The organism is Pseudomonas syringae (assembly GCF_021606685.1).
Taxonomy (GTDB): domain Bacteria; phylum Pseudomonadota; class Gammaproteobacteria; order Pseudomonadales; family Pseudomonadaceae; genus Aquipseudomonas; species Aquipseudomonas syringae_R.
The window spans coordinates 1-113,120 of sequence record NZ_WKCB01000009.1; the positions used below are offsets into that span (position 1 = coordinate 1).

Annotated in this window: 101 protein-coding genes and 2 pseudogenes; 52 read left to right on the forward strand and 51 right to left on the reverse strand. The window is 60.4% G+C overall.

Annotation, left to right across the window (positions count from 1 at the left end; all coding sequences use genetic code 11):
* The coding region (locus GIW02_RS05655; protein WP_236421791.1) for a CsiV family protein at positions 1-551 on the reverse strand (551 nt) is incomplete at its 3' end.
* An 11-nt stretch (positions 552-562) separates the two neighbouring features.
* On the reverse strand, positions 563-4,012 hold the full coding sequence (mfd, locus tag GIW02_RS05660) for a transcription-repair coupling factor (RefSeq protein ID WP_236414546.1): 3,450 nt from the start codon (positions 4,010-4,012) through the stop codon (positions 563-565).
* 340 nt (positions 4,013-4,352) lie between these two features.
* Here mfd and GIW02_RS05665 point away from each other — a divergent pair, with 340 nt between their 5' ends.
* The gene (locus GIW02_RS05665) at positions 4,353-5,816 is read left to right on the forward strand and encodes a glyceraldehyde-3-phosphate dehydrogenase (protein ID WP_236414544.1); all 1,464 of its coding nucleotides are present in this window, start codon (positions 4,353-4,355) and stop codon (positions 5,814-5,816) included.
* Positions 5,817-6,010: 194 nt separating this feature from the next.
* On the opposite strand, the gene GIW02_RS05670 is transcribed toward GIW02_RS05665, so the two are convergent.
* A complete protein-coding gene (locus GIW02_RS05670; RefSeq protein ID WP_236414542.1) occupies positions 6,011-6,544 on the reverse strand; it encodes a chalcone isomerase family protein in 534 nt (177 codons plus the stop codon).
* A gap of 64 nt (positions 6,545-6,608) precedes the next feature.
* Here GIW02_RS05670 and GIW02_RS05675 point away from each other — a divergent pair, with 64 nt between their 5' ends.
* Positions 6,609-7,616 (forward strand): FAD:protein FMN transferase, encoded by a 1,008-nt coding sequence (locus GIW02_RS05675; RefSeq protein WP_236414531.1) that lies wholly within the window; start codon positions 6,609-6,611, stop codon positions 7,614-7,616.
* 188 nt (positions 7,617-7,804) lie between these two features.
* The gene (gene sthA / locus GIW02_RS05680; protein WP_016975273.1) at positions 7,805-9,199 is read left to right on the forward strand and encodes a Si-specific NAD(P)(+) transhydrogenase; all 1,395 of its coding nucleotides are present in this window, start codon (positions 7,805-7,807) and stop codon (positions 9,197-9,199) included.
* 42 nt (positions 9,200-9,241) lie between these two features.
* Here the strand turns inward: sthA and GIW02_RS05685 are convergent, their stop codons facing one another.
* Both GIW02_RS05685 and GIW02_RS05690 read right to left on the reverse strand, forming a co-directional pair.
* The gene (locus tag GIW02_RS05685; protein ID WP_236414529.1) at positions 9,242-9,964 is read right to left on the reverse strand and encodes a glycerophosphodiester phosphodiesterase family protein; all 723 of its coding nucleotides are present in this window, start codon (positions 9,962-9,964) and stop codon (positions 9,242-9,244) included.
* 44 nt (positions 9,965-10,008) lie between these two features.
* On the reverse strand, positions 10,009-10,587 hold the full coding sequence (locus GIW02_RS05690) for a PilZ domain-containing protein (RefSeq protein ID WP_236414528.1): 579 nt from the start codon (positions 10,585-10,587) through the stop codon (positions 10,009-10,011).
* Positions 10,588-10,681: 94 nt separating this feature from the next.
* On the opposite strand from GIW02_RS05690, the gene GIW02_RS05695 reads away from it, so the two are divergent.
* From GIW02_RS05695 to GIW02_RS05705, 3 genes are read left to right on the forward strand one after another with little or no spacing between them, the layout of a single operon-like run.
* The gene (locus tag GIW02_RS05695; protein WP_236414526.1) at positions 10,682-11,932 is read left to right on the forward strand and encodes a lipoprotein-releasing ABC transporter permease subunit; all 1,251 of its coding nucleotides are present in this window, start codon (positions 10,682-10,684) and stop codon (positions 11,930-11,932) included.
* 7 nt (positions 11,933-11,939) lie between these two features.
* A complete protein-coding gene (gene lolD, locus GIW02_RS05700; protein ID WP_017477213.1) occupies positions 11,940-12,623 on the forward strand; it encodes a lipoprotein-releasing ABC transporter ATP-binding protein LolD in 684 nt (227 codons plus the stop codon).
* Between the two features lie 60 nt (positions 12,624-12,683).
* Positions 12,684-13,928 carry a lipoprotein-releasing ABC transporter permease subunit gene (locus GIW02_RS05705; protein ID WP_236414524.1) on the forward strand — a complete coding sequence of 415 codons (1,245 nt, stop codon included), beginning with the start codon at positions 12,684-12,686 and terminating at the stop codon, positions 13,926-13,928.
* A gap of 115 nt (positions 13,929-14,043) precedes the next feature.
* Here GIW02_RS05705 and GIW02_RS05710 read toward each other — a convergent pair whose 3' ends face one another.
* Positions 14,044-15,390 carry a heavy metal sensor histidine kinase gene (locus GIW02_RS05710; protein ID WP_236414522.1) on the reverse strand — a complete coding sequence of 449 codons (1,347 nt, stop codon included), beginning with the start codon at positions 15,388-15,390 and terminating at the stop codon, positions 14,044-14,046.
* On the reverse strand, positions 15,387-16,067 hold the full coding sequence (locus GIW02_RS05715; RefSeq protein ID WP_236414520.1) for a heavy metal response regulator transcription factor: 681 nt from the start codon (positions 16,065-16,067) through the stop codon (positions 15,387-15,389). Before GIW02_RS05715 ends, GIW02_RS05710 begins: the two co-directional genes overlap by 4 nt.
* 157 nt (positions 16,068-16,224) lie before the next feature.
* Here GIW02_RS05715 and copI point away from each other — a divergent pair, with 157 nt between their 5' ends.
* Complete coding sequence (copI, locus tag GIW02_RS05720; protein ID WP_236414518.1) at positions 16,225-16,746, forward strand: copper-resistant cuproprotein CopI; 522 nt, start codon at positions 16,225-16,227, stop codon at positions 16,744-16,746.
* Positions 16,747-16,812: 66 nt separating this feature from the next.
* The gene (gene queF / locus GIW02_RS05725) at positions 16,813-17,643 is read left to right on the forward strand and encodes an NADPH-dependent 7-cyano-7-deazaguanine reductase QueF (RefSeq protein ID WP_236414516.1); all 831 of its coding nucleotides are present in this window, start codon (positions 16,813-16,815) and stop codon (positions 17,641-17,643) included.
* A 123-nt stretch (positions 17,644-17,766) separates the two neighbouring features.
* Here the strand turns inward: queF and GIW02_RS05730 are convergent, their stop codons facing one another.
* Together GIW02_RS05730 and GIW02_RS05735 are read right to left on the reverse strand one after the other, a co-directional pair.
* Positions 17,767-18,033: a DUF4404 family protein gene (locus GIW02_RS05730; protein ID WP_236414514.1), complete on the reverse strand. Its 267-nt coding sequence runs from the start codon at positions 18,031-18,033 to the stop codon at positions 17,767-17,769.
* A gap of 110 nt (positions 18,034-18,143) precedes the next feature.
* Positions 18,144-18,752, reverse strand: a complete 609-nt coding sequence (locus GIW02_RS05735; protein WP_236414512.1) for an HAD family phosphatase — start codon at positions 18,750-18,752, stop codon at positions 18,144-18,146.
* A gap of 206 nt (positions 18,753-18,958) precedes the next feature.
* On the opposite strand from GIW02_RS05735, the gene GIW02_RS05740 reads away from it, so the two are divergent.
* Entirely contained in the window at positions 18,959-19,648 is a 690-nt protein-coding gene (locus GIW02_RS05740) for an MlaA family lipoprotein (RefSeq protein WP_236414510.1), read from the forward strand.
* 61 nt (positions 19,649-19,709) lie between these two features.
* On the opposite strand, the gene GIW02_RS05745 is transcribed toward GIW02_RS05740, so the two are convergent.
* Entirely contained in the window at positions 19,710-20,006 is a 297-nt protein-coding gene (locus tag GIW02_RS05745; RefSeq protein ID WP_236414508.1) for a PilZ domain-containing protein, read from the reverse strand.
* Positions 20,007-20,282: 276 nt separating this feature from the next.
* Between GIW02_RS05745 and rssB the strand changes: the two genes are divergently transcribed.
* Together rssB and rssC are read left to right on the forward strand one after the other, a co-directional pair.
* Positions 20,283-21,464, forward strand: coding sequence for a two-component system response regulator RssB (gene rssB / locus GIW02_RS05750; protein WP_236414506.1), 1,182 nt, complete (start codon positions 20,283-20,285; stop codon positions 21,462-21,464).
* Positions 21,464-21,946 (forward strand): anti-sigma factor antagonist RssC, encoded by a 483-nt coding sequence (gene rssC / locus GIW02_RS05755; protein WP_003172602.1) that lies wholly within the window; start codon positions 21,464-21,466, stop codon positions 21,944-21,946. The genes rssB and rssC overlap by 1 nt, the downstream gene beginning before the upstream one ends.
* 197 nt (positions 21,947-22,143) lie before the next feature.
* On the opposite strand, the gene tal is transcribed toward rssC, so the two are convergent.
* The 5 genes from tal to GIW02_RS05780 all read right to left on the reverse strand — a co-directional run bounded on the left by tal (position 22,144) and on the right by GIW02_RS05780 (position 27,795).
* Positions 22,144-23,070 (reverse strand): transaldolase, encoded by a 927-nt coding sequence (tal, locus tag GIW02_RS05760; RefSeq protein ID WP_236414504.1) that lies wholly within the window; start codon positions 23,068-23,070, stop codon positions 22,144-22,146.
* Positions 23,071-23,327: 257 nt separating this feature from the next.
* The gene (gene dusA / locus GIW02_RS05765; protein ID WP_236414501.1) at positions 23,328-24,323 is read right to left on the reverse strand and encodes a tRNA dihydrouridine(20/20a) synthase DusA; all 996 of its coding nucleotides are present in this window, start codon (positions 24,321-24,323) and stop codon (positions 23,328-23,330) included.
* A gap of 100 nt (positions 24,324-24,423) precedes the next feature.
* Entirely contained in the window at positions 24,424-25,260 is an 837-nt protein-coding gene (locus tag GIW02_RS05770) for a lipopolysaccharide kinase InaA family protein (RefSeq protein ID WP_236415976.1), read from the reverse strand.
* 375 nt (positions 25,261-25,635) lie between these two features.
* Positions 25,636-26,298 (reverse strand): Wzz/FepE/Etk N-terminal domain-containing protein, encoded by a 663-nt coding sequence (locus tag GIW02_RS05775; RefSeq protein WP_236415978.1) that lies wholly within the window; start codon positions 26,296-26,298, stop codon positions 25,636-25,638.
* A gap of 309 nt (positions 26,299-26,607) precedes the next feature.
* Complete coding sequence (locus GIW02_RS05780; protein WP_236415980.1) at positions 26,608-27,795, reverse strand: MFS transporter; 1,188 nt, start codon at positions 27,793-27,795, stop codon at positions 26,608-26,610.
* A gap of 156 nt (positions 27,796-27,951) precedes the next feature.
* On the opposite strand from GIW02_RS05780, the gene GIW02_RS05785 reads away from it, so the two are divergent.
* The 4 genes from GIW02_RS05785 (at position 27,952) to GIW02_RS05800 (ending at position 35,657) form a co-directional block, all read left to right on the forward strand.
* Entirely contained in the window at positions 27,952-30,774 is a 2,823-nt protein-coding gene (locus tag GIW02_RS05785; RefSeq protein WP_236421792.1) for an ATP-binding protein, read from the forward strand.
* The gene (locus tag GIW02_RS05790; protein ID WP_236415987.1) at positions 30,771-31,970 is read left to right on the forward strand and encodes an EAL domain-containing protein; all 1,200 of its coding nucleotides are present in this window, start codon (positions 30,771-30,773) and stop codon (positions 31,968-31,970) included. Before GIW02_RS05785 ends, GIW02_RS05790 begins: the two co-directional genes overlap by 4 nt.
* 124 nt (positions 31,971-32,094) lie before the next feature.
* On the forward strand, positions 32,095-35,010 hold the full coding sequence (locus tag GIW02_RS05795) for an ATP-binding protein (RefSeq protein ID WP_236415989.1): 2,916 nt from the start codon (positions 32,095-32,097) through the stop codon (positions 35,008-35,010).
* On the forward strand, positions 35,010-35,657 hold the full coding sequence (locus GIW02_RS05800; protein WP_236416017.1) for a response regulator: 648 nt from the start codon (positions 35,010-35,012) through the stop codon (positions 35,655-35,657). Before GIW02_RS05795 ends, GIW02_RS05800 begins: the two co-directional genes overlap by 1 nt.
* On the opposite strand, the gene GIW02_RS05805 is transcribed toward GIW02_RS05800, so the two are convergent.
* The 6 genes from GIW02_RS05805 to GIW02_RS05830 are packed head-to-tail and all read right to left on the reverse strand — an operon-like array spanning position 35,658 to position 41,471.
* A complete protein-coding gene (locus GIW02_RS05805) occupies positions 35,658-36,146 on the reverse strand; it encodes a fimbrial protein (RefSeq protein WP_236416019.1) in 489 nt (162 codons plus the stop codon).
* The gene (locus GIW02_RS05810) at positions 36,143-36,613 is read right to left on the reverse strand and encodes a fimbrial protein (RefSeq protein ID WP_236416022.1); all 471 of its coding nucleotides are present in this window, start codon (positions 36,611-36,613) and stop codon (positions 36,143-36,145) included. Before GIW02_RS05810 ends, GIW02_RS05805 begins: the two co-directional genes overlap by 4 nt.
* Positions 36,614-36,623: 10 nt before the next feature.
* A complete protein-coding gene (locus GIW02_RS05815) occupies positions 36,624-37,526 on the reverse strand; it encodes a fimbrial protein (protein WP_236416024.1) in 903 nt (300 codons plus the stop codon).
* A gap of 2 nt (positions 37,527-37,528) precedes the next feature.
* On the reverse strand, positions 37,529-40,105 hold the full coding sequence (locus tag GIW02_RS05820) for a fimbria/pilus outer membrane usher protein (RefSeq protein ID WP_236416026.1): 2,577 nt from the start codon (positions 40,103-40,105) through the stop codon (positions 37,529-37,531).
* A gap of 30 nt (positions 40,106-40,135) precedes the next feature.
* Positions 40,136-40,834 carry a fimbrial biogenesis chaperone gene (locus tag GIW02_RS05825; RefSeq protein ID WP_236416028.1) on the reverse strand — a complete coding sequence of 233 codons (699 nt, stop codon included), beginning with the start codon at positions 40,832-40,834 and terminating at the stop codon, positions 40,136-40,138.
* Between the two features lie 58 nt (positions 40,835-40,892).
* Positions 40,893-41,471 (reverse strand): fimbrial protein, encoded by a 579-nt coding sequence (locus GIW02_RS05830; protein WP_236416031.1) that lies wholly within the window; start codon positions 41,469-41,471, stop codon positions 40,893-40,895.
* A gap of 378 nt (positions 41,472-41,849) precedes the next feature.
* On the opposite strand from GIW02_RS05830, the gene mqo reads away from it, so the two are divergent.
* Positions 41,850-43,493, forward strand: coding sequence for a malate dehydrogenase (quinone) (gene mqo, locus GIW02_RS05835; RefSeq protein WP_236421793.1), 1,644 nt, complete (start codon positions 41,850-41,852; stop codon positions 43,491-43,493).
* Between the two features lie 63 nt (positions 43,494-43,556).
* Here the strand turns inward: mqo and GIW02_RS05840 are convergent, their stop codons facing one another.
* Complete coding sequence (locus GIW02_RS05840) at positions 43,557-44,393, reverse strand: LysR family transcriptional regulator (RefSeq protein WP_236419969.1); 837 nt, start codon at positions 44,391-44,393, stop codon at positions 43,557-43,559.
* 99 nt (positions 44,394-44,492) lie between these two features.
* On the opposite strand from GIW02_RS05840, the gene GIW02_RS05845 reads away from it, so the two are divergent.
* The gene (locus GIW02_RS05845) at positions 44,493-45,392 is read left to right on the forward strand and encodes a DMT family transporter (RefSeq protein WP_236421794.1); all 900 of its coding nucleotides are present in this window, start codon (positions 44,493-44,495) and stop codon (positions 45,390-45,392) included.
* A 130-nt stretch (positions 45,393-45,522) separates the two neighbouring features.
* Positions 45,523-45,852 carry a hypothetical protein gene (locus tag GIW02_RS05850; protein WP_236415311.1) on the forward strand — a complete coding sequence of 110 codons (330 nt, stop codon included), beginning with the start codon at positions 45,523-45,525 and terminating at the stop codon, positions 45,850-45,852.
* Between the two features lie 7 nt (positions 45,853-45,859).
* Here GIW02_RS05850 and GIW02_RS05855 read toward each other — a convergent pair whose 3' ends face one another.
* The 5 genes and pseudogenes from GIW02_RS05855 to GIW02_RS05875 form a co-directional block, all read right to left on the reverse strand.
* Complete coding sequence (locus tag GIW02_RS05855) at positions 45,860-46,234, reverse strand: hypothetical protein (protein WP_236415309.1); 375 nt, start codon at positions 46,232-46,234, stop codon at positions 45,860-45,862.
* A 128-nt stretch (positions 46,235-46,362) separates the two neighbouring features.
* Positions 46,363-46,503 (reverse strand): annotated as a pseudogene (locus tag GIW02_RS05860) (VapC toxin family PIN domain ribonuclease); the annotation flags it as partial.
* Positions 46,500-46,757 carry an AbrB/MazE/SpoVT family DNA-binding domain-containing protein gene (locus tag GIW02_RS05865; RefSeq protein ID WP_236415307.1) on the reverse strand — a complete coding sequence of 86 codons (258 nt, stop codon included), beginning with the start codon at positions 46,755-46,757 and terminating at the stop codon, positions 46,500-46,502. The gene GIW02_RS05865 and the pseudogene GIW02_RS05860, both read right to left, overlap by 4 nt.
* A gap of 168 nt (positions 46,758-46,925) precedes the next feature.
* Positions 46,926-48,299: a nucleotide 5'-monophosphate nucleosidase PpnN gene (ppnN, locus tag GIW02_RS05870; protein ID WP_236415305.1), complete on the reverse strand. Its 1,374-nt coding sequence runs from the start codon at positions 48,297-48,299 to the stop codon at positions 46,926-46,928.
* A gap of 150 nt (positions 48,300-48,449) precedes the next feature.
* Entirely contained in the window at positions 48,450-49,274 is an 825-nt protein-coding gene (locus tag GIW02_RS05875; RefSeq protein WP_236415303.1) for an aspartyl/asparaginyl beta-hydroxylase domain-containing protein, read from the reverse strand.
* A gap of 310 nt (positions 49,275-49,584) precedes the next feature.
* Between GIW02_RS05875 and fabV the strand changes: the two genes are divergently transcribed.
* On the forward strand, positions 49,585-50,778 hold the full coding sequence (fabV, locus tag GIW02_RS05880) for an enoyl-ACP reductase FabV (RefSeq protein WP_236415301.1): 1,194 nt from the start codon (positions 49,585-49,587) through the stop codon (positions 50,776-50,778).
* A gap of 127 nt (positions 50,779-50,905) precedes the next feature.
* Here the strand turns inward: fabV and GIW02_RS05885 are convergent, their stop codons facing one another.
* Entirely contained in the window at positions 50,906-51,811 is a 906-nt protein-coding gene (locus GIW02_RS05885; RefSeq protein WP_236415299.1) for a LysR family transcriptional regulator, read from the reverse strand.
* Positions 51,812-51,914: 103 nt separating this feature from the next.
* Here GIW02_RS05885 and GIW02_RS05890 point away from each other — a divergent pair, with 103 nt between their 5' ends.
* Complete coding sequence (locus tag GIW02_RS05890) at positions 51,915-53,084, forward strand: aspartate aminotransferase family protein (RefSeq protein WP_236415297.1); 1,170 nt, start codon at positions 51,915-51,917, stop codon at positions 53,082-53,084.
* Between the two features lie 21 nt (positions 53,085-53,105).
* Here GIW02_RS05890 and punR read toward each other — a convergent pair whose 3' ends face one another.
* Positions 53,106-54,020 carry a DNA-binding transcriptional activator PunR gene (punR, locus tag GIW02_RS05895; protein ID WP_236415295.1) on the reverse strand — a complete coding sequence of 305 codons (915 nt, stop codon included), beginning with the start codon at positions 54,018-54,020 and terminating at the stop codon, positions 53,106-53,108.
* 122 nt (positions 54,021-54,142) lie between these two features.
* Between punR and punC the strand changes: the two genes are divergently transcribed.
* A complete protein-coding gene (gene punC, locus GIW02_RS05900; RefSeq protein WP_236415293.1) occupies positions 54,143-55,333 on the forward strand; it encodes a purine nucleoside transporter PunC in 1,191 nt (396 codons plus the stop codon).
* Between the two features lie 128 nt (positions 55,334-55,461).
* Here the strand turns inward: punC and GIW02_RS05905 are convergent, their stop codons facing one another.
* Positions 55,462-56,295 (reverse strand): nucleoside-binding protein, encoded by an 834-nt coding sequence (locus GIW02_RS05905; protein ID WP_236415291.1) that lies wholly within the window; start codon positions 56,293-56,295, stop codon positions 55,462-55,464.
* A gap of 158 nt (positions 56,296-56,453) precedes the next feature.
* Between GIW02_RS05905 and GIW02_RS05910 the strand changes: the two genes are divergently transcribed.
* On the forward strand, positions 56,454-57,956 hold the full coding sequence (locus tag GIW02_RS05910; RefSeq protein ID WP_236421795.1) for a nucleobase:cation symporter-2 family protein: 1,503 nt from the start codon (positions 56,454-56,456) through the stop codon (positions 57,954-57,956).
* Positions 57,957-58,006: 50 nt separating this feature from the next.
* On the opposite strand, the gene GIW02_RS05915 is transcribed toward GIW02_RS05910, so the two are convergent.
* Complete coding sequence (locus GIW02_RS05915) at positions 58,007-58,939, reverse strand: proline iminopeptidase-family hydrolase (RefSeq protein WP_236415287.1); 933 nt, start codon at positions 58,937-58,939, stop codon at positions 58,007-58,009.
* 93 nt (positions 58,940-59,032) lie between these two features.
* Entirely contained in the window at positions 59,033-59,797 is a 765-nt protein-coding gene (locus tag GIW02_RS05920) for a LuxR family transcriptional regulator (RefSeq protein WP_236415285.1), read from the reverse strand.
* A gap of 183 nt (positions 59,798-59,980) precedes the next feature.
* Here GIW02_RS05920 and GIW02_RS05925 point away from each other — a divergent pair, with 183 nt between their 5' ends.
* The 6 genes from GIW02_RS05925 to GIW02_RS05950 are packed head-to-tail and all read left to right on the forward strand — an operon-like array spanning position 59,981 to position 66,141.
* A complete protein-coding gene (locus GIW02_RS05925; RefSeq protein WP_236415283.1) occupies positions 59,981-60,868 on the forward strand; it encodes a proline iminopeptidase-family hydrolase in 888 nt (295 codons plus the stop codon).
* A gap of 3 nt (positions 60,869-60,871) precedes the next feature.
* Positions 60,872-61,819, forward strand: coding sequence for an ABC transporter permease (locus GIW02_RS05930; RefSeq protein ID WP_236415281.1), 948 nt, complete (start codon positions 60,872-60,874; stop codon positions 61,817-61,819).
* On the forward strand, positions 61,816-62,673 hold the full coding sequence (locus GIW02_RS05935; protein ID WP_236415279.1) for an ABC transporter permease: 858 nt from the start codon (positions 61,816-61,818) through the stop codon (positions 62,671-62,673). The genes GIW02_RS05930 and GIW02_RS05935 overlap by 4 nt, the downstream gene beginning before the upstream one ends.
* Positions 62,670-63,626 carry an ABC transporter ATP-binding protein gene (locus GIW02_RS05940; RefSeq protein WP_236415270.1) on the forward strand — a complete coding sequence of 319 codons (957 nt, stop codon included), beginning with the start codon at positions 62,670-62,672 and terminating at the stop codon, positions 63,624-63,626. Before GIW02_RS05935 ends, GIW02_RS05940 begins: the two co-directional genes overlap by 4 nt.
* Positions 63,623-64,594, forward strand: coding sequence for an ABC transporter ATP-binding protein (locus tag GIW02_RS05945; RefSeq protein ID WP_236415268.1), 972 nt, complete (start codon positions 63,623-63,625; stop codon positions 64,592-64,594). The genes GIW02_RS05940 and GIW02_RS05945 overlap by 4 nt, the downstream gene beginning before the upstream one ends.
* A gap of 32 nt (positions 64,595-64,626) precedes the next feature.
* A complete protein-coding gene (locus GIW02_RS05950) occupies positions 64,627-66,141 on the forward strand; it encodes an ABC transporter substrate-binding protein (protein WP_236421796.1) in 1,515 nt (504 codons plus the stop codon).
* A gap of 131 nt (positions 66,142-66,272) precedes the next feature.
* Here the strand turns inward: GIW02_RS05950 and GIW02_RS05955 are convergent, their stop codons facing one another.
* The 4 genes from GIW02_RS05955 to GIW02_RS05970 form a co-directional block, all read right to left on the reverse strand.
* On the reverse strand, positions 66,273-67,013 hold the full coding sequence (locus tag GIW02_RS05955; RefSeq protein WP_236418701.1) for a YciK family oxidoreductase: 741 nt from the start codon (positions 67,011-67,013) through the stop codon (positions 66,273-66,275).
* A gap of 171 nt (positions 67,014-67,184) precedes the next feature.
* Positions 67,185-67,856, reverse strand: coding sequence for an N-acetylmuramic acid 6-phosphate phosphatase MupP (mupP, locus tag GIW02_RS05960; RefSeq protein WP_236418703.1), 672 nt, complete (start codon positions 67,854-67,856; stop codon positions 67,185-67,187).
* A 4-nt stretch (positions 67,857-67,860) separates the two neighbouring features.
* A complete protein-coding gene (gene ubiG / locus GIW02_RS05965) occupies positions 67,861-68,559 on the reverse strand; it encodes a bifunctional 2-polyprenyl-6-hydroxyphenol methylase/3-demethylubiquinol 3-O-methyltransferase UbiG (protein WP_236418705.1) in 699 nt (232 codons plus the stop codon).
* 64 nt (positions 68,560-68,623) lie between these two features.
* Positions 68,624-69,955, reverse strand: coding sequence for a TRZ/ATZ family hydrolase (locus GIW02_RS05970; RefSeq protein WP_236418707.1), 1,332 nt, complete (start codon positions 69,953-69,955; stop codon positions 68,624-68,626).
* Positions 69,956-70,064: 109 nt separating this feature from the next.
* Between GIW02_RS05970 and mtnA the strand changes: the two genes are divergently transcribed.
* The 11 genes from mtnA (at position 70,065) to GIW02_RS06025 (ending at position 83,652) form a co-directional block, all read left to right on the forward strand.
* Entirely contained in the window at positions 70,065-71,135 is a 1,071-nt protein-coding gene (gene mtnA, locus GIW02_RS05975) for an S-methyl-5-thioribose-1-phosphate isomerase (protein ID WP_236418709.1), read from the forward strand.
* Positions 71,136-71,559: 424 nt separating this feature from the next.
* Positions 71,560-74,214, forward strand: a complete 2,655-nt coding sequence (gene gyrA / locus GIW02_RS05980; RefSeq protein WP_236418711.1) for a DNA gyrase subunit A — start codon at positions 71,560-71,562, stop codon at positions 74,212-74,214.
* Positions 74,215-74,445: 231 nt separating this feature from the next.
* Positions 74,446-75,531, forward strand: coding sequence for a 3-phosphoserine/phosphohydroxythreonine transaminase (serC, locus tag GIW02_RS05985; protein ID WP_236413140.1), 1,086 nt, complete (start codon positions 74,446-74,448; stop codon positions 75,529-75,531).
* Positions 75,531-76,625 carry a prephenate dehydratase gene (gene pheA / locus GIW02_RS05990; protein WP_003172650.1) on the forward strand — a complete coding sequence of 365 codons (1,095 nt, stop codon included), beginning with the start codon at positions 75,531-75,533 and terminating at the stop codon, positions 76,623-76,625. Before serC ends, pheA begins: the two co-directional genes overlap by 1 nt.
* Before the next feature lie 9 nt (positions 76,626-76,634).
* Entirely contained in the window at positions 76,635-77,747 is a 1,113-nt protein-coding gene (gene hisC, locus GIW02_RS05995) for a histidinol-phosphate transaminase (protein WP_236413142.1), read from the forward strand.
* A gap of 28 nt (positions 77,748-77,775) precedes the next feature.
* Complete coding sequence (locus GIW02_RS06000) at positions 77,776-79,986, forward strand: bifunctional prephenate dehydrogenase/3-phosphoshikimate 1-carboxyvinyltransferase (RefSeq protein ID WP_236413198.1); 2,211 nt, start codon at positions 77,776-77,778, stop codon at positions 79,984-79,986.
* Positions 79,983-80,672, forward strand: a complete 690-nt coding sequence (gene cmk, locus GIW02_RS06005) for a (d)CMP kinase (RefSeq protein WP_003172653.1) — start codon at positions 79,983-79,985, stop codon at positions 80,670-80,672. Before GIW02_RS06000 ends, cmk begins: the two co-directional genes overlap by 4 nt.
* Before the next feature lie 120 nt (positions 80,673-80,792).
* Entirely contained in the window at positions 80,793-82,484 is a 1,692-nt protein-coding gene (gene rpsA, locus GIW02_RS06010) for a 30S ribosomal protein S1 (RefSeq protein WP_236413144.1), read from the forward strand.
* A gap of 158 nt (positions 82,485-82,642) precedes the next feature.
* Positions 82,643-82,927 (forward strand): hypothetical protein, encoded by a 285-nt coding sequence (locus tag GIW02_RS06015; RefSeq protein ID WP_236413146.1) that lies wholly within the window; start codon positions 82,643-82,645, stop codon positions 82,925-82,927.
* A 132-nt stretch (positions 82,928-83,059) separates the two neighbouring features.
* Positions 83,060-83,356, forward strand: coding sequence for an integration host factor subunit beta (ihfB, locus tag GIW02_RS06020; protein ID WP_017848846.1), 297 nt, complete (start codon positions 83,060-83,062; stop codon positions 83,354-83,356).
* Between the two features lie 23 nt (positions 83,357-83,379).
* A complete protein-coding gene (locus tag GIW02_RS06025; protein WP_236413148.1) occupies positions 83,380-83,652 on the forward strand; it encodes a LapA family protein in 273 nt (90 codons plus the stop codon).
* 179 nt (positions 83,653-83,831) lie between these two features.
* On the opposite strand, the gene GIW02_RS06030 is transcribed toward GIW02_RS06025, so the two are convergent.
* The 10 genes from GIW02_RS06030 to GIW02_RS06075 form a co-directional block, all read right to left on the reverse strand.
* Positions 83,832-85,016 carry a DegT/DnrJ/EryC1/StrS family aminotransferase gene (locus GIW02_RS06030; RefSeq protein WP_236413200.1) on the reverse strand — a complete coding sequence of 395 codons (1,185 nt, stop codon included), beginning with the start codon at positions 85,014-85,016 and terminating at the stop codon, positions 83,832-83,834.
* A 57-nt stretch (positions 85,017-85,073) separates the two neighbouring features.
* Positions 85,074-85,694, reverse strand: coding sequence for an acetyltransferase (locus tag GIW02_RS06035; protein WP_236413150.1), 621 nt, complete (start codon positions 85,692-85,694; stop codon positions 85,074-85,076).
* Entirely contained in the window at positions 85,691-86,287 is a 597-nt protein-coding gene (locus tag GIW02_RS06040) for a sugar transferase (RefSeq protein WP_236413152.1), read from the reverse strand. The genes GIW02_RS06035 and GIW02_RS06040 overlap by 4 nt, the downstream gene beginning before the upstream one ends.
* Positions 86,268-87,413 (reverse strand): glycosyltransferase family 4 protein, encoded by a 1,146-nt coding sequence (locus GIW02_RS06045; protein ID WP_236413154.1) that lies wholly within the window; start codon positions 87,411-87,413, stop codon positions 86,268-86,270. The genes GIW02_RS06040 and GIW02_RS06045 overlap by 20 nt, the downstream gene beginning before the upstream one ends.
* Entirely contained in the window at positions 87,414-88,598 is a 1,185-nt protein-coding gene (locus GIW02_RS06050) for a glycosyltransferase (protein ID WP_236413163.1), read from the reverse strand.
* Entirely contained in the window at positions 88,595-89,164 is a 570-nt protein-coding gene (locus tag GIW02_RS27195) for an acyltransferase (protein WP_456361608.1), read from the reverse strand. The genes GIW02_RS06050 and GIW02_RS27195 overlap by 4 nt, the downstream gene beginning before the upstream one ends.
* On the reverse strand, positions 89,161-90,495 hold the full coding sequence (locus GIW02_RS06060; protein ID WP_236413164.1) for an O-antigen polymerase: 1,335 nt from the start codon (positions 90,493-90,495) through the stop codon (positions 89,161-89,163). Before GIW02_RS06060 ends, GIW02_RS27195 begins: the two co-directional genes overlap by 4 nt.
* A gap of 15 nt (positions 90,496-90,510) precedes the next feature.
* The gene (locus GIW02_RS06065; RefSeq protein ID WP_236413166.1) at positions 90,511-92,016 is read right to left on the reverse strand and encodes a lipopolysaccharide biosynthesis protein; all 1,506 of its coding nucleotides are present in this window, start codon (positions 92,014-92,016) and stop codon (positions 90,511-90,513) included.
* A 15-nt stretch (positions 92,017-92,031) separates the two neighbouring features.
* On the reverse strand, positions 92,032-93,198 hold the full coding sequence (locus tag GIW02_RS06070) for a nucleotide sugar dehydrogenase (RefSeq protein ID WP_236413168.1): 1,167 nt from the start codon (positions 93,196-93,198) through the stop codon (positions 92,032-92,034).
* Between the two features lie 78 nt (positions 93,199-93,276).
* Positions 93,277-94,245: an NAD-dependent epimerase gene (locus GIW02_RS06075; RefSeq protein ID WP_236413169.1), complete on the reverse strand. Its 969-nt coding sequence runs from the start codon at positions 94,243-94,245 to the stop codon at positions 93,277-93,279.
* Between the two features lie 474 nt (positions 94,246-94,719).
* On the opposite strand from GIW02_RS06075, the gene GIW02_RS06080 reads away from it, so the two are divergent.
* Both GIW02_RS06080 and GIW02_RS06085 read left to right on the forward strand, forming a co-directional pair.
* Positions 94,720-96,714 (forward strand): polysaccharide biosynthesis protein, encoded by a 1,995-nt coding sequence (locus GIW02_RS06080; RefSeq protein ID WP_456361609.1) that lies wholly within the window; start codon positions 94,720-94,722, stop codon positions 96,712-96,714.
* Positions 96,715-96,825: 111 nt separating this feature from the next.
* Positions 96,826-97,158, forward strand: coding sequence for a helix-hairpin-helix domain-containing protein (locus GIW02_RS06085; protein ID WP_236413171.1), 333 nt, complete (start codon positions 96,826-96,828; stop codon positions 97,156-97,158).
* 25 nt (positions 97,159-97,183) lie between these two features.
* Here the strand turns inward: GIW02_RS06085 and GIW02_RS06090 are convergent, their stop codons facing one another.
* A complete protein-coding gene (locus GIW02_RS06090) occupies positions 97,184-97,762 on the reverse strand; it encodes a TetR/AcrR family transcriptional regulator (RefSeq protein WP_236413173.1) in 579 nt (192 codons plus the stop codon).
* 129 nt (positions 97,763-97,891) lie between these two features.
* On the opposite strand from GIW02_RS06090, the gene GIW02_RS06095 reads away from it, so the two are divergent.
* Together GIW02_RS06095 and GIW02_RS06100 are read left to right on the forward strand one after the other, a co-directional pair.
* Complete coding sequence (locus GIW02_RS06095) at positions 97,892-98,536, forward strand: GntR family transcriptional regulator (RefSeq protein ID WP_236413176.1); 645 nt, start codon at positions 97,892-97,894, stop codon at positions 98,534-98,536.
* 15 nt (positions 98,537-98,551) lie between these two features.
* A complete protein-coding gene (locus GIW02_RS06100; protein ID WP_236413177.1) occupies positions 98,552-99,400 on the forward strand; it encodes a DUF1989 domain-containing protein in 849 nt (282 codons plus the stop codon).
* 18 nt (positions 99,401-99,418) lie between these two features.
* On the opposite strand, the gene GIW02_RS06105 is transcribed toward GIW02_RS06100, so the two are convergent.
* Positions 99,419-99,586 carry a DUF2897 family protein gene (locus GIW02_RS06105; protein ID WP_236413180.1) on the reverse strand — a complete coding sequence of 56 codons (168 nt, stop codon included), beginning with the start codon at positions 99,584-99,586 and terminating at the stop codon, positions 99,419-99,421.
* Between the two features lie 111 nt (positions 99,587-99,697).
* Positions 99,698-101,062 carry an ethanolamine permease gene (gene eat, locus GIW02_RS06110; RefSeq protein ID WP_236413182.1) on the reverse strand — a complete coding sequence of 455 codons (1,365 nt, stop codon included), beginning with the start codon at positions 101,060-101,062 and terminating at the stop codon, positions 99,698-99,700.
* 412 nt (positions 101,063-101,474) lie between these two features.
* Here eat and kdpF point away from each other — a divergent pair, with 412 nt between their 5' ends.
* The 6 genes from kdpF (at position 101,475) to GIW02_RS06140 (ending at position 109,494) form a co-directional block, all read left to right on the forward strand.
* Positions 101,475-101,564, forward strand: coding sequence for a K(+)-transporting ATPase subunit F (kdpF, locus tag GIW02_RS06115; RefSeq protein WP_236413184.1), 90 nt, complete (start codon positions 101,475-101,477; stop codon positions 101,562-101,564).
* 8 nt (positions 101,565-101,572) lie between these two features.
* Entirely contained in the window at positions 101,573-103,267 is a 1,695-nt protein-coding gene (kdpA, locus tag GIW02_RS06120; protein WP_236421797.1) for a potassium-transporting ATPase subunit KdpA, read from the forward strand.
* Between the two features lie 15 nt (positions 103,268-103,282).
* Entirely contained in the window at positions 103,283-105,340 is a 2,058-nt protein-coding gene (kdpB, locus tag GIW02_RS06125; protein ID WP_456361607.1) for a potassium-transporting ATPase subunit KdpB, read from the forward strand.
* 105 nt (positions 105,341-105,445) lie between these two features.
* On the forward strand, positions 105,446-105,991 hold the full coding sequence (gene kdpC, locus GIW02_RS06130; RefSeq protein WP_236418794.1) for a potassium-transporting ATPase subunit KdpC: 546 nt from the start codon (positions 105,446-105,448) through the stop codon (positions 105,989-105,991).
* A gap of 124 nt (positions 105,992-106,115) precedes the next feature.
* Entirely contained in the window at positions 106,116-108,767 is a 2,652-nt protein-coding gene (locus GIW02_RS06135; protein ID WP_236418791.1) for a sensor histidine kinase, read from the forward strand.
* A 37-nt stretch (positions 108,768-108,804) separates the two neighbouring features.
* The gene (locus tag GIW02_RS06140; RefSeq protein ID WP_236418788.1) at positions 108,805-109,494 is read left to right on the forward strand and encodes a response regulator; all 690 of its coding nucleotides are present in this window, start codon (positions 108,805-108,807) and stop codon (positions 109,492-109,494) included.
* A gap of 96 nt (positions 109,495-109,590) precedes the next feature.
* On the opposite strand, the gene GIW02_RS06145 is transcribed toward GIW02_RS06140, so the two are convergent.
* A complete protein-coding gene (locus tag GIW02_RS06145) occupies positions 109,591-110,628 on the reverse strand; it encodes a patatin-like phospholipase family protein (RefSeq protein WP_236418787.1) in 1,038 nt (345 codons plus the stop codon).
* Positions 110,629-110,844: 216 nt separating this feature from the next.
* Here GIW02_RS06145 and GIW02_RS06150 point away from each other — a divergent pair, with 216 nt between their 5' ends.
* The 3 genes from GIW02_RS06150 (at position 110,845) to GIW02_RS06160 (ending at position 112,817) form a co-directional block, all read left to right on the forward strand.
* Complete coding sequence (locus GIW02_RS06150) at positions 110,845-111,123, forward strand: hypothetical protein (protein WP_017734442.1); 279 nt, start codon at positions 110,845-110,847, stop codon at positions 111,121-111,123.
* 43 nt (positions 111,124-111,166) lie between these two features.
* Positions 111,167-111,928, forward strand: coding sequence for a CHAD domain-containing protein (locus GIW02_RS06155; RefSeq protein ID WP_236418784.1), 762 nt, complete (start codon positions 111,167-111,169; stop codon positions 111,926-111,928).
* Positions 111,929-112,019: 91 nt separating this feature from the next.
* Positions 112,020-112,817, forward strand: a complete 798-nt coding sequence (locus GIW02_RS06160; protein WP_236418780.1) for a thioesterase family protein — start codon at positions 112,020-112,022, stop codon at positions 112,815-112,817.
* A gap of 6 nt (positions 112,818-112,823) precedes the next feature.
* Here the strand turns inward: GIW02_RS06160 and GIW02_RS06165 are convergent.
* Positions 112,824-113,072, reverse strand: a pseudogene (locus GIW02_RS06165) (terminase); the annotation flags it as partial.
* Between the last annotated feature and the right edge of the window lie 48 nt (positions 113,073-113,120).

The window sequence follows — 113,120 nt, forward strand, 5'->3', positions numbered from 1 at the left end:
GGCGGGGGGGCGCTGGGCGGCTTGGCGGTCAGCGACGTGATCTTGATCAGCAGTGCCAGATGGCCGCCGTCCAGGTAATTGAGCTGGTTGTTCTTGGTGCGCACGCCCGTCTGGCTCAAGTGTTCGCTGGCGATCACACTGCCGTTGCTGTCGAACTGGTTGATCCAAAAGTCCGCGTCGATGTCGGTAAAACGCCCCAGCTGCAGGCTCAAAACGCCCTCGATGGGGAATTGACCGAACTGTTCCTGCCCGTCGGTGATCGCCACCTTCACTGGCTGATCGCCGAGGTTCTGCTCCCAGGCCTTGTGCGCCAGCACGGTGTAGCTGCTGTCGCCACGCAATTTGTCGACGATAGTGCTCAGGCGCGGCGGGCTCATTTTATCGCCCAGGCGCACGGCGCCAGCATCCCAGTTTTCCGGCGCGGCGCGGCTGTTGATCACCGGCTCGGCGTTCTGGCGTACCAGGATCATTTCCACCTGGTACGGGCTGTCGGCGAACGCCGCAGGTGCCACTACCAGCAACGTCAGGCTCAAAATGCGGAACAGGCGCATTGGGGCGTCCTTCAAGCAGTTTTCGGGATGAGGCGCTCAAACAGCGCTTCAAGGGTATTGAAACGTTCTTCGGCCCGTTCCATCGGCACCATGAACTTGAACAGCGTAGCCCCTTCGAACTTGTAGCGGTTGGGCTGGCCCTGGATCAGCTTGATCAGCACCAGCGGGTCCACCGGGGTCTGCGCTTCGAATTCGATGCGCCCGCCCTGCGGCCCGGCGTCGACCTTCTTGATGCCCAACTGCTCGGCCTGCAATTTGAGCAGCGTCAGGCGCACCAGGTTCTTGGTCGGTTCCGGCAACAGGCCGAAGCGGTCGATCATCTCGACTTGCAGGTCCTTGAGGCCGTCCTCGTCGGTGGCCGAGGCGATGCGCTTGTACAGGATCAACCGCGCATGCACGTCCGGCAGGTAGTCTTCGGGAATCAACGCCGGCAGCCGCAGGTTAATTTCCGGGCCGCCGCCCAGCGGTTGGTCGAGGTTCGGTTGCTCGCCTTTGCGGATGGCTTTCACCGCGCGCTCGAGCATCTCCATATACAGGGTGAAGCCCACGGCCTGGATCTGCCCGCTCTGGCCGTCGCCCAGCAGTTCGCCGGCGCCACGGATTTCCAGGTCGTTGGTGGCCAGCACAAAACCGGCGCCGAGGTCCTGGGTATTGGCGATGGCTTCCAGGCGCTTTTCGGCGTCGGAGGTGATCTGCTGGCGTGGCGGCGTGAGCAAGTAAGCGTAGGCCTGGTGATGGCTGCGCCCGACCCGACCGCGCAGCTGGTGCAGCTGTGCGAGGCCGAACTTGTCGGCGCGCTCGATGATGATGGTGTTGGCGCTCGGCACGTCGATGCCGGTCTCGATGATGGTCGAGGCGATCAGCACGTTGAAGCGCTTGTGGTAGAAGTCGCTCATCACCTGTTCGAGTTCGCGCTCGCGCATCTGCCCGTGGCCGATGGCGATGCGCGCTTCCGGCACCAGTTCGGCGAGGTCGGCGGCGCATTTCTCGATGGTTTTCACGTCGTTGTGCAGGTAGTACACCTGGCCACCACGCAGCAGTTCACGCAGCAGCGCTTCCTTGACCGTGCTTTTGTTCTGTTCCATGACGAAGGTGCGCACCGACAAGCGCCGAGCCGGCGGCGTGGCGATGATCGACAAGTCGCGCATGCCCGACACTGCCATGTTCAGCGTGCGCGGAATCGGCGTGGCGGTGAGGGTGAGGATGTCGACTTCGCTGCGCAGGGCCTTGAGCTGTTCTTTTTGACGCACACCAAAGCGGTGTTCTTCGTCGATGATGACCAGGCCCAGGTTCTTGATCTTCACATCGTCCGACAGCAGCTTATGGGTGCCAATTACGATGTCGATCTTGCCTTCGGCGAGGTCGGCGACGGCGGCATTCACTTCCTTGGCGGACTTGAAGCGGCTCATCACCTCGACGGTCACCGGCCAGTCGGCGAAGCGGTCGCGAAAGCTGTTGTAGTGCTGTTGGGCAAGCAGGGTGGTCGGCACCAGGATTGCCACCTGGCGCCCGCCGTGCACGGCAATGAAGGCTGCACGCATGGCCACTTCGGTCTTGCCGAAACCTACGTCGCCGCACACCAGGCGGTCCATCGGCTTGGGCGCCAGCATGTCGGCGCGTACGGCTTCGATGGTGGTTTGCTGGTCCGGGGTTTCTTCGAACGCAAAGCCGGCGCTGAACGTGGCGTAATCGGCTTTCGGGTCGGCAAAGGCATAACCTTCGCGGGCGGCGCGGCGGGCATAGATGTCGAGCAGTTCGGCGGCCACGTCGCGCACTTGTTCGGCGGCCTTGCGCTTGGCTTTCTGCCAGGTCTCGGAGCCCAGGCGATGCAACGGCGCCAGGGCGTCGTCGCTGCCGGTGTAGCGGGCGATCAGGTGCAGGCTGGCGACCGGCACGTAGAGCTTGGCGCCCTCGGCGTATTCCATGGTGAGGAATTCGGCGGCCTGGTTGTCGATCTCCAGGGTCTGCAGGCCGAGGTAGCGGCCCACCCCGTGGTCGATATGCACCACCGGCGCGCCTTCGCGCAATTCAGTGAGGTTCTTGATCACCGCGTCGTTGTTGGCATCTGCACGCTTTTCGCGGCGACGGCGCTGCATCACGCGTTGGCCGAACAGCGGGCTTTCGGCGATCAGCGCCAAGGCCGGGTCGTCCAGCAGCAAGCCTTCATCCAGCGGCGCGATGGTGATCGCCAGGCGCTCTTTGCTCTTGACGAAGTCCGGCCAGCTGTCGACGGTTTTCGGGCGCAACTTGAGGCGCTCGAGCAACTCCAGCAGCACTTCGCGACGGCCGGCGGATTCGGCGGTAAACAGCACGCGGCCAGGGAACTCTGCGAGGAAGTTGGACAGCGCTTCCAGCGGTTGTGTGGCCTTGGCCTGGATCGACAGGTCCGGCAAGGTCCCCGCCGGGAAACGTTCACGGCCACTGCCGGCGTCCACGTCCTGTTGGCTGGCGACCACGCGCGGCCAGCTTTTGAGGCGCGCAAAGCAGTCTTCCACCGGCAGGAACAGCTCGGCAGGCGGTAATAAAGGACGCGAGGGGTCAACGCGGCGCTCTTCATAACGGTTGCGCACGTCGTTCCAGAAGTTCTCCGCGGCCTGCTCGATGCCCGGCAACGAGAACACTTGGGTGTCTTGGGGCAGGTAGTCGAACAGGGTGGAGGTTTCATCGAAAAACAGCGGCAGGTAGTACTCGATACCCGCTGGTGTAATCCCGCTGCTCAGGTCCTGAAAGATCGGGCAGCGGCGGAAGTCCACATCAAAGCGTTCACGGAAACGCGCCTTGAAGCGCGTGACCGCGTCTTTTTGCAGCGGGAATTCCCGCGCCGGCAACAGCTTGATCGACTCCACTTTATCGATGGAGCGCTGGTTGTCCGGGTCGAAGGTGCGCAACGTCTCGATTTCGTCATCGAACAGGTCGATGCGATACGGCAATTTGCTGCCCATCGGGAACAAGTCGATCAGTGCGCCGCGCACCGCGAACTCGCCGTGTTCGTACACCGTGTCGACGCAGCGGTAGCCACTGGCCTCCAGGCGCGTGCGCATCTGTTCCACATCGAGCTTCTGGCCGACGTCCAGCACCAGGCTGCTGCCCAGCAAGAACTTGGTCGGTGCCAGGCGATGCAGGGCCGTGGTGATCGGTACCACCAGCACGCCGTGGGCCAGTTCCGGCAGGCGGTACAGGCTCGCGATGCGCTGCGAGATGATGTCCTGGTGCGGCGAGAACAGGTCGTAGGGCAGGGTTTCCCAGTCGGGAAAGTGCAGCACGGGCAAATCGGGGGCGAAGAAGCTCAGCTCCTGCTCCAACCGTTCGGCACTTTGGCTGTCGGCGGTGAGCAGCAGGGTAAAGCGCTTGGCTGCGCTGGCAGCCTCGGCGATGGCCAGGCTCAGGGCTGCACCGGGCAGGTTGCCCCAGTGCTGTTTACCTGCCGCGGCAGGGAGAAGCGGTAGACGCAGAACGGGCACGGAAGGTTGAGCTCCAAGCGTTGCGACAAAGTCGGTAATTGTAGCGGTCCGAGGTGCCGCCTGTCAGTTGCTGACTGTGCCTATTACGGTTTGTAGGAAATGTAGTGGCTAAGACAAACAATGGCGTGTTTTGACTCAATATGTAGTGCCATTTTGCGCGTATGTTTCGGAGGGTTACGGACAAGTCAGCGTAGGCGCTTGACTAGTGGCCTTCTGGAACCCGCGTATTTACTGGGCTGCAGAGGGGCGTTGATTTTTGGCAAGGGTTTTTTGTTGTGGAGCGCGCATTGCTCCGAGGGCAGTCGGGCGGCATAATGTAGCCCCTTTTTTCAGCCCCTACATGTGGAAGGTTCCCGTGACTCAGAAGCCCGACCAGTGTCTTGGTGAATGGATCGACCGTGAAGCACTCGCAGAAGCGATGATCCCGCTTATCGGTCAGCTGTACCGCAATAACAATGTGGTGAGCTCGATCTATGGCCGCAGCCTGATCAACCAGTCAGTCATCGCGATTCTCAAGGCGCATCGCTTTGCTCGCCATCGTTCTGCCGACGACAGCGAACTCTCCGTCCACGAAACATTCCCCCTGCTTAAAGCCATGAGCGAGCTCAAGCTCGGCGCGGCTTCGGTTGACCTGGGCAAGCTGGCCTACAAATTCCGCAAGGAAGGCGCTGGTCGCAGCGCCGAGCAGTTCGTGCGTGAAGAAATGGCCGAAGTGGTTGGCCAGCAAAACGCCGCTGCCCGCAAAGGCACCGACGTGGTGCTGTACGGCTTCGGTCGTATCGGCCGCCTGCTGGCGCGCATCCTGATCGAAAAAACCGGTGGCGGCGACGGCCTGCGCCTGCGTGCCATTGTGGTGCGCAAGGGCGCCGAGAACGACCTGACCAAGCGCGCCAGCCTGCTGCGTCGCGACTCGGTACACGGTCCGTTCAACGGCACCATCGTCATCGACGAAGAAAACAACACCATCACCGCCAACGGTAACCTGATCCAGGTGATCTACGCGAAGAACCCGACTGAGGTGGACTACACCCAGTACGGCATCAAGGACGCCCTGCTGGTGGACAACACCGGCGTATGGCGTGACGCCGAGGGCCTGGGCCAGCACCTGGCCTGCCCGGGTATCGACCGCGTTGTCCTCACCGCGCCTGGCAAGGGCAAGCTGAAGAACATCGTGCATGGCATCAACCATGGCGAAATCACGGCTGACGACAAGATCGTGTCCGCCGCTTCCTGCACCACCAACGCCATTGTGCCGGTGCTGAAGGCAGTGAATGACAAGTTCGGTATCGTTAACGGCCACGTTGAAACCGTTCACTCGTACACCAACGACCAGAACCTGATCGACAACTTCCACAAAGGCGATCGCCGTGGCCGTAGCGCCGCGTTGAACATGGTGATCACCGAGACCGGTGCTGCTACCGCTGCCGCCAAGGCCCTGCCAGAACTGGCCGGCAAGCTGACCGGTAACGCGATCCGCGTACCGACGCCGAACGTGTCGATGGCCATTCTCAACCTCAACCTTGAGAACGCCGCCACCCGTGAAGAGATGAACGAGTACCTGCGCTACATGGCGCTGCACTCCGATCTGCATAAGCAAATCGACTTCGTCAACTCGCAGGAAGTGGTCTCCACCGACTTCGTTGGCTCGCGCCACGCCGGTGTAGTGGACGCGGAAGCGACCATTAGCCAGGACAACCGCGTTGTGCTGTACGTTTGGTACGACAACGAGTTCGGCTACAGCTGCCAGGTGGTTCGCGTGATGGAAGACATGGCTGGGGTCAACCCGCCTGCGTTTCCGCGCTAAGCATTAGCGGCCGATGAAAAAGCCCCGACTGGTTCGGGGCTTTTTTTGTGCCCGTGGTTTTTTGGCTGGCTGTAAGGGCCTCATCGGGGGCAAGCCCCCTCCCACATTTGGACCGTGTTTCTTCAGGATATACGCGGTCGAAATGTGGGGGCGGGCTTGCTCGCGAAGGCGGTAGTTCAGTCGGCGCAAATCTCTCAATTCAGCAATTTGCTGCGCAACTCCTCGGATAAACCCTTGGGCGCCAGCCAGATCCCCAGGTAAGCCCGCGCCAGCTCTTCATCGCGACTGCTGAACACCACCTGGCCGTTGATCTCCAGGTTCAACCCACGCCCCGGATGAAAATCCAGGGCGTAGCGATCTCCAGCCTGAATGTTGCGAAAACGGGCATGCAGATTTTGCAGTTCCGGTTTCAAGCGTTCGCTGGTTTGCTGACGCTCCAGTGTGGCTGTGGCGGCTTTGATCACATCGTTGCGGTGAATGTCGCGAAAGTAATACAGCGTCAGGCGTAGCGCCTTTTGCTGGTCCCAGGCTTGCTTTGCGCTCAGGTTCGCCGGGGCATACAGCGCGGCGGCGTAGACATCGGCCCAGAGGTAGGTGAGCACCGCCTGATTTTTAAGGGCCAGTTCCTGAGCGGTGGACGGGAAACCCGCTTGCTTGACGCGATCCGCCTCATCGGCGTGGGCGCTGATCGACAACAGCAGCAATAAACCGATAAACACATGCCGCATAATGGCTCGTCCTGAAAAGGTGCGTGCCTACAGGTTAATTCAATTTTCGGCAACGGCAGGGGTTATGCGTAATCTGCGTGAAATCGCGATGGGGTGCGGGTTTGCGTTGCTGGCGGGGTGCGGCGACGGGTTAGAGCAGTTTGGCGGGCCGACCATGGGCAGTACCTACTCGATCCAGTACGTCAGAACGGCGAGCAGCCCGAGTACAAAAGCGCTTCAGCGCCAGGTGGAACGTATTCTGGGCGACGTCGACCAGCAATTTTCGACCTACCGCAGCGACTCTGTGATCGAGGGCTTCAACCGTCTGCCAGCGAACAGCTGCCAGCCGATGCCCGAGCCGGTCCTGCAACTGGTGCGCACCGGCGAGCAACTGTCCCAGGCCAGCGGTGGCGCGTTTGACCTGACAGTGGAGCCGCTGCTGAACCTGTGGGGTTTTGGCCCTCAGGCACGTGAGCTGAAGGTGCCGGATGCCGCCGCACTGGCCCAGGTGCGCCAGCGGGTCGGCTACCAGCATTTGCGCATCGAGGGCGAGCAGTTGTGCAAGGACGCCGCTGTCGCAGTCGACTTCAACAGCATCGCTGCGGGCTACGCGGTGGACCGCATCGCCGCTTTGCTCGGTAGCCAAGGCATCCGCAGCTACCTTGTCGAAGCCACCGGCGAACTCAAGGCTGTGGGCCGCAAACCTGACGGCTCGCCGTGGCGCATCGCCCTGGAGGAGCCCCGCGACGATCGACAGGTCGCCGAAAGAATCATCCCAGTGGATGGCGTGGGTGTGTCCACATCAGGTGACTATCGCAATTATTTCCAGCAGGATGGTCGGCGTTATTCCCACACGCTGGATGCGCGCACCGGTGCGCCGATCACCCATCGACTGGCATCGGTGACGGTGCTTCAACCTTCGGCGCTGGCGGCCGATGGCCTGTCGACGTTATTGCTGATTCTCGGGCCTGAGCAAGGCTGGGCCTACGCCGAACAGCAGCACATCGCCGCGTTTTTTGTGATGCGTGAGGGGGAGGGTTTCGTCACACGCAGTAACAAGGCATTCGACCAGCTGACGGCGGTAAAACCGTAATCAGCGCCCTGTAGTAAAGGCAAAACTGGCCTACGACGCGACCAAGGGTTAATGTGCGCGGCGTTGAGCCTTATATAGACTGTGCCCCGGTTCACACACTTGAGCCAAATTGTCCTTCATGACCGCTGGCCGCGGCATGATTTAGCCCGGCGTCCAACCGTACGCCTGGCCTGTTCTGAGGAGTACGCATGGCTGTCTACAACTACGACGTGGTGGTACTGGGTTCCGGCCCAGCTGGAGAAGGTGCGGCGATGAACGCCGCGAAGGCAGGGCGCAAGGTGGCGATGGTCGATAGCCGTCGCCAGGTCGGCGGTAACTGCACCCACCTGGGTACCATCCCGTCCAAGGCCTTGCGTCACTCGGTCCGCCAGATCATGCAGTTCAACACCAACCCGATGTTCCGGGCCATTGGTGAGCCGCGCTGGTTCTCGTTCCCGGACGTATTGAAAAGCGCAGAAAAAGTCATTTCCAAACAAGTCGCCTCGCGCACCGGCTACTACGCCCGTAACCGCGTCGACCTGTTCTTCGGCACCGGCAGCTTCGCCGACGAGCAAACCATTGAAGTGGTCTGCCCCAACGGTGTGGTCGAGAAACTGGTGGCCAAGCACATCATCATCGCCACCGGCTCGCGCCCGTATCGCCCGGCGGACATCGATTTCCACCACCCGCGTATCTACGATAGCGACACCATCCTGAGCCTGGGCCACACCCCGCGCAAACTGATCATCTACGGCGCCGGCGTGATCGGCTGTGAATACGCCTCGATCTTCAGCGGCCTGGGTGTACTGGTGGAGCTGGTGGACAACCGCGACCAGCTGCTGAGCTTCCTCGACTCGGAAATTTCCCAGGCGTTGAGCTACCACTTCAGCAACAACAACATCACCGTGCGCCACAACGAAGAGTACGAGCGCGTCGAAGGCCTGGACAACGGGGTGATCCTGCACCTCAAGTCCGGCAAGAAGATCAAGGCCGACGCCTTGCTGTGGTGTAACGGGCGTACCGGTAACACCGACAAGCTGGGCATGGAAAACATTGGGGTCAAGGTCAACAGCCGTGGCCAGATCGAGGTAGACGAGAACTACCGCACCTGCGTGGCCAACATCTACGGTGCCGGTGACGTGATCGGCTGGCCGAGCCTGGCGAGTGCCGCGCACGACCAGGGCCGTTCGGCCGCTGGCAGCATTGTCGACAATGGCAGCTGGCGTTATGTAAACGACGTGCCGACCGGGATCTACACGATTCCCGAGATCAGCTCGATCGGCAAGAACGAGCACGAACTGACCAAGGCCAAGGTGCCTTACGAAGTGGGCAAGGCGTTCTTCAAGAGCATGGCGCGTGCACAGATCGCCGGTGAGCCGCAGGGCATGCTGAAGATTCTGTTCCACCGTGAAACCCTGGAAGTCCTTGGCGTGCATTGCTTCGGCTACCAGGCCTCGGAGATCGTGCACATCGGCCAGGCGATCATGAACCAGCCGGGTGAACTCAATACCCTCAAGTATTTTGTAAACACCACGTTCAACTACCCGACTATGGCCGAAGCCTATCGGGTAGCGGCCTACGACGGCCTCAACCGGCTTTTTTAAGCGGCTCCGGCCGGTGGCCTGAGCCGGCCGGGGAGACCGATTTCAGTAATTCCCGAGGGTGGCAGTGGCCAAACCGGGAAAGTCTGTAATCAGGCTATCTACGCCGAAGTCGGCGAGCCTGCGCATCAGCGCGGGTTCGTTGACTGTCCACACGGACACGTGCAAGCCCTGGCGCTGGGCTTTTTCCAGACGCTCAGGGGTGCACAACGTCCAGTTCAACGCCAAGTACTCACAGCCATAGTTCTGCGCGACCTTCAGCGGGTCGAGCCAGGCGTATTCGGCGACCAGGCCGCGTGACAGGTCGGGGGTGAGTTCAACCGCCGCTTTCAGCACTTCCCGCGAGCTTGAGGTCACGGTGACCTTGTCCATGATGCCGAAACGCACCGCCATTTCCCGGATCGCCAGTACGGTGGTCGCGGCGCGGGTGCGCGAAGCGCTTTTGACTTCCAGTTGCCAGTGATCGAAGTCGCACTGCTCGAACAGCTCTTCCAGGCGCGGGATCGGGCACGGCTTGACCCAGCCCGGGCCGCCTTTGCGCGCGTCCATCTTCACCAGGTCTGCCGCTGAGTACTCGACGACTTTGCCGCGCCGGTCGGCGGTGCGCTTGAGTGTCGGGTCGTGGATGACCATCAACTCGCCGTCCATGGACAGGTGCAAGTCCAGTTCGCAGCGGCGTACGCCGTGCTTGAGGCACTCCTGAAAGCTGGTCAGGGTGTTTTCCGGTGCTTCGCCTTTGGCACCGCGGTGGCCATAAATCAGGGTCACAGTTGCTCCTTTGCGCCAGGCTGGCTGGCGTAGTGAATACGTATTCAGAGGTCGTCGCTTTGTTCTCGCGCCAGGCGGCGCTCCTGGGCTTGTTTCTGGAAGATGTAGCGCGCGAGCAATTGGCGCTGGGCGTCGGTCATGGCTTCGAATTCCGTGCCTACGTCAAAACCCTCGCCTTTGGGGTCGCAATGGGTCACCCGCGCACGTAGCAGCAGGCCCAGCGCCTGGGGCATCAGCACCAGCTTGACGGCCAGGTGGGCGCCGGTCGGCAGGGGCGTGGGGTGCTGGAAGTCGATGCCGCCTTCGGAAATGATCACCGGCTGCGGGGCGCCGACCTCATCCAGCAGGCCGCGCGCCATGATTTGGCTGAGCAGGTCCAGGCGTTTGTTCTGCACGCGCAGGAAGGCGGCGAGGGTGCGATCCTTCTCACTGAGCTGGCGCAACAGGTGCTGGGCTTCGAACTCGCTCAGGTGCAGTTCACTGAGCAGATTGAACAGCGGCGAATCATCCAGCAACACTTCCTTGCTCGCCGCTTGGGGGGCAGACAGGCTTTTGATTTGAAGTGCGATCATGTCGTCGATACGGTAGTATTCGCGGCGCTCTTCTTCATCTAATGTCGACATGGCGAACCCCAGGTAACGGTAATGGTCTGAGTGTAAAGCTGCTTACCAGACCCCGCCACCGGGACGTCTTCTTTTCCTCCGAACAAGCCCCGACATGTTCAGACCTCTCTTCGTATTTATCGGCACGCGTTATACCCGTGCAAAGCGTCGCAATCATTTTGTGTCGTTCATTTCCTTGACCTCGATGATCGGGCTCGCCTTGGGCGTGGTCGTGATGATCGTGGTGCTGTCGGTGATGAACGGCTTCGATCATGAGATGCGCACCCGCGTGCTGGGCATGGTGCCCCACGCGACCATCGAGGGCGATGCGCCCATCAGCGATTGGCAAAGCCTGGCCGACAAGGTCAAGCAGAACCCCAAGGTGCTGGCCGTTGCGCCGTTTACCCAGATGCAGGGCTTGCTGACCAATGACGGCAAGGTGCAGAAGATCCTGCTCAATGCCATCGACCCGGCCCAGGAACGCAACGTCTCGATCATCGACAAGTTCATGCTGCAGGGCAAACTCGACGACCTGGCGCCCGGCAGCTTCGGCATCGTGATCGGCGACAAGGCGGCGGCCAAGCTCGGCGTGGGCATCGGCGACAAGCTGACCTTCGTCGCGCCGGAAGTCACCGTGACCCCGGCCGGCATGTTTCCGCGCATGAAGCGCTTTACCGTGGTCGGCACCTTCCACGTGGGCGCCGGCGAGATCGACGGCTACCTCGGCCTGACCAACCTCACCGACCTCGCGCGCCTGCACCGCTGGAAGCCGGACCAGGTGCAGGGCCTGCGCCTCAAGTTCAACGACCTGTTCGACGCACCGCGCGGCGCCTGGGAAATCGCCCAGCACTTGGGTGAAAGCCAGTACTACGCCCGCGACTGGACCCGTACCCACGGCAACCTGTACCAGGCCATCCGCATGGAAAAAGCCATGATCGGCCTGCTGTTGCTGCTGATCGTCGCCGTGGCTGCGTTCAATATCATCTCCACGCTGGTGATGGTGGTGAACGACAAGAAGGGCGATATCGCCATCCTGCGCACCCTCGGCGCGACGCCGGGGCAGATCATGGCGATCTTCATGGTGCAGGGCACTGTGATTGGCGTGGTCGGCACCTTGATCGGTACCGCGGTGGGCATCCTGGCAGCACTGAATGTCAGCGCCGCCATCGCCGGCCTCGAAACCCTGATCGGCCATAAGTTTCTCAACGCCGACGTCTACTTCATCGACTACTTGCCGTCCCAGGTTCAGGCCCAGGACGTGTTGATGGTGGGCGGCGCTGCGTTGGTATTGAGTTTCCTTGCCACCCTGTATCCAGCCTGGCGCGCGGCACGTACCCAGCCAGCACAGGCCTTACGTTATGAGTGAATCGGGCATGAGTGAAAAAGCAATCCTGAGCTGCCGCAACCTGGGCAAATCCTACGAGGAAGGCCCGGAATCGGTGGTGGTGTTGTCCAACCTGCAGCTGGAACTTCATCCAGGCGAGCGCGTGGCGATCGTCGGCAGTTCCGGCTCTGGCAAAAGTACCTTGCTGAACCTGTTGGGCGGCCTCGACACGCCGTCCCAGGGCAGCGTGTGGCTGGCCGGTGAAGAATTGTCGGCGCTCGGTGAAAAGGCCCGTGGCCAACTGCGCAACCGTTCGCTCGGTTTTGTGTACCAGTTTCACCACCTGCTGCCGGAATTCACCGCGTTGGAAAACGTGTGCATGCCGCTGTTGATCGGCAAGACCGCGATCCCGGAGGCGCGCCAACGTGCCAAGGCGCTGCTGGAGCGCGTCGGCCTCGGCCATCGCCTGGAGCACAAACCGGCCGAGCTGTCCGGCGGCGAGCGCCAGCGTGTGGCGATTGCCCGTGCGCTGGTGAACAACCCAGGGCTGGTGATGCTCGACGAGCCGACCGGCAACCTCGACTCCCACACCGCCCAGGGCATCAAGGACTTGATGCTGGAACTGAGCACCCAGATGCGCACCGCGTTCCTGGTGGTGACCCATGACATGAGCATGGCCCGCCAGATGGACCGCGTGTTGCACCTGCAGGAAGGTCATCTGGTCGCCATCTGACCCGTTTCAAGCCCGGCGCCTGGCGTCGGGCTTTTTTCATTTTTTCAACGGTGCCCGCGAATGTTCAGACCGTTATCGATTTTCATCGGCACGCGCTATACCCGCGCCAAGCGCCGCAACCGTTTTGTTTCGTTTATTTCGATGACCTCGATGATCGGCCTCGCCCTGGGCGTGCTGGCGATGATCGTGGTGTTGTCGGTGATGAATGGCTTCCAGCGCGAAATGAGCTCACGCATCCTCGGCATGGTGCCGCACGCCACCATCGTCGGCGTTAACCCGATTGATGATTGGCAGCCAGTGGCCGCCGCTGCGCTGAAGAATCCGCAAGTCACCGCTGCCGTACCCTTCACGCAGATGGACGGCATGTTCTCCTACAAAGGCGCGATGCAGCCGATCGAGATCAGCGGCATCGACCCGGCGCAGGAAGGCAAGGTGTCGATCGTGGCCCAGCACATCGTGCGGGGCAAACTGGAGGACTTGAAACCCGGTGAGTTCGGCGTGGTGGTGGGTGAAATCACTGCCCGGCGTTTTCGCCTGAATGTGGGCGACAAGCTGACCCTGATCGTCCCGGAAATCAGCACCGCGCCGGGTGGCATCACCCCGCGCATGCAGCGTTTGAACGTGGTCGGTATCTTCAAGGTTGGCGCCGAGCTGGATGGCTCCATGGCCCTGATCCACATGGCCGACGCAGCGGAAATCCAGCATTGGCAGCCCAACCAGGTGCAAAGCGTGCGCCTGGCGGTAAAGGACTTGTACGCAGCGCCCAAGGTGTCCACGGACATCGCCGGCAGTCTCGGTGCGGCCTACAAGGCTGACGACTGGACCCACACCCAGGGCAGCCTGTTCAGCGCGATGAAGATGGAAAAGACCATGATCGGCCTGCTGTTGCTGATGATCGTCGCCGTGGCCGCGTTCAACATCATTGCCACGTTGATCATGGTGGTAAACGACAAGGGCGCGGACATCGCCATCCTGCGCACCATCGGTGCCACGCCACGGCAGATCATGGCGATCTTCATGGTGCAGGGCACGGTGATCGGCATTGTCGGTACCCTGATCGGCGGCGTGCTGGGGGTGATTGCGGCGCTGAATGTGAGTGAACTGGTGGGCTGGGTCGAGCGGGTCACCGGGCAGCATATCTTCAGTTCGGATGTGTACTTCGTCAGCAACCTGCCGTCCGAGCTGCAAGGTGGTGATGTGCTGCTGATTTGCACGGCCGGGTTTGTGTTGAGCTTTCTGGCGACGCTGTATCCAGCGTATCGGGCGGCGAAGATTGAACCGGCGCATGCGCTGAGATATTCGTAAGGCTTTAGACCGTTATCGGGGGCAAGCCCCCTCCCACAGTTGTCCGCTTACATGCTTTGGAATGCGGTCGAATGTGGGAGGGGGCTTGCCCCCGATAGGGCCGGCACAGCTTGCATCAACCGACGGCAGGCAACTCAATCACAAACCGCGTCCACCCCATCCCAGACTCACAATAAATCCGCCCCCCATGCGCCCGCACAATCGACTGGGTAATCGCCAACCCCAGCCCCGCATGCTCGCTGCTGCCTTCATGGCGCGCCGGGTCGGCCCGATAGAAGCGGTCAAACAACTTAGGTAGCAACTCCGGGGGGATGCCGTCGCCGGTGTTCTCAACCGTGAGTGTTACCCCATCCACCATGCGTACCCGTATTTCGCCACCCGCGGGGGTAAACCGCAGCGCGTTGTCGAGCAGGTTCGAGAGCGCACGTCGCAACATGGCGCGATCGCCCAGGGTTTGCGCGGTGCCTTCGCGCACCAGGCTGACGTGAGCGTCCTCGGCCAGCAATGCAAAGAACTCCAGCAACGCGTCCACTTCATCCGCCAGTGCCAGGGGTTCGCGTTTGGGCACCAGCAGCCCATGATCCGCCTTGGCCAGGTAAAGCATGTCGTTGACCAGTTGCGCCATCCATTGCAGCTCTTCGAGGTTGCTGTGCAACGCCTCGCGGTAATCCTCCAGCGGGCGCGGCTGGGTGAGGATGACCTGGGTCTGGGTCAGTAGGTTCGACAGGGGCGTGCGCAGTTCGTGGGCGATGTCGGCGGAAAACGCCGAGAGGCGCTGGAAGGCGTCGTCCAGGCGCCCGAGCATGGCGTTGAAGGCCTGGGCCAGTTCGGCCAGCTCCACCGGCATGTGTTGCTGGGGCAGGCGCTGGGTCAAGGAGTGGGCCGACACACTGGCGGCCACGTCGCCCATGCGTCGCAAGGGCCGCAACCCGCTGCGGGCGGCCCATGCGCCGAGCAGGGCAGTGGCCAGGGCGGACAGGCCGACGGTGAGCCAGATCAGGCGCTGCATGCGTTGCAGGAAATGCTGGTGGTGGGTGATATCGAGCATCAGGCTCAGGTGCGGCGAATCGGCTTGGCCGGCCCTCAATGGCGCGTTGTAGACCCTGTAGTCGGTGCCACCGCTTTGCAGGCTGTGCAGGCCGGGCGCGGCGGGCAAGGTGAGGCCTGGCGCATCGTCCAGCCAGCGTTGCCCGGCTGCGCTGATACGCAGGGTCAGGTCGGGCTGGCGCCTGAGTTCGGTGCGCAGTTGCGCTTCGCGTTGGGCGAATGCGCTCGGCGAGTCGACACCCTGCAAGGTGCTGCGCAGCGCCAGCAGCTGGCTGTCGAGCTGTTGCTGGTCCAGCTCAATGAAGTGCGCTTCGCTGGCGCGGTTGAACAGCACACCGGCAAGCAACGACACCACTGCCGTGCAGGCGGCAAACAGCAGCGCGAGGCGGCTGGTCAAGGACAGGCGCTTGATCAATTGACGCGCTCCTCCAGCACATAACCCATGCCGCGCACAGTGTGGATCAGCTTGTTGGCGAAGTTGTCGTCGATTTTCAGGCGCAGACGGCGGATCGCCACTTCGATGATGTTGGTGTCGCTGTCGAAATTCATGTCCCACACCTGGGAGGCGATCAGCGATTTGGGCAGCACTTCGCCCTGGCGGCGCAGCAGCAGTTCGAGCAGGGAGAATTCCTTGGCGGTCAGGTCGATGCGCTGGCCGTCCCGTTCGACGCGACGGCGGATCAGGTCCAGGCGCAGGTCGGCCAGTTGCAGCGCGGTTTCCTGCGGTGTGCTGTTGCCACGGCGCAACAGGCTGCGCACGCGGGCCAGCAGTTCAGAAAAGGCAAAGGGCTTGACCAGGTAGTCATCGGCGCCCAGCTCAAGGCCGTGCACGCGGTCTTCCACGGCGTCGCGGGCGGTGAGGAACAGCACCGGTGTTTCCAGGCCCGCACTGCGCACCGCCTGCAGGATTTGCCAGCCGTCGCGGCCGGGCAGCATCACATCGAGGATCAGCAGGTCGTAGTCGCCGGTCAATGCCAGGTGTTGGCCGCTGGTGCCGTCGGCCACCAATTCGGTGGTAAACCCGGCCTCGGCCAGGCCCTGGCGCAGGTAATGCCCGGTTTTCGGTTGGTCTTCAACGATCAGCAGTTTCATGGGCAACTCTTGGCAGCGGGTGACGACGGGGCTTTATACCGTGGCTGCCAGGCCAAGGGCGCAACCTGACAAAGTTGTAATCTAACCGTCAGCTGGCTGGCAGTGGCGCAATCTTAGAGTGCTGACCCAGCGTGTTACACCTTTTTGGAGAATAGACATGGCATTGCGTACCCCCCGGTTGTTGGCCGGCTGCCTGATGGCGCTGAGTTTCAATGCACTGGCCGATGCAGCCCACACCTATGCATTCGGCCACCCGGCATCGGCGAGCGCGGCCACGCGTACCGTGGAAGTGACGCTGCAGGACATTGCCTTTTCGCCCAAGTCCCTGGAGGTAAAAGCCGGTGAGACGGTGCGTTTCGTGCTGGTCAACAAAGGTCAGTTGCTGCATGAGTTCAACCTGGGCGACGCAGCCATGCACGCCGCACACCAGAAGGAAATGCTGCAGATGCAGGCCAGCGGCATGCTCACCGCTACCGGCATGGGCAAAATGGATCACAGCGCGATGGGGCATGGCGATATGGGCGGCATGCAGCATGACGACCCCAATAGCGTGCTGGTGGAACCGGGCAAGACCGCCGAGCTGACCTGGACCTTCACCCAGGCCACGGGCCTGGAGTTCGCTTGCAACCTGCCCGGGCATTACCAGGCGGGTATGGTTGGCAAGCTGACCGTTGAGTGAGGCGATTATCAAGGGCGGGTGCAAAGGCTGGTAGACTGGCGCGGTTTATTTAGCCAGGTTTCCGCCATGCATCCCGCAGCCGAACATTCGCCGCTGGGCAAGTCCAGTGAATACATCTCCACCTACACGCCATCGTTGCTGTTTCCGATTCCGCGCGCCGCCAAGTGGGCCGAGCTGGGCCTGAGTGCCGAGACCCTGCCTTACAAGGGCGTGGATTTCTGGAACTGCTTCGAACTGTCCTGGCTGCTGCCGTCGGGCAAGCCGGTGGTGGCCATTGGTGAGTTCAGTATCCCCGCCGATTCACCGAACATCATCGAATCCAAGTCGTTCAAGCTGTACCTCAACTCGCTGAACCAAACCGCGTTCGCCGATACCTCGAGCCTGGAAGCGACCTTGCGCGCCGACCTCAGCGCGGCTGCCGGCAAGCCGGTCAGCGTGCGTATCCGCAGCCTGTCTGAAATCGAAGCCGAAGGCGTGATGGCGTTGCCGGGCGCGTGCATCGACGATCTGGATATCAGCGTCAGCAACTACGAGCATCCGCGCCCCGAATTGCTGCGTTGCGATGCTTCGCGCATCGTCGAGGAGAGCGTGCACAGCCATTTGCTCAAATCCAACTGCCCGGTCACCAGCCAGCCGGATTGGGGCAGCGTGGTGGTGGAGTACCGCGGTTCGGCGCTCAATCACGCCAGCCTGCTGGAATATATCGTGAGCTTTCGCCAGCACTCGGACTTCCACGAGCAGTGTGTAGAGCGGATTTTCCTGGACTTGCAGCGCCTGCTGAAGCCGGAAAAGTTGACGGTGTATGCGCGGTACGTGCGGCGGGGCGGGTTGGATATCAACCCGTATCGCAGCACCGAGGCTGTGGCGTTCCAGAACGTGCGTCTGGCGCGTCAGTAGCCCTTACGCAAAACCAATGTGGGAGCGGGCTTGCTCGCGAATGCAGGGTGTCAGTCGATAGTTTCTTGACTGATACACCGCATTCGCGAGCAAGCCCGCTCCCACAGTGTGCATCGGTGTTGTTCAGATCCCGATATTGCCCAGGGTGATCACAATATTGCGCAGCGTCCCGGCAATGCCCGGGTGGTCCAGCTCGAAGCCTTCTACCGCGCGGTTTACATCGTCGGCGATGCTGGGCTGCTGGGTGGCCGGTTCCAATTGAAGTTGAAGTTCGAACTTGGCAAGCAAGGCTTCCAGGGCTTCGCGTTTTTCGAGCGGCAGCGGCGGGTCCTGTTCCAGTTGCTCGCGCAGGATGTTGACCTGTTCTTGCAGTTTTTCGCGGGCAGGCATGACGTTCTTCCTTTTATCGATAGGCACTGGCATAGACCGCGGCACGCCGAGAAAGGTCTACGGGCTGACCTGTAGATTAATCCACCGACGCCGACTGTGCATGATCTCGATCAGGGCTTCTCGCCTTTGAGCTGGCGCAGGCTGATGTCGGCCAGGCAGCTGCCGAGTTCGCCCAGGTGGTCGATCACCGAGTGCACGCCCAAGCCGTACAGGGCCACGGTGGCCTTGCCGCGTTTGTATTCGCGCTCCTGTTCGCTGAGCGCTTGCCATTGCTCAGGTGCGATGCCGCACAGCGAGCCGCAGGAGGCCAGGCCGATGGTCCACAGCCCCGCGTTGAGCCCCGATTGCAGCAGGCGCGGTTCGCCGCTGACCAACACACACCCTTCGAGGCGTTCGATGTTCAGCTCCATCAAGGCCTGCCAGCAGGCGTGGGGCGCCGGCCAGCGGATAGAGGAGGGCGAGGCTGCCTTGAGCCAGTGGGGTAGCACGGCGGTCAGTGGCGTGGTGACTGCGGGCGGCAGCTCATCCAGCCAGGCGCAGGGAATGCCTTGGTCCTTGAGGCTGCGCAGGATGCTCAGGGCGCCGGGCGTGGCCTGGGCGTCGGGGAAGGGTGAGTCGGTGCGTGCCAGGGAACCAAAGTCCACCAGGCAGCCACTCAGGCCGAACAGAACAGCAGTCAAGGCAGGCGTGCTGGCGATGGCTATCTCGGCGTGAGGCATGTCGACATCCCTGAAATAGCTTTGACGCTATCGGGTCGGGATGACAAACCGATTACAAGCCTGTGATGGGCGATGTATTTGTAGGAATTTTGTACATTTAACGTATGACGTTTCCAGTGTGCTGCTTAATTCAACACTTCCGTCATATACTGACAACCTTATTCAGGGCATAGCGCCCATGACAGACCATTCAAGGAGCAAAAGCTATGCGCTGGAGCCAGTACTTCGCTCAGCTGTCGGTGTGTGCCACCGTCATGCTGGCCCCGTTCGCCGCCCAGGCTGCGTCGGAAGACGATCCATGGGAAAGCGTCAACCGCCCGATCTTCACCTTCAACGACACCGTTGATACCTACGCCCTCAAGCCATTGGCCCAAGGCTATCAGTTTGTGACCCCGCAATTTGTGCAGGACGGCATTCACAATTTCTTCCGCAATATCGGCGATGTCGGCAACCTGGCCAACAACGTGTTGCAGCTCAAGCCTCACAACGCTGGCGTCGACACCGCGCGTTTGTTGGTCAACACCACGTTTGGCGTGCTGGGTCTTGTCGACGTCGGCACCAAAATGGGGCTGCAGCGCAACGACGAAGACTTCGGCCAAACCCTGGGCTATTGGGGTGTGGGCAGTGGCCCCTACGTGATGATCCCGCTGCTGGGGCCAAGCACGCTGCGTGACGCGCCGTCCAAATACGTCGACAGCTACACCCAGCCTTACCGTTACATGGATGACGTTTCCCTGCGCAACAGCGTGATGGGCTTGGGCATCGTCGATACCCGCGCCAGCTTGCTCGACAGCGAGAAGCTGATCACCGGCGACAAATACACGTTTATTCGTAATGCCTACCTGCAGAACCGCGAGTTCAAGGTCAAGGATGGCAAGGTTGTCGACGACTTTTAAGTCGTGACACTTTGAAATGAAAAAAGGCGGCCCTGGAGGTCGCCTTTTTCATGCGCGCTTTTCAACGCATTTTCAGGATCTTGAGGCCCAGGTGCTGGTCGTCCCCGCTGGCCTTGGTCCATATCACCTCGGTATCCGCCTCCAGCCCCTTGAGGGCGGCGTGTTCAGAATCGATGCGCACGGTCAGTAGGTCACCCACCTGGAACTGGCGGGGCGCCTGTACCTGCATGCCGGAGCTGGAAAGGTCCACGCACACCCCGGCAATTTCCTGCCCGGCGTGGATCAAGGACACATCGGCATCCACCCGCATGCGGATGAAATCGCGTTTTTCGGCGTAGTCGCGCTCGTGTTCACTCACAGGTTCCATCCTTACTTTGTGTTGTGGTCGTGACTGTTCTTATAACTCCCGGTGATTTGCGATGTAAAGACGCCCGGCGACCATCGGCATGAGCTTGAAACCCCTGGCGGATGGGAGTACCGTCTGCGCCTTAGAAGGGCACCTCTGCTTTACCGTTGTGCATGGGAAAAATCCCATTGCTTTGTAGGACAGAGAGGCTAGAAAGCGAATCCAGTACGTGAGCCCGGCCATTGCCGAGCCACCTACGCCAACCTAATTCTGGCGCCGTTTGCCCACATGCAAAAAACCAGTGCCACGCTGCTGATAATCGATGACGACGAAGTAGTGCGCGCGAGCCTCGCGGCCTATTTGGAAGACAGTGGCTTCAGCGTCCTGCAGGCCAGCAATGGCCAACAGGGTCTCCAGGTGTTCGAGCGCGACCAGCCCGACCTCGTGATCTGCGACCTGCGCATGCCCCAGATGGGTGGCCTGGAGCTGATTCGCCAGGTGACCGAGCGTGCGCCGCAGACGCCGGTGATTGTCGTGTCCGGCGCCGGGGTGATGAATGACGCCGTCGAGGCCCTGCGCCTGGGTGCCGCCGATTACCTGATCAAACCCCTGGAAGACCTGGCGGTGCTGGAGCATTCGGTGCGCCGTGCCCTGGATCGTGCGCGTCTGCTGGTCGAAAACCAGCGCTACCGCGAAAAGCTCGAAACCGCCAACCGCGAACTCGAAGCCAGCCTCAACCTGCTCCAGGAGGACCAGAACGCCGGTCGCCAGGTGCAGATGAACATGCTGCCGGTCAGCCCCTGGACCATCGACGAGTTCCAGTTTGCGCACCAGATCATCCCGTCGTTGTACCTGTCGGGTGATTTCGTCGACTACTTCCGCGTTGATGAGCGGCGTGTCGCGTTCTACCTGGCCGATGTATCCGGCCACGGGGCTTCCTCTGCATTTGTAACCGTGTTGTTGAAGTTCATGACCACACGGCTGTTGTTCGAATCCAAGCGCAATGGCACCTTGCCGGAGTTCACCCCCTCCGAGGTGCTGGGCCACATCAACCGGGGCCTGATCAGCTGCAAGCTGGGCAAGCACGTGACGATGGTGGGCGGCGTGATCGATGAAGAAACCGGTCTTTTGACCTACAGCATTGGCGGTCACCTGCCGATGCCGGTTTTGTACACTCCAGACAGTGTGCGCTACCTGGAAGGGCGTGGTCTGCCGGTCGGCTTGTTCAATGAGGCGACCTACGAAGACCACATTCTGGAGCTGCCGCCGACCTTCAGCCTGACGCTGATGTCCGACGGTATCCTGGACCTTCTTCCAGAGCCTACACTCAAAGAGAAAGAAGCCGCCTTGCCCCAAAAGGTCAAGTCGGCGGGCGGCAGCCTGGATGGCCTGCGGCAGGTTTTTGGATTGGCCACGCTAGGGGAGATGCCGGATGATATCGCCCTATTGGTGTTGAGCAGGAATCTTTGATGAGTACCGGAAGAATCCAATTCGCCGAGCAAGACGGGACCTTCGTCCTCAAGTTTGTCGGTGAAGTGCGCCTGACCTTGTGTTCGGCGCTGGATGCGACGATTGAGCGGATTTTCACAGCCTTGAATTTCTCGGCGATCGTGATCGATCTGACCGAAACCCGCAGCATCGATAGCACCACCCTTGGTCTGCTGGCCAAGTTGTCCATTCTGTCTCGGCAGAAGGTCGGCCTGTTGCCGACTGTCGTCACCACCCACGAAGACATCACCCGCCTGTTGCAGTCCATGGGCTTCGACCAGGTGTTCAACATCGTTGATCGCCCGATTCCCTGCCCGGAATGCCTGACCGACTTGCCCTCCCAGGACCAGTCCGAGGAAGTGGTACGGGTCAAGGTGCTGGAAGCGCACAAGATCCTGATGGGGTTGAACGAGTCCAATCGTGAAGCGTTCCATGACCTCGTGAACGCGCTGGAACGCCACTAAGCCCCAGTTGAAACACACTCCAATGTGGGAGGGGGCTTGCTCCCGATTGCAGCGTGTCAGGCAATACAGCCATCACTGACACACCGTCATCGGGGGCAAGCCCCCTCTCACATTTGTACCGAGAGTGACTTGGGGTCAGCGACACACAAAAAAGGGCGGTACCCGCGAGGGTACCGCCCTTTTTGCCGTCGCCTGTCTTACAGCTTGGCAGTCAGCAGCGCTTCCAGCTTCTCCTGGTCACGAGCAAACTGACGAATCCCCTCCGCCAGCTTCTCGGTCGCCATCGCGTCCTCGTTGGATTCCCAGCGGAACTGCGCCTCCGTCAAATGCACCCGTGCTTCACCGGCGTGGCCTGGTGACAGCTTGCGCTCCAGTTTGCCTTCATCGGCGGCCAGCTTCTCCAGCAGGTCAGGGCTGATGGTCAGGCGATCACACCCGGCCAACTCTTCGATCTGGCTGAGGTTGCGGAAGCTCGCGCCCATCACCACGGTCTTGTAGTCATTGGCCTTGTAGTAGTTGTAGATACGCGTCACCGACTGCACGCCCGGATCGTCGGCGCCGCTGTAGTCGTTGCCGTTGGCCTTCTTGTACCAGTCGTAGATGCGGCCCACGAACGGCGAGATCAAGAACACGCCAGCTTCCGCACAGGCCACGGCCTGGGCGAAGGAGAACAGCAGGGTCAGGTTGGTCTGGATGCCTTCTTTTTCCAGCTTCTCTGCAGCACGGATACCTTCCCAGGTGGCGGCGATCTTGATCAGCACGCGGTCACGGCCAACGCCGGCCTTTTCGTACAGGTCGATCAGGCGGTGCGCACGCTTGAGAATCGCGTCAGTGTCGAACGACAGGCGGGCATCCACTTCGGTGGAGATACGCCCCGGAACCACTTTCAGGATCTCTTGACCCACCGCCACCGCAAAGCGGTCGCTGGCCAGGCCGACATCACCGTTGCAGTCCTGCACGCACGCGTCCAGCAGCTTGGCATACGCGGGAATGGACGCGGCCTTGAGCAGCAGGGAGGGGTTGGTGGTGGCGTCTTGGGGTTTGAGCTTGGCGAGGGTTGAAAAATCGCCAGTGTCGGCTACTACGGTGGTGAACTGCTTGAGTTGTTCCAGCTTGGAAGTCATGGGCGTGCTCTGTCCTATGGGTCTGATGACATTACCCGAGCGTCGGCAGGCGCTCAAGGGCGCAAATGCGATCGATCGTTTGCGAGGGGCAATAACCTGAAAACAGCCGTTTGAATGACTGATCTTGCTGGTAAATAGGAGGGCAAAACGGCCGGCAGGTTCAACCAAACTGCTCGAACCGCCTCGATCAACCTGTGGGGGCTGGCTTGCCTGCGATGACGGCGCCAAACCAGCCACCTGGCACTCAAACCGCTGAATCAGCGCCCGTCCAGCAGAGCGCCCGCCTGATCGAGCAAGGCCAGCGGATCACTCGCCTTGTGAATATCCACCGACAGCAACTGCCGAAACTTCCTGGCCCCCGGAAATCCAGTGCCCAGCCCCAGCACATGCCGCGTGATGTGGTGCATCGTCCCACCCGCTGCTAAATGTTCAGCAATATAAGGCCGCAGCTGCGCCAGCGCCTCGGCCCGGCTGATGATAGGTTGCGTACTGCCAAACAACTGCTGATCCACCTGCGCCAGCACATACGGGTTGTGATACGCCTCGCGGCCGAGCATCACCCCGTCAAACGTCTGCAAATGCGCGTGGCACTGTTCCAGCGTCTTGATGCCGCCGTTGAGAATGATCTCCAGGTCGGCAAAATCCTGCTTCAACTGAGCCGCCACGTCATACCGCAGAGGCGGAATGTCCCGATTCTCCTTGGGCGACAAGCCCTCCAGAATCGCAATGCGCGCATGCACGGTAAAACTGGTGCAGCCTGCGTCCTTTACCTGCCCGACAAAATCACACAGTTCGGCATAGCTGTCGCGCCCGTTGATCCCGATGCGGTGTTTAACCGTCACCGGAATCGACACGGCATCGCGCATCGCCTTCACGCAATCGGCTACCAACGCCGGGTGCGCCATCAGAATCGCGCCGATCATATTGTTCTGCACCCGGTCGCTGGGGCAGCCGACGTTCAGGTTCACCTCGTCATACCCCGCCGCCTCGGCCATGCGCGCGCAGGCGGCCAAATCCGCCGGAACACTGCCGCCCAGCTGAAGTGCAAGCGGGTGCTCGGCTTCGTTATGGCGCAGGAACCGCTCGTGGTCGCCATGCAGGATCGCGCCGGTGGTGACCATCTCGGTGTAGAGCAGCGCATGCTTGGAGAGCAGGCGCAGGAAGAACCGGCAGTGGCGGTCGGTCCAATCCATCATCGGGGCGACGGAAAAGCGGCGGGAGAGGGGTTGCGGTGACGCGCTGATCAGGGACATTGGACAGTCTGAGTGGGTAGGGCAGAGGCCGGGAGTTTAACAGGAATCAGGGCACAGGATCGGTGCGCTGCTTGTCCACATCCCGCGTCTGCGAGCGCAATCACCCGGTAACGACGGTGCCTTTATGGAAAATTTCGCGGCGTGCACGGCGGCTGATGTTTTCATGCTTGCTGGCGGTATACATCTCGTCGAAACGCTCGCGGTCGATGCCGGGGTATTTGGCCAGCTCCTCCATGACCATTCGGTCGTACTCTTTCTCGATCACGAAGCGGAACACCTCGCGTCGATAGTAGAAGCCGAACTGAAATGCCAGGACCTCGGTCAGGTAATTCGACGAGGAGAGGAAGCAGTTTTCCAGGTCAATGGCCTTGGCGTGCGTGGGCCGCTGCGGGTCGATCATTACGTTGTTGGCCCAGAAATCCATGTGTACGACGCCCTTGCTGTGCAGGGAGCGCAGCAGTTTGAACGACACAGTGATCAGGCTGTTGACGTCGCGTTCCTGGCGAAGCCAGTCGAGGCCGCTGACGTAGCCATCAAGCATCTCGGTGAAGATGAAGAACTCCTGGATCAGGCCCAGGGCCGACTTTCTGTAACCGAACCCATACAAACCGGCGACCGGTGCGCCGCGTTTCTGGGCACCGTGGGTGTTGATGACTTCTTCCACCGGCCAGTCGAACGTACCGTCACGCTTGGCGCGCCCGAACGTCACGCGCAGTTTTGGCTTGAGGCGCAGGGGCTGGGATTTGGCGAACAGGTCGCTCTCCATCCCTTTCAGGGGCGCGCTCATGCGGCGCTTTATCTGATGACGGGTGTCGATCAGGTCCTGAATCGCCTGTTGAGTATTGTCGGCGGTGCCGTGTGCGGTGAAAACCGTGGCGTTGCGATGGTTGAGTGTCATCGGAAAGCTCAGGAGCACACTGCTGTCAGGAAAATTCAAGACACATCCTTGTACTGTCGGAAAAGTATTACGGACATGTTACATGGCGCTGCCATTGGATCCAACCTGAACCTAAGCTGACAAGGTAATGAATTTCAGGTTTTTTTGTGCTTTTCAGACGGTTCGGGATTGACAATGCGCTGTTGGCTATGGGTGGGATTTTTGAATGGCCAGCAGCATGCACGCCGTGGGAGGCAAAAAATTACCGTGAAAAAATAAAAGCGCAGTGCAATAATGGCTTAGGGCTATTATTTTGCTATCTGACTAAGTGCTATTGATGAAAACGACACTGTCCGCGAAGTTGTTTATTGTTTTTATAGTTTTGTCGTTAGTCTGCGTTATTTGTCTGTTGGTTGAAGAGTTTATATAGCCTTTTCATGGCTGACGGGTGTGTTTGTATTGAAGTTTCATGAAACGGATGATGACAAACAAGCTGCTCAGAATAAGGCCCAGAAAACTACCCAGCAGGACAAGTTTCTTTGGGTGTTTGCTGTTGGTGGTTCTTACGTCGTCCAGCGTATTAAAGGCGCGTACGTTATTGGCCGGTGCCAAGGTCGGCAAGTTAAGCGCAATCGCCTCGGTATTGGCCGCGTCCAATGCGGATTTCAACTGATCCAGCGCGCGTTCTTTAGTCGTTGCGGTTGCCGACGCGATATACAGTACCGACTCACTCCTGCCGGTTTTTGGCGCAGACTCTTTTAAGCTGATCGCATTGGCTGCCATGACGCCCATGGCGGTAAAGAACACATCGTTTTGTATTGAGCTGTACAGGTCGATTTCCTGCGGGGGTGGGGTGGCGGGGGCCGTCGCGTCTTCGTTTTTGACTTCTTTGTATAAATTATAAAGCGATGATTTGGCGATGTACGTACTGGCTGTCCATTGTTCGGGTGACAGCGTATGAAGGGCGTACGAGAGTGCAGCACCTGCCAGTGTGGCCGCCAGGATGATTTTTTTACTGTTCCATAAAGCGAGTAGAAGTGGAATCAGGTCTATTTCATCATCGGCGGAATGAGGCTTTGAACTCGTTGACGTGTTCACGAAAAATTCCTTTCTTTGCGTCCTCGGATTGTAGATAAGAAAATGCAATTCGCCATTTCTTGACTCTCACCGGGATGGATGCGAATGGTTCCTGTTTGTTGCGTGGGAAGTCGCTCCATACAAAGTCGCAGGCAGCGATTAGTATTTAACCGTAGCCTGTGTGCATTGAAGTTTCATGATGTCTTGTAGCCCACAGGCATAGGAACACTCGCGTGATGCAATCGTTCACGGTTTGAGCGTAGAAGGTGATATAGGCCACGATCAATTGCGCGAAGGGGCAGGCTTGTCTGCCCCCGGCCACTCACGGTCTCAGTGACCGCCCTGCATGCGTCGCGCGATCAGGTAAACACCCAGACCCACCAGCGCGGTGGCTGCGCCGATGTAGCCGGTGCTTGTCCAGCCCAGCCCTGCAGTAATCGCCATGCCGCCAAACCAGGGGCCCAGTGCGTTGGCCAGGTTGAAGGCGGCATGGTTGGAGGCTGCCGCCAGGCTCGGCGCTTCGTGGGCGATGTCCATCAGGCGGATCTGCAGCGGGGCGGCCAAGGCCACCATCGTGCCGACCAGCCCCATGCTCAGCAGCACGCCCCATAGCGACGACGCCGCGATGGGAAAGAACAGCAGCACTGCCATCGACCACACCAATATCAAGCCCACCGCACGAAACTGCAGGCGGTCGAACAGCTTGCCGCCGGCAATGTTGCCGATGATCCCGCCCACGCCAAACGCGGCCAACCCAAACGGAATCCACTGTGGCGACACGTTGGTCACTTCCAGCATCGTCGGTGCCAGGTAGCTGAACACGCAGAACATCCCGGCAAAGCCAATGGCGCCAATGGCCAGGGCCATCCACACTTGGGGTTTGGTGAACGCGCGCAATTCCTTGCGCGGATCACTGCGTTGTTCGTCCGGGCGATGGGGTACGAACTGCCAGACGAGCGCGAGGGTGCACAGGGCGATCACGCTGACCAGTGCAAACGCCGAGCGCCAGCCCAGGTGCTGGCCGAGGAAGGTGGCGATCGGATTGCCGAGCAGCATGGCCAGGGTCAGGCCCATCATCACCCGCGCCACGGCGCCTGCGCGTTTGTCGGTCGGCACCATGCTCGAGGCGACCACCGCCGCAATCCCGAAGTACGCGCCGTGGGGCAGGCCGCTGATAAAGCGGAAGGCCACCAGTGAGCTGAACGTTGGAGTAAACGCGGTCGCCAGGTTACCCAGGGCATACAGCGCCATCAGCAACAGCAGCATGTGTTTGCGCAGCAGCTTGGCGCCGAGGATAGCCAGCAGCGGCGCGCCGACCATCACACCGAGGGCGTAGGCGCTGATGGCGTGGCCGACCTGGGGCTCACTGAGGTTGAGGTTGTGGGCGATGTCAGGCATCAGGCCCATGATGGCGAATTCGCCAGTACCGATAGCGAAAGCGCCCACGGCCATGGCCGCTTCCATTTTGGCGGCACTGCGCGCGGGCAGTACGTGCCCGGGTGTTTGCTGGATAGACATGGATCGCTCTGTTGAAATGGAGAGTACAAAGGAGGGCCGCCGATGCTACGCACGCAACGGCGAACCTGTCTAGAACAGCGTTTTATGGCAGAGTTCAATGGCGCTTTGAGATCCGTCTTATTCTCGCGCCCCCTTGCGCTGCGTACGCTTGCGGCGATGAAACTCAAACATTTTTTGCAACCCCTCGACGCCACCTTCTCCACGCCCAAAGCGGCCCGCAAGCTGCTGCGCCTGTTCGCCCTGGCGTTGGTGCTGGGTGTGTACGCGGGCGCCTACAGCTATTTGCGTGCGGCGTTCAGCGAGGAGATTTCGTTGCGGCGCAGCTATATGAATGAGGCGGTTTCGGATGCCCAAAGTTTTTTCGTCAGCCGCCAGACGCTGCTGAAAAGCCTTGGCCTGTCCACGGTTCGGCATGTGACGGCCCCCGTGGGTAACCTCAACAACGTGCCTGCCGAGGAGGTGCATATCACCCTCGGGGAGGCCGGCAATATCTGGAGCCTGTGGCTGACGCGGCGGATGCTCGACTACCTGGAGGCCAACCAGGTCAACCTGATCTACGTGGCCCAGCGTGCCGAACCTTTGGTGGAGCGCCTGTTCACCGCCGGCCCGGCACCGGACGCTGTGCCGCAGACGGTGTTGCAGCGGCTGATGGCGGTCGATACCGGCAACGTCTCGGTCAGCGATGAGCTATGGCTTACCGAGCAAAGCCGGCTGGATTCGCCGTTGTATATCTTCACGCGCCTGGATGACCGCAGCCCGTCCTCGGGTTGGCTTGGCCTGGAGGTTGATGGTCCGGACCTGATCAACGCGCTGCAGCATGAAAAAGCCGGCGACTTTATGTTGCTCGACGCCGCAGGTCAGCTGATTTTCAGCAGTACGCCCCAGCAACCGCCCGCTGCGCAGGTGCTGCGCCAGTACCACGGCACGGCCAGTTTCGGCTGGGAGGGCCGCCGTGGGTTGCCGGATCGCCTGGCCATCCGCAAACACCTGGGGTATTCCCAATGGCAGATCGTTTACAGCCTGGAGCTGAGTTCGCTGTTGCCCAGCCTGGCCCTGCCGCTGCTGATGTGCCTGCTACTGTGTTTGCTGGCGAGCCTGTTGATGCTGAGGCTGGTGAGGCGTATCGATCAGCGCCTGATTATCCCGGCAGCCAATCGCATCGAAGCCTTGGTGGAAAGTGAGGCGTTCAGCAGCGCGGTCATTCGTATTGCGCCGGTTGCCTTGTGCGTATTGCGCCGCAGTGACGGCGAAGTGGTGCTGGAAAATCCCCTGTCGCGCCAATGGCTGGGCAACGGCCAGGAACGCCAACAACTGTGCCACGGCTGGATTCGCCGCGCCTTTCACCCCAGCGAGCAAAGCAACACCGACGAGCTGCAAATGGCCGACGGTCGCCACTTGTTCCTGAGCTTCGCGCCCACCCGTTATCAGCGTGAGGAAGTGTTGATTTGCGCGTTCAGCGATATCACCGAGCGCAAACAGGTGGAGCTGGCCCTGCAGCAGGCGCGTACCTTGGCGGATGCAGCCAATGAGGCCAAGACGTTGTTCCTGGCAACCATGAGCCATGAAATCCGCACGCCGTTGTATGGCGTGCTGGGCACCCTGGAGTTGCTCGCCCGCACCGACCTCAACAGCCAGCAGCGGGGCTACTTGAATGCTATCGAAGGCTCGTCGGCGAATTTGCTGCAGCTGATTTGTGATGTGCTGGATGTGTCGAAAATCGAGGCAGGGCAGTTGTCCCTCGAACTCAGCGTATTTTCCCCGTTGGAGCTGGTGCAAGAGGTGATCCAGGGCTATGCCGGTGCCGCTCAGAGCAAGGGACTGCAACTGTTCGCCTGCCTCGACCCGCAACTGCCCGACCATGTGCGCGGCGATGTCACGCGTATCCGTCAGATCCTCAATAACCTGCTCAACAATGCGCTCAAGTTCACCGAGAGCGGGCGCATCGTATTGCGCGTGCGCCTGGAGAGCCGCGAAGGCGAGCGCGCCCTGTTGCAATGGCAGGTGGTGGATACCGGCAAAGGTATTGCCGCGCACGACCAGCAGTACCTGTTCGAGCCGTTTTTCCAGGCCAATGGCAATGCCAATGTGGTGGCGGGCACCGGGCTTGGGTTGTCGATCTGCAAGCGCCTGGTGCACCTCATGAACGGTACGCTGCGGGTAGTCAGCGAGCCGGGGCTGGGCAGCAGTTTTACCTTCACCTTGCCGTTGGAACAGGTCGATGAGTACGGGCATGAGCCGTGGGCGTTGCCCTTGCTGGGCGAGCGCGTCTACGTGGTGTCGCCCGTGCGCGAGCTGGCCGAGAGCATTGGCGGCTGGTTGCGACGCTGGGGCGCGCGGGCGCAATTGGGCGTGCCGCACTCGGTAGAAGCCGACCCTGGCGCGGTGCTGGTGGAGCTTTACCCCGGCCCGGTCGACCCTGGCCTGAGGCCGCGCTGGTCCGGGCCGCGGGTGATGGCGGCTGCCGATGAGCATGGTGTGCATCAGGCGCCGGGTGCTTGCTGGCAGATCGGCCTGAACCAGCTGCAGGCCCTCAATCGGGCGGTCAGCCGTGCCCAGGGCATCGAGGAGCATCCGTCGCCGCCGCCCTGCGAAGCGCCTGCCCAGATCAACCTCAACCTGCGCTTGCTGGTGGCTGAAGACAACCTGATCAACCAGTTGATCCTGCGTGATCAACTCGAAGAGCTAGGCTGCACCGTGGTGCTGGCGGGCGACGGCATTGAGGCGCTGTCACTGTGGGGCGAAGCCGCGTTCGACTTGATTCTTACCGACGTCAATATGCCGCGCATGAATGGCTATGAACTCACCGAGCAACTGCGTCGCCTGGGCTGCGCCTTGCCGATCATTGGTGCCACCGCCAATGCCATGCTCGATGAAGCCGAGCGCTGCCTCAATGCGGGCATGGACCACTGCCTGGTCAAGCCCTTTACGTTGCGCGTACTCCACCAGTGTTTGCAGCCGTATCAGAGGAGCCTGCTTTGAGTGCCTATCGCGTGCTCATCGTGGAGGATCATCCTTTTCAGCATGAGTACCTGATCAACGTGTTCCAGGGCATCGGCGGCTTTGACGTCGACGTGGTCTGGGACGGTGCGAGCGCGTTGCAACGCCTGGCCCGCCAGCGGTATGACCTGTTGCTCAGTGACTTGATGATGCCGGGCATGGACGGCGTGCAGTTGATCCAGCAATTGGCGCAACTTCAGGCACCACCGGCCCTGGCACTGATGAGCGTGGCCTCGCGGCGCATGCTGGTTGGGGCCGGGCAGGTGGCGGGCAACCTTGGGCTGACGGTCGCCGGGCTGATCACCAAGCCGGTGTGCGAGCCGCAGGTGCGCGCCCTGCGCGACTACCTCGACAAGCTTGCCGACCAGGCCCGCACACCTTGCTGCCATCGGGGTGTCAGCCTGGCGCGGGAACACCTGGCGGGCGCCTTGGCCAACGGTGAAATCCAGGCCTGGTTCCAGCCCAAGAAGTCTTTGCATGACGGGCGTATCGTCGGCGCCGAAGCGCTGGCGCGTTGGGTCCACCCCGATGAGGGGCTGTTGCTGCCAGGCGAGTTTCTCGGTGAAATCGAGCGCCAAGGTCTGGAAACCCAGTTGCTGACCTGCATCCTCGCCCAGTCCCTGACCGCCCAGGCCCAGTGGGCGCAGCTCGGCTACCGGCTGCCGGTGTCGATCAACCTGCCCACGCACCTGCTTGACCAATGCGACCTCGTCGACCGCCTGCTGGCCCAGGTTCAGCAGCGCGATGCCGAGCCTCGGCAAATCACCTTCGAATTGATGGAAAGCTCCACCACACAGTTGCCCAGTAGCTACTACGCTGGAGCATGCCGCCTGCGCATGATGGGCTTTGGCTTGGCGCAGGACGATTTTGGCAAGGGCTTCAGTTCTTACTTCAACCTGGTCTCCACGCCGTTCAACGAAGTGAAGATCGACCGCTCGCTGGTGCACGGCTGTGCCGAGAATGAAAGCCTGGCGTCGGCCCTGCAAAGCATTGTCGAACTGGGCCGCAAGCTGGGGCTGACCACCACTGCCGAAGGCGCTGAAACACAGGCGGAGCTGGCGGTACTGCGGCGTATTCGCTGCGACCAGGTGCAAGGCTTCCTGATCTCCCAGGGCGTGACGGCGGATAAATTCAGCGCGTTGTTGATCGAAGATGGCCCTGCGCCAGCACTTATCTGAGCGGCCAGGGTCACACAGTCAAGAAGCCCGAAGGAAGGGTCGCCCGGTTCGCCGGGCGTTATTGGCCAATGCCGGGATCATGCATAGGCTCCACGTCCTGATTCAGGCTTCTGCGGTACTGACGATGAAACATGCAAGCTTGCGCCTGGATAAACTCGCGCAAAGTTCCCAGCGCCTGAACAAAGCCCTGTTGCTGCTCACCGGGCTCGCCTTGCTGCTGTCCAGCAGTTGCTATTGGGCGGTGTCGCGGTTGCTCGATGCCGAACAGGAAAAGGTCGAGTTTCACTTCGCCCGCGTGGTGGAAATCATCCATGAGCATGAGGCGTTCCTGCGCAACGTTGCCGTCGGCTATAGCCGCAGCAATGCGCCGCCACTGCCGGCGGTGCAATCCACCCAGGTCGTGCAATTGCAGCGCGACGCCGGGCAGGTCGTGGTGCAGGCCAAGGGCTTCGCGCTGTCGTTGCCGTTCACGTTGTCTTACGGTGCGGATTTCACGGCGGATGACACGCGCCGCGCGCTGGCGTTTGGCGTGCAATTGACCGACTACTATGGCGGCTACTGGGCCAGCTCGTTTTACGCCTCACCGCAGTTGTTCGTGTTTACCCCCAATGATGTTGCCAGCCTGGCCGTCCCTGGCATTGGCGGCCTGCGCCAGCATCAGCCGTTGTTGAACGAGCGCTACCGCGAGGTGGTGAGCCGTTTGCACCAGTTGCAGCAGAGCCAAAACCTGCTGCTCACTGACCGGCGCGTGCGCTGGATGCGCGCACCTTTGCAGCTGTATCCCAACACCCGCAGCCTCGTCGCCATGATCGGCCTCGATGCGCCCGCCGCCGTGTTGCCGGCCAACCACCCTGAGGGCCTGCTGACGTTGGCGGCGGTCGTCGATACGTCTCAGGTCGATGAGTTCGAGCGGGTGCTGCAATTGTCGGTGTACAACCAGTTCACGCTGATTTCGCCAGAGGGCGATGTATTGCTCGGCAGCCTTGGCGATGAACACCTGGCGCCGCTTGGGCTGAGCTTTAACCGCCAGGGCCTGCGCTTCAAGATGAGCAGTGAGGGCGGCGAGCACTGGACCGGCTTGTACGCCATCAGCTACCAGGATTTCCTGCGCTACGCCAAATGGCCGTTGCTGGGCCTGGGCCTGACATTTCTGGCGGCCGTGCTGCTGGGCTGGTGGATCAACCACTGGTACAAGACCCGTATCGTCAGACCGGCCCAGCGTGCCCAGGAACGTCTGTTCGAGAGCGAAGCGTTCAACCGCATCATGTTGCACAACGCCCCGGCGGGGCTGTGTGTGGTGCGGCGCAGCGACTGCCAATTGCTGCTGGAAAACCAGCGTGCCTTGCAACTGGGCGGCACCGCGCCCTTGGTTGAGGTCCTCAAGGCCAACCACGGCCCCGACACCCCTGGCGAAATGTGCCTGGCCGTGCAGGGGCGCTACCTGCAGGTGGTGGTGGTTGCCGCGCGCTACGAAGGCGAAGACGTGTTTCTGTGCGGCTGCAACGACATCACCCGGCATGTGGACGAAGCCTTGTTGCTCGACCAGGCCCGTCAGGAAGCCACCGCTGCCAACGAGGCCAAGACCGTGTTCCTGGCCACCATGAGTCACGAAATCCGCACACCACTGTATGGCGTGCTCGGCAACCTAGAACTGATGGCCCTGACCGCCATGAGCGAGCGTCAGCGCCAGTACCTTGAAATCATCCAGGGCTCTTCCACCGTGCTGTTCCAACTGATCAGCAATATTCTGGACGTGTCGAAGATCGAGTCCGGGCAAATGGCTGTGGAAGCGGCGCCCTTCAACCCGCAGCAATTGGTCGAGGAAGCGGTGCTGGGCTTTACCGCCACCGCCCGCAACAAGGGCTTGCAGATTGATGCAGAGATCGACCCGCAGGTGCCCCGCCAATTGCTCGGCGACGCGGGGCGTATCCGGCAGATCCTGCATAACCTGCTGGGCAATGCGATCAAGTTCACCGAGTCGGGGCGCGTGCGTTTGCGCTTGACCGTGCAGGCGCTGCTCGCGGATGAAGTCGCGCTGCAATGGCAGGTTACCGACACCGGCGTAGGTATTCCGGAAAAGGCCTTGGACCAGCTGTTCAAGCCGTTCTACCAAGTAGCCGGTGGCCAGGATGGCAACGGCGCGGGCCTGGGGTTGTCGATCTGCTCGCGCCTGAGCGAGTTGATGGGCGGCAGCATGCGCGTGGTCAGTGAGCCCGGGCTGGGCAGCAGCTTTTCGCTGTTCATCAGCTTGCCGATCGTTGACAGCGCGCCTTCAGTGGCCAACCCCGAGTTTGCACCGCCGTGTCTTGACGCGCCGTGCTTGAACGTACGGGTGCTGGTGGCCGAGGACAACCCGGTCAGCCAGGCGGTGCTGCGCGAACAGCTCGAAGCCCTCGGCGCCCAGGCCACCGTGGCGCGGGACGGCGAACACGCCCTGCAAATCTGGGGCTCGCAGCCGTTCGACCTGGTCATCACCGACATCAACATGCCGCGCCTCAACGGCTACGACCTGGCCCGCGCCCTGCGTGAGCAAGGCGTGCAGGTGCCGATTATCGGCGTCACCGCCAACGCCCTGCGCGAGGAGGGTGAGCGTTGCCTGGCGGTGGGCATGAACGCCTGGGTGGTCAAGCCGTTGAGCATGAGCATGCTGCGCCAGGCGTTGATGGCCCACTGTCGCCACGCGGCTGCCCTGGCGGCGCCGCCCCCGGAGCGTGACCGCGAGGGTTGGATCGAGCTGTCCCCGGCCATGCGTCAATTGATGGCCGACACCTTGCTGGAGGATGTGCAGCACCTCGAACAAGGCTTGGCCGTGGGCGATACCGAGCGGGTACGCCAGCGCCTGCACAGCCTCAACGGCGCGCTGGCAAGCGTGCGCGCCGGGGCCTTGTCCAGTGCGTGTCAGACCTGGGAAAACGCGCTTTACGACGCGCCTCTGGATAACCACGCCGCCACGCAAATCCGTGGCGTGTGCGTGCGGCTGACGGCGGTAGCGCAGTGTTTGCTTGCAGAGCTTTCTGCCCAGAACAAGGAAGATAAATAATGCGAGAAATGAACGTTGTGATCGCCGATGACCACCCGATTGTGCTGGTGGGCGTACGCGAGATCGTGCAGCGCGATTCACGCTATCGCTTGGTGGGCGAGGCCGTCAGTTCCAGCCAGTTGATCGAGCTGTTGCGCGCGCATCGGCCACAAGTGCTGATCACGGATTTCAACATGCCGGGTGATGACACCTACGGCGATGGCTTGAAGCTGATCGAGTACATCCTGCGCCACTTCCCCGACACCCAGGTGCTGGTGCTGACCATGATTTCCAACAGCCTGATCCTCACCCGCTTGCAGGAGCTGGGCGTAGCCGGGGTGATCCAGAAAAACCACCTGCACGGCGAAATCGAAAAAGCCCTGGGCGCCATCAGTGCCCAGCGCAATTACCAGGCGCCTGTGCCTGCGGCGACATCGGTGGTGGGCAATGCGTACCAGGTGCAGGAGCGCTTCCAGAGCCTGTCGCCGCGGGAAATGGAGGTGCTGCGTTTATTTGTGACCGGCATGAGCGTCAGCGATATTGCGCGGCAATTGAGCCGCAGCAACAAGACCGTCAGCGCACAGAAAATCTCCGCCATGCGCAAGCTCGACGTGGACAGTGACCAGGCGTTGCTGACCTATTGCATTGAAGCGCGACAGTTTCAGTAGTCAGCGGTACGTCATCTGCATCAGCAGCATGGCGGTGTAGCTGCCCGCTTGGGGCAGTTCGCCAAGGGACACGGGCTTGACCCGCAGGGTCAGTTCCAGTGGCTCGTCTTCTACCGGCCAGGTGCCGGTTTGCCCCAGGCTGAAATCAGCCTTCGCGCCTTTATTCAGCAAACCAAGCTGCAGCCCCAGGTCTGGGCGGCTGGTGAGCAGGGTGTGGCTGTCGACGCTGCCCACGCCCGCCGTGAGGGTAAGGCTGACTTGGCTGTTGGCCTGGCAATCGAACACCAGCGGTACGTCGGTGACGCTGGCACTGGCGTCGGCCAACTGGTTGAGGTTCACGTTGCCCAGGTCCACCTGTTGTGTACTGGGAAAGCGCGCCGCGCAGGGCGGAGCGATCAGCTTGCCGGTGACGTCGATCTGGGTGTTATCCGCCGATTGCGCGAGGGCGCTGCCGGCGACGGCCAGCAGGCTCCAGATGAGCGTTTTCATAGGTAATCGATGGTCATGACCATGGATGACGAGAACGCCCCTGGCGTCAGCGCGCCGCGCGCCACCAACTGGGCGTTGAGGCTGATATCCACGTTGCCGCTGAGGTTGCTGTAGGACCGGGCAGTGCCGGTGAGGTTGGCCGCGGTGCTGTCGGACGCCCAGATCAATGACACGCCGAGGTTTTCCATCGAGGTCTTGGCGACGGTGGCGGTGTGGGTGCCGCTGTTGGCACTGAAACTCACATTCAGTGCGGAGCCAGCCGGGCATGTCATGCGCACAGGGATGGGCTGGGGCGCGGTGGTGGCCACCTGGTCGGTGCGCACATCGCCGAACTCGGCGACCAGGGTGGTACTGGTGCTCAGCGCGCACGGCGGGCGGGTGAGGGTGCCACGCACGGTGATGTTCACCGTGTCGGCGGCGTGGGCGCTGGCGCCGAGCAGGACCAGGGCGAGCAGTGAAGTGTTCATGGCAAGGACCTCAGAGGTAATTGATGGTCAGGGTGTATTGGCTCTGGAAGGCACCGGCCGGGGATTGGCCGCTGGCCAATTGCGGGGTGAAACCCAGCCCCAGGCTGTTGCTGCCCTGGCGAAGTTGCAGAGTGCGCGGGCTGTTCAGGTTCACCGGCGTGTTATCGGCCCAGCGCGCCTGCATGTTCAGCCCCGCCAAGGTGGTGCGCGATACGCCGTTACTGGCGCTGACCACCGCTTGGCTGGGCACCAACGTAGCGGTGGCTTGCACGGCGGCTGGGCAGGTGACTGACACCGAGGTGGATTGCTTCTGGTTACTGAGGTCGGCGCTGCTGATGGTGCCGAACGACAGGTCGACGCTGCTGGGTGAACTCAGGCTGCAGGAGGGCAGGTAGACCGTGTAGTTAAACGGGTACTGCATGAACCATTCGGCCCAATTGGCGTAGTTATGCGAGGTCACGCCGAGGTACAGCTGGACATAGCGCCGGCCCGTCGTACGGGGCGCCGTGCCCACCAGTCTGTACCGATAGGGCACCACCGTGTTGAGCGGCAGGCGGCGGCAAGGTCCGCCCAGGCAACTGGCCCCATATTGGCCGAGGGGTAACTCGAGCATGTAGGTGTTGCTGTACGGGTCGACAAAGCGCAACTGGGCCTGGTCGGCACCCGACATGTAGGCGATCTGCGCATTCATGCCAGCCGCATACGGGAAGGCCCGGCGAATGGTGCACGTGCCGGTATAGGTGATATCGATCGCCTGGCCCGGCGTGAACCGGTAGCCGTTGCTCGGGTAGCCAGGCATTGAGCATTCGAGGTTGCCGCCGATGAAGGCGTGCGCAGATTGCGGCAGGCCGCTCAATACCGCGCACACCAGCGCCAGCATCAGCCCTGCATGGGTTTTGGCGAAAATGTTCATGATCACGAATCCTTGGCGCCCGACCCACCGGCCGCGCGCTCACAGTGAATGTTCAGTTGCGTAATCCCACCCTCGGCAGGACCGTCGTCTTGCAGTTTCAATTCGCGGCTGCACCACGCTTGCCCGTCCACGCTGATCACCAGGCGTGCCTCGGGCGGCACGCCGGTCAGGAAGGCGCGACCCTTGTCGGCCACCAGGGTGTTGCCCAACGAACGGCCGTCTGCCGCGAAGAGTTCGGCGCGGGCGGCAAAAGGCGCCGCTTCGCCGTGGGTGTCGCTGATGCGAAACAGAATGCGTTTGCCGCGCCGGGTGTCGAAGTCCGCCAGCACAAAGGCACCGCGGTTGGGCGTGACTTCCTGCACCGGCTCGGCGATGTCGACGTCGGCGGGCATCGACTGGGTGTCCAGCGACACACGGTTCTTGCGATAGGGCAGGGCCGACGGCACCACCGTGTAACCATTGGCATTGGTGCGCACCCCGCGCTTATTGCTGACCGCCACGTCGGCGGCCCCCGGCGTGGCGACGATCACGTTGGTTTCGCCCAGCGGTTGGCTGAACATGAGGTTGCTGCCGTACGCCACCACCGACCCTTCCATGCCCAGGTCCAATTGGCGGTTGCCGCTGGACGCGTTGTAGGCGCCGCGCACAATCGCGCCGGGCGCGTCGTATTGGGCGGCAAAGGTGCCGCCCGCCTCGCGTTGAGGGCCGTTGACTTGCTGGGACACGCCCGCGCTGTAGGCCAGGGTGTCGTCTGCAAACGCGTTGCCGCTGAGGGTCGCGGTGCGTGATGCCGCGCCACGCCCGCTCTGGTTCATGTTGGCGGTGACCCGTTGGTTGCGCGTGCCGCCCAAGGGCATGCTGACGCTCAGGGACACGCTGCGATCGTCGCTGTCGGCGCCTTTGTTGAGGCCCAGCCCGAGGGAGTAGGAAATGCTCCCGGAACTCACGCTGTAACCCAGCTGGACCGAGGTGTCGGCCTTGCCCTTGTCCCAATACGCGGTTTTCGACACGTTGGCGTATACCCCGCCGTAGCCGCCCAGTTGCTGGGACACGTTGGCGGTGAAGTTGCTTTTCATGTGGCCGCTGCGGTACGTGTCCAGGGTTTGCCCGGCGTTGCGGCTGTTGAGCGCCTCGTTGAACGAGTAGTAGTCGCCGGTGGAGTAGCGGTAGCCGATCAGGCTGAAATGGGTATCGGTGGCCGCCAGGGATTTGGAATAGCGAAAGCGGAACGACTGGCCGCTGGCGCTGGTTTTGTCATGGCCCATGGCGTCGCTGCGGGCGTGGGTCACGTCGACCGACACCGCGCCGAAGCCGGCAAAGTCATGGGCAAAACCCAGCAGGCCGGCGTTGTATTGCTCGCTGAGCAGGCTGGCGCCGAACAGCGTGGTGCTGCCGCTCAAACCACGGCGCAGGGAGGCCTGGAGGAAGGTCGGGGTTTGCTGCACAAACGCCGATTGCGCCGGGCGGTATTGGCCGGCAAAGAGCGAATAGCTTTGCTGCCCCTCGCGCAGCATGTAGGGCACCGACGAAAACGACTGGGTGTAGACCTGGCGCTGGCCATCCGGGCCCTCCACCGTGACCTCGATGTCGCCGTTGCTGGCGGTGGGGTAAAGATCGGTCAAGGCAAACGGCCCGGAAGGCACCCACTGTTCGTGGATCACATAGCCGCGCTGGCGGATGATCACCCGCGAGCGGCCATTGGCGATGCCACGCACCACCGGCGCGAACTCGCGGGACTGGTCGGGCAGCATGTCCAGGTCCGAGGCGATGCCCAGGCCGCGATAGGGGATCGCGTCGAACAGGTCGCCCTCGGTGGTGGCATCGCCCAGGGTGGCAATCGCCATCATGTTGCCCATATCCCGCTGGGCATAGGTTTCCATCGACTCCCAGCGCCCGGTGTCGCCCGTGCCTTTCTGCCAGGTCGAGAAATTGCGCAGGCGCCAGGCCCCGGCATTGATGCCGCTGCGCAGGCTGCCGAACTGGTTCTGGCGGCGGCCGCTGTCGGAATCTGCGGTGCTGGCGCTGAAGCTGTAGTTGGTGAACGCCACGTTCTCACCGTCGCTCCACTGTCGACGGCGCACCTCAAACGCAACGCTGCCGAGGTACGCCTGGGGAATCTCGATCGACAGCAACTGGCGGTTGAAGTCGTAGTCGTAGACCACCCCGGCCAGGCCTTGGTCGAAGGCGATGCAGGTGGTGTCGGCGTCGTGTCTGTTTTGCAGGGCCGTGTCGGCCACCCCCTGGGCGCGGAAAAACTCGCCATCCAGGCACGGAAACAGCCCGGTGGCCGAGCGGTCCGCCGTGCCGGTGGCGCGCACGAAACGCACATCGCGCTGCTCGACCGAATGCTGGTTGACCTGCACATCCACCCGATAAATGCCCGGCAACTGGCCTTCGCTCATGGCGCTGACCTGTTGTTTCACGGCCGCCGAACTCTGCCCGCCGCCGATCTCGAGGAACGAAGCGTCGAACTCGTAACCGGCGTGTGCGGGGGCCAAGTGCAAGGCCACGACCGCCGCGAGCGGGCAGCCGAAAGCCTTCACGGCGCGACGGCGCGTGAATGGGGATGAACGGGGCATGGGCGTTCCTGGTGGGGGCGTGCGCGTGTATCAGTGAATGCGGATAAGAGGGGCGGTCACGATGCTGCCGTAGTCGTCGATGTAGCTGAGCGACACTTCATCGCCCGCCTTGGCCTGGATCGGCAGTTCGCGCTGTTCGCCGGGGCGCAGCACCTCCGGCGCCTGAGTGATCGGCAGGCCGTTGAGCGTGAGTTCGCTGACCACCACGTGAAGCTTGGAGGCGTTGTTGAACTGCAATGCGCCCGCGTTGGACGTCCAGCCCACCTGGGCCACCGCGTCCTTGAGCGAGCCTTTGACGCCGGCCGGGCGGTAAAACAGCTTGATGGTGGTCTTGAGGGCAATCTGCAGTACGTTCTTGCCTTTCTGGTCGTCGCTCATGGCCGGGATGGCCTTGACGTTCATCAGGAACAGGCTTTCGCGGTCCTGGGGCACCTCGGTGCCGCCGGTGAAAATGATGCGCAGGATGTTTTCCTTGTTGGCATCCAGTCGAAACAGCGGCGGGGTCACGATAAAGCTGTCGACGCTTTCGTCATTGCCGCTGCCAAAGCGGCTCACCCAGGACTGCACCAGGTAGGGCGAGGTGTCTTCGCGATTGCTGACAGTGAGGTTGGCTTCGCTGGAAGCCCCGTCGTAGATCAGCCGTGTGGCGCCGACCGTGACGGCGGCGTTGGCAGCTGCGCTGTGCCACAGCGGGAACAGGGCCAGCAAAAAATACAGGTTCAAACGCATGATGAGGGACCTTTGGAAGTCCGTGGGCCGGCGAGCGGCCCACGGTATTGACGAGCAATTACTTGTAGGTAACGTCGAAGCTGGCCAGGGCGTGCACCTGGCCGGTGCCGATACCGGACGTGACTTGGGCGGTTTCGCCTTCGCCGACGGTGGTGTCAGCGATGGTGCGCACGTAGGCGGCGGTGAAGTCGAAGGTGTTGGACTGCGCACGCAGGTCGTAATCGGCGGTCGGCGTGTTCAGTGGCAGTTTGTTGCCGTTACGGGCGTCGGCGATCTGGATCGCGATGCCGCGTACCTGGTTTTCACCGGTCAAGCCCAGCAGGGTCGGGTCGGTGACGTCTTGCTGGCCGCTGAAGGTGATCGCGACGCTGTTGCGGGTGGCGGTGCTGCAGTTGTCCAGGCTGATGGAAAACGGCTTGGCTTTGTCGGTGAGCACCGAGCCCACGGCGGGCGCGAAGTCAGCGATACGCACCGGGTCCAGGGTGACGGTTTTGTTCACGTCGCTGGTGGTGATGGTGCAGGCGTTGTCGGTGACCGAACCGGTGAATTCGATCTGCCCACCGGCCGCGTGTGCGGTGCCGGCCAGCAGCCAGCAAGCGCCGCAGGCGAGGGTGAGTTGGCTCAGTTTGTTCAGCATTGCAATGCCCCTTTAGAGAGATGGATGGTTGTCTGCTCACGCTTGAGTGAGCCAATCCATGGTGCATTGCGGCCTTTTAAAGGCACATGAGACAGATCTTAAAAACTGGCGAAGTGATGGCCGTGCGACCGGCGAGTCCATATCCGACGTCGGGCGTGATATTCTGCGCGCCATCTTGGTCTAGTCTCTCTCTGGTACGTACATCCGTATACGTCCTGGCGATTGGCTGTCGCCCAGGTAGCTGAAGCCAATAATGATAAGAAGTCAGCGCAGAAGGGACATAAAAGTGAGGTCGATACGTCGGCCTTGTGTGCTCACCCTGCGGCCTTGAGAGTCAGGGGCGGTGGGGCGGATGGCGTTTTATCATAGGTGCTACTGATGTTTAAAAAAGTAAACACTGCCCTGCTGGGGCTGGCTTTGTCGCTGGGGATCACGTCCGTTCACGCGGAAGAGGCAAAGAAAGTCGATGTGCTGCTGATCGGCGGCGGCATCATGAGTGCGACCCTGGGTGTATGGCTCAATGAGCTGGAGCCGGGCTGGTCGATGGAAATGGTCGAGCGCCTCGATGGCGTGGCCGAAGAAAGCTCCAACGGCTGGAACAACGCCGGTACCGGTCACTCGGCCCTGGCTGAGCTGAACTACACCCCGGAAGACAAGAACGGCAACGTTGAGATCCCGAAAGCGGTCGAGATCAACGAAGCGTTCCAGATTTCCCGTCAGTTCTGGTCCTGGCAGGTCCAGCAGGGCGTGCTCAAGAACCCACGTTCGTTCATCAACGCCACGCCGCACATGAGCTTCGTGTGGGGTGATGAGAACATCAAGTTCCTGAAAAAGCGTTACGAAGCCCTCAAGGCGAGCCCGCTGTTCGCCGGTATGCAGTATTCCGAAGACCCGGCGCAAATCGCCAAGTGGGTTCCGCTGATGATGGAAGGGCGTGACCCGAACCAGAAAATCGCGGCCACCTGGAGCCCGCTGGGTACCGACATGAACTTCGGCGAGATCACCCGCCAGTTCGTCGCTCACCTGCAGACCACGCCTAAGTTCGACCTCAAGCTGTCGAGCGAAGTGCAGGACATCACCAAGAACGCCGACGGTTCGTGGCGTGTGAGCTACAAAAACCTGAAAGACGGCACCAAGACCGAAACCGACGCCAAGTTCGTGTTCATCGGCGCTGGCGGCGGTGCACTGCACCTGCTGCAGAAGTCGGGCATTCCTGAAGCCAAGGAATACGCTGGCTTCCCGGTAGGTGGTTCGTTCCTGGTGACCGATAACCCATCGGTTGCAGAACAGCACCTGGCCAAGGCCTACGGTAAGGCTTCGGTTGGCGCGCCACCGATGTCGGTTCCGCACCTGGACACCCGCGTGCTGGATGGCAAGCGCGTGATCCTGTTTGGCCCATTCGCGACCTTCTCGACCAAGTTCCTCAAAGAAGGCTCGTACCTGGACCTGCTGACCAGCACCACCACCCACAACATCTGGCCTATGACCAAAGTCGGTATTCGTGAATACCCACTGGTCGAGTACCTCGCCGGTCAACTGATGCTGTCCGATGACGACCGCTTCAAGGCCCTGCAAGAGTACTTCCCGAACGCCAAGCAATCCGACTGGCGCCTGTGGCAAGCCGGTCAGCGCGTGCAGATCATCAAGCGTGACGAAGAGCAGGGCGGCGTCCTGAAACTCGGTACCGAAGTGGTCAGCTCCGCCGACAACACCATCGCAGGCCTGTTGGGTGCATCGCCAGGCGCGTCCACCGCGGCTCCGATCATGCTGACCGTGCTGCAAAAAGTGTTCAAGGACAAGGTTGCGACCCCTGAGTGGCAGGCCAAACTGCACCAGATCGTACCGAGCTACGGCACCAAGCTGAACGACAACCCTGAAGCTGTTGCGAAGGAATGGGCCTACACCGCCGGTATCCTGCAATTGCCTCAACCGCCGGTGATTCCGGCCATTGCTCCAAAGGCCACCGAGGCTGCCAAGCCTGCGGCTGAGCCGAGCAAGCCGGCGTCTGACCTGGCGCTGTAAGCAACACCGCCTAAAAAGCCCGCTGAACCGGTAACGGTCAGCGGGCTTTTTTGTGTGCGCCGTTCAGACCTTGAAGTGCCTGATTTGCTCATGCAGGTGCAACGCCAGCGCATTGCTGGTATCGCACAGCAGGTACAGATGCTGCGCGGGCAGCGCTGGCAGCCCGGTCATGTGCATAAGCCCTTCGCCCATGCGGCTTTGCTCCATCAGGCCCACCGCCACACCGCTGCGCACACAGGCTTCGACCGCCGAGGAGTTGGGGCTTTCCAGCAACAAGCGGTGGTAAACCGCGTGATCCTGCAAGGCCTGCAGCGCGGCTGCGCGATACGGGCAACCGGCGATTGGCACCGTGATGGGAAGCGGCGCATGCGGGGGGTAACTGAACTGCGCGGCCGCTACCCACAGCGGTTGCACGGGGCCCAGGCGTTCACCCTGTGCCAGTGGGTGGGCGCTGACGGTGAGTGTCAGGTCCAGTTGGTTGGCCATAAACAGGTTCAGCAGTTCGCCACTGGTGCGCGCTTCGACTTCCAGCTCCAATAGCGGGTTATCGGCAATCAACCGTGGCAGGAATGCCTCGATGAAGGCGGGTGCATAGGTGTCCGGCACGCCCAGGCGGATCTTGCCCTGCATGCGTTGCGGCATCAGGGAGATCAGCAGACGGTCGTGGCTTTTAAGAAACTCGGTGGTTTCGCCGAGCAATTTCTTGCCGTAAAGCGTTAACTCCACGCCCTGGTTGCTGCGGCTGAACAAGCGTTGGCCGACCTGATCCTCCAGCTTCTGTATCTGTGTCGTCACGGTAGAAGCGCTGCGGTGCACATGCTCGGCTGCTTCGTTGAAGCGCCCAAAACGCGCCACGGCGTGGAACGTGCGCAACAAATCGATATTCAGTTGTTTGGCCATGGTTTCACTATTGCGAATTGATGGTGCGGCTTATTCAAATATACAGAACTATGCCCAGCCCTTAGCCTTGGCGTCAACGTACATAAGGCGGGAGGCGTCATGAAGCGATCCACCCTGGGGCTGTTGCTGTTGCAAGGCGCGTTCGTCCTGTCATGGAGTTCGGGCTATATCGGCGCGAAGCTGGGCACCCAGGGAGGCGGCGCATTCAACCTGCTGTTCTGGCGATTCCTGTTGGTCTCGTTGTGCCTGGGATTGTTCTTGAACGTCAGGTTGTTCACGATTTCATGGGCGCAGGTGCGGCATTACGCGGTCATCGGTTTTCTCTCGCAGTGCCTGTACCTGAGTTGTCTCTACGTTGCGATCCAGAATGGCCTGGCGCCCGGCATTGCGGCAATCATCGCGGCGCTGCAGCCGTTGATGACCGCAGCCCTGTCGATCGGCAGTGCGACTGAACGCAGTGGCGGGTGGCAGTGGGCTGGGCTGATGCTCAGCTTTGGCGGGGTGTGCATCGTGATCGCGGGGCAGTACGGCAGCGGCGGCGGTGGCGTCGGCCTGGGCTTGTACCTGTTGCCACTGGCCGCTGCCCTGGGGCTGACGCTGGCGACCTTGTACGAACGCCGCACGGTGCAACGCCAGGACGCGGGCCTGGTGTTGCCGCTGTTCATCCAGTCGCTGCTGACCTTGGTCGGCTTCACCGCTGCCGTGCTCTACACCGGCACGCTGAGTGTTCCCCACGACCCCGACGTGTTGGTCGCCATTGTCTGGCTCACCGTGTTCTCGACCTTCGTCGCTTACTTGAGCCTGTGGATGTTGCTACGGGTGATGACGGCAACCCGTGTGGCAGCGCTGGTCTATCTGGAACCACCGGTCACCCTGGTATGGGCGGCGCTGATGTTTGGCGACGTGATCCATGCTGCGACCTACGCCGGGATGGCCGTGGTCGGCGCCGGCCTGCTGCTGGTACGCCTCAAGCGACCGACCGTCGTGTGTGCATCTTGAAGGCTGTGGGTTCAGCAAGCTGACAGACACCACCTGCTAAAAAGAGCTCAGAGCCCAGCAGGAGCGAGGCTGCAACCAGGGGGGATTTTCAGCCGTTCAAGCAGTGGGCGTCAGCGCCCGAGGGGTAGTTATGTGGCTACGTTATGCAGCAGTGGCGGCCATGGTCGTCGCGGCGTCCGGATGCGTGCAAGAGCGCGTGGTGCACGAGCGCCGGCCGGTGCAGCGTGAGTATGTGGAAGTCGTCGCGCCGCAACCGCCGCCGGTCCAGGTGATCGAGGTCGAGCCGCCCGTGCGCTACGGCTATGTCTGGTCACGCGGTTACTGGCGTTGGGACGGCGGGCGCTACGTTGCGGTGCACGGCCATTGGGAGCCGGTTCGAGAAGGCTATCGGTATGTGCACCCGCACTGGGTACAGCGTAGCGATGGTTACCACTGGCAGGGCGGTGGCTGGGTTCGCTGAGCCAAGGCTAGCTCGGCTTTTGCGTACCCAGCAGTCGAACTTCGCGCAACAGCGCGGCGCCGAGCTGGTCGCTGCCCAATTCACGGTAACCCACGGCTTTGATTTCGCCGTTTTCTTCGGCCTGGATGATGATCACCGGCGTCTCTTTGCCGGTGGTTTCGTCGACGTGCATCGCGTACTGGGGAATATCCAGCTTGATCGGCGTACCTGCCGCCTTGCCTTTCACATTGATCAGAAACGCCGCACAACCTGAGTCGACATCGATACTGGTGGCCGAGCGGCCGCTGACGAAGCAGCTTTGCGGCAGGTCAGGCCAGCTGATGGCGTTGGCCTGGGCGAGGGTGGGCGCCAGGAGCAGGGCTGCGAGAAGAAGCGTGCGCACGTGGGTCTTTCTCTCGATCAAGGGAAAAGGGGTTTTTACCAAAGCCTGCCCGTTGCCGCAACGCCGCGGCTCACGCCAGCCGTTTCATGCCCGTCGATTTGACGGCATCAAGGTCGAAGGTGGCGGTGTAGCTCCATCACCCACACCAGGCTGACAAAGCCCGGTGAAAATGCGCTGAGCGATTCGATCAGCGCGTTAGCCTTGGGGGATTGAACCGGAGCGTCCTGGGCGACATAGCGCACCAGCACGTTAGTATCCAGCCCGATCATCCTGCGGTTGCGCCTTGTGCCGCGATGGCGCGGTTCATCTCATCGATGGACACCGCGTTGGCTGGCTTGCGGATCAGGCCCTTGAGGCCGCGAACAGTCTTGCTCGCGGCAATAGTCGAAAATTTGCCGTCTTCCATCTCGACAAATTCAACCCGGTCACCGGTTTCCAGGCCCAGAGCAGTCCTGACCTGAATGGGAAGGGTGATTTGGCCTTTTGAAGTGAGTGTGGCAGTCGCCATAGTGAATACCTCCACGGTGATATTCCTTACCCTGGGGCAAGGAATATGGAGGACAAGATCCGTTGGTCCATAGGTTGCGCTTCAGGCGTGGGTAAATCGGACTGGTGAAAACACTAGCCCTCAACGCAGGCTTTCACCTCCCCATCCACACCCCAAAGCGATACAAGCTATGACTGTTGCGGCTTATTGCACTACCCGATAACACGGCACATAGGCCGCGCCGCCCGGCAGCTTCATGCGGTGCTGGGCGACAAACGCCTGCAGCAGTTCGTCCAGCGGTTTCATGATGGCCGGGTCGCCGTGGATTTCGTACGGGCCATGTTCTTCGATCAGGCGGATGCCCTTGTCCTTGACGTTGCCCGCGACGATGCCCGAGAACGCGCGGCGCAGGTTGGCGGCCAGTTCATGCGGTGGCAGTGTGTGGCTCAGTTGCAGGCTGGCCATGTTTTCGTGGGTTGGGTCGAATGGGCGCTGGAAGCCTTCGTCGATTTTCAGCAGCCAGTTGAAGTGGAATGCGTCGTTGCGCTCGCGGCGGAACTGCTTCACCGCCTTGAGCCCGGCGGTCATCTGGCGCGCCACTTCGGCCGGGTCATCAATGATGATCTGGTAGTGCGCCTGGGCCGCTTCGCCCAGTGTGGCGCCGACGAAGGCATGCAACTGTTGCAGGTAGGGCGCTGCGTGTTTGGGCCCGGTGAGGATGACCGGGAACGGCAGGTCGCGGTTGTCCGGGTGCATGAGGATGCCCAGCAGGTACAGGAATTCTTCCGCCGTACCGGCGCCGCCCGGGAAGATGATAATGCCGTGGCCCACGCGTACGAAGGCCTCCAGGCGTTTCTCGATATCCGGCAGGATCACCAGCTCGTTGACGATCGGGTTCGGCGCTTCGGCGGCGATGATGCCCGGCTCGGTCAGGCCCAGGTAGCGGCCGCCGGTGATGCGTTGCTTGGCGTGGGAAATGGTTGCGCCCTTCATCGGGCCCTTCATCACGCCAGGGCCGCAACCGGTGCACACGTCGAGGCTGCGCAGGCCCAATTCGTGGCCGACTTTCTTGGTGTATTTGTATTCTTCGGTGTTGATCGAGTGCCCACCCCAGCACACCACGATTTTCGGCTCGACGCCCGGGCGCAGCGTGCGGGCGTTGCGCAGCAGGTGGAAAACGTAGTCGGTGATGCCCTGGGAGTTGCTCAGGTCGATGCGCTGGCTGTCCAGCTCATTCTCGGTGTAGACGATGTCACGCAGGGCGCTGAAGAGCATCTCGCGGGTGCTGGCAATCATTTCGCCGTCAACAAAAGCGTCGGCCGGCGCATTCAACAGCTCCAGGCGCACGCCGCGATCCTGTTGGTGGATACGCACTTCAAAGTCTTTGTAGGCGTCGAGGATGGTCTTGGCGTTGTCGATGTGCGCGCCGGTGTTGAGGATTGCCAGGGCGCATTGGCGGAACAGGGTGTAGATGCTGCCGGAACCGGCTTCGCTCAGTTGCTGGACTTCACGTTGGGACAGGGTTTCGAGGCTGCCCTTGGGGCTGACGGAGGCATTGATGACTTGACGTTGGGGCATTCTGATTCCTTGAAAGCACAGCCACCGCGCCCGCAGAGGGCCGCGATGGCTTGAGAATGGTGGGCGCCGAATTCGGTCGCACGAGACGCTTATTTACCTCAGGCGCGAGGCCGAGCGCAAACATCGTCCAGCACCATCATGCCGCAGAACCTACTGAATCAGCTTCCAGTTTTTGTAGAAAACCCGACGCAGGGTAAAGACCATGCCGGCAAACCCCGCGATCACGGCGTTGAGCACCGACGGCAACGGGGTCGGCCGCACAATATCGATAAACAGGCAGTAACGCTTTGCATCGTTCTTGTTGAAGGATGCGTGCATCAGGGTGTCATCGAAGATGAACAGCGGGTCGTCGTGCCAGTAATGCTTGTGCTTGCCGACCTGAATGTAGACGCCCTCGTGATGGGGCGCCGGGGCCATGTTGTAGAGCACACGGAACATCATGCGCAGGGGGCCGAAATGAAACGAGGTGGAGCGGTTTTCGTTGAATACCGACACGCCGATGGTCTTCACGAACGGCAGTTTTTCGCGCAGTTTCGGGATGTCCAGGGTGGTTTCGATCGGCCGCCCGTACCATTGGAAAAACAACATGCCGCGTTTCTTCTCGGCCATGCGCGTGTCCAGGTAACCGATGATTTCATCCTTGTGGGCCATGGCGTCGTCGATCACCTGTTGCAGGTCTTCGCGCCAGGCGGGCGGCAAGTCGCGCATCGTATAGACGTGGCGGTTACCTGAACTCAGCAGGTCGAACAGCGTGTTGAACGGCGCCAGTAGCCAGGTATTGCGGCCACTGCCGACAAAGTATTTCTTGATCGTGGGGGCGTCATACAAACCGTTACGCAAGAAATCGTAGAGACCGCAGACCAGCACCAGGCACAGAAACACCAGAGTGGTTTCGGGGAACACGTCGATAATCAGCAGGACGCCGACAACCCACGCGACCGATATCGCTTTTTTACGCACAGCAGGCTTGTTCATGACACTCAGCTCCGACGAGGACGCCATTCGACAGGTCCGAATCCCTGGCTGCGAGTGGTGGGGTTTTGAAACATATTGAAACAACTACGCCATGATAAGACGTCCTGTGCAGGAAAGGCGTTTTAAATCGTGCAAAATTGTTAAGCCATCACAGTGTTTTGACCCCTGGCCACGTTGAGTGGATTGGATTTTGTAAACGGAAGATTTGCGACTATCGTGACGCTTCGGTTTTTCAGGCGTCATAGACCGGTACGATTGAAGTTGAATGGCCACCACTGGCCTTCGGCACCTTGGAAGAGGCAGAAATTTTATGATCATCAAACCGCGGGTTCGTGGCTTTATCTGTGTGACCGCTCACCCTGTTGGCTGTGAAGCGAACGTCAAGGAACAGATCGACTACGTCTCCAAAAACGGCGTCATCGAAGGCGGCCCGAAAAAGGTGCTGGTCCTCGGCGCTTCCACCGGCTACGGCCTGGCCGCGCGCATCAGTGCCGCGTTTGGCTGCGGCGCCGATACCCTGGGCGTGTTTTTTGAGAAAGAAGGCGAAGAAGGCAAGCTCAGCTCCGCCGGCTGGTACAACAGCGCCGCGTTCGAGAAGTTTGCCGTCGAAAAAGGCCTGTACGCCAAGAGCATCAACGGCGACGCGTTCTCCGACGAGATCAAGCGCCTGACCATCGAAACCATCAAGAAAGACCTGGGCAAGATCGACCTGGTGGTCTACAGCCTGGCCGCGCCACGCCGTACCGACCCGCAAGGCGTGGTGCACACCTCCACCCTCAAGCCGATCGGCAAGGCTGTGACCCTGCGCGGTATCAACACCGACAAGGGCGTTGTGGTCGATACCACCCTTGAGCCTGCCACCCAGGAAGAAATCGACGGCACCGTGAAAGTCATGGGTGGCGAAGACTGGCAGCTGTGGATCGACGCCCTGCGTGACGCCGATGTGCTGGCCGAAGGCGCCAAGACCACCGCGTTCACCTACCTTGGCGAGAAGCTGACCCAGGATATCTACTGGAATGGCTCCATCGGCGAAGCCAAGAAAGACCTCGACAAGAAAGTCCTGACCCTGCGCGACAACCTCGCTGCGCTCAAGGGCGACGCTCGCGTGTCGGTACTCAAGGCAGTGGTTACCCAGGCCAGCTCGGCGATCCCGATCATGCCGCTGTACCTGTCGCTGCTGTTTAAAGTGATGAAAGAGCAGGGCACCCACGAGGGTTGCATCGAGCAGGTCTACGGCCTGTTCAAGGACAGCCTGTACGGCAGCGAGCCGAAACTCGACGCCGACGGCCGCCTGCGTGCCGACCTGGCCGAGCTGGAACCCAAGGTCCAGGACGCCGTGGCAGCCCTGTGGAACCAGGTCACCGACGAAAACGTCAACGAGATCAGCGATTTCGCCGGCTACAAGGCTGAGTTCCTGCGCTTGTTCGGCTTTGAAATCGACGGCGTGGACTACGACGCTGACGTGAACCCGACTGTGAAGATCAATGGCCTGATCCAGGCCTAAGACACAGTCGAAAAAAATGTGGGAGGGGGCTTGCCCCCGATGGCGGTGGTTCAGTTACACATTCAGTAACTGACACACCGCTATCGGGAGCAAGCCCCCTCCCACATTTGCTTTGTGTACACCTCGTTCAGCGTGCCCACTTCTCCATGGCGAAATCCACAAACGCCCGCAGCTTCGGCAGGCGATAGCGGTCCTGGCGATACAGCAAGTGCATCGGCCGGCTGGGCAGCTGATAGTCGGTCAGCAAGGCCACCAGCTTGCCGCTGTCCAGGTCCGGCTGCACCAATGCATCGGCCAGCATGATGATGCCCATGCCGTTTACGGCCGCCTGGCGCAAGCCTTGCGAGCTGTTGATGGTCAATGAGCCAGACACCGCAACCTCCACCTCACCGCCCTCGCCAGTCATGCGCCACAGTTTGTCGGTGTCACGCCAGTTGTCGGTCGCAGGGTAAGCGAACGCCAGGCAGTCGTGATGCCGCAGCTGCTCGGGCGTTTGCGGCGTGCCACGTCGCGCCAGGTAGGCAGGGGATGCGCAGAGGGTGAGGGTGTAGGCTTGCATGGGCCTGGCGATCAGGCTGGAAGTTTCCAGTTCGCCGAGTCGGATCGCCACGTCGAAGCCGCTGTCGACCAGGTCCACGCGCTCATTGCTCAGCTCTACGTACAGGTTGATCTGCGGGTAGCGCTGGGAAAATTCGCTCAGGGCGGGTGTCAGCCGTTCGGTGCCGAACACCGGCGGGGCGGTGATGCGCAGGGTGCCCCTGGGCACATCGCTGTGGGCTTGTTCGGCGAGTTGCTCGGAGTCGGCCACCAGCCCCAGCACTTCCAGGCAGCGCTGGTAATACTGCCCGCCGAACTCTGTAAGGCTTTGTTTGCGGGTGGTGCGCTTGAGCAGGCTGACGCCCAGGCGCTGCTCAAGGGCGCGCAAGTGGTTGCCGACCATGGTGGTCGACAGCCCACAGGCCTGGGCCGCGGCGGTCATGCTGCCGGTTTCGACCACTTTTACGTACACCGACATTGCCTGGAATAAATCCATTATCAAGCCCTGATTTAAAGTCATTGCAGGAAAGCACAGTTTATCCAGCTGAGGTGGCTAACGATACTTCGACCACCCTTACGATGCGCTGGAGCCTGCCACCATGACCGCCGCCTGCCTGATGACCACTTATCAACCCATGGCCTTGAGTTTTACCCGTGGCCTGGGCACGCGCCTGTGGGACCAGCAAGGCCGCGAATACCTCGACGCGGTGGCGGGCGTGGCGGTGACCAATGTCGGGCACTCTCATCCGAAACTGGTGACAGCCATCCGTGAACAGGCCGGCTTGCTGTTGCACACGTCCAACCTCTACAGCATCGACTGGCAACAGCGCCTGGCCCAACGCCTGACGCAGTTATCGGGCCTGGACCGCGCCTTCTTCAACAACTCCGGGGCCGAAGCCAACGAGACGGCGCTGAAACTGGCGCGGTTGCACGGTTGGAAAAAAGGCATCGAGGAACCCCTGGTGATCGTCATGGAGAACGCCTTCCACGGCCGCACCCTGGGCACCATGGCGGCCAGCGATGGGCCGTCGGTGCGCCTCGGCTTCCAGCGTTTGCCGGGGGATTTTCTCAAGGTCAGGTTTGGCGACCTGGCGGCCATTGAAGCGCTAACCAACACATTCGGCGCGCGTATTGCGGCGGTCCTGCTGGAACCCATCCAGGGCGAAAGTGGCGTGCTCCCCGCGCCCCCTGGGTATTTGCGGGCGTTGCGCGATCACTGCAGCCGCCATGGCTGGCTGATGATGCTCGACGAAATCCAGACCGGCATTGGCCGTACCGGCCGCTGGTTTGCCTTCCAGCATGAGGGCATCGTGCCGGACGTGATGACCCTGGCCAAAGGCCTCGGCAACGGCGTGCCGATCGGTGCCTGCCTGGCCCGGGCCGCCGTGGCCCAGCTGTTTACCCCCGGCAGTCACGGCAGCACGTTTGGCGGTAACCCGCTGGCCTGCCGGGTGGGTTGCACAGTGCTGGAGATTATTGAAGAGCAGGGTTTGTTGCAGAATGCTGCGCAGCAGGGTGAACGCTTGTTGGCGCGTTTACGCATGGAGCTGGACGACCATCCGCAGGTACTGGCGATTCGCGGGCAGGGCCTGATGATCGGCATCGAGCTGGCCAGGCCTTACCGCGACCTGGCCCAGCGTGCCGCGCAGGAGCATGGGTTGCTGATCAATGTCACGCGGGGCAAGGTTATTCGCCTGCTGCCGCCGCTGACCCTGGATGCCAAAGAGGTCGAGATGATCGTGCGTGCCATTACCCGACTACTGGATTGAAATGTGCTGGCTCCTGGGGCCTCAGGGCGTTGGCCCATTCAGCCACTCCTGGTTCATGGTCTCGGTATCGCCCAGATACTCCAGCAGCCACGCCATCGCCGGGGACAGTTTGTTCTGTGCCCAGGCCACGCACGACGGGCTGGCGGGGAAGGGCCGGGTCAGTTGCAGCGCCACCAACTCACCGCGCTCGATCCACGGCAACACCTGATGCGCCGGGGCCATGCCCACGCACAGGCCGTCGCGCAGGCAATCGATGGCCGAGGCCCAATTGGGCACCACCAGGCGGCGTTGGTTGTCCAGGGTCCAGGTGTCGCGCTTGGGCAGGTTGCGCGAGGTGTCGGTCATGCACAACGACGCGAACGGGCGCAACTGGTCGTCACTGAGCAAGCCTTGCATGCTTGCCAACGGGTGCCGCGCGCTGACCACGCACAGCCAGTTCAACAAGCCCATGTCGCGGAAGGTGAAGCGGCTGGCCACCGGCACGGCGCTGGTGGCGCCGATCACAATGTCGGTGCGTTCATCCGCCAAGGCATCCCACACGCCGTTGTACACCTCATATTCCAGCAGCAATTCCACGTGGGGGAACTGCCGATAAAAATCCAGCACCAACTGCCGGCATCGCTGGGGTTTGACGATGGAGTCCACGGCGACCTTCAACTGGCCGCTCCAGCCATTCGCTACCTGCTGGCATAAACGCCGGGTGCCGAGCATTTTTTTCATCACGCCACGGGCTTCGTCGATAAACAGGCGACCGGCGGGGGTCAGCTCCACGTCGCGATGACGCCTGATAAACAGCGGCACCGCCAGCCACTCCTCAAGCTGACGCACCGTGTAGCTGATGGCCGACGGCACACGGTGCAATTCCTGCGCGGCGGCGCTGAAGCTGCCATGGCGGGCCACCGCGTCGACCACATCCAGTGAATATTCGGACCACATGGCGGCTGCCTTTAAAATTATTGATAAGAGCGACCAATTATTATCGCTTCACACGAAAAATGTCAGCTTCATAATAGGCGCCAGTCAGCAAATAGTTTGATGGCAGGTTCGACAAGGTTTCAATGAAAAATTCTTTTGGTTTCACTTGGTACCTGGCGGGGCTGAGCATGCTCGGTTATCTGGCCATGGACATGTACTTGCCGGCGTTCGGCGCCATGGGCGAGCAGTTGCAGATTGGCGCGGGCGCGGTGGGCGCCAGTTTGAGTATTTTCCTCGCAGGCTTTGCGCTGGGGCAGTTGCTGTGGGGGCCGTTGTCCGACCGGCTGGGGCGCAAGCCGATCCTGCTCGCAGGCCTTGGCCTGTTTGTGCTGGGGTGCGCAGGGATGTTCTGGGTCGAGACCGCACCGCAGTTGCTGGCGCTGCGCTTTATGCAGGCGATTGGCGTGTGTTCCGCCGCCGTGAGCTGGCAGGCGCTGGTGATCGACCGTTACCCGGCCGACAAGGCGCACCGCGTGTTTGCCAGCATCATGCCGCTGATGTCGCTGTCGCCGGCCCTGGCGCCGTTGCTGGGGGCGATGGTATTGAATCACTGTGGCTGGCAGGCGATCTTCGGCGTGTTGCTGGGTGTCTCGCTGCTGTTGCTGTTGCCGACTGTTTTCCTGCGCAGTGTGCCGAAAGCTCCGACGCCTGAGGGTGAGTCTGCGCGCCTAAGCTATGGGCAGTTGCTCACGTCTCGGGTGTTCACCGGCAACGTGATGATCTTCGCTGCTTGCTCGGCCAGTTTCTTCGCCTGGCTCACCGCGTCGCCTTTCATCCTCGGCGACATGGGCTACAGCCCCAATGACATCGGCCTCAGCTACGTGCTGCCGACGCTGGCATTCCTGATCGGTGGCTACAGTTGCCGCAGCGCGCTGCAGCATTTGGCGGGCAAGACCCTGCTGCCCTGGTTGCTGCTGGCCTACTGCATCAGCATGGTTGCGTTGTACCTGGTTGCGACGTTGAGCGTGCCGACCCTCACCACCTTGTTGATCCCGTTCTGCCTGATGGCCTTGGTCAACGGCGCCAGCTACCCGATAGTGGTAGCGAATGCGCTGATGCCTTTTGCGGAAAATTCCGGCAAGGCGGCGGCACTGCAAAACACCTTGCAGCTGGGCCTGTGTTTTCTCAGCAGCCTGCTGGTGTCGTCGATGATCGAGCAACCGTTGCTGATCACCGTGATCGTGATGCTGGCGACCGCGCCGTTGGCGGTGTTGGGTTATTGGTTGGCGCGGCCCAAGGTGGATGGCTCCCAGATGGCCACTGAGCTGGAGTGATAAAACGTTTCAACATGTGGGAGGGGGCTTGCCCCCGATAGCGGTGTATCAGCCAGTCTATTGGGTACTGACACACTGCAATTGGGGGCAAGCCCCCTCCCACATTTTGAGCGCATTTCTTCAGGGGTTTAGAAGGTGACTTCCATATTCAGCGTCGGCGTAGAGGTCCGAGTACCCCGACCGCCATCCACCCCGAACTTGTTATGCCAGTACTCGTAGCCCACCCCTAGATACAGGTTCGGCTTCACGCTTTTGCCCGGTCGCACTGCCACCATCAGCGCCGTGCGCATCAGCGCTTCCGGCGCAGTATCACGGCCATGGTAGTCCTCGCCTTTTTCCCCGACGTAATTGATAAACCCCTGGAATTTCGCCGCGTGGTTGGCGACCTCGAACGGGCGCATCCACGTCAGGTTGAGCATGTAGGTGTCGTCAAAGGTGTGGTTTGACTCCTGCGCACCGGGGATGCCGGTGTGGTTCCTTTCCTTGTAGTACATCACGCTCAGGTCCAGTACCCCGACCGTGTTGAATTTCAAGGTCGGGCCGAGCACCAGGGCGCGCTTTTTCGCCGAGGCAAAATTGTTGTTGCGGTTGGCGTCAAAGCCCAGGGTCAGTGCGTAATCCTTGATCAAGCCCGTACCCAGCGGCACATCGAACACCCGTGACGCGTACACCTGGTGCCGGTACACCGCGTACACCTCGCTGCCCCCGTGGTCGGTGCCCTTGCGTGGGTCGCGGCTGTCGGACAGGAACACATCCAGGTTGAGGAAATTGCTGCCGTAGCGGTAGCCGCTGGCGTGGGTGAAACTGTAGATGCGCTTGCTGAATGCGTCGGGGTTGTTCGGGTTGGTGAACTGCTGGCCGTAACGGAACCCCAGGCTGTTGTTCATCCATTCCACCGCGACAGCCTCCCCGCCGCCGAGGAGGGTGAGTGCGACGGTGGCGCCCTGTAATGCCTTTTTCATTGTTCTAGGTCCTTTGGCGTTCTGGCTCATCACGGCCGGATTGTTTTTGTAACGCCGTCGGAGGGTATCTTGTTCGATAGATTGTATACAACTCTATGGACATACAGTCCAAACATTGCATACAGTGGCCGCACAACAAAAACAGAGAACCCCTCACCATGACTATCCCTAAGGCGTCACCGCAGCGGCCGGAAGATGAGAACCTTGGCGTCGCCGCCAACATGGCTTACGGCCTGCAACATGTGCTCACCATGTACGGCGGTATCGTCGCGGTGCCGTTGATCGTCGGCCAGGCAGCCGGTTTGTCGCCGGCGGACATCGGCTTGCTGATCGCCGCGTCACTGTTTGCCGGAGGCCTGGCTACGCTGTTGCAGACCCTGGGCCTGCCGTTTTTTGGCTGTCAGTTGCCGCTGGTGCAGGGCGTGTCGTTTGCCGGTGTGGCAACCATGGTGGCGATTGTCGGCAGCGACGGCGCCGGCGGTGTGCCGGCGATTCTCGGCGCGGTGATGGCCGCGTCGTTGATCGGGCTACTGATCACCCCGGTGTTTTCGCGGATCACCAAGTTCTTCCCGCCGTTGGTCACGGGCATCGTGATCACCACCATCGGCCTGACCCTGATGCCCGTCGCGGCGCGCTGGGCCATGGGCGGCAATAGCCGCGCAGCGGATTTCGGCAGCATGCCCAATATCGGCCTGGCAGCGCTGACACTGGTGCTGGTGCTGCTGCTGAGCAAGATCGGCAGCGCAACCATCTCGCGCTTGTCGATCCTGCTGGCGATGGTGATCGGCACCGTGATTGCGGTGCTGCTGGGCATGGCCGATTTCTCCGGTGTGACCCAGGGGCCGATGTTCGGTTTCCCGACGCCCTTCCATTTCGGGATGCCGACCTTTCATGTGGCGGCGATCATTTCCATGTGCATCGTCGTGATGGTGACGCTGGTGGAAACCTCGGCGGATATCCTGGCAGTGGGTGAGATCATCGACACCAAAGTCGACTCCAAACGCCTGGGCAACGGCCTGCGCGCCGATATGCTGTCGAGCATGTTTGCGCCGATTTTCGGCTCGTTCACCCAGAGCGCCTTCGCCCAGAACGTCGGCCTGGTGGCGGTGACCGGGGTGAAGAGCCGCTTTGTGGTGGCGACCGGAGGGCTGTTCCTGGTGGTCCTCGGCCTGCTGCCGTTTATGGGCCGGGTGATTGCCGCGGTGCCGACCTCCGTGCTCGGCGGCGCCGGGATTGTGCTGTTCGGTACGGTGGCGGCGAGTGGTATTCGCACCCTGTCCAAGGTGGATTACCGCAACAACATGAACCTGATCATCGTCGCCACGAGCATCGGTTTTGGCATGATCCCGATCGCCGCGCCGAGTTTCTACGATCAGTTCCCTAGCTGGTTCGCGACCATCTTCCACTCGGGCATCAGTTCGTCGGCGATCATGGCGATCCTGCTGAATTTGGCGTTCAACCACTTTACCGCCGGTAACTCGGACCAGCAGTCGGTGTTTGTGGCGGGGACGGAGCGCAGCCTGTGCTTTCGCGATGTGTCGCAGCTGCGTGACGGGGATTACTTCAAAGGCGGCAAGCTGTTTGATGCCGAGGGCAGGGAGATCCCATTGGTGGCGGAAGTGCCTAAGCACACCGCAAGACCCGAAACCACAGAGGTCTGACACTGGGAGGGGCAGTGCGACGATTCGACTTGCCCCTCCCATATTTGAATTCAGCCCGCCTTGAGCACGTTGTGCGGCACTGAGCACACCTCATCCAGAAACTTCACCACCGTCCCCATGCACGCTTGGCGTTCTTCCACATGGGGCATGTGGCTGGAGTCTTCAAACAGCGCCCAGCGCACATCGGCGATTTCGTCCAGGAACGGCTTGACCACCAGCGGCGTGGCCTCGTCGTGGCGCCCGGAGATCACCAGGGTCGGCACATTGATTGCCGACAGGCGGCCCGTCGATTTCCAGTCCTTCAAACTGCCGATCACATGGAACTCGGTCGGGCCGCTCATGGCGTGGTACACCGTGGGGTCTGCATCCACGGCGGCGAAAGTGCGCGCCACTGCTTCCGGCCACGGGTTGACCCTGCACACGTGGTGGTCATAGAACACACGCGAGGCGGCGAGGTATTCCGGGTCCTGGTAAGTGCCGGCGGCTTCATGCTTGAGCAGGGTTTCATGCACGCCTGCGGGCAATAACGTGCGCAGGCGGTTGGCTTCGCTGACCCAGGTGCGCATGCAGGTCGGCGAGTTGGCCGGGATGAACGCGCGCAGGCCCTTGGGCTGCAGAATCGCGTGTTCACTGCCGAGCATGCCGCCCCAGGACTGGCCGAGGATCGCGTAGTTGTCGCTGATCTGCAGGTGGTCCAGCAGGTTGTTCAGCTCGGCGAGGAACAGCTCGACGGTCCAGAAGGAGGGGCCTTTGTCGGGCAAATGAGTGGAACGGCCGTTGCCGATCTGGTCGTAGTGGATCACGGCGTGGCCGCTGGCGGCGACGTCTTTGAACGCGTCTACATAGTCGTGGGTGCAGCCGGGGCCGCCATGGATGACCACCAGTGGCGTGCGGCCGCTGGAGAGGTCGCCGGTGACGCGGTACCAGGTCTGGTGGTCGCCAAACGCCGCATACCCTTCGCGGATTTTTTCGATGAATTCCATTTCGTACCCTGCTCTGAAAAAAAAGATCAGAGACACGATAGTCCGCGCAAAAACTTTAGGTAACTAGCAAAACAGCTAGGTTTTTACTCAGGTTCAGTCCTCAAGCAGGCGGTAATGGGTGGCGCGAACCACCGCCTGTACGCGGTTCCTGGCCCCCAGTTTATGCATCGCCGAGGCCAGGTGCAGAGTGACCACGGCCAGCGATCGGCTCAATTGCGTGGCGATTTGTGCGGCGGTCAGGCCGTCGGCGGCCCACTTGAGGCACTCGCGCTCGCGTTTGGTCAGGTGGATATGCGGGTAGGTGCGTAGCTCTTTGCTGAACAGCGGGTAGGCTGCTTCCTGCAAGGCGTGGGAAATCAGGCTGAAATCCGACAGCGTCTGCTGCGCATCCTGCAGCACGGTGTGCGCTTTACCGGTGCGCAGGCCTGTCAACGACGCGAAGCCGCCACGGGGCAGGTGCATCGGCACGCTGACACCGCAGGTCAATTGCTGGTCATGCAGGTAGGACGAAACGGGCGCGTGGCAGGGGTCGATGATCTTTTGCAGGGCCGTGTCGGCCTTCGCTTCATAAGACCACACGAATGGCGACACGCTGCTCAGCGCCAGGTGTTGCACCGGGTCGATCTGGTAGTACCCCTGGCTGCACCATAGCGCGTGCCAGTCTGCCGGGGTATTGCGCAACTCCAGCACCGAGGGCGTGATCAGCCCACCCTCCAGGTCGATTGGCACCGGGGTGTAGTCGTACACCAGCGCATCGAAGCCCAACTGCTGGGCGAGTATAAAGGTGTTGTCCATCTGCTCATCCAGGCTCCTGCCCGGCATCAGACGATTATTGAAGGCAGTTAGCTTGGCCAGCATCCGTTCTGCTCCCGAATTCATTTGAATCTCGACTTGCTGCAAGTAGAATGCCACGCCCCGGCGAAGGACTGCCAGGCCAAACCTATAAGAACTGCTAGGTTATGGACGCACGGCATCCTCGGTAGTGTTGGCCTGATAAACGGCCGCTACCTGCCAGGCCGATACAACACAAGGAATGTATGCATGTGGCGTGAAATTGCCCCCGACCGGCAGTACAACGTGCAAGTCGACGGCCACAACCTCGTGGTCTACAGCTTTGGCGAAGGCGATGAGGTGCTGCTGTGCCTCAATGGCGGCCCGGGCCTGCCGTGTGACTACTTGCGCGACGCCCATGGCTGGCTCAAGGACCATAACCTGCGAGTGGTTGCATTCGACCAGCTTGGCACCGGCGCTTCTGCCAGACCCACTGACGTTTCCTTGTGGGAAATCGGCCGTTATGTCGAAGAAGTCGAAACCGTGCGCCAGGCCCTGGACCTCGGCCGTGTGCACTTGCTCGGGCATTCCTGGGGCGGCTGGCTGGGTATCGAATACGCCATCCACTATCCCCATGCCCTGAAAAGCCTGATCCTCGAAAACACCGTCGGCGACATTCCGCATTTGTCCCAAGAGCTGGAGCGCCTGCGCGGCGCCCTCGGCAGCGAAACCGTGGCCATGATGCAACGCCACGAAGCCATGGGCACCCTGGACCACCCGCAATACCAGGCGGCGATCACTTTGCTCAACTACCGCCACGTGTGCCGCCTGGACGAATGGCCCGAGCCGATCAAACGCTCCCTCGGCGACTGGAACATGGGGCCCTACGAAACCATGCAGGGCCCCAACGAATTCCTCTACGTCGGTAACCTCAAAGACTGGAACCGTATTGCCGAAATGGCCGGTTTCACCATGCCGATGCTGATCACCACGGGCCAGCACGACGAACTCACCCCGGCCTGCGCGATGCGCATGAAGATGGCGGCCAGGCACGCCGAACTACACGTCTTCCCCAACAGTAGCCATATGCCGTTTTATGAAGAACCCCAGGCGTATTTTCCGGTGCTGCTGGATTTTCTCGCCCGCCACCGAGGCTGACCGATGAACCTGGCGCGCTACCGTTTTGTGTTGTCCCGGCCACTGCAGTTGCTGCCGGTGCTGCTGGGCATCAGCCTGATTACCTTTGTGCTGGTGCGTTCGATCCCGGGTGACCCGGCGCGCGCACTGCTGGGTTCGCGCAGCACACCCGATGCCTTGCTGAAAATCCGCGCCCAGTACGGCCTCGACCAGCCTTTGTGGCTGCAATATTTTTACTTTCTGAAAAACCTGCTCAAGGGCGACCTCGGCCAATCGTTGTTGTACAAGGTCGATGCCCTGAAGCTGATCGTCACCCGTATCGAACCGACGCTGGTGCTGGTGCTCGGCAGCGTGGTGCTCGCGCTGCTGATCGCGATTCCGCTGGCGACCTTGGCTGCGCGCAACAAAGGCGGCTGGGCGGATAACCTGATCCGCGTGTTCACCACCGTGGGCCTGGGCATGCCGGCGTTCTGGCTGGGCCTGATGTTGATCCTGTTGCTCAGCGTGCAGTGGGGCTGGTTCCCGGTATCCGGCTACGGGCGGACCTGGTTGGACAAGGCCCACCACATGGTGTTGCCCTGCCTGACCATCGCCCTTGCGCTGTCGGCAGTGCTGGTGCGTAACCTGCGGGCCAGCATGTTGATGGAGTTGCAGGCCGATCACGTCACCGCTGCCCGCGCGCGTGGCCTGGCGGAAGCGGCGGTGTTTCGGCGCCATGTGTTGCCCAATTCCCTGGTGCCGGCGGTGAACCTGCTGGCGGTGAACATTGGCTGGCTGATCAGCGGCACGGTGGTGATTGAAAGCCTGTTCGCGATTCCCGGCATCGGCCAACTGCTGGTGCGCGGCATCTTCACCCGCGACTACATGGTGGTTCAAGGCGTGGCCATGGTGCTGGCCTGCGCCACGGTGGTGGTCAACTTCATCGCCGATGTGGTGACGGTGACCCTCGACCCACGGGTAAAGATGCAATGAGCAGCCGCCCGTTGATTGCCCCGTGGCGTTTGCGCCTGCGCTTTGGGTTTCGCAATGGCCGGCTGACGGCTGCCTGGGGCCTGCTGATTCTGCTGCTGTGGTTCGCCCTGGCGGTGTTTGCGCCGTGGATCGCCCCCTATGACCCGATTGCGCAAAACACCGAGATCAGTTTGCTCGGCCCCAGCCTTGCGCACCCCTTGGGCACAGATAACTATGGCCGGGACATACTGTCGAGGGTGATCTGGGGCGCACGCATCGACCTGCAGTTGGCGATTGTCGGGGTGATTTTCCCGTTCATGATCGGCACCTTCATCGGCGCGGTGTCCGGTTATATCGGCGGGCGTTTCGACAGTTTCTGCATGCGTGTGATTGACGTGATCCTGGCGTTCCCGTTCCTGGTGTTGATGCTGGCGATCATGGCCATCCTTGGCCCGGGCTTGCAGAGTTTTTATATCGCCATGGCGCTGGTGGGCTGGGTGTCGTATGCGCGGCTGATCCGCTCGCAGATCCTGGTGCTCAAGGAAAGTGACTTTGCCCTGGCCGCCAAGAGCCTGGGCTTTGGCCATGGGCGCATTCTGTTTCGTCACCTGTTGCCTAACGCCATGTTCGGTTCGATTGTGTTTTCCATGTCTGACGCAGTGCTGGTGCTGCTCAACGGCGCGGCCGTGAGCTACCTGGGCCTGGGCGTGCAACCGCCGACCGCCGAGTGGGGCACGATGGTCGCCGAAGGCCAGGCGTTCATCACCACCGCCTGGTGGATCTGCACTTTTCCGGGCCTGGCTATCGTGACCCTGGCCATGGGTTTCAGCCTGTTGGCCGATGGCGTGGCCCAAGTGTTGGGAGATCGCGCATGAGTCTGTTGCAGGTTCGGGACCTGAGCGTGATCGCCAACAACACCGGGCGCGATGTGACCCTGGTCGACCGTGTGTCTTTCGACCTGGACGAAGGCGAAATCCTCGGCCTGGTGGGTGAGAGCGGTTCGGGCAAGACCATGGCCTGTCGCGGCCTGATGCGTTTGCTGCCGTCGCCGAGCCTGCGGGTGCAGGGCGGCGCGGTACGGCTGGCCGGCCAGGACCTGTTGCAACTGGATGATGCCGGCATGCGCGCCATGCGCGGCGGGCAACTGGGCATGATTTTCCAGAACCCCAGCAGCCATCTTGACCCGTTGATGCGCATCGGCGAGCAGATTGCCGAGGGCATTCGCCTGCATCAGGGCGCGTCGAAAAAGGATGCGCGCCGGCAGGCCATCGAGGTGCTGCGCCAGGTCGGCATTCCCGATCCCCAGGCGCGGGTCGACAACTATCCTCACGAATTTTCCGGCGGCATGCGCCAGCGCGCGATGATCGCCGTGGCCCTCGGCTGCAACCCTAAAGTGCTGATCGCCGACGAGCCGACCACCGCCCTGGATGTGACTGTGCAAGCGCAAATCCTGCGCCTGCTGTTGGACCTGCGTGACCAGCGCGGCCTGTCGATCATCATGATTACCCATGACCTCGGCGTGGTGGCGCAGACCTGCGATTCCATCGCGGTGATGTACGCCGGACGCCTGTGCGAACACGGCAGTAAATACGAGCTGCTGGCGCATCCACAGCACCCTTACACCGCGGGCCTGATCGACTGCCAGCCGGCCCACAGCAGCGGCCATGCCTTGCTGCGTACCATCCCCGGCCAGCCGCCGTTGCTGGATGCGTTGCCCACCGGTTGCCGTTTCAACCCACGCTGCCCGCAGGTCGGCGCGTTGTGTACCGAAGTGCTGCCGGAAGGCGCGCGCGTCGCCTGTCATTACCCGCTGGGAGTGCACCCATGAGCCTGCTGCAAATCAAGGATCTGGAAGTGCGCTTCGCGGCGTCCGGCAGTGGCCTGTTCGGCCTGAACAAGCAGTGGGTGAGGGCGGTGAACGGGGTGTCGCTGACCCTGGCCGCCGGCGAAACCCTGGGCCTGGTCGGGGAGTCCGGCAGCGGTAAAAGCACGCTCGGTCGGGCGATTTTGCACCTCAACCCGATCAGCGCCGGGCAGGTGTTGTTTGACGGTATCGACATGGCCCACGGCAGCGCCATCGACATCACCCGCCTGCGGCATGAAACCGCGATGATCTTCCAGGACCCTTATGCGGCGCTGAACCCACGCCACACCATCGGCGAAACCCTCGCCGAAGTGCTAAGGGTGCAACGCAAAGTCAGCCCGCAGCAGATCCCGGCGCGCGTGGTTGAGCTGCTCGATCTGGTGGGCCTGCGCCCTGAGCTGGCGGGCCGTAAACCCGGTTCCCTCAGCGGCGGCCAGTGCCAGCGCGTGGGCATCGCCCGAGCATTGGCGGTGGAGCCGCGCTTGATCATCGCTGATGAATGCGTGGCGGCCCTGGACGTGTCGATCCAGGGCCAGATCATCAACCTGTTGCTGGAACTGCAACAACGCATGAACCTGGCGATCCTGTTTATCGCCCATGACCTGGCCATCGTACGGCGCCTGTGCGACCGCGTGGCGGTGATGTACCTGGGCAAGATCGTCGAGGAAGGCCCGGTGGAGGCGGTGTTTACCGCGCCACGCCATCCGTATACGGCGGCGTTGATCCAGGCGATTCCCGAGATTGATCCGCATCGGCCGTTGCCTACGGAGCCTTTGCCGGGTGAGCCCCCGAGCCCCCTGAATTTGCCTACAGGCTGCGCCTTTCACCCACGTTGCCGGCATGCGCGCGCGCTGTGTTCCGAGGTGTTGCCGCCGACCCATTTCCTGCACGAGCATCGGTACAGTTGCGTGCTTGAAGAACCTTTGCTTTAACCCTCTGCCATTCATTAACAAGGAGTTGTGATATGCAATCGCGCCATTTGAAGTTGCTTGCCGCCGCTACGTTGACCGCTTGGTCGCTTACGGCCGGGTTGGCCCAGGCCGCCGGTGTGCTGACCATCGGCTGCCGTGAAGACAGCACCACGTTCGACCCGATCAAAAGCGCGCAGAACCGCGATACCTGGGTGTTCGCCAACGTCTACGACACCCTGGTGCGCGTGGATAACCTGGGCACCAAGATGGAGCCGGGCCTGGCGCAAAGTTGGGACATTTCCAAGGACGGCCTGACCTACACCTTTACGCTGCGTGATGCGAAATTCTCCGATGGTTCGCCGATCACCGCCGACGATGCGGCGTTCAGCCTGTTGCGCATCCGCGACAACAAAGCTTCGCTGTGGAGCGACTCGTTCAGCCTGATCAACACAGCCAAGGCCGCAGACCCGAAAACCCTGGTGGTGACCTTGAAAACCCCAGCAGTGGCGTTCCTTTCGCAACTGGCCTCGCCGACGGTATCGATCCTGTCGGAAAAAGCCATGACCAAGGTCGGCGAAGAGGCTTACTCGGAAAACCCGGTGACGTCCGGCGCGTTCACCGTGGACGAGTGGCGCAAGGGGGATCGGGTGATCCTGAAAAAGAACCCGAATTTCTGGCAGGCCCAGAACGTACGCCTGGATGGCGTGGAATGGGTGTCGGTCACCGACGACAACACCCGTATGCGCATGGTGCAGAACAACGAACTGGACACGGCGATCTTCGTACCGTTCTCGCGGGTTGAAGAACTCAAGAAAGACAAGAACGTGGTGATCCACGCCGACCCCTCCACCCGTGAAGATCACCTGCTGATCAACCACGAGCACGGCCTGCTGGCCAAGCCTGAAGTGCGCCAGGCGCTGGACATGGCCATCGACAAGCAATCGCTGGTCAAAGCCGCCACCTACGGGCAGGGCACCGTGGCCTATTCCTACATCCCGAAAGGCTCGCTGTACCACTACGCCAACAACCTGCAACGCTCGTATGACCCGACAGCGGCCAAGAAACTGCTGGAGCAGGCCGGTGCCAAGGACTTGAAGCTCAATTACGTGGTCAACGCCGGCAACGAAGCCGACGAGCAGATTGCCGTGATCATCAAGGATCAACTGGCCAAGGTCGGTGTTACCGCCAACCTGCAGAAAGTCGACCCGACCCAGAGCTGGCAGATGCTGGTGGACGGCGAGTACGACATTTCGGTGATGTACTGGACCAACGACATCCTCGACCCGGACCAGAAAACCACATTCGTGCTGGGCCACGACACCAACCAGAACTACATGACCCGCTACAAGAACGACAAGGTCAAGGCGCTGGTGGCGGCGGCGCGGATCGAGGCGGACCCGGTCAAGCGTGAGCAGATGTACGTCGACCTGCAGAAACTGGCGAAACAGGATGTGAACTGGATCGACCTGTACTACAGCCCGTACATCAACATCTCACGCAAGAACGTGAGTAATTTCCTGCAGAACCCACTGGGGCGCTTCACCCTTGAAGAAGTCGTGAAGAACTAAAGAACACTGCGATACAAAATGTGGGAGGGGGCTTGCTCCCGATGGCGGAGTGTCAGTCACTGAATTAAGTGCTGACCCACCGCCATCGGGAGCAAGTCCCCTCCCACATTTGATCTCAGTTGTGTCAGTGCTTACTGCGCATCAAACGCCTGCCCATTGATGCCAGCACTGTCCGGCCCCATCAGGTACAGGTACACCGGCATGATCTCTTCCGGCGCCGGCCTTTCCATCGGGTTTTCCCCCGGGTACGCCTGGGCGCGCATGCTGGTGCGCGTACCGCCTGGGTTGATGCTATTCGAGCGAACCGCCGCCACATCGTCCAGCTCGTCGGCCAGGGTTTGCATCAAGCCTTCAGTGGCAAACTTCGACACCCCATAAGCGCCCCAATACGCGCGGCCCTTGCGCCCGACGCTGCTGGAGGTGAACACCACCGACGCATCCTGGGACAGCTTGAGCAGCGGCAGCAGCGTGCTGGTGAGCATGAACATCGCGTTGACGTTCACGTGCATCACCCGCATGAAGTTCTCACCGGACAACTGCTCGATCGGCGTGCGTGGGCCGATGATCGACGCGTTGTGCAGCAGGCCGTCGAGGTGGCCGAATGCCTTTTCGATCATCGCCGCCAGCTCATCGTACTGATGCGGCAGGGCGGTCTCCAGGTTGAACGGAATGACCACCGGCTGGGGGTGGCCGGCGGCTTCGATCTCGTCGTACACCTGGGCCAGGTTGGCTTCGGTCTTGCCCAGCAACAGCACGGTAGCGCCATGGGCGGCATAGGTTTTTGCCGCCGCCGCGCCAATCCCGCGACCGGCGCCGGTCACCAGGATGACCCGGCCTTTGAGCAGTTCTGGACGTGCGGAGTAATCAAACATAAACAACCTCGACAGAAATTCAACAGATTGCCAACACCAGGCTTGAGAACAGCGAAGATCCCCTGTGGGAGCGGGCTTGCTCGCGAAGGCGGTGGGTCAGTCAACACATTGATTGACTGATACACAGCTTTCGCGAGCAAGCCCGCTCCCACATTTAGATCTCCATAGGCCTCAGCAACTGCACAGTGCGTTATCCAGCACCTTGCGCAATTCCAGTGGGTGATACACCACCACATCGGCGCCCCAATGGCGTGGGTTGTCGTCCGGGTGGATATAGCCATAGCTGACCGCCGCCGTACGGGTGCCGGCGTCGCGGCCGGACTCGATATCGCGCAGGTCATCGCCCACGAACAACACACTGGCCGGGTCCAGGTCGAGCATCTTGCACGCCAGGATCATCGGCTCCGGGTCCGGCTTGCTGTTCTTCACATGGTCGGGGCAGATCAGCAGCGCCGAACGCTCGGCCAGGCCCAACTGCTGCATGATCGGCTCGGCAAAGCGCAACGGCTTGTTGGTGACCACGCCCCAGATCAGCTTGGCTTTTTCGATGTCTTCCAGCAGCTCGGCCATGCCGTCGAACAGTTTGCTATGGACCGCGCAGCCTTTGAGGTAGCGCTCGAGAAACTCCTGGCGCAGCTCTTCAAAGCCTGGGGATTCGGGGTCCATCGAGAAGGTCACGGCGACCATCGCCCGCGCACCGCCGGAGATTTCATCGCGGATGTGCTGCGGGTTGATCGGCGCCAGGCCGCGGTCGGCGCGCATGGCCTGGCAGATGGCGATAAAGTCCGGCGCGGTGTCCAGCAGGGTACCGTCCATATCGAAGAGAACCGCTCGCAACTTCACAGGCTTACTCCTCGCGCAGGGTCTGGATCATGTAGTTGACGTCAACGTCGCTGGTCAGCTTGTAGTGCTTGGTCAGCGGGTTGTAGGTCAAGCCGATGATGTCTTTCACGGTGAGCCCGGCCTGACGGCTCCAGGCACCCAGCTCGGAAGGGCGGATGAATTTCTTGAAGTCATGGGTGCCGCGTGGCAGCAGCTTCATGATGTATTCGGCGCCGATGATCGCGAACAGGTAAGCCTTGGGGTTGCGGTTGATGGTGGAGAAGAACACCTGGCCGCCGGGCTTGACCATGCGGAAGCAGGCACGGATCACCGAGGACGGGTCGGGTACGTGCTCGAGCATTTCCAGGCAGGTCACCACGTCGAACTGCTCGGGCATCTCTTCGGCCAGGGCTTCGGCGGTGATCTGGCGGTATTCCACGCTCACGCCGGATTCCAGTTGGTGCAGCTGGGCCACGGCCAGCGGCGCCTCGCCCATGTCGATGCCCATCACGGTGGCGCCGCGCTGGGCCATCGCTTCGCTGAGGATGCCGCCGCCGCAGCCGACGTCCAGCACCTTCTTGCCGGCCAGGTTGACGCGCTCGTCAATCCAGTTGACCCGCAGCGGGTTGATGTCGTGCAGGGGTTTGAATTCGCTCTCGCGGTCCCACCAACGGTGAGCCAGGGCTTCGAATTTGGCGATTTCGGCGTGGTCGACGTTGCTCATGGTGAATCCTCTAAATCTGATAAATCGGTGTGTCAGCCCTGAACGTCAGGGTTCAAGGCCGGCGTTATTCGCTGTGCCCGCTGATGCGTTGGCCCCAGGCAATGGCCGTGGCGGTCAACTGTTGCTCATCCATGCGGGTCAATTGCCGGTCGTCGAGCAACTGTTTGCCGGCGACCCAAAGGTGTTTCACGCAATCGCGCCCGGTGGCATATATAAGCTGTGAGACCGGATCGTAGATCGGTTGTTGCGCCAGCCCGGAAAGATCGAAGGCCACCATGTCTGCTGCCTTGCCGACTTCCAGCGAGCCGATTTCGTTTTCCAGGCCCATGGCGCGGGCGCCGTTGAGCGTGGCCATGCGCAGGGCGCGGTGGGCATCCAGGGCGGTCGCCGAGCCCGCGACGGCCTTGGCCAGCATCGCGGCGGTACGGGTTTCGCCCAACAGGTCCAGGTCATTGTTGCTGGCGGCGCCGTCGGTGCCGATGGCCACATTGACCCCAGCCTGCCACAGACGCTCCACCGGGCAAAAGCCGCTGGCCAGTTTCAGGTTGGATTCCGGGCAGTGGATAACGCTGGTGTTGCTTTCTACCAGCAAAGCCAGGTCCTCCTCGCTGATTTGGGTCATATGAACGGCCTGGAAGCGCGGGCCCAGCAACCCGAGGCGACCGAGGCGGGCCAGCGGGCGCTCGCCGCTCTGCTCGACGGCCTGTTGTACCTCAAAGGCGGTTTCGTGCACATGCATGTGGATCGTGGCGTCCAGCTCTTCGGCGATTACCCGGATCTTTTCCAGGTTGGCGTCGCACACCGTGTAGGGCGCGTGGGGCCCCAGGGTGATCTTGATGCGCGGGTGGTGCTTGAGGTCGCCGAACAGCTCGATGCCCTGGCGGAGCGCCTCATCGGCGGTACTGGCGCCGGGGATCGGGAAGTCGAGGATCGGAATCGCGATCTGCGCGCGCATGCCGCTGTTGTGCACGCAGTCGCTGGCGACCTTGGGGAAAAAGTACATGTCGCTGAAGCAGGTGATGCCGCCCTTGAGCTGTTCGGCGATGGCCAGGTCGGTGCCGTCGCGTACGAAGGCTTCATCGACCCACTTGGCCTCGGCGGGCCAGATGTGCTTTTCGAGCCAGGTCATCAGCGGCAGGTCATCGGCCAGGCCGCGAAACAGGCTCATCGCCGCATGCCCGTGGGCGTTGATCAGGCCGGGGCTGAGCAGCATGCCAGGCAGTTCGCGTACTTCGCGGGCTGCCAGCTTGAGGGCCGCGGCGCGAGGGCCGATAAACGCAATGCGCCCATCGCGGATGCCCAGGCCGTGCTCCTTGAGCACCACGCCGGCGGGTTCGACAGGTACCAGCCAGGTCGGCAGTAACAGCACGTCGAGCGGGGCGGCAGTGGAGGTCATCGCGGGCTTCTTCCGGGGCAGCTATAAAAGAAGGGCGAAGTATACCCGAGCGTCCGGGCTGGCGGATCGCTATAATCGGCGGCTTTTGTTGATGAGTACGGGGTGAGGGATGCGCGATCGACTGTTGGCAGCGGAGAAAGTGAAGGCCATCGATTGGCGTGATGGCGCACTGCACCTGCTCGATCAACGTGCGCTGCCGGCCCTGCAAAGCTGGGTAGTCTGCGTCACGGTCGAGGACGTGGCAGCGGCCATTCGCTCGATGGTGGTGCGTGGCGCGCCGGCCATTGGGATCAGCGCAGCGTATGGGCTGGTGCTCGCCGCCCGTGAGCGGATCGCCCAAGGCGGTGACTGGCAGGCTGCGTGGGAAGAAGACTACGCGCTATTGGCCGATACGCGTCCGACCGCATCCAACCTGTTCTGGTCCCTCAAGCGCATGCGCGACCGCCTGGACCGCGTCAAGCAGCACGCCGACCCGCTGGCGGTGCTGGAGGCGGAAGCCATCGCGATCCATGAGAGCGACCGCGAAGCCAACCTCGTCATGGCCCAATTGGGCGTCGAGCGGATTCGCAAGCACCAGGGCAACGCGCAGGCGATCCTGACCCACGGCAATGCGGGCGCACTGGCCACGGGCGGCGTCGGCACGGCCCTTGGGGTGATTCGCGCGGCCTTTTTGGAGGGCTTGGTCGAACAGGTCTACGCCAACGAAACCCGCCCGTGGCTGCAGGGTTCGCGGCTGACGGCCTGGGAACTGGCAGGCGAGGGCATCCCGGTCACGGTGAATGCCGACTCGGCGGGTGCGCATATCCTCAAGACCAAGGGCGTGACCTGGGTGATCGTCGGCGCCGATTGCATCGCGGCCAATGGTGACGTGATCAGCAAGATCGGCACCTACCAGTTGGCGGTGTGCGCCATGCACCACGGCGTGCGCTTTATGGTGGTGGCGCCGAGTTCGACCCTGGACCTGATGATGGCCACTGGCGAGGATGTTGCCCTGGAAGAGCGCGATCCGGCTGAATTGCTGGAGGCTAATGGGCAGCGCTTGGAGGTGCAGGCGTTCAACCCGGTGTTTGACGTGACCCCGGCGGACTTGATCGACGTGATCGTCACCGAAAAAGGCGTTGTCGAGCGGCCGGACGCCGCCAAGCTGGCCAAGTTGATGTGCCGTAAGCGCCTGCATTGAGGGGTTTGGTGCCTGTTGAATTGCTATCGGGGGCAAGCCCCCTCCCACATTTTGACTGTGTTCACAGATCAAGTGTGGGCGGGGGCTTGCTCCCGAATGGCCTTTAAAGTCAATAAATCCCTCGGATTTACCCTCAAAAAACAGCACCACCCCACCTCTGAGCCTCTCTCGTCCCTCTCAAGCCTGTCACCCGTCAACTTACTATGCTCCATGCGCATCAGGGGGATAGGTGCGTGGCGGCGATTGTGATAACATCCGGCGGTTTCCAGGGCTGCCCCGAGGGGTAGCCTATAACGTGCAGATCCGTGTCATAACTCGTTGATTTGTCGTAAGTCGTTGTCAGGCACTCTGCCGGCAGCGGCGAGCTTCGTTCATCCCATATGGATGCAACGAGGTTTCACCCGAAAAAGGAATCAGGCTTCTCATGGGCGAACTGGCCAAAGAAATCCTCCCGGTCAATATCGAAGACGAGCTGAAACAGTCCTACCTCGACTACGCGATGAGCGTAATTGTCGGTCGGGCACTGCCTGATGCGCGCGATGGCTTGAAGCCCGTGCACCGGCGTGTGCTGTTCGCGATGAGCGAGCTGGGTAACGACTGGAACAAGCCGTACAAGAAATCTGCCCGTGTTGTCGGTGACGTGATCGGTAAGTATCACCCTCACGGCGACACTGCGGTGTACGACACCATCGTTCGGATGGCCCAGCCGTTTTCCCTGCGCTACCTGCTGGTAGACGGCCAGGGTAACTTCGGTTCCGTGGACGGCGACAACGCCGCCGCCATGCGATACACCGAAGTGCGCATGACCAAGCTGGCGCACGAGCTGCTGGCCGACCTGCACAAAGAAACCGTGGACTGGGTGCCGAACTACGACGGCACCGAAATGATCCCGGCGGTCATGCCGACCAAGATCCCCAACCTGTTGGTCAACGGCTCCAGCGGTATCGCCGTGGGCATGGCCACCAACATCCCGCCGCACAACCTCGGTGAAGTCATCGACGGTTGCCTGGCCCTCATCGACAACCCAGAGCTGACCGTCGATGAGTTGATGCAATACATCCCCGGCCCGGACTTCCCGACGGCTGCGATCATCAATGGCCGCGCCGGCATCATCGAAGCCTACCGCACCGGTCGCGGCCGCATTTACATGCGCGCCCGCTCGATGATCGAAGACATCGACAAGGTCGGTGGTCGCCAGCAGATCGTCATCACCGAACTCCCTTACCAGCTGAACAAGGCGCGTCTGATCGAGAAGATCGCCGAGCTGGTTAAAGAGAAGAAGCTTGAAGGCATCACCGAGCTGCGCGACGAGTCTGACAAAGACGGTATGCGCGTGGTGATCGAGCTGCGCCGTGGCGAAGTGCCTGAGGTGATCCTCAACAACCTCTACGCCCAGACCCAGCTGCAAAGCGTGTTTGGCATCAACGTGGTGGCACTGATCGACGGCCGCCCGCGCATCCTGAACCTCAAGGATCTGCTGGAAGCCTTCGTCCGTCACCGTCGCGAAGTGGTGACCCGCCGTACCGTGTTCGAACTGCGCAAGGCCCGCGAGCGCGGCCATATCCTGGAAGGCCAGGCGGTTGCGCTGTCGAACATCGACCCGGTCATCGCCCTGATCAAGGCCTCGCCGACCCCGTCGGAAGCGAAAGAAGCCCTGATCAAGATGCCGTGGGAATCCAGCGCCGTGGTGGCGATGGTTGAACGTGCCGGTGCCGACTCGTGCCGCCCGGAGACCCTGGACCCGCAATACGGCCTGCGTGACGGCAAGTATTTCCTGTCGCCGGAACAGGCCCAGGCCATCCTCGAGCTGCGCCTGCACCGCCTGACCGGTCTGGAGCACGAGAAGCTGCTGGCCGAGTACCAGGAGATCCTCAACCAGATCGGCGAGCTGATCCGCATCCTCAACAGCGCCGTGCGCCTGATGGAAGTGATCCGCGAAGAACTGGAAGTGATCCGCGCCGAATACGGCGACGTGCGCCGCACCGAGATCCTCGACGCGCGCCTCGACCTGACCCTGGGTGACATGATCCCGGAAGAAGAGCGCGTGGTGACCATCTCCCACGGCGGCTACGCCAAGACCCAGCCGCTGGCTGCGTACCAGGCTCAGCGTCGTGGCGGTAAAGGTAAATCGGCTACCGGCGTGAAGGATGAGGACTACATTGCTCACCTGCTGGTCGCCAACAGCCACACCACGCTGCTGCTGTTCTCCAGCAAGGGCAAGGTGTACTGGCTCAAGACTTACGAAATTCCGGAAGCCTCGCGTGCCGCCCGTGGTCGCCCGCTGGTCAACCTGCTGCCGCTGGACAGTGATGAATACATCACCACCATGTTGCCGGTCGAGGAATACACCGAAGGTCACTTCATCTTCATGGCCACCGCCAAGGGCACCGTGAAGAAGACCCCGCTGGAATCCTTCAGCCGTCAGCGCAGCGTGGGCCTGATCGCCCTGGAGCTGGATGAAGGTGACGTGCTGATCTCCGCCGCGATCACCGATGGCGAGCGTGAAGTCATGCTGTTCTCCGACGGTGGCAAGGTTACGCGGTTCAAGGAATCCGACGTTCGCGCCATGGGCCGTACCGCTCGCGGTGTGCGCGGCATGCGTCTGCCGGAAGGGCAGAAGCTGATTTCGATGCTGATCCCGGAAGAAGGCAGCCAGATCCTCACCGCTTCCGAGCGTGGTTATGGCAAACGCACCGCCATCAGCGAGTTCCCGGAGTACAAGCGTGGCGGCCAGGGCGTGATCGCCATGGTCAGCAACGACCGCAACGGCCGTCTGGTCGGCGCGGTCCAGGTGCTCGACGGCGAGGAAATCATGTTGATTTCCGACCAGGGCACCCTGGTGCGTACCCGTGTGGCTGAAGTGTCGAGCCTGGGCCGTAACACGCAGGGCGTGACCCTGATCAAGCTGGCCAAGGACGAGAAACTGGTCGGCCTGGAGCGTGTACAGGAGCCTTCGGAAGTCGAAGGCGACGAGCTGGAAGGTGAGGAATTCGAAGGCGAGGTGATCGCAGCAGGCGATGACAACGTTGACGAGCCAACCCTCGACGCTGCCGCAGACGAAGAAGAACCGCAGGAATAAGCGGACACACAGGGGGCGGATGAAGATTCGCCCCCTTGTTGTTTGTCCGGATGGAAATATCGACAGCGATGAGAATTCAATTGTGGGAGGGGGCTTGCTCCCGATTGCGGAGTGTCAGCGGCACATAAGCTGACTGACCCACCGCTTTCGCGAGCAAGCCCGCTCCCACATTGGATCGGGTGTCGCCTGATATGTTTGCGTGACTACCACCAGATCAGAGTGAGATTGGATGTGAGCAAGAGAGCCTATAACTTCTGTGCCGGTCCCGCGGCGCTTCCTGAAGCAGTCCTGCAGCGTGCGCAGGGTGAACTCCTCGACTGGCATGGAAAAGGCCTCTCCGTGATGGAAATGAGCCATCGCAGCGATGAGTTCGTGTCCATCGCCACCAAGGCCGAGCAGGACCTGCGCGACTTGCTGGACATCCCCTCCAACTACAAAGTGTTGTTCATGCAGGGCGGCGCGAGCCAGCAGTTCGCTCAATTGCCGCTGAACCTGTTGCCGGAAGACGGCACCGCCGACTATATCGACACCGGTATCTGGGGGCAGAAGGCCATTGAAGAGGCCTCGCGTTACGGTCACGTCAATGTGGCAGGCACCGCCAAGCCCTACGACTACTTCGCGATTCCAGGTCAGAACGAATGGAAGCTGTCGAAGGACGCCTCCTACGTGCACTACGTCGCGAACGAAACCATCGGTGGCCTGGAATTTGACTGGGTGCCGGAAGTGGGCGACGTGCCACTGGTGTGCGACATGTCCTCGGATATCCTTTCGCGCCCGATCGACGTGTCCAAATACGGCATGATCTACGCCGGCGCGCAGAAGAACATCGGCCCGAGCGGCATCCTGGTCAACATCATCCGCGAAGACTTGTTGGGGCGCGCCCGCTCGCTGTGCCCGACCATGCTCAACTACAAGGTCGCGGCCGATAACGGCTCGATGTACAACACCCCACCGGCGTTCGCCTGGTACCTGTCGGGCCTGGTGTTCGAGTGGCTCAAGGAGCAGGGCGGCGTGGCTGCCATGGGCAAGCTCAACGAAGAGAAGAAGCGCACCCTGTACGACTTCATCGACGCCAGCGGCCTGTACAGCAACCCGATCAACCTCACCGATCGCTCGTGGATGAACGTGCCGTTCCGCCTGGCTGACGACCGTCTGGACAAGCCGTTCCTGGCCGGTGCCGACGAACGTGGCCTGCTGAACCTCAAGGGCCACCGCTCGGTGGGTGGCATGCGCGCCTCCATCTACAACGCTGTCGATATCAACGCGGTCCACGCGCTGGTTTCCTACATGGCAGAGTTCGAAAAGGAACACGGCTAATGTCTGAGCAAGAACTCAAGGCCCTGCGTGTACGCATTGACAGCCTGGACGAGAAAGTCCTGGAGCTGATCAGTGAGCGTGCGCGCTGCGCCCAGGAAGTGGCACGGGTGAAGATGGCATCCCTGGCTGAAGGCGAGGTGCCGGTGTTCTACCGGCCTGAGCGCGAAGCCCAAGTGCTCAAGCGCGTGATGGAACGCAACAAGGGCCCGTTGGGTAACGAAGAGATGGCGCGGTTGTTCCGTGAAATCATGTCTTCGTGCCTGGCGCTGGAGCAGCCGCTGAAAGTCGCGTACCTCGGCCCTGAAGGCACCTTCACTCAGGCCGCCGCCATGAAGCACTTCGGCCACGCGGTGATCAGCAAGCCGATGGCGGCGATCGACGAAGTGTTCCGTGAAGTGGCCGCCGGTGCGGTGAATTTTGGCGTGGTGCCGGTGGAAAACTCCACCGAAGGCGCGGTCAACCACACGCTGGACAGCTTCCTCGAGCACGACATGGTGATCTGTGGCGAAGTCGAGCTGCGCATCCACCACCACCTGCTGGTCGGCGAAAACACCAAGACCGACAGCATCAGCCGTATCTACTCCCACGCGCAATCCCTGGCCCAGTGCCGCAAGTGGCTGGACGCGCATTACCCGAATGTCGAGCGCGTGGCGGTGTCCAGCAACGCCGAGGCGGCCAAGCGGGTCAAGGGTGAGTGGAACTCGGCGGCCATCGCCGGCGATATGGCCGCGGGCCTGTACGGCCTGACGCGCCTGGCCGAAAAAATCGAAGACCGCCCGGACAACTCCACGCGCTTTTTGATGATTGGCAGCCAGGAAGTGCCACCGACCGGCGACGACAAGACTTCCATCATTGTCTCCATGAGCAACAAGCCCGGCGCGCTGCATGAGCTGCTGGTGCCGTTCCACGACAACGGGATTGACCTGACGCGCATTGAGACGCGTCCTTCGCGCAGCGGTAAATGGACGTATGTGTTCTTTATCGACTTCATCGGCCATCACCGTGACCCACTGGTTAAAGGTGTGTTGGAGAAAATCAGTCAGGAGGCCGTGGCACTCAAGGTGCTGGGCTCTTACCCGAAAGCGGTTTTGTGAGGCGTTAACATGAGTGGCAACTTCCTCGCCCTGGCTCAGCCGGGCGTGCAACAACTGTCGCCTTACGTTCCAGGCAAGCCTGTGGACGAGCTGGCGCGCGAGTTGAATCTGGACCCGTCCAAAATCGTAAAGCTGGCGAGCAACGAGAACCCGCTGGGCCCAAGCCCTAAAGTATTGGCGGCGATTCGTGAAGAGTTGGCTGAACTGACGCGCTATCCGGACGGCAACGGCTTTGCCCTCAAGTCTCTGCTGGCGGAAAAATGCCGCGTCGAGCTGAACCAGGTGACCCTGGGCAACGGCTCCAACGACATTCTTGAGCTGGTGGGCCGCGCATACCTGGCGCCGGGCCTCAATGCCGTGTTCAGCGAACACGCGTTTGCGGTCTATCCGATTGTTACTCAGGCCGTCGGTGCCGACGCACGGGTGGTTCCGGCCAAGGACTGGGGCCACGACCTGCCGGCCATGCTGGCAGCCATCGACGCCCAGACCCGCGTGGTATTTATCGCCAACCCGAACAACCCGACCGGCACCTGGTTTGATGAGCAGGCGCTGAACGAGTTTCTGCAGGACGTGCCCGAGCACGTGCTGGTAGTGCTGGACGAGGCCTACATCGAGTACGCAGAAGGCAGCGACCTGCCGGACGGCCTGGACTTCCTGGCGGCCTACCCGAACCTGCTGGTGTCGCGCACCTTCTCCAAAGCCTATGGCCTGGCGTCGCTGCGCGTTGGTTATGGCCTGTCCTCCGCGGTAGTGGCAGACGTGCTGAACCGTGTGCGCCAACCGTTCAACGTCAACAGTCTCGCCCTGGCGGCGGCCTGTGCGGCGGTGAAGGATGCCGACTACCTTGAAGAAGGCCGACGCATCAACGAAAGCGGCATGCTGCAGTTGCAGGAAGGCTTTACTGCATTGGGCCTGGGCTGGATTGCGTCGAAGGGCAACTTCATCTGTGTCGACCTCGGCCAAGTGGCCGCGCCGGTCTTCCAGGGCCTGCTGCGTGAAGGCGTGATCGTGCGTCCGGTGGCCAACTACGGCATGCCGAACCACCTGCGTATCACCATTGGCTTGCCGGCCGAAAACGCGCGCTTCCTGGAGGCGCTGGCCAAGGTTCTGGCCCGTGGTTGATGTCACTGCAGTGCAACCTGCTGTGCCTATGATCGGTCGCCTGGTGGTGGTCGGTCTGGGATTGATCGGCGGCTCCTTCGCCAAAGGCCTGCGTGAAAGCGGGCTGTGTGGCGAAGTGGTCGGTGTGGACCTGGACGCGCAATCGCGCAAATTGGCGGTTGAGCTGGGCGTGGTGGATCGCTGTGAAGCCGACCTGGCACTCGCGTGCCGGGGCGCTGATGTGATCCAGCTTGCCGTGCCGATCCTGGCCATGGAGAAGTTGTTGGCGGTGCTGGCCGGCATGGACCTGGGGCAGGCGATCCTTACGGACGTCGGCAGTGCCAAGGGCAATGTGGTGCGCGCTGCGCAACAGGCGTTTGGCGGCATGCCGGCGCGCTTTGTGCCGGGGCATCCGATTGCCGGGTCCGAGCAGAGCGGGGTAGAGGCCTCCAACGCGCAGCTGTTCCGTCGCCATAAAGTCATCCTCACGCCGCTTGAACAGACTGATCCGACAGCGCTGGCGGTGGTCGATCGGCTCTGGCGTGAGCTGGGTGCGGACGTGGAGCATATGCAGGTCGAGCGCCACGACGAAGTGCTGGCGGCGACCAGCCATTTGCCGCATTTGCTGGCTTTTGGTTTGGTGGACTCGCTGGCCAAGCGCAACGAGAACCTGGATATTTTCCGCTACGCCGCCGGTGGCTTCCGCGATTTCACGCGCATCGCCGGCAGCGACCCGGTGATGTGGCACGACATCTTCCTCGCCAACCGCGAGGCGGTGTTGCGCACCCTGGACACCTTCCGCAGCGACCTCGACGCCTTGCGCGACGCGGTCGATGCCGGGGATGGCCACCAGTTATTGGGCGTGTTCACCCGTGCGCGGGTGGCGCGTGAGCATTTCAGCAAGATCCTGGCGCGCCGGGCCTACATGGAAACTGCCGTGAACGCCGATGAACTGACCTTCCTCGCCAACCCGGGTGGCCGCTTGAGCGGGCGCCTGCGGATGCCGGGTGACAAGTCGATTTCCCATCGCTCGATCATGCTCGGTTCATTGGCGCAGGGCGTGACCGAGGTCGAAGGGTTCCTCGAGGGCGAAGACGCCCTGGCGACCTTGCAGGCTTTTCGTGACATGGGCGTGGTGATCGAAGGGCCGCACCATGGGCGCGTGACCATTCATGGCGTAGGTTTGCACGGCTTGCAGCCTGCGCCGGGGCCGATCTACCTGGGTAACTCCGGCACGTCCATGCGCCTGCTGTCCGGGTTGCTGGCGGCGCAGCGCTTTGACAGCGTGCTGACCGGCGACGCCTCGCTGTCCAAGCGTCCGATGAACCGCGTGGCTGAGCCACTGCGGGCAATGGGCGCCGTGATCGAGACGGGGCCGCACGGGCGCCCGCCGTTGACTATCCGTGGTGGGCAGGCGTTGAAGGGGGCGGCCTACTCGATGCCGATGGCCAGCGCGCAGGTTAAATCCTGCCTGTTGCTGGCCGGTTTGTATGCCCAAGGTAAAACGTCGGTAACCGAGCCTGCGCCGACCCGTGACCATACCGAGCGCATGCTGCGCGGCTTTGGGTATCCGGTGGCGGTGGAGGGCGCGACGGCCTCGGTGGAATCGGGGCATGCGTTGACCGCTACCCATATAGAAGTGCCGGGGGATATTTCCTCGTCGGCCTTTTTCCTGGTGGCGGCATCGATTGCCGAGGGTTCCGAATTGTTGCTGGAGCATGTCGGCATCAACCCGACCAGGACCGGCGTGATCGATATCCTGCGGCTGATGGGCGCGGATATCACCTTGGAAAACCAGCGCGAAGTCGGCGGTGAACCGGTCGCGGACCTGCGGGTGCGTGCGGCTGCGTTGAAGGGGATCGACATTCCCGAGGCGCTGGTGCCGTTGGCGATCGATGAGTTTCCGGTGCTGTTTGTGGCGGCGGCCTGCGCTGAAGGGCGAACCGTGCTGCGTGGCGCGCAGGAGCTGCGCGTGAAGGAATCCGACCGTATCCAGGTGATGGCCGACGGTCTGTCAGTGCTGGGCGTGAAGTGTGAACCGACCGCCGATGGGATTATCATTGACGGTGGCCCGATGGGTGGTGGTGAGGTACGTGCCGAGGGTGATCACCGGATCGCCATGGCCTTCAGTGTGGCGTCCCTACGGGCGGCGGCACCGATTCGTATCCGTGACTGTGCCAATGTTGCTACGTCTTTTCCGAATTTTCTTACACTGTGTGCCCACGTCGGCATCCGTGTTGCCCAAGAGGCTCAATTGTGAATATCAAAGCACCGGTGATTACCATCGACGGGCCAAGCGGCTCGGGCAAAGGCACGATCGCCGGCATCCTGGCCAAGCGCTTGGGCTGGTGTCTGCTGGATTCCGGCGCGCTGTACCGCCTGCTGGCCTTTGCCGCACGCAACCATGGCGTCGACCTGACCAACGAAGAATCCTTGAAGCTGCTGGCGGCGCACCTGGACGTGCAGTTCGTCGGCGCGACGGAAGGTCATCCACAGCGCATCATCCTCGAAGGCGATGATGTAACCGATGACCTGCGCAACGAACAAGTCGGCTCCTGGGCCTCCCAGGTTGCCGCGCTGCCGGCCGTGCGCGACGCATTGCTGCAGCGTCAGCGGGCATTTCAGGAGCCGCCGGGGCTGGTGGCCGACGGTCGCGACATGGGCACCGTGGTGTTTCCCGAGGCGCCGCTGAAGATTTTCCTGACCGCCAGCGCCGAGGAGCGGGCTCGCCGCCGCTACTTGCAGTTGAAGGGCAAAGTCGATGGTGTTAGTCTGTCGAGTCTGCTAGATGAGATCCGTGCACGCGATGAGCGTGATACCCAGCGCGCAGTAGCCCCGCTCAAACCGGCGGCTGATGCCATACAGCTGGATTCCACGGAGTTGTCCATCGAGCAGGTGCTGGAACGCATCTTGAGTGAAATCGCCATTCGCGATATCGCCGGGTGATCAAGAAGGCCGCAGGGGACCAGTCATAGTCCTGCGGTGGCTTCTTTTAACTGAAACTGACCCACACCGTCTGGGGTGTGGAGATGGGCGTATTCTTCGCCCTTATCAACAGGAATTAAAATGAGCGAAAGCTTTGCGGAACTCTTTGAAGAAAGCCTAAAAACCCTGAACCTTCAGGCAGGCTCCATCATCACCGGTGTTATCGTTGATATCGATTACCAAGCTCGCTGGGTAACCGTTCACGCTGGTCTGAAGTCTGAAGCTCTGATCCCGCTGGAACAGTTCTACAACGATGCTGGTGACCTGACTATCAATGTCGGTGACGAAGTTCACGTTGCTCTGGACTCGGTTGAAGACGGTTTCGGTGAAACCAAGCTGTCCCGTGAAAAAGCCAAGCGCGCTGAATGCTGGATTGTTCTCGAAGCAGCCTTCGCAGCTGAAGAAGTGGTCAAGGGCGTTATCAACGGTAAGGTTAAAGGCGGCTTCACTGTCGACGTTAACGGCATCCGTGCGTTCCTGCCAGGTTCTTTGGTCGACGTTCGTCCAGTGCGCGACACCACGCACCTGGAAGGCAAAGAACTCGAATTCAAGGTCATCAAACTCGACCAGAAGCGCAACAACGTTGTCGTTTCCCGTCGCAGCGTCCTGGAAGCAGAGAACTCCGCCGAGCGTGAAGCTCTGCTGGAATCCCTGCAGGAAGGCCAACAAGTCAAAGGTATCGTCAAGAACCTCACCGATTACGGCGCATTCGTCGATCTGGGTGGCGTCGATGGCCTGCTGCACATTACCGACATGGCTTGGAAGCGTATCAAGCATCCTTCCGAAATCGTCAACGTTGGCGACGAGATCGATGTCAAGGTTCTGAAGTACGATCGTGAGCGTAACCGCGTTTCCCTGGGCTTGAAGCAGCTGGGCGAAGATCCATGGGTTGCTATCAAAGCTCGTTACCCAGAAAGCACTCGCGTTACCGCGCGTGTTACCAACCTGACCGACTACGGCTGCTTCGCTGAGCTGGAAGAAGGCGTGGAAGGCCTGGTACACGTTTCCGAAATGGACTGGACCAACAAAAACATCCACCCTTCGAAAGTCGTACAAGTCGGCGACGAAGTGGAAGTTATGGTTCTGGACATCGACGAAGAGCGTCGTCGTATCTCCCTGGGCATCAAGCAGTGCAAATCTAACCCATGGGAAGATTTCTCTGGCCAGTTCAACAAGGGCGATAAAATCTCCGGCACCATCAAGTCGATCACCGATTTCGGTATCTTCATTGGTCTGGACGGCGGCATCGACGGCCTGGTTCACCTGTCCGACATCTCCTGGAACGAAGTTGGCGAAGAAGCTGTTCGTCGTTTCAAGAAGGGCGACGAGCTGGACACCGTTATCCTGTCGGTTGACCCAGAGCGCGAGCGTATCTCCCTGGGTATCAAGCAACTGGAAAGCGATCCGTTCTCCGAGTACGTTCAAGAGAACGACAAAGGCGCCATCGTTAAAGGTACTGTGAAAGAAGTTGACGCCAAAGGCGCCATCATCGTTCTGGCCGACGATATCGAAGCGACTCTGAAAGCCTCCGAAATCAGCCGTGACCGCGTTGAAGACGCGCGCAACGTTCTGAAAGAAGGCCAGGAAGTAGAAGCCAAGATCATCAGCGTTGACCGCAAGAGCCGCGTAATCCAACTCTCCATCAAGTCGAAAGACGAAGTTGAAGAGAAAGAAGCTATCCAGAGCCTGCGCGACAAGCCAGCCTCGTCGGATACTCCAGTTGACACCACTCTCGGTGCTCTGCTGCGTGCGCAAATGGAAAAACAGAACTAAGTTCTGTCAGACCGAAAAAGGGCGACTTAGGTCGCCCTTTTTTGTGCCTGAAATTCGTTGAATCAACGACACAGAACCAAGGCGTGCAGTGCAGTGTCAGAACTGCTTATAGTCTTGATGAATACTGTTTCAACGTTGTTGTTTCAATAAGGATTTGAATGAACAGGCTTATCGTCATATTTGCAGTGGTAATGCTCGCAGGCTGCTCGGTCACTAGTGCCAAGACCCACGCCAGGCGTGGCGTCAGTGGCATTGAGGTCGACTGCTCGGGCCTTGGCAACAAATGGGAGAAGTGCGAGCAGCGCGCGGCCCGTGAGTGCAAGATGCAGGGCTACAAGGTCATCACCCGATCCAGCGATGCAAAGGATGAAGAGGGTGACTACCTGTTCGGCTGGAACCCTGCCGGAGCGGTCACGCGTACCATGCTTGTGATCTGCAATTGAAGGTTAAAGGGGTGTGTTGCAAGCGTTCTTCCATCCTGCAGATATGTTGCCGGGTGGGCTGTTCAAATTCATCAAGTCATGCTAAAACCTTCGAAGCGCTTTTCCTAGCTGCTTGAAAAAGAAGGGAAAAATATGACGAAGTCGGAGTTGATCGAACGAATTGTCACCCATCAAGGGCTGCTTTCATCCAAGGATGTGGAGCTGGCTATCAAGACCATGCTTGAGCAAATGTCCCAGTGCCTGGCGACTGGGGATCGGATTGAGATACGTGGGTTTGGGAGTTTCTCCCTGCACTATCGCGCACCGCGAGTGGGGCGCAACCCCAAGACGGGGCAGTCGGTTAGCCTCGACGGTAAGTTTGTTCCTCATTTCAAGCCGGGCAAGGAGCTGCGGGATCGAGTGAATGAGGACGAAGAAGAAAACGTCTGATTCTTCCCTGAAAGGAGAGGTTTATGCGCAGTATCAAGCGCGTCGTGGTGTTGCTCATTTTATTGGTCGTAGGCTTGGGATGCCTCACCTTCGTACTGGAAAATCAGCAGAACGTTTCATTGGCATTTCTAGGCTGGGCCACTCCAGATATGCCGATCTCGATATTTTTGGGGCTTACCCTGATCGTCGGCATGCTCATAGGGCCGGTCCTGGGCCTGTTGGCCGCTCGTGGTCGTGCTGACCGTCGTAAGGCCCGATATCGACAACCCGTTGGCCCAGACAGCGCGCAAGGCTGAGCCGCTCGCTTTGGTGCGTGAGTGCTCTTGGGTGAGCCCCTGCGCTGTAGCAAGCAATGAAGTTTGATGGGCATTTACAACTTCGCTCTGCTCCAGTTCAACCGCACTTCCTGCGGAGAACTGAAGCGTTTGGCGAGGTCAGCTACACGGCAACCAATAGTGGCAGGGCAGGGCAGGCGTCAAATCTGCTGGCGGGTAGCCAGGTTCATGACGTCCCTGAGTACTGAGTACGTTTTCTCGATTTCCGCTTCCGACAAAGTCGGGTGGACGAGGAACATCAGGCTGGTTTCTCCCAGCTCGCGTGCTACGGGTAGGCGTACGGAAGGGCGCCATCCTGTGTTGTCGAAAGCCTTTTCCAGGTAAACCTCCGAGCACGACCCTGAAAAGCAGGGAACGCCTCTGGCCGTTATTTCCCCTAGAATTCGATCTCTGCTCCAGCCTTGGGTCAGCGTGGCCGGTTCGATGAATACATAGCACTTGTAGGCAGCGTGAGTAATGTCTTCAGGAATAGCGGGAGTGCGCAGTCCCTTCAAGTCTCTTGCTGTAGACCAGATTTTCTCGGCATAAGTGGTCCGGCTGGTATTCCAGTCAGCCATCCGACGCAATTGAATGCGCCCTATAGCTGCCTGGGTTTCCATCATCCGCCAGTTGGTACCAAAGCTTTCATGCACCCATCGGAAGCCAGGCGCATGTTCGCGCTCATACACCGCTTCCCAGCTTTTGCCGTGGTCTTTGACGGACCACATTCGGGACCACAACGCTTGGTCGTTGGTGGTCACCATCCCGCCTTCACCTCCGGTCGACATGATTTTGTCCTGGCAGAACGACCATGCGCCCACGTGGCCGATGGAGCCCACCGGACGGCCCTTGTATCGGGCGCCATGCGCCTGTGCGCAATCTTCGATGACTTTGAGACCATGCTCATCCGCGAGCGCCATGATCGGGTCCATGTCGCAGGGCCAGCCGGCCAGGTGTACGCAGATGACCGCTTTGGTGCGTGGTGTCAGCGCTGCGCGGATGGTGTCTGCAGTGATGTTTTGGGAGTCGCGGTCCACTTCTGCAAATACAGGCACTGCGCCGGCATTCACGATGCTCGAGACGGAAGCTAAAAAGGTTCGAGGAGTCACGATCACCTCATCACCCGCCCCGATACCCAGCGCGATTAACGCAGCATCAATGGCGACTGTTCCGTTGGTCATTGCCACTGCATAAGCAGTGTTTGTCCACTCGGCAAATTCCTTTTCAAACGTGCGGCATTCTTGGCCAGTCCAGTAATTCACCTTGTTGGATAGAATCACATCGCGAACAGCATCGGCCTCTTCCTGAGTAAAGGAAGGCCAATGAGAGAAGGTGGTATTCATCACTTTAGACACTCATCAAGTCCAGACGGGATAGTCGTGAAAGTATAGGAAGCATGGGTTCTAGTTGAAAGCGCGAGCCGGTACACCAACGACGGTCAGGTTATCGGCGACGTTGGCAACTACCGCGGCGCCTGCACCAATGGTTGAGCCTGCGCCAATTGATACCAATTGGCGTACGGTTGCGCCTATACCCACCCAGCTCAAGTGGCCCACATTGACGCCACCGGCTAATCGCGCGCCAGGGCTGATGTGCACCGCCGAGCCGAGCACGCAATCATGGTCAACGCTGCAGCCGGTATTAAGAATGGCACCCGCGCCAATGCGTGCATCGGCATTGACCACCGCACCGGCAAAGACGACGCTGCCATAGTCGAGGCTGGCGTAGCGGCTCACGGTCGCTGCGGGATGGACGAGCGTGCACAGGCGTGCGCCCGCCGCATGCAGCTCAAGCAGTTTGAGGTGGCGGACTTTATTGGCGCCGATGGCCACCACCACGCCGTCGAAGTGCTCAAGGCGCTCAAGCAATGCGGCGGTATTGCCCACCACGTTCCAATGGCCGTTGCGCTGGAGTGCAGGCCAATTGTCGTCAAAGAACTCGATTGACCCCCAGCCGCAGCACTCGGCAGTGTCGGCTACAACTTTTCCATGGCCGCTTGCACCGAGGATGGCGAGGCTTCTCACGACTTGCTTCCGGTGAATTTCGACATCGTCACCTCGTCAGCGGCGGCGATGCCATCACGGGACACGACCTTTTTGACCGTAAGGAATAACACCTTCAAGTCCAACCCAAAGGTGTGATTGTCGACATACCAAACATCCAGCTTGAATTTGTCATCCCAGCTCAATGCGTTGCGACCATTGACCTGCGCCCACCCGCTGATGCCTGGGCGCACTTCGTGACGCCGATACTGTGTCTGGCTGTAGAGCGGCAGATATTCCATGAGCAGAGGTCGTGGGCCGACGAGGCTCATGTCACCCTTCAAAACGTTCCATAGCTCTGGCAACTCATCGAGGCTGGTGCTTCGCAGGAAGCTACCGAACGGCGTCATGCGTTCCGAATCCGGAAGCGGCTGGCCTGAGGCGTCGACGGCATCCCGCATGGTGCGGAATTTAATCATCTTGAAAGGCTTGCCATCTTTTCCTGGGCGCACTTGACGAAAAAACACCGGGGAGCCCAGTTTTCGCCGAATTGCCCACGCCAGTACCAGAAAAACCGGTGACAGTAATAGCAAGCCAAAAAAAGACGCGAAAAAATCAAAGAGTCGTTTGGTCATGGATATTCATCCCGCGCAGCATTTGAACATTAACTTTGTCTACATCAAAATCATCGCGCGCCAATCTCAGGGAGGCTTCTCCCATTGTTTTGACCAGCGTGGGATCGGTGATCAGGGTTTCCATCGCAATAAGTAAATCGTCTACAGAGCGCGGTTTGACCAAGTAACCGTTAACACCCTGTCTGACTGTTTCACGACAGCCTGGCGTGTCTGTCGTGATCACGGCGCGGCCCATCGCGAGCGCCTCGAGTATAGTCCGAGGGATACCCTCGCGGTAGAAAGTAGGCAACACAAAAACCGATGCCGAGGCCAGCGCGGGCCTTACATCAGTCAGTTTGCCCAGGTAATCAAGATCGCCAGACGCAATCCAGGCGTCGAGTTCTGCCTGTTTTATGGATTTTGGGTTCTCATCGAGATAACCGACAAGTTTGAATTGCGCCTGCGGATAACGCGCTTTCAACTGCGCAGCGGCTTGGGCATATTGCCGAACACCTTTGTCGATCAATAACCGGGCAATGAGGATGAATACCGGTTTCTCAGGAAGGGGCGAGGCTTGGAAATGTAATAGGTCAACCCCCGACCCTTTGACGACAGTGGAAGGCACCGATCGTTTAACAATATTGAGTTGGCGGAACAGCAACTCATCGTCAGGGTTCTGGAAAAAAACACGCGCACACCGATTAAGTGCCAGCGCGTACAAGGACTCGACAACGCGGCGGATCAGCGTTTGCTTTTTACTGACGTTTGCGTCATCCACGAACACGTAACCAAGCCCGGTTATCAGGGCAAAGCGGTTAGGAACTCTTGCGAGGAACGCTGCGAGGGAGCCCCAGATCACCGGCTTGATGGTATAGCCTAAAACCACGGTTGGACGCAGTGTCCGCATCAATTTGTACAGCGAGTAGAGGGTCGCCAGATCCGAAAATGGGTTGAGGCCGGTTCGGCTCATTGACACGCTGTGCAGCGTGACGCCGTGCTGGGCCAGCAGGGCTTTTTCGCGGCCCGACTCATTGGGCGTCGGGCACGCCGCGTGCACGGTGTACCCTGCGCCCTGCAGCGATTTAATCAAGTTCAGGCGAAAGTTGAGAAGGGAGTCTGGTGAGTTTGCAATCATAAGAAAAATCATTTAATTACTGCTCTCAACGCGCTCGCGAAACAATGACCAGAAGGTACTGCGACGTAAATCCAGGATGGTTTTATAATAGGCTTTCGACGTTTCAAAGTTTTCTCGCGCAAGGTGTTCCATGTGTACTTTGTCATTAATAACCGCGGCGATTTTAACCGACAGTGCCGCGTGAGCGCCGGGCTCAACCATCTCTGAGGGGGACAACAATTCAGGTATGCCTGCAATTGACGTCGCCAATGCCGGGCATCCGCGACTCATCGCTTCCACTAGGGCCCGAGGTAAGCCTTCCTGGAAGCTGGGTTGTAAATACAGGTCCATTTCGTCAAGCCAGTCGTACACGGCTTGGCCGGAAGATTTACTGCCGATGAAGTTAACTTTGTCACCAACGCCCAGTTCGCGAGCCAACTCGGCGTAATAACTTTTGTCGCCTGAGCCGAGTATCTGGAACTCCCAATCTGCGTGCGTTTGGTTCAACACAGCCAAGGCGCGAATCGCGACATCTATCCCTTTATACCGTGAGGAATAGTTGCCAATCAGGCCGATTTTTACGGTGCCACCTTGCTGTTGAATTTTCTGCAGGCGACGATGCAGTACGTCATCAGCGACGGGCTGGATTTCCACATTGGAACAAGAAGTGGTTATTCCTTTTTTACAGGGGTAGCGCCCTTGCAAAAAGTGTTGAGTAACGTACAAGGCAAACGGCGCGTTGCGGACCGTATTGCGGGTACTCAGCATTTCATAAGGAGCAAACAGTTTTCCTTTCCAGCTGCCATAGTTCCAAAGTGCATCCCATGAACACCCTACCACCTCGACGGCATACGGCTTGCCTTGCTTGATGGCTTCTTTGACGAATAGATCACCCAGGCGACTGGGTAGGCGCGCAATAACGCCGTCTGACTCAGCCACCAGCGTTTTACACGCGCGTTCAACCGTAGCGTTTCCCAGTAGCATGCTTTTCAAGTTTGAAATGCTTGGTTGCAGGCGGAAGGCTACGTTGTGGGTAGAGGACAAGGTATAGCCGTGCTCGTTTTCTGTCAGCTCACCGCCATCGCGACCCACTACCGTGAGGCTCGGGAAAACGCTCAAGTAGCGTGCCCATACCGAGGCAGGTAAACCGCCGCGTGAGTAGTAGTTGTCGCCCTGATGCTTGAATATATGGTCGTGAACAAAAAGAATGGGTTTCATAGAATGCTCTTTATAACCTTTGCAGGTACGCCGGCTACGATAACACCTGGCGGCACATCGCGGGTAACAACAGAGCCTGCTGCAATAACGGAGCGCGTACCGATTGTTACGCCAGGCATGATGCGGACGCCACAGCCGACCCAGACGTCATCGTTGATAATAACCGGGGCTGTCTGAACGGGGTTGTACTTGATAGGCAGAGAGGCATCTTCCCACGTATGGTTGAAGGTAAGAATCGAAGTATGGTGCGCAATTGAGACATTATTGCCTATTTCAAGTCCGCCCAAGGCATCGAGATAGCAGGCGTCATGAATAGATACGTTATCGCCAATAGAGAGATGCTCTACATTTTTCAGGCAGACCGATCGACCCATATAGATATTGACGCCGAACGTTTTAGCGCGACCAGCCATTATGCAATAACGGCTAAGTACCGCGATTTTTCCTCTGAAGGGTGAAAGGATGTCCCATAAAAACCAAACAAGAAAAGACGGCAGGATCTTAAATATTTTTGACAGCGCTGAGGCAATGAAAAAAAAGCGTTTGAAGAACAATCTGCCGTTCATGAAATGTCCTTTTCGCGGAGGTGGTTAGATGGTTTTTTCAGCAGCCTGTGGGTCATGTAGATGGCGAAAACGCACAACCCCGATATCTTGAATACTTGAGACAGAAGGTTGGCCAAGTCAGCGCGCAGTACGTAGACAACAGCGGACAGCACCAGGATATAGAGGCTGTACCAATACGCTGAGCGCCACCGTTGATTATAGAAAGCGGACAAGAGCCAGGCATAGAACGTCATGACGCAGACGATGCCTGTCAATCCGCCGACGACATAGCCAAAGCCGACTATCGTAAAGCCCCACCCAGAGGTGCCCTCGAAACCGTTTGCAGGCCGGAAGACAGTGTCATACCAGGCGACCGTACTTTGCACGCCGTAATCACCCAGCAGCGTCGTAGGGATCAGCGCTCGTGCCATGTCGCTCAGTATGAATGAAGCGTCGTGACTGACATCAAAGACGAGCAATGAGTAGAAGTTTCGAGATGCTGAAATGAATTCGCTATTCAGAAACAAGTCAGCGCCAGCGCGATTGATGTCCAGTGTGCCGGACAGAAGTATGCTTTTAAAATATTGTGAAAGGGGGACGACAAATAAGATCGCAGAGAAAATGCCGACCATTTTGAGCGCGCCGAAGCTTTTGCGCTGGTCGTAATAAATAATGATCAGGCCGAACAAGACTTTAAATAATAGATCTCTTTCGCCGGTGAGCAGCACGTAGAAGATGCAGAAAAAGAAGTAAAGAATAATCAGCCTGTCTCGGCAAAAGTTTTCCCCGATGCGTACCGCCCGCAAGAATATAAGAACGGTGATGGCGAGGATGAAAAAGTCGCTGATCGTTTTGACAATCCAGTAGCCTTCGAGAATGTCGCGCTTTGAGCTGGCACCTGAAGTGGCAATGGTCAGGACGTAAAAAAGTGTAAACGGTACAGCGACGAGAAGTATCAACCATTCCGAGAGTAAGGTCGGCGCGCGTGCTGACCAGAAGGACCTGCTCACCTCCTGAGGAGCATCTTTAATGAAAAGATTGGATACGATCACGAAAACGACTGAGGCGACAAACTGCAACTTGAGGCTTAGTACCAAGGCGCCTTGATCAAATGGCAGGTTCGCGGTGCCATACAGGACGGCGCGTATCGGGAAAAAGGTGAAGTAGATCGCCATAAAGGCAACGGGGAATACGCGAGGATCGGCAGGCCCGTTACGTGAGTAGGACAGCACCACGATAAATGAATAGAGGTAAATGCAGGCAAGGATTACCTCGAGGGAGTCCACCAGGCTGGCGATGCCCAGAAACAGCACGCCGAGAAAAAAAATGGTCAACTTATGGATGGGCGTCATCAGGGCTTCCTTGCCTTATTCAGGCTCGCGCACTTGGCTTTTGCCCAGGATGAGCATCAAGACCCCAAACTCTTGCGTTAAAAAACGCTTGCACAGGAGGGTAGTAACGCCCAGCGCCAAACAATAAATGAAACTTGAAGCTATAAATGACAGCAGCGGAGAGTCTATGTGTACGTTGAGGTCTATGGCTTTAAACAACGCAAGCCCAACCAGGAAGATCGCAAAGTTCTTGAGGTGCCTTGCGGCCATCGCCAGTAATTTGAAGTGCAATATTCTCCATGCCATGGAGGTCATCATGAGGTAATTCAAGATCAGTGCAGACACCACGCCTGTTGCGGCACCCTTCAGCCCCCAGTGGCTGCCGATCAAGACGAAACTCAACACCGCCAGCGCATAGAGGAACTGGATGCTGGCGCGGGCATAAATATTTCCCATGGCCAATGTTAAGCAGTCACTGAATTTGTACCCGACTCTGAAGTACAGTCCGATGGCCATGATTTCGATCAAGCCCGCGACATCGCTCCAGCCACTTCCGAAGAGAAGGTAGGTAATTTGTTCGGAAAAGATAAAAACATACCCGCTCAGGTAGATGAATATGAGCAGTGAAAAATAAATCGAGGACAGGTAGAGCTTTTCCAGGTCCTGCCGATTGTTTCGCAGTTTCGCCATCAGCGGGAAAAACACTTTGTCGATCACGCTGCCGAACAAGATCGCAGGCATTGACATGATCTGATAGGCCCGTCCATAAAGCCCAACGGAACCGGAGCCGAGTATTTTGCCGATGATCAGGTTGTCGCCTTGGCCCGCTGCGTAGTTGCAGAGCCTGGCCATTGAATGCCCCGTACCATAATTCAACATGCCTTTTGCACTCGGCAGGTTGAAGCCAAGTTTGAGCGTGTCGCGGCAGAGGATAACGGTAAGCACAAAGAAGCTGATTGATTGCACCCAGTAAGCGGCGATCAAGGACCAAAGTCCATAGCCATGCAGCGCCATGTAAATCGATACGAATCCATAGGCGATCAAGTAACTTATAAACGTGATACCCGATACTTTTTTGAATTCGAAATTTCTCTGCAGCAAGGATTGGCCGACCACCGAGTACGACACCAATGGCAGCATGAACGCCATGGCTTGTAATACGGTGGCCAATTGAGGCATATCAAAAAAAGCCGCCAGATGGCCGGACTGAGCGTATAGCAGGCCCGCCAGAACAACACCAAATATCAGGGATAAGGTGTTAGCAGTTTTAATGTCTATCAGGGTGACGTCTTCTTTCTGCACTAATGCAGGGCCCACACCAATTTCAGAAAAGATTCTCAAAAAAGCGATGACGGCCATGCCGACGCCCACGACCCCGAACTCTTCGGGCGTCAGGATCCTGGCCAGCACCAGAAGCGAGAGAATCTGTAGGGCGTTCTGGCCTGCGGTGCCCAACAGTAACCAGAGAAAGCCTTTCCTGCTTTTTTCGCCTAATTTACTGACTGCTCTGGTGTTCACTGTTGTCTCTTTCAATTGGGTCATGAGAAATGAGTCGGCTTAGTCGCTGCCGAACAAGTCCCGTGTGTAAACTTTGCTCTGTACATCGTCGAGATCTGACGATGGGCGATTGGCGACGATGACGTCGGCACGTGATTTAAACAGGGCCAGGTCATTAATAACTTGTGAGTGGAAAAACTCTTTATCTTCCAACACCGGCTCGTAAATTATGACTTCAATCCCTTTCGCCTTGATGCGTTTCATCACGCCTTGGATTGCGGAGGCACGAAAGTTGTCCGAGCCGGTCTTCATCACCAGCCGGTAAATGCCCACGACACGAGGGTTGCGGCGCAGGATTGACTCGGCAATGAAGTCTTTTCGAGTCGTGTTGGCATCGACGATGGCGCGGATAATGTTGTTAGGCACGTCGTCAAAATTGGCCAGCAGTTGTTTGGTGTCTTTCGGCAGGCAATAGCCGCCATAGCCGAAGCTCGGGTTGTTGTAATGGCTGCCTATGCGAGGGTCTAAGCCAATACCCCGGATAATCTGGTCTGTGCTCAAACCATGGGTTTCGCTGTACGTATCAAGCTCATTAAAATAAGCGATGCGCAGCGCAAGATAGGTATTGGCAAACAGTTTTATCGCTTCGGCTTCAGTGCTATGGGTGAACAGCACGGGAATGTCTTTCTTCAGTGCGCCCTGTACCAGCAGCTGCGCAAATTTCTCCGCGCGCTCGGAACACTCGCCGACGATGATGCGCGAGGGGTGGAGGTTGTCGTGAAGGGCTTTACCCTCACGCAGGAATTCCGGGGAGAATATGATGTTCGAGAACCCGAGTTCTTCCCTGAGATTCTTGGTGTACCCCACAGGCACCGTGGATTTTATTACGATCACTGCATCCGGATTCACCGCGATCACGTCTTTGATGACCGACTCGACGCTTTGGGTGTTGAAGTGATTGTTTTTTGGATCGTAGTCCGTTGGGGTCGCAACTATCACGAATGCTGCATCCGTGTAGGCGTCGACTCGGTCGTTGGTCGCGCGGAAGTTCAACGGCTTGTTTTTTAGAAAGTCTTCGATCTCGTCATCGGCAATCGGCGATTGTTTGTTGTTAAGTTGCGCAATTTTTTCGGGGACGATATCAAAAGCAACGACTTCGTTATGCTGAGCGAGCAGCATGGCATTTGAAAGACCTACGTAGCCTGTGCCGGCGATGGCAATTTTCATGTTTTGGTTCGCTAAAGTTTATTTTTGAACCGCCCCTGTCATAGGGCGGTTGTAGAGAGCACATGATGGCGGTGGTCTTTACCCTGCCGAATGGTATTCTTTGTACCAGGTCACGAAATTTTTCATGCCGGTCTCGATATCCATGCTTGGCTTGTAATCAATAGCGTCTTCAAGTTTTTTAGTGTCGGCATAGGTGCGCTCGACATCACCCGGTTGCATGCCCAGGTTGATTTTTTCTGCGGGCTTGCCCGTCGCCGATTCAATCGCGGTGATGAAACGCGACAACTCGATAGGGTGGTTATTGCCAATGTTGAACAGGGTATAGGGGATGGCTGAATCAGGGATGATGTCCTGAACTCTCGCGATGCCTTCGACAATGTCATCGATGTAAGTGAAGTCACGCATCATTTTGCCGTGATTAAACACTTTGATGGGTTGGTCGTTGATAATCGCTTTTGTAAATAACCAGGGCGCCATGTCTGGGCGGCCCGCTGGCCCATACACCGTGAAAAAGCGGAGCCCGGTCGTTGGGATGCCATACAGTTTTGAGTAAGCGTGGGCCATCAGCTCATTGGCTTTTTTTGTTGCCGCGTAGAGTGATACGGGGCGATCGACGCTGTCGTCCTCGCTGAACGGTATTTTTTCGTTCATTCCGTACACCGAACTGGACGAGGCATAGACCAGGTGCTTGACCTTATTGTGGCGGCAACCTTCCAGGATGGTTGTCATGCCTACGAGATTGCTGTCTATGTAGGCAAATGGGTTTTCGATAGAGTGGCGAACGCCGGCTTGAGCAGCCAAGTGGATGACGCGTTCAAATTGCTCTTGCGAGAATAATTGCGCGATACCTTCTCGGTCTGCGAGGTCGAGTTTTACAAAACGGAAATTCTCGAATGGTGTTAACCGAGCCAACCGGTAAGCTTTAAGTGCAGGGTCATAATAGTCGTTCAGATTGTCTAGACCTACGACGTCGTGGCCCATTTCCAAAAGACGCTGGCTGATGTTTGCGCCGATGAAGCCGGCAGCTCCGGTTACTAGATATTTCATTCGGTGATTTTCCATGTCAGGCTTAGTCCCTTCGACAGGCTATTGAGCCATGCGTCGCAGGGTTGGCATTCGGTGTTATGGCGTAGGCGACGGGCTGTGAGCAAACAGGTTCGTATGCACGCGCTTATGAAAGGTACGCGACGTCCTGATCGGCCTTTTCCAGAAAAGCGTCTGGATCGCGAATATGCTAGCCATGGATGGTGCCTTTTTAGGCTAAGTCTGTCCATCGTAGAGTCAGTTGCCTTACGGGATAGGGCGCAACTTCTCGGCACTTGACTGGTGGCGCCGGCGTTGTATTCGGCGCATTTGAGTGGCGATTGAGGTAGTGGACCCGCTCAGGTTGCACCTGGCGGCGTGATGCAAATCATCCTGGCGCGTCGCGAAGGTAGTTTTAGGGAGCTAGAGCTTGTCGATAGACGTAGAATGCGTACCAGTAAATCACTTATGGGAGCAGCACCGGTGACTGACGGGATTATGGAAAGGTTGAGGGCTTTCTTGGTGGGGTTGCCCCGCAGCAAGAAACGACTTCTCCAAGTGTTTTGTGACGTTATCGTCGTATGGGTGGCGCTCTGGCTGTCTTTTGTCGTGCGCCTGGGCATTGATGATCTGGTCAATCCATTCCGCAGTCATATGTGGCTTTTCCTGGCTGCTCCCGTTGTAGCCATTCCGTTGTTTATCCGGTTTGGTATGTACCGCGCTGTGATGCGCTATTTCGGCAATGATGCGCTGATCGCAATTATCAAGGCGGTAAGTCTTTCTTCCTTGATCCTGGGGGTTGTTGTCTATTGGTACAGCAATCATCAGAACGTGGTCCCTCGCTCGATTGTCTTCAACTATTGGTGGTTGAGCCTGATCATGGTGGGTGGGGTTCGCCTGGCCATGAGGCAGTATTTCCTCGGCGATTGGTTCTACGCGTCCCAACATGTGCCCTTTGCAAATCATGACGATGGTCTGCCACGCGTCGCGATCTATGGGGCCGGTGCTGCCGGTAACCAGCTTGTAGCCGCTTTGCGCATGGGCCGTCTGATGCGCCCGGTTGCGTTTATCGATGATGATGTGAGCATTTCGGACCGCGTGATTGCCGGCTTGCACGTCTATAAGCCCAAGCATATACAACGCATGATTGAGGTAACGGGCGCGCAGGAGATCCTTCTGGCTATCCCTTCCTCCAATCGTGGTCGTCGTCGTGAAATCCTCGGTTTCCTGGAAGCGTTCCCGCTGCATGTGCGAAGTGTTCCAGGGTTCATGGACTTGGCCAGCGGTCGCGTCAAGGTTGATGATATCCAGGAAGTTGATATTGCTGACTTGTTGGGCCGCGATCCCGTTCCTGCACAAAATGAATTGCTCGAGCATTGCATCAAAGGCAAGACGGTATTGGTTACCGGTGCAGGAGGTTCCATCGGGTCCGAGTTGTGCCGGCAAATCCTGACCTTGCAACCGACGACGTTGCTGCTGTTTGATCACAGTGAGTTCAATCTCTACAGCATTCTTTCCGAGTTGGAGCAACGCGTCGTACGCGAGTCTTTGCCGGTCAAAGTGCTGCCGATCTTAGGCTCCGTTCGTAATCAGTCCAAACTCTTGGATGTGATGAATACCTGGCATGTTGATACGGTCTACCATGCAGCGGCCTACAAGCATGTGCCCATGGTCGAGCACAATATTGCCGAAGGCGTGTTGAACAATGTCATCGGTACGTTGAATACGGCACAGGCGGCACTTCAGGCCGGTGTGGCTAACTTTGTACTGATCTCTACCGATAAGGCGGTGCGCCCGACTAATGTGATGGGCAGTACCAAGCGTTTGGCAGAGCTGACGCTCCAGGCCCTCAGCCGCGAATTGGCGCCGGTGCTGTTTGGCGAGAAGTCCAACGTATCACGCGTCAACAAGACACGGTTTACCATGGTGCGGTTTGGCAATGTGCTCGGCTCATCCGGGTCTGTCATACCGTTGTTCCACAAGCAGATTAAATCCGGCGGCCCGCTGACGGTCACTCACCCGAAAATCACGCGCTATTTCATGACCATTCCCGAAGCGGCCCAACTGGTCATTCAGGCCGGTTCGATGGGGCAGGGCGGCGACGTTTTCGTACTGGACATGGGTGAACCGGTGAAGATTGTCGAGCTGGCGGAGAAGATGATTCACCTCTCCGGCTTGAGTATCCGTTCGGAAAGGAATCCTCACGGCGACATTTCCATCGAGTTCACGGGCCTGCGTCCCGGTGAGAAGCTTTACGAAGAGTTGCTGATCGGCGACAACGTCGTGGCCACCCGGCATCCGATGATCATGAGCGCCAATGAAGATTATCTGAGTTGGGATGTGCTCAAGGGCAGGCTGACGGAGCTGCTCGCTGCGGTTGATAAGGATGACTACACCTGCGTCCGCCAGCTCCTGCGTAATACCGTCAGTGGCTACGTGCCTGACACTGAAATCGTCGATTGGATCTACCAGCAACGCCGTCTGGAGCCGTAATTTAACACCCTGTTACTCAAGCATTTTTGACGAATGTCCAACATCGCCTAAGTTTGAGAAGCAGCTTGGGAAAAGCTGCTTTTCTCTTATCGATGTTATGGAGCGTCACCCATGCAAAACACCTACATCTCTTCCCTGATCTTCGCGTTGCTCGCAACGCTCTCGGTCGCCACAACGGCGGCCCCGGCGGTCAAACCCGAAGCACCCACCCCCATCACCGCCCAGGTCAACCCGACCGAGCAATCCGCCAAGGTCAATCTGAACGCCGCGGATGCGGAAACCCTGCGCCGCGACCTGTTCGGCATCGGCGCCGCCAAAGCGAAGGCGATCATCGCTTACCGTGAAAGCAATGGTCCGTTCACGGCAGTGGATGAGTTATTGGAAGTTAAAGGCATTGGTAAGGCGTTACTGGAGAAGAATCGCGACAGGCTGGTACTTAATTAAACCGTGAAGGCGCAGTGGAGGCCGGTCATTGACCGGCCTTTTGATCCGCCGAAACCTGCTCCTTCAAACGCTCTCGCACCACCTCGATGATTCGCTTCGCCAAGTGCGCATCGCCGACACTTCGGGCCAGCGTCAATGCCCCCACCAGGGTCGACATCATCACCAGGCTCTGTTCATCGCCGCGCCCATCCCCCAGCGCCGTTTCAATCTGCTTGAGCCGTGCGCCCAGCACTGCATCGGTGGTTGCACTGTGCTGCCCTCGCAACCCTAGCTCGGGTGACATGGTTGTCAGCGGGCATCCCTCGCCGGGCGAGGTCTGGTGCCATGGCGACAGGTAACTATCAATGAACGCGTGCAATGGCCGTTCCTGGCTGAACAGCATTTCGCAGTGTGCATCCAGCTCTGCCGCCGCTGCCTGCAGGGCTTTTTCGACCAAATCGTGCTTGGACTTGAAGTGCGCGTAGAAGCCGCCATGCGTCAAATTCAACGCTTTCATCAACGGCTGCAAACCGGTGCCGCCGATGCCATCGCGGCGAAAGCGCACGGACGCTTCCTTGATGATGCGCTGTTGCGTCTGGGCTTTGTGGTCTTGTGAGTAGCGCATAGGTTGGCCTCGGATGCATGCCGGATTTCACCTAAGTACCCCTTTTACACCTTTAGCTGCTCTTTGAAACCTTGGCATGAAAAGTGATTACTTCTACACATTAGATTGTTCAACAATCGTGAGGTAGAAATGACACTCAGCCTGTCTTTAGCGGATCAGATTGCCCTGGAACTGCGTGCCGACATCATCGGTGGGCGGCTGCTGCCGGGGATGGCGTTGGTCGAGTCTGAGCTGGTCAAGGGTTACAACGCCTCGCGCAATACCATCCGTGAGGCCTTGCACCGCCTGGGGCAGGAAGGGTTGACCCGCTATGTGCGCAACAAGGGGGTCATGGTCCGACGCCTGGAGCGCGAGGAAGTGCGTGATTTGTTTGTCGTACGCCGCACCCTTGAGTTGCAGGCTATCGCCCAGAGCGTTGCCCTGACCCCAGGGCAGTCCGAGCGTATGCAGGACGCCATTGACGCTACCGCGCTGGCCCGGGAGCGCGAAGACTGGCGCTCTGTGGCCACCCACAGCCTGGTGTTCCATCAGCAGATTGTCGGGCTGATGCGCAGCCCTTTGTTCGATGAATTTTTCGCCCAGGTCATCGCCCAACTGCGCCTGGTGTTTTGCGCGGCGCCCGATGAGCAACGTTTCCAGTCGCCCTGGCTGGAGCGCGATCGAGAGATTTACACGCTATTAGTCCACGCCGATAAACCGGCGGCAGGCGAGGCCATGAGCCTGTACCTGGATGACTCGGAGCGTTTGTCGCTGGCCCTGTTCAATCACCCCTGATCGAGGATCTGCACCATGTACAAAGACTACCCAGCCGCTTACCAGGTCAGCAACGGATCGGCCTTGCAGGTCGACACGGCATTTTATGAACGTATCCGTGATCGCAAGGACCAGCGCACCCTCGTTGAGCAGTTCGAGGTGCCGATTCGCACGGGCAGGGCGTGGAAGGTTCCGGCCGGGCACGTGTTCCGTGTGACCACACCGGTCGGTCCGCAGGTCGGCGACTTCAATGTGTGGAACGCCAATGATCCGCGCGAGCGCCTGTGGGCGGCGCGCACTCGCCAATTGCAGGGCGCCCATGTGAGTACTCATGATCGACTGTGGTCGAACCTGCCGTTCCTGCGCCCGCTGGTGACCATCACCGATGACAGCCTGGCCGGTTATGGCATCGATGAGCACGGCGGGCGCCTGCACGATCTGCTCGGTACGCGATGCGATCCCTACGTGAATCGGATGCTCACCGGTGAGGACTTCCACCACCATTGCCACTCGAACCTGACCCGTGCGGTGTTACCTCACGGCCTGACGGAATTTGACGTGCACGACGTGTTGAATATTTTCCAGTGCACCGGCCTCAATCACGACGACCTGTATTTCATGAAGGCCTGCCCGGCGCAGAAGGGCGACTACCTGGAGTTCTTTGCCGAGATTGATCTGCTGTGTGCGCTGTCGACGTGCCCGGGTGGGGATTTGTCATTGCCGATGTGGGGCCCCGATGCGCAGGACCCGCTGACCGTATGCCGCCCGCTGGGGGTTGAGATCTACCGGCTGGATGACCCCTTGCTGACCGGCTGGAGCCAACCGGAACGTGCTGCCTATAAAGGGCAGCACGGGTTGCAGATCGCCAAAGCGGAGTGGGAGTAGGCCTGGGCGTGACGCTACCTAGCGATCCTGCGCGTCCTTGGCGTCCGCCTGGGCGTTGCGCTCGGCCACGCGCTTGCGTTGTTCGGCGGTGAGTTCCACCTTGTTGGCGCTGTCACGCAGCATCATCAACCCACCGACGATCGACCCGATCGCGACCACCATAATCAACCACGCATACCACGGCATAAGGCTCTCCTTGAGGCAGATCGCCGTGGGAGAATTTTCCCACGGGAATAACTGCTTTGAGTGACGGGCTTTCTTACTAGTTCAGTGTAGGCCCGTTCTGCCTCCAGTAGATCAGAGCCCGGTCAACATCGCATCTGCGGGCGCATCGGCACGGTCTTGGGCGGTCATCTGGAAGTAGGCAAACCCCACCACCATAAAGCCCAGGAAGATCAGCCCGATAAGTGTATTGAACCACGCCATGGCCACCAGGCACACCACCGCCAGTACCAGCGCAATGCCCGGTACGATCGGGTAGCCCGGTGCGCGGAAAGTGCGCTCCAGCAGGGGTTCGCTTTTACGCAGTTTGAACAGGCTGAGCATGCTCATGATGTACATCACGATCGCGCCGAATACGGCCATGGTGATCATTGCCGCCGTCAACGTCATGCCGCCCAGGTTGATCAGCCCGTCGCTGTAGATGGCGGCGATACCCACCACGCCACCGGCGATGATTGCCCTATGCGGTGTCTGAAACCGCGACAGCTTGGCGAGCGAAGACGGCAGGTACCCGGCGCGGGCCAAGGCGAAGAACTGGCGCGAATAGCCAAGGATGATCCCGTGAAAGCTCGCCACCAGGCCGAACAGGCCGATCCACACCAGCATGTGCAACCAGCCGGAGCTATCGCCTACCACGGTCTTCATCGCCTGTGGCAACGGGTCGTTGATGTTCGACAGGGTGCGCCAGTCGCCCACGCCGCCGGCAAAGAACATCACGCCCATGGCCAGGATCACCAGGGTCAGGATGCCGCTGATGTAGGCTTTTGGAATGGTGCGCTTGGGATCTTTCGCTTCTTCGGCCGCCATGGCGGCGCCTTCGATGGCGAGGAAGAACCAGATGGCAAAGGGAATCGCCGCAAACATCCCGGCAATCGCCGGTGCGCCAAAGGTGTCGGAACCGGCCCAGCCGTTCAGGGCAAAGTTGCTGAAGCTGAACGCAGGGGCGACCACGCCCATGAACACCAACAGTTCGGCGACGGCGAGCACGCACACCACCAACTCGAAGGTGGCGGCGAGTTTCACGCCGAGAATGTTCAGCCCCATGAACACGATGTAGGCGCCGACGGCTGCGTGTTTGGGGTCCAGCGCCGGGAACTGCACGTTGAGGTAAGCGCCGATGGCCAAGGCGATGGCCGGCGGTGCAAACACAAATTCGATCAATGTGGCGAGGCCGGCGATCAAGCCGCCTTTCTCACCAAACGCGCGACGACTGTAGGCAAACGGCCCGCCAGCGTGAGGAATGGCCGTGGTCAGCTCGGTGAAACTGAAGATAAAGCAGGTGTACATCGCAGCGACCATCAAGGAGGTCACCAGGAAGCCCAATGTCCCGGCCACGCCCCAGCCATAGCTCCAGCCGAAGTATTCGCCGGAAATTACCAGCCCGACCGCAATACCCCACAAATGCAGGGTGCCCAAGGTGGGTTTGAGTTGTGTGTTCATTGTGTTGCTCTCCCTGAACCGTTTGGAATGATTCAAGGTGTTGCAGCGGACATGCCAGGATGGGAATCGTTGTCGTAAAGCTCAGTAAGTGTCGCCGACGGGACTGTTTGGCGTTTGAAGTTTTCCAGCCGCGCACCAGATGAGTGCGGCGGTGACTGGACCGGCGCCATCGGGGGCAAGCCCCCTCCCACATTTTGATCGGCGCTCGACAGGACAACTCGGTCAAATGTGGGAGTGGGCTTGCCCGCGATGAGGCCCTTCCAGCCAGTATAAATCCCCCTGTAAAACCCGCATAAACCCACTCTTTACGCCATCTTTACGCCCCGCCAGCCCCCTCGCTCTCGTTCCTTTACGCCACTCCTGCCGACAATCACCCCACACGCGGCACTCGCCGCTAAACGGAGAGACTTCCATGAGCGTTCTGGACGGGGTGTCACTGCTATTGGCCGTGGCGCTGTTCTTTTATCTGCTGGTTGCGCTGTTACGCGCGGATCGGAACTAGGAGCGGCTATGCACAGTTATGACTATTGGCTGATCATCGCCTTCTTTGCCGTGGTGCTGGTGCCGGCGCCGTTCCTGGGGCGGTTCTACTACAAGGTGATGGAAGGCCAGCGCACGTGGCTTACACCGGTATTCGGCCCCGTAGAGCGCGCCTGTTATCGCCTGTCTGGCGTGGACGAGCATCAGGAACAAAGCTGGCAGAAGTACATGCTGGCCTTGCTGGCATTCAACCTCGCGGGCTTTGTGCTGCTGTTCGCGATCCTGAACTTCCAGGACTATCTCCCACTGAACCCACAGAAATTGCCGGGCCAGGAATGGACCCTGGCCTTCAACACCGCCGTCAGTTTCATGACCAACACCAACTGGCAGTCCTACAGCGGTGAGGCGTCTCTGAGCTACCTCAGCCAGATGGCCGGCCTGACCGTGCAGAACTTCGTCAGCGCGGCCACCGGCCTTGCAGTCTTGGTCGCTCTTTGTCGTGGGATCGGTCGCAAATCCACCAAGACATTGGGCAACTTCTGGGTCGATATGACCCGCGCCACCCTCTACGGCCTGCTGCCGTTGTGCCTGGTGCTGGCGTTGTTCCTGGTGTGGCAGGGCGTGCCGCAGACCTTCGCCCATTACGTGGATGCCGTGACGATGCAGGGCGTGGATCAGGTGATCCCCCTGGGCCCGGCGGCCAGCCAGATTGCGATCAAGCAACTGGGCACCAACGGCGGTGGCTTCTTCGGTGTCAACTCGGCGCATCCGTTTGAAGACCCGACCGCCTGGGCCAACCTGTTCGAGATGGCCGCGATCATCCTGATCCCTGTGGCGCTGGTGTTCACCTTTGGCCACTACGTCAAAGACCTGCGCCAGAGCCGCGCGATCCTCGGGTGCATGCTGGCGCTGTTCCTGATCGGCGGCGCGACTTCGCTGTGGGCCGAATACCAGCCCAACCCGACCCTGAACAACCCGGCCGTGGAGAAAACCGCACCGCTGGAAGGTAAAGAGTCGCGCTTCGGCACCACGGGCACCGTGTTGTGGTCGGTCACCACTACTGCAGCGTCCAACGGCTCGGTCAACGGCATGCAGGACAGCCTCAACCCCCTGAGCGGGATGGTCGCGCTGGTCAATATGATGGTCGGTGAGGTGATCTTCGGCGGTGTCGGCGCTGGTATGTACGGCATGTTGCTCAACGTGCTGATCGCCGTGTTCCTCGCTGGCCTGATGATCGGCCGCACCCCGGAATACCTCGGCAAGAAGCTGCAGGCCAAGGAGGTGCAGTTGCTCGTCGTGACCCTGCTGGTGATGCCGGTTGGCGTGCTGGTGCTGGGTGCCATCGCCGCGAGCTTGCCCGGCCCGGCAGGTGCCATCAGTAACCCTGGCCCCCATGGTTTCAGCCAGTTGCTCTACGCCTATACGTCGGCGAGTGCCAACAACGGCTCGGCGTTCGGCGGTTTCAGCGCGAATACGGCGTTCCACAACCTGATGCTGGGCCTGGGCATGTTGATCGGCCGCTTCGGCTACATCCTTCCGGTCCTGGCCCTGGCCGGCAGCCTGGCGATGAAGAAAACCGCACCGATTGGCCAGAACAGCTTCCCGACCCATGGCCCGCTGTTCGTGACCCTGTTGACCGTGACCATTTTGCTGGTGGGCGGCCTGACTTTCCTGCCAACGCTGGCGTTAGGCCCCATCGCTGAACACTTGAGCATGGGCTTCTAAAAAGGGGATATGAAAATGAATATGCCTGCAAAAAATGCGGCTCCCGTGACCATCCAGGAAGCGCCAAAAACCGCGATCTCCGCCCTGTGGCGCCCGGCGCTGGTCCAGGCGTTCGTCAAGCTTGACCCGCGCCAGCTGCAACGTTCGCCGGTGATGCTGGTGGTCGAGCTGACCGCCATCCTCACCACCGTGCTGTGTTTTGTGCCCGATACCGCCGTGCCGACTTTCGTCGCCGTGCAAATCGCCGTGTGGCTGTGGTTCACCGTGCTGTTCGCCAACTTCGCCGAAGCCTTGGCTGAAGGGCGAGGCAAGGCCCGTGCCGACAGCCTCAAGGCCGGCAGTGAGGGCCTTAGCGCACGCCGCAAGGAAGCCGACGGCAGCTTCAAGGTCGTACCGGCTACCAGCCTGCGCAAAGGTGATGTGGTGCGCGTTGCCGCCGGGGAAATGATCCCCGGTGACGGCGAGGTCATCGATGGCATTGCGGCGGTCAACGAGGCGGCGATCACCGGCGAATCCGCACCGGTAATCCGCGAATCCGGCGGCGACCGTTCGGCCGTCACCGGCAACACCCGTCTGGTGTCGGACTGGCTGTTAGTGCGTATCACCGCCAACCCCGGCGAGTCCACCCTGGACCGCATGATCGCGCTGGTCGAGGGTGCCAAGCGCCAGAAAACCCCCAATGAAGTCGCGCTGGATATCCTGCTGATCGGTCTGACCCTGATCTTCCTGCTGGTGGTGGTGACCCTGCAGCCGTTCGCGCACTTCGCCAATGGCAGCCTGCCGCTGGTGTTTCTGGTCGCACTGCTGGTGACGCTGATTCCTACAACCATTGGCGGTTTGTTGTCAGCCATCGGTATCGCCGGGATGGATCGCCTGGTGCGCCTTAATGTCATCGCCAAGTCCGGCCGTGCGGTAGAAGCGGCGGGGGATGTGCACGTGTTGCTGCTGGACAAGACCGGCACCATCACCTTTGGCAACCGTCGCTGCTCGGCGGTGGTCGCGGCGCCCGGCGTCAGTGGCCTGGAGGTGGCCCAAGGCGCGCTGTTCGCTTCCCTGGCGGACGACACGGCGGAAGGCAAATCCATTGTCGAATACCTGCGCGCCTTGCACCCCCAGGCCGAGCCGTCGCTGGACGAGCTGACGGCCGTGCCGTTCAGCGCCGAAACCCGCTTGTCCGGTGTCGACTACCAGGGCCGCGTATTCCGCAAGGGTGCGGTGGATTCGCTGCTGGCGTTTATCGGTCAACAACGCAGTGACCTTGCACCGGCGCTGTCGCGGGAAATCGACAAGATCGCCCAGAGCGGCGGCACCCCGTTGCTGGTGTGTGCCGATGGCAAGTTGCTTGGCGCGATCCACCTCAAGGACGTGGTCAAGCCCGGCATCCGTGAACGTTTCGCCGAGCTGCGCAAGCTGGGGATTCGCACCGTGATGGTCACCGGCGACAACCCACTGACCGCCGCTGCGATTGCCGCCGAGGCGGGCGTGGATGACGTGCTGGCCGAAGCCACGCCGGAGAAGAAACTCGCGCGTATTCGTCACGAGCAAAACGACGGTCGCCTGGTCGCGATGTGCGGCGACGGCGCCAACGATGCGCCGGCGCTGGCTCAGGCGGACGTCGGGATGGCAATGAACGACGGCACCCAGGCCGCGCGTGAGGCGGCCAACATGGTCGACCTCGACAGCGACCCGACCAAGCTGCTGGATGTGGTGCAAATCGGCAAGGAATTGCTGGTGACGCGCGGCGCGCTGACGACCTTTTCCATCGCCAACGACGTGGCCAAGTACTTCGCGATCCTGCCGGCGTTGTTCGCCTCGATCTACCCGCAACTGGGCGTGCTCAACGTGATGCACTTGCAGAGCCCGCAGAGCGCGATCCTCTCGGCCATTGTGTTCAACGCACTGATCATCGTGGTGCTGATCCCGTTGGCGCTGCGCGGTGTGCGCGTACAGGCGGCGAGTGCGGCGGCGTTGCTGCGGCGCAACCTGCTGATCTACGGCCTGGGCGGGATCCTGGTGCCGTTCGTGGGCATCAAGGCGATCGACATGCTGCTGACGGCGCTGCACCTGGTGTAACTCACACCACACCCCTTGTGGCGAGGGCGCTTGCTCCCGTTGGACCGCGCAGCGGTCCCAAGCGCCCCCACCACCTGGGTTTCTCGACTGATTGAGGATTTGAACATGACTAACATGATCCGCCCGGCCCTTAGCCTGCTGGTACTCATGACCCTGATCACCGGCGTCGCTTATCCGCTGGTGGTGACCGGTGTCGCCCAGCTGGCGTTCCCGGACCAGGCCAATGGCAGCCTGGTGCGCGACGCCAGCGGCAAAGTGCGCGGCTCCAGTCTGATCGCCCAGGACTTTACCGGTGACAGCTGGTTTCACCCACGCCCGTCGGCCGGCGCGTTTGCGACCGTTTCCAGCAGCGCCAGCAACCTCGGCCCGAGTAACCCGGCGTTGGCCACTCGTGTGTTCGATGATGCGAATAAACAATGGGTGCCAAGCCAGGGCCCAGTGCCGTTGGCCTCGCTGACTACCTCTGGCAGCGGTCTTGATCCACACTTGCCACCACAGGCGATTGCCTATCAACTGGCGCGAGTGGCGGCGGCGCGGAATGTGCCGGTGTCGACCTTGCAGCGCGTACTGGATGAGCACATCGAAAGCCCGCTGGTGGGCCCGCCGGTGGTGAATGTGCTGGCGCTGAACATGGCCCTGGAAAAGTTGTAGGCCAGACAGGCCCCATCGAGGGCAAGCCCCTCCCACAGTTGGAATGCATTCCCCTGTGGGAGGGGGCTTGCCCCCGATGGGGCCCTACAAGACTCTGTATAAATACCTGAAGGAACCCCCGCGCATGAGCGACTCCGGCCGCGCCGATGCCCTGCTAGCCGACCTGCCACGCAACGGCCGTGGCCGGCTCAAAGTTTTCCTTGGTGCCGCGCCGGGTGTAGGCAAGACCTACGCTATGCTCCAGGCCGCCCACACCCAACTGCGCCAAGGTGTGCGCCTGATCGCCGGCGTGGTCGAAACCCATGGCCGCGCCGAAACCGAAGCCTTGCTCAGCGGTTTGCCGCAGCAGCCTTTGCTGCGCAGCGAGTACCGTGGCGTGATGCTCGAAGAAATGGACCTCGACGGCCTGCTCCGCGCCAAGCCCGAGCTGGTGCTGGTCGACGAACTGGCCCACAGCAATGCCCCCGGCAGCCGCCATGAAAAACGCTGGCAAGACATTCAGGAACTGCTCGCCGCCGGCATCGATGTGTTCACCACGGTCAACGTCCAGCATCTTGAAAGCCTGAATGACCAGGTGCGCGGCATCACCGGCGTGCAGGTGCGTGAAACGCTGCCGGATTGGGTGCTGCAAGAAGCCGACGAACTGCTGCTGATCGACCTGCCATCGCGCGAGCTGCTGGAGCGCCTGCGCGACGGCAAGGTCTATGTGCCCGAGCAGGCCCGCGCCGCCATCGATGCGTTTTTTACCCAGACCAACCTGATGGCCCTGCGCGAACTGGCGATGCAGACCGCCGCCGCCCACGTCGATGACGACCTCGCCCAGGGCTATCGCCAACTGGGCCAGGCGGCGCCGGCAGTGCGCGGCCGCTTGCTGGTGGGGGTGGATGGCGATGCGCAGGCTGAACGCCTGGTGCGCCATGCCAGCCGCGTGGCCCAGCGCCGGCATTTGCCGTGGAGCCTGGTGCATGTGGATAACGGCCGCGCGCGCGATGAGCAAGCGCGGCTGCGCCTGCAAAATGCCCAGCAATTGGCCGAGCGCCTGGGCGGTGAAGTGGTGCTGTTACGCGCGGGGGAGGTGGCCAAGACCCTGATCCAGCATGCCGCCGAACGCCGCGCCAGCCTATTGCTGGTGGGGCAGTCGCGGATGCGCTGGCGGCGGCGCCTGTTCGGCGGTGGCTTGGCCGCGCGCTTGCTGCGAAATGCCCGCGGCCTGGAAATCAACGTGCTCGACAGCGACGACATCCCCGCGCCGCCACGCCTGCCGGATGTGCGCGGGCTGGTGTGGTTTGATTACGCCTTGGCCGTGCTTGCCACCGTGGTCGCCGCCGCCGTGGCCTGGGCGGTGTCCAGTGTGTTGCCGCTGCCGAATATCTCCCTGGTGTTTCTCGCCGCCGTGTTGCTGGTGGCGGTGCGCAGCAGCCTGGGCCCGTCGTTGGTGTGCGCCGCACTGTCGTTCATGACCTACGATTTTCTGTTTATTCCGCCGAATTTCTCCTTCGCCATCCAGCGCGAAGAGGACGTGCTGACCTTGCTGTTCTTCCTGCTGATGGCAGCGCTCACCGGCAACCTTGCTGCACGCCAGCGTCGACAGTTGCAGGCGTTGCGCGACACCCAGGAGGAAACCAGCGAGCTGCTCGACCTGTCGCGCAAACTCACCGCCGCCACCGACCGCCAGGCGGTGATCAGCGCGGCGGCCCACCATCTGGAAGGCTGGAGCGACTTGAACCTGTGCCTGGTCAATCGCGACGGCCAGGGCGGCTGGAAAGTCGAAACCGGTGGCCCGCTGACCCTCACCGAAGCCGAACGCGCCGCCGCCGATTGGGCCTGGCAGCACGACCAACCGGCGGGCATGGGCACCGGCACCTTGCCGTTTGGCCGTTGGTGGTGGTGGCCGCTGTCTGCCGAGGAAGGGCCCTTGGGGTTGCTGGGCGTCAGCGCGAAGCCTGGCCAGGCGTTGAGCGGCCAGCGTCGGCGCTTGCTGACGGCACTCAGCCAGCCGCTGGCCCAGGCCCTGGCGCGGGCACAGCTGGCGCAGGAGTTGGAATCGGCGCGCCTGCACGGTGAAACCGAGCAACTGCGCAGTGCCTTACTGGCCTCGGTGTCGCATGATTTGCGTACACCGTTAACCTCCATGCGCGGCAGCATCGACAGCCTGCTGGCGCTCGGCGAGGCGATACCCCTGGAAGATCGCCGCGAACTGCTCGAAGGCACCCGCGATGAGGCCGAGCGCCTCGACCGCTACATCCAGAACCTTCTCGACATGACCCGCCTCGGCCACGGTGCCTTGAAGCTGGCGCGTGATTGGGTGTCGCCTGGGGATATCGTCGGCAGCGCACTCGGGCGACTGCGCGCGGTGCTGGCGCCGCTGCAGGTGCACACGGAGGTGCCGGCGCAGTTGCCGTTACTGTATGTACACGCCGCGCTGATCGAACAGGCGCTGGTCAATGTGCTGGAAAATGCGGCGCGCTTTTCGCCGCCCCAGGGTCGCTTGCACCTGAGCGCGGGCGTGGCGGACAACCAACTGGTTTTCGCGGTTGCCGATGAGGGCCCGGGGATTCCCGAGGAGGAGCGTGCGAAGATCTTCGATATGTTCTACACCGCCGCTCGCGGGGATCGCGGCGGGCAGGGCACGGGCCTGGGCCTGGCGATCTGCCAGGGGATGGTCGGTGCCCATGGTGGGCATATCAGCGTGGCCGATGGCATCGAGGGGCGCGGCACCTGCATCAGCCTGTTCCTGCCGTTGCCGACACAGCCTGGCCTGGAAGGTGAACCGTGAGCTACCCTCTTTTCTCGACTGATCCTGATTGGACACCATGAGCCAGACCGCGACGATTCTAGTCATTGATGACGAACCGCAGATCCGCAAATTCCTGCGTATCAGCCTGGCCTCCCAAGGCTATAAAGTGATCGAGGCCGGCACCGGCAACGAAGGCCTGGCCCAGGCGGCGCTGAGCAAACCCGACCTGCTGGTGCTCGACCTTGGCCTGCCCGATATGGACGGCCAGCAGGTACTGCGCGAGTTTCGCGAGTGGTCGCTGGTGCCGGTGCTGGTGCTGTCGGTACGTGCCAGCGAAGGGCAGAAGGTCGAGGCCCTGGACGGCGGCGCCAATGACTACGTGACCAAACCCTTTGGTATCCAGGAGTTCCTCGCGCGGGTGCGCGCATTGCTGCGCCAGGCGCCGACGGGCGAAGCTCAGGAAGCTGCCTTGCGATTTGGTCCCTTGACTGTGGACCTCGCCTATCGCCGTGTACTGCTCGACGGTGCCGAAGTGGCGTTGACCCGTAAGGAATACGCGGTGCTGGCGCAACTGGCACGCCATCCAGGACGGGTGATTACCCAGCAGCAATTGCTCAAGGATATCTGGGGGCCGACCCATACCGAGGACAGCCATTACCTGCGCATCGTGGTGGGCCATCTGCGCCAGAAGCTGGCGGATGACCCGACGCAGCCGCGCTTTATCGTGACTGAGGCGGGGGTTGGGTATCGGTTGTTGAATGCCTGAACCGGCGTCATCGCAGGCAAGTCAGCGCCCACAGGGGAATGTATTCCATAGGTGGGAGCGGGCTTGCTCGCGAAGGCCTCAGCAGCCTCACGCAAATCAACCCTGCTCACTCTCATACCGATCCAATGTATCGCGCGCAATCTCCCGCCCCAGGGCGATCAACTCCGGCGCCTTGTAAAACTCGAAAAACCGGCATACGCGCTTGGGCACGTTGATCAAGATGTCCGGCGGGTAGCCGGCGATCTTGTACTGCGCCAGCGACGTCTGCATGACCTCGAAGCTCTGGTTGATCAGGTCCAGCAAGGACGCCGGGCCGACGTTGTCGATGATGAACGACCCCGTGGCAGACTTGGGCGCACCGGCTTTTTCCGGCGCGGCGGCCGGTTGCTGGGATTCGGGCTCGGCGGCGTCCAGCCACGGGTTGATCTCGGCCGCCTGGGCCTGCAGCGCTTCCTGCTCCAGCTTCAATAACTGCTCAGCCTGTTTGCGCCGAAAGGGCAGGTGCGAACCGAGGGATTTGACCAGACTGTCGAACCGACTCTTGAACGCCGGCGGGCGCTGGATCACTGGTAACTGGTAGTGCTTCTGGTTGGTGGCGTTGAGGTTGACCGCGATGATCAAGTCGCAATGGCTCGATACAACCGGCACGATGGGCAAAGGGTTGAGCAGGCCACCGTCCACCAGCATGCGGTTGCCTTGCATCACCGGGGTGAACAGGCTGGGGATCGCCGCCGAGGCGCGCATGGCCTGGTGCAGGCAACCTTCCTGGAACCAGATTTCCTGCTGGTTGGTCAGGTCGGTGGCGACAGCGGTGTAGGGGATGCGCAGCTCTTCGATATTGATCTCGCCGACGATCTTGCGGATTTGCCCGAAGACCTTCTCGCCACGAATCGCGCCGAGGCGAAAACTCACGTCCACCAGGCGCAACACGTCGAGGTAGTCGAGGCTTTCGATCCAGTTTCGGTAGTCGTCCAATTTGCCGGCGGCGTAGATCCCACCCACCACAGCGCCCATGGAGCAGCCGGCGATGCAGGCAATGTCATAGCCGCGCCGTTCGATCTCCTCGATCACCCCGATATGGGCGTAGCCCCGCGCCCCGCCGGAGCCCAGCACCAAGGCAACACGCTTTTTCATGGTTCATGTCCTCCCCTAGACAGGCACCCACAATGCACCCATCGAGGGGGCGGCTTCAATCTTCGCGGTGGCCTGCAATATTTTTCAAGAATAGCCACGGCGCTCGGGTATGCTCTGGCAATAGGTACTACCGATTTCAGGCTAAGGACAAGGCACTTTTTCTTGTAGGCAACGTCTACTCCGTACGACTGTTTTTCTTTATTTGAGGTGTCATCGATGAAAGCCTGGATGTGTGTGCCTGTGATTGTGTTGGCCCTGGCCGGTTGCGCCGGCAAAACCGCCTACCGCGACAGCTGCGGCACGCAACTGGATGCGGCGTGGCACGAACTGGATTTGGCCAAGGCCGAAGGGTTTGCCGGGACCGTGAGCTACTCCAAAGCCCTGTCCCTGTTGACCGGTGCCAAGACCCAGCAGCAATTCGAAGCATTTGAAGGGTGCGCCAACAAGGCCGAGAAGGCGCGGTTCTATATTCGTGAGTCGCGCGCCGGGCGTTGATCGGTAACCGCATGTAGGCATTTCATCGAAAAGTGAGGGCAGGATGTCAGCGTTGGTCGATCAGTTAGTCGCTCAGGTCATCGGCCTGGAAGTAGGGTTACTGAGCTGCCAGGCTCGCCTCGCTGCCGTCACCGATGATGAAGCCCTGCATGATCTGCGTACCACGGTACGCCGCTTGCGCAGTTTATTGCGACCCTTGCGCGGGCTACCGGGCGTGGAGCAGCTTGAGTTGGCCGCCAGCACGGTGGGCCAATTGACCACGCCGCTGCGCGACCGCGAAGTGTTGGCGGCGTATCTGCACCAGCACGGTCACCACGCCGCCGCAGATCGGCGCCTGCGCCTGCAACCCCAGACCTACCGTCAGGTAGCGCAAAGCCCCGAGCTTGCGCACTTGTTGCAGATCCTCGATGCATTCCCGCGTTTCATCCGCGCGTCCCAGCACCAGAAATTGCTCAAGGGCCTGCGTCCACGCATTGAAAAACGGTTGGCCAAGCAGTGGCAGGCCCTCGACGACGCACTCAAGGACCCAGAGCACGATCGCCACCGCCTGCGGCTGCTGATCAAACGCGTGCGTTACGCCGCCGAAGCGTACCCCGAGCTGGATAAACTGCCCGCCAACGCCATGGCCCGCCTGAAAAAAGCCCAGGCGGCGCTGGGCGATTGGCATGACTGCTGGCAGTGGTTGGCCCAGGCCGAACACCAGGCGGATCTGCAGCCTTGCGTTGCGGTGTGGCATCGCACCATGGCCAAGGCGCAAGGGCAGGCTGATCGCGTGTTGGATAAACTCAGCGCCGATTGTTTCTGAACCGGTCCGGCTTTTGGCCGGAATACGCGCTGTACCTGGCTGGCACGATGGTTAAGATCCCCTCATCTGTTTCTATTGATGTGAGGTCGCCATGCGCTTTAGTGATTTGCTCGACGCTGCCCGTAGCCACCCGCTGGACGTCACCATCCCCGCCGAATGGGCCCAGGGCCGCGCCAGTTTTGGTGGTTTGGTCGCTGCGTTGCAATACCAAGCCCTGCGCGCCCAAGTGCCAGCGGATCGCCCGTTACGCTCGTTGGCCATCACCTTCGTGGGCCCGGTGGCGCCCGATGTACCTGCCAGTTACTCAGTTGAAGTGCTGCGTGAAGGCAAGGCGGTCAGCCAGTTGCTCGGCCGCGTGGTGCAGAACGCCGAAGTGGCGACCTTGGTCCAGGCCAGTTTCGGCGGCTCCCGCGAGTCTGAGATCGAAGTGGCGAGTGAACCAGCCCCGGCGTTCAAACACTGGGATGAGTGCCAGGAACTGCCTTACATCAAAGGCGTAACCCCCGAATTCATGCGGCATCTGGCAATGCGTTGGAGTGTCGGCGGCCTGCCGTTTACCGGCAACAAATCGCGCGACATGGGCGGCTGGGTTCGCTTGCGCGGGGACGTGAAAGAAGAGCCGCTGACTGAGGCGCACATCCTTGCCTTAGTCGACGCCTGGCCGCCAGCCGTGCTGCCGCACCTGAAAAAGCCCGCACCGGGCAGCACCCTGACCTGGACCATCGAATTTATCCAGCCGCTGCACGACCTCACGACCCTCGATTGGTGCCAGTACCGCGTCACCATCGAACACGCCCGTGACGGCTACGGCCATGCCGCCGCCGCGCTGTGGAGCCCGACCGGCGAATTGATCGCCATCAGCCGCCAGACTGTGGTGGTGTTTGCCTGAGCCTCAGAACCGCCGGCTAGCATGAGCCTCCAGCTTATGCCCGTGGCGCTGTAGCGCCACGCCTGCCAGCACGCCAACCACACCGACGGCGAAACTGCCCACGCTCAGGCTGAACACCCCGGACGCCAACAACAAAAAGCCAATGATCAGCAGCGGTACAGCAATCAACTGCAGCCCCAGGTTAGTCGGGTGCTGGTGGTTTTGCGGTTGGTTACGCCATTGCCAGGCGGGAAGATTGGGATGACGTTTGCCCATGATGGTGAATCCTCTGTCCGTTGAAACAACATGGGGGGAGTTTAGGAG

Excerpts from the sequence above, each read along its gene's own strand:
- mqo (WP_236421793.1), top strand. The coding sequence starts at position 41,850 with ATGTTTAAAAAAGTAAACACTGCCCTGCTGGGGCTGGCTTTGTCGCTG.
- GIW02_RS05730 (WP_236414514.1), bottom strand. The coding sequence starts at position 18,033 with ATGCCTGCCCGCGAAAAACTGCAAGAACAGGTCAACATCCTGCGCGAG.
- GIW02_RS05825 (WP_236416028.1), bottom strand. The coding sequence starts at position 40,834 with ATGCGTTTGAACCTGTATTTTTTGCTGGCCCTGTTCCCGCTGTGGCAC.
- GIW02_RS06085 (WP_236413171.1), top strand. The coding sequence starts at position 96,826 with ATGCAAAACACCTACATCTCTTCCCTGATCTTCGCGTTGCTCGCAACG.
- GIW02_RS06045 (WP_236413154.1), bottom strand. The coding sequence starts at position 87,413 with ATGATTTTTCTTATGATTGCAAACTCACCAGACTCCCTTCTCAACTTT.
- gyrA (WP_236418711.1), top strand. The coding sequence starts at position 71,560 with ATGGGCGAACTGGCCAAAGAAATCCTCCCGGTCAATATCGAAGACGAG.
- GIW02_RS05810 (WP_236416022.1), bottom strand. The coding sequence starts at position 36,613 with ATGAACACTTCACTGCTCGCCCTGGTCCTGCTCGGCGCCAGCGCCCAC.
- lolD (WP_017477213.1), top strand. The coding sequence starts at position 11,940 with ATGAGTGAAAAAGCAATCCTGAGCTGCCGCAACCTGGGCAAATCCTAC.
- copI (WP_236414518.1), top strand. The coding sequence starts at position 16,225 with ATGGCATTGCGTACCCCCCGGTTGTTGGCCGGCTGCCTGATGGCGCTG.
- GIW02_RS27195 (WP_456361608.1), bottom strand. The coding sequence starts at position 89,164 with ATGAACGGCAGATTGTTCTTCAAACGCTTTTTTTTCATTGCCTCAGCG.
- GIW02_RS06105 (WP_236413180.1), bottom strand. The coding sequence starts at position 99,586 with ATGCCGTGGTATGCGTGGTTGATTATGGTGGTCGCGATCGGGTCGATC.
- GIW02_RS05690 (WP_236414528.1), bottom strand. The coding sequence starts at position 10,587 with ATGTCGACATTAGATGAAGAAGAGCGCCGCGAATACTACCGTATCGAC.
- GIW02_RS05820 (WP_236416026.1), bottom strand. The coding sequence starts at position 40,105 with ATGCCCCGTTCATCCCCATTCACGCGCCGTCGCGCCGTGAAGGCTTTC.
- GIW02_RS05850 (WP_236415311.1), top strand. The coding sequence starts at position 45,523 with ATGTGGCTACGTTATGCAGCAGTGGCGGCCATGGTCGTCGCGGCGTCC.
- ppnN (WP_236415305.1), bottom strand. The coding sequence starts at position 48,299 with ATGCCCCAACGTCAAGTCATCAATGCCTCCGTCAGCCCCAAGGGCAGC.
- GIW02_RS05910 (WP_236421795.1), top strand. The coding sequence starts at position 56,454 with ATGACTATCCCTAAGGCGTCACCGCAGCGGCCGGAAGATGAGAACCTT.
- GIW02_RS05950 (WP_236421796.1), top strand. The coding sequence starts at position 64,627 with ATGCAATCGCGCCATTTGAAGTTGCTTGCCGCCGCTACGTTGACCGCT.
- kdpC (WP_236418794.1), top strand. The coding sequence starts at position 105,446 with ATGACTAACATGATCCGCCCGGCCCTTAGCCTGCTGGTACTCATGACC.
- GIW02_RS05675 (WP_236414531.1), top strand. The coding sequence starts at position 6,609 with ATGCGTAATCTGCGTGAAATCGCGATGGGGTGCGGGTTTGCGTTGCTG.
- mtnA (WP_236418709.1), top strand. The coding sequence starts at position 70,065 with ATGCGCGATCGACTGTTGGCAGCGGAGAAAGTGAAGGCCATCGATTGG.
- GIW02_RS05735 (WP_236414512.1), bottom strand. The coding sequence starts at position 18,752 with ATGCCTCACGCCGAGATAGCCATCGCCAGCACGCCTGCCTTGACTGCT.
- GIW02_RS06060 (WP_236413164.1), bottom strand. The coding sequence starts at position 90,495 with ATGACGCCCATCCATAAGTTGACCATTTTTTTTCTCGGCGTGCTGTTT.
- GIW02_RS05805 (WP_236416019.1), bottom strand. The coding sequence starts at position 36,146 with ATGAAAACGCTCATCTGGAGCCTGCTGGCCGTCGCCGGCAGCGCCCTC.
- GIW02_RS06095 (WP_236413176.1), top strand. The coding sequence starts at position 97,892 with ATGACACTCAGCCTGTCTTTAGCGGATCAGATTGCCCTGGAACTGCGT.
- dusA (WP_236414501.1), bottom strand. The coding sequence starts at position 24,323 with ATGTCCCTGATCAGCGCGTCACCGCAACCCCTCTCCCGCCGCTTTTCC.
- GIW02_RS05890 (WP_236415297.1), top strand. The coding sequence starts at position 51,915 with ATGACCGCCGCCTGCCTGATGACCACTTATCAACCCATGGCCTTGAGT.
- kdpA (WP_236421797.1), top strand. The coding sequence starts at position 101,573 with ATGCACAGTTATGACTATTGGCTGATCATCGCCTTCTTTGCCGTGGTG.
- GIW02_RS06090 (WP_236413173.1), bottom strand. The coding sequence starts at position 97,762 with ATGCGCTACTCACAAGACCACAAAGCCCAGACGCAACAGCGCATCATC.
- rssB (WP_236414506.1), top strand. The coding sequence starts at position 20,283 with ATGCAAAAAACCAGTGCCACGCTGCTGATAATCGATGACGACGAAGTA.
- GIW02_RS06050 (WP_236413163.1), bottom strand. The coding sequence starts at position 88,598 with ATGAAACCCATTCTTTTTGTTCACGACCATATATTCAAGCATCAGGGC.
- GIW02_RS06080 (WP_456361609.1), top strand. The coding sequence starts at position 94,720 with ATGGAAAGGTTGAGGGCTTTCTTGGTGGGGTTGCCCCGCAGCAAGAAA.
- ubiG (WP_236418705.1), bottom strand. The coding sequence starts at position 68,559 with ATGAGCAACGTCGACCACGCCGAAATCGCCAAATTCGAAGCCCTGGCT.
- GIW02_RS05840 (WP_236419969.1), bottom strand. The coding sequence starts at position 44,393 with ATGGCCAAACAACTGAATATCGATTTGTTGCGCACGTTCCACGCCGTG.
- kdpF (WP_236413184.1), top strand. The coding sequence starts at position 101,475 with ATGAGCGTTCTGGACGGGGTGTCACTGCTATTGGCCGTGGCGCTGTTC.
- hisC (WP_236413142.1), top strand. The coding sequence starts at position 76,635 with ATGAGTGGCAACTTCCTCGCCCTGGCTCAGCCGGGCGTGCAACAACTG.
- eat (WP_236413182.1), bottom strand. The coding sequence starts at position 101,062 with ATGAACACACAACTCAAACCCACCTTGGGCACCCTGCATTTGTGGGGT.
- GIW02_RS06040 (WP_236413152.1), bottom strand. The coding sequence starts at position 86,287 with ATGACCAAACGACTCTTTGATTTTTTCGCGTCTTTTTTTGGCTTGCTA.
- GIW02_RS05705 (WP_236414524.1), top strand. The coding sequence starts at position 12,684 with ATGTTCAGACCGTTATCGATTTTCATCGGCACGCGCTATACCCGCGCC.
- punC (WP_236415293.1), top strand. The coding sequence starts at position 54,143 with ATGAAAAATTCTTTTGGTTTCACTTGGTACCTGGCGGGGCTGAGCATG.
- GIW02_RS06070 (WP_236413168.1), bottom strand. The coding sequence starts at position 93,198 with ATGAAAATTGCCATCGCCGGCACAGGCTACGTAGGTCTTTCAAATGCC.
- GIW02_RS05970 (WP_236418707.1), bottom strand. The coding sequence starts at position 69,955 with ATGACCTCCACTGCCGCCCCGCTCGACGTGCTGTTACTGCCGACCTGG.
- ihfB (WP_017848846.1), top strand. The coding sequence starts at position 83,060 with ATGACGAAGTCGGAGTTGATCGAACGAATTGTCACCCATCAAGGGCTG.
- GIW02_RS05940 (WP_236415270.1), top strand. The coding sequence starts at position 62,670 with ATGAGTCTGTTGCAGGTTCGGGACCTGAGCGTGATCGCCAACAACACC.
- rpsA (WP_236413144.1), top strand. The coding sequence starts at position 80,793 with ATGAGCGAAAGCTTTGCGGAACTCTTTGAAGAAAGCCTAAAAACCCTG.
- GIW02_RS05935 (WP_236415279.1), top strand. The coding sequence starts at position 61,816 with ATGAGCAGCCGCCCGTTGATTGCCCCGTGGCGTTTGCGCCTGCGCTTT.
- GIW02_RS06150 (WP_017734442.1), top strand. The coding sequence starts at position 110,845 with ATGAAAGCCTGGATGTGTGTGCCTGTGATTGTGTTGGCCCTGGCCGGT.
- GIW02_RS06100 (WP_236413177.1), top strand. The coding sequence starts at position 98,552 with ATGTACAAAGACTACCCAGCCGCTTACCAGGTCAGCAACGGATCGGCC.
- GIW02_RS05915 (WP_236415287.1), bottom strand. The coding sequence starts at position 58,939 with ATGGAATTCATCGAAAAAATCCGCGAAGGGTATGCGGCGTTTGGCGAC.
- GIW02_RS05930 (WP_236415281.1), top strand. The coding sequence starts at position 60,872 with ATGAACCTGGCGCGCTACCGTTTTGTGTTGTCCCGGCCACTGCAGTTG.
- GIW02_RS05665 (WP_236414544.1), top strand. The coding sequence starts at position 4,353 with ATGTGGAAGGTTCCCGTGACTCAGAAGCCCGACCAGTGTCTTGGTGAA.
- GIW02_RS06025 (WP_236413148.1), top strand. The coding sequence starts at position 83,380 with ATGCGCAGTATCAAGCGCGTCGTGGTGTTGCTCATTTTATTGGTCGTA.
- GIW02_RS06145 (WP_236418787.1), bottom strand. The coding sequence starts at position 110,628 with ATGAAAAAGCGTGTTGCCTTGGTGCTGGGCTCCGGCGGGGCGCGGGGC.
- GIW02_RS05780 (WP_236415980.1), bottom strand. The coding sequence starts at position 27,795 with ATGTCTATCCAGCAAACACCCGGGCACGTACTGCCCGCGCGCAGTGCC.
- GIW02_RS06000 (WP_236413198.1), top strand. The coding sequence starts at position 77,776 with ATGATCGGTCGCCTGGTGGTGGTCGGTCTGGGATTGATCGGCGGCTCC.
- sthA (WP_016975273.1), top strand. The coding sequence starts at position 7,805 with ATGGCTGTCTACAACTACGACGTGGTGGTACTGGGTTCCGGCCCAGCT.
- GIW02_RS05800 (WP_236416017.1), top strand. The coding sequence starts at position 35,010 with ATGCGAGAAATGAACGTTGTGATCGCCGATGACCACCCGATTGTGCTG.
- GIW02_RS05740 (WP_236414510.1), top strand. The coding sequence starts at position 18,959 with ATGCGCTGGAGCCAGTACTTCGCTCAGCTGTCGGTGTGTGCCACCGTC.
- GIW02_RS05925 (WP_236415283.1), top strand. The coding sequence starts at position 59,981 with ATGTGGCGTGAAATTGCCCCCGACCGGCAGTACAACGTGCAAGTCGAC.
- GIW02_RS05795 (WP_236415989.1), top strand. The coding sequence starts at position 32,095 with ATGAAACATGCAAGCTTGCGCCTGGATAAACTCGCGCAAAGTTCCCAG.
- kdpB (WP_456361607.1), top strand. The coding sequence starts at position 103,283 with ATGAATATGCCTGCAAAAAATGCGGCTCCCGTGACCATCCAGGAAGCG.
- GIW02_RS05945 (WP_236415268.1), top strand. The coding sequence starts at position 63,623 with ATGAGCCTGCTGCAAATCAAGGATCTGGAAGTGCGCTTCGCGGCGTCC.
- GIW02_RS05695 (WP_236414526.1), top strand. The coding sequence starts at position 10,682 with ATGTTCAGACCTCTCTTCGTATTTATCGGCACGCGTTATACCCGTGCA.
- GIW02_RS05875 (WP_236415303.1), bottom strand. The coding sequence starts at position 49,274 with ATGAACAAGCCTGCTGTGCGTAAAAAAGCGATATCGGTCGCGTGGGTT.
- tal (WP_236414504.1), bottom strand. The coding sequence starts at position 23,070 with ATGACTTCCAAGCTGGAACAACTCAAGCAGTTCACCACCGTAGTAGCC.
- GIW02_RS05955 (WP_236418701.1), bottom strand. The coding sequence starts at position 67,013 with ATGTTTGATTACTCCGCACGTCCAGAACTGCTCAAAGGCCGGGTCATC.
- GIW02_RS05715 (WP_236414520.1), bottom strand. The coding sequence starts at position 16,067 with ATGAAACTGCTGATCGTTGAAGACCAACCGAAAACCGGGCATTACCTG.
- queF (WP_236414516.1), top strand. The coding sequence starts at position 16,813 with ATGCATCCCGCAGCCGAACATTCGCCGCTGGGCAAGTCCAGTGAATAC.
- GIW02_RS05830 (WP_236416031.1), bottom strand. The coding sequence starts at position 41,471 with ATGCTGAACAAACTGAGCCAACTCACCCTCGCCTGCGGCGCTTGCTGG.
- GIW02_RS05905 (WP_236415291.1), bottom strand. The coding sequence starts at position 56,295 with ATGAAAAAGGCATTACAGGGCGCCACCGTCGCACTCACCCTCCTCGGC.
- GIW02_RS05920 (WP_236415285.1), bottom strand. The coding sequence starts at position 59,797 with ATGCTGGCCAAGCTAACTGCCTTCAATAATCGTCTGATGCCGGGCAGG.
- GIW02_RS05845 (WP_236421794.1), top strand. The coding sequence starts at position 44,493 with ATGAAGCGATCCACCCTGGGGCTGTTGCTGTTGCAAGGCGCGTTCGTC.
- GIW02_RS06015 (WP_236413146.1), top strand. The coding sequence starts at position 82,643 with ATGAACAGGCTTATCGTCATATTTGCAGTGGTAATGCTCGCAGGCTGC.
- GIW02_RS05815 (WP_236416024.1), bottom strand. The coding sequence starts at position 37,526 with ATGAACATTTTCGCCAAAACCCATGCAGGGCTGATGCTGGCGCTGGTG.
- GIW02_RS05785 (WP_236421792.1), top strand. The coding sequence starts at position 27,952 with ATGAAACTCAAACATTTTTTGCAACCCCTCGACGCCACCTTCTCCACG.
- GIW02_RS06160 (WP_236418780.1), top strand. The coding sequence starts at position 112,020 with ATGCGCTTTAGTGATTTGCTCGACGCTGCCCGTAGCCACCCGCTGGAC.
- GIW02_RS05670 (WP_236414542.1), bottom strand. The coding sequence starts at position 6,544 with ATGCGGCATGTGTTTATCGGTTTATTGCTGCTGTTGTCGATCAGCGCC.
- GIW02_RS06075 (WP_236413169.1), bottom strand. The coding sequence starts at position 94,245 with ATGAAATATCTAGTAACCGGAGCTGCCGGCTTCATCGGCGCAAACATC.
- GIW02_RS05885 (WP_236415299.1), bottom strand. The coding sequence starts at position 51,811 with ATGGATTTATTCCAGGCAATGTCGGTGTACGTAAAAGTGGTCGAAACC.
- rssC (WP_003172602.1), top strand. The coding sequence starts at position 21,464 with ATGAGTACCGGAAGAATCCAATTCGCCGAGCAAGACGGGACCTTCGTC.
- GIW02_RS06140 (WP_236418788.1), top strand. The coding sequence starts at position 108,805 with ATGAGCCAGACCGCGACGATTCTAGTCATTGATGACGAACCGCAGATC.
- punR (WP_236415295.1), bottom strand. The coding sequence starts at position 54,020 with ATGTGGTCCGAATATTCACTGGATGTGGTCGACGCGGTGGCCCGCCAT.
- pheA (WP_003172650.1), top strand. The coding sequence starts at position 75,531 with ATGTCTGAGCAAGAACTCAAGGCCCTGCGTGTACGCATTGACAGCCTG.
- GIW02_RS06065 (WP_236413166.1), bottom strand. The coding sequence starts at position 92,016 with ATGACCCAATTGAAAGAGACAACAGTGAACACCAGAGCAGTCAGTAAA.
- GIW02_RS06135 (WP_236418791.1), top strand. The coding sequence starts at position 106,116 with ATGAGCGACTCCGGCCGCGCCGATGCCCTGCTAGCCGACCTGCCACGC.
- GIW02_RS06155 (WP_236418784.1), top strand. The coding sequence starts at position 111,167 with ATGTCAGCGTTGGTCGATCAGTTAGTCGCTCAGGTCATCGGCCTGGAA.
- fabV (WP_236415301.1), top strand. The coding sequence starts at position 49,585 with ATGATCATCAAACCGCGGGTTCGTGGCTTTATCTGTGTGACCGCTCAC.